The following is a 94,630-nucleotide window of genomic DNA, read 5'->3' as shown; positions in this document are numbered from 1 at the left end:
TCCCGAACTCAGCAGTGAAACGATGCATCGCCGATGGTAGTGTGGGGTTTCCCCATGTGAGAGTAGGTCATCGTCAAGATTAAATTCCGAAACCCCAATTGCGAAAGCAGTTGGGGTTTTGTTTTGTCCGCAGGAAAGTGGCGTTACAAAAAAAGGAATAGCCCGACGGCTATCCCGAGGGCCAGCAGTACCGTTAGTGAAACTTCGGCAGCACGAATTCAGCGATCTCTTCAATAACTTCTGCAACCGGTCGCTCGCTACGGCGCAGATGTAAGCCAACATGCTGAACACCCGCATCACGCAGCGCCTGAAGCTCATCAACCAATGCCAACCGTCCACAACTGCCACCGAAACGCACACGTCGCATCGGCGCATGAGGATTGGCGGACAGATCCAGGTGAACGAAGCTGATGTAGGGTTTATCGCCGCCGACTTCCTGCCACAGTCCCACTCGGCGTCGATGCTCATCCGGAGTCCCCGGATAGGCGAGCCAGCCGTCCATGTGTTGGCCAATCCAGGCAGGGGATTGTTGACCAAGCCCTGCAACCAGCAATGGCACCGGCTGATCTCGCTCCGGCAACAGACGAACACCTTCGGGCAAGCGGCCTTCACCTTGGCTGTGCAATAGCTCAACCGTGTCGCGAAAAATCTCTCCACGCTGATCGTAATCCACGCCAAACAACGGATATTCCATTGGCCGATCACCACTGGCCACACCCAGTAACAGGCGCCCGTCACTTAGTTCATCAACACTATTGGCGGCCTTGAGCGTTAGCCAGGGCTGACGCAACGGCAGCACAACCGCCGCCGTGCCCAGCATGATGTTGTCGGTAATCCCTGCCAAATACCCAAGGTAGGAAAAGGTTTCAAAGACCTGTGCAGCATCGCCGAAGTTGGGGTCATAAACCGGCACATCACGTACCCATAGTGCTCGAAAACCGGCGTTGTCGGCCAATCGCGCCATCGCAGCGTGTTGCTTCAAGTCAGGGACACCGAAAGGCCGCTCCTCCTTGATCCGTAGTCGCTGTCCATCGCTGGACCAATCGTTGTCCAGCGGCAATTCCAGTCCGATGGAGAATCCATTAGAGCCGAGTAATCGTTGAAATCGTGGATGCATGAAAAGACTCCCAAACAACAAGATGGAATGACATGCACTCAGTATCTACAGGCCTATCTGCAAGAAAAATGCATCAATCGGAATATCAATCTTGAGCAAAACGCACGAGTCTGCGAAAAAGCCGATTATTGTTTTGGCCCTGAAGAACAACCCTTAGAGGAAATCGCACTAAAGTGACCGCACGGTTTTTGGTATGGTGCAGCTCGTTTTTTCACGGACTGATTTCAAGCCTACGGATCGGCACCCCCTTTTTAGTCAAAGAGCTGCTGCAGAAATGCCCGAACCGATACCCATCAAGGACCACGAAAAAGAGACGCGTCTGGTCAACAAGCGGCTGATCGCCTGCGCCTTGTTAGTCGCCGCCATTTCCTGCGCACTGGTGGTGCGCATGTATGTGTTGCAAGTGGTCGAGTACGACTATCACTCGACTATCTCCGAAAACAACCGTGTACATGTCCTGCCGATCACCCCGACAAGAGGGCTGATCTACGACCGTAACGGTGTAGTCCTCGCTGACAACCGCCCCAGCTTCAACCTGACCATCACCCGTGAACGTGCCTCCGATGTAAAAGAGGAACTTGATGAGGTGGTCAGCCTCCTTCACTTGCCCGCCGAGGACCGGACGCTGTTCGACAAGGCAATGAAGCAGGCGCGTCACCCGTTCGTGCCGGTCACGCTGTTCTACGAGCTCAGTGAGCAGCAAATCGCGGTACTCGCGGTCAACGAGTTCCGCCTGCCGGGAATCGATGTCGAGCCCCAATTCGTCCGGCATTACCCGATGGGCGCGCACTTCGCGCATTCGATCGGCTACGTCGGTCGAATCAACGAAAAAGAATCCAAAGCCCTCGATACGGTGGAGTACCGCGGTACCCAATCCATCGGCAAGACCGGCATCGAGAAATTCTACGAGTCCGAATTGCACGGCCAAGTGGGTTACGAAGAAGTCGAAACCAACGCCCAGGGCCGCGTACTGCGGGTGCTCAAGCACACCGATCCGATCCCCGGCAAAAACATTGTCCTGAGCCTGGACGTCAAACTCCAGGAAGCGGCCGAGGAAGCCCTTGGTGATCGTCGTGGTTCAGTGGTCGCGCTCGACCCGTCGACCGGTGAGGTGCTGGCCATGGTCAGCAAACCCAGTTTCGACCCGAACCTGTTCGTCACCGGCATCAGCTTCAAGGAATACGCGGCGCTGCATGACTCCATTGATCGGCCGCTGTTCAACCGCGTCCTGCGCGGCCTCTACGCGCCGGGTTCGACCATCAAGCCTGAGGTGGCCATTGCCGGCCTCGATGCCGGCGTGGTCACCCCGCAGACCCGCGTCTTCGACCCAGGTTATTACCAACTCCCGGACTTCGATCACAAATACCGCAACTGGAACCACAGCGGCGACGGTTGGGTGGACATGGACGCGGCGATCATGCGCTCCAACGACACCTACTTCTACGACCTGGCCCACAAGCTGGGCATTGATCGCTTGCACGACTACATGGCGATGTTCGGTCTCGGCGAGAAAGTCTCGCTGGACATGTTCGAAGAGTCTGCCGGACTGATGCCGTCCCAGGCCTGGAAACGGGCCACACGCCGTCAGGCATGGTTCCCGGGTGAGACAGTGATCCTCGGCATCGGCCAGGGTTACATGCAGGTCACGCCGCTGCAGCTGGCCCAGGCCACCGCGCTGATCGCGAACAAAGGTGTGTGGAACAGGCCGCACCTGGCCAAGACCGTGGATGGTGTAGCGCCGGTGGACGAGCATCCGATGCCGAATATCCTGCTCAAGGACCCGCGTGACTGGGAGCAGGTCAACCACGGCATGCAAATGGTGATGCACGACGCTCGCGGGATTGCCCGGGCTGCCGCGCAGGGTGCCCAGTACCGCATCGCCGGCAAGAGTGGTACCGCGCAAGTCGTCGCGATCAAACAGGGCGAGCGCTACAACCGGGCGAAAACCCTGGAGCGTAACCGCGACAACGCGCTGTTCGTCGGCTTCGCTCCGGCGGAACACCCGAAGATTGTCATCTCGGTGATGATCGAAAACGGTGAGGCCGGTGGTCGCGTCGCCGGCCCGGTCGTGCGGCAGATCATGGACGCCTGGTTACTCGATCAGGACGGCCATCTCAAGCCGCAATACGCCACGCCGAGCAAAGCCCCGGGCGATCCTCACGTGTAAGTGGAAGAAGCTTCACAGCACAGGCTCACGAATACTGAGCATGTGCTGGAAGCTTTCGAGGAACACCGTTTCGGCCTGACTCATCTTCTGCTCGCGGTTCCACAACAGCTGTATATCGAAATCCACCACCCCGTCTTCCGGCGGCAATCGCCAGAGCAAACCTTGCTCGACATCCCGGCGCACCAGGTGCGTCGGCAAACACCCGATGCCGTATCCCGCGCAGATCAAGCGGTAAATCTCCTCGAAGCTCGTCGATGACGCGACGATCTTTCCAGTAAAACCCTGCTGGTCGCGAAACAGGGTCAAAGGGGACAGGTTGCCGCCAAGCTGGTCACTGGTGAAGCTGACAAAGTTTTCCGCCGCGAGCTGTTCAAGGGTCAGATTCTCCTGCCCGAACAGCCGATGACGCTGTCCGCAGAAATACGCATAACGCTCACGAAACAGCACTCGTTGCTCCAGCCGTGGCTGCGGCAAACGGCACAGGCCAACGCCGATGGTCGCGGTCTTTTGCAGCAGCGAGCTGATGATGTTCGAACTGCCCATCACCTCGACTTCCAACTCGATCTTTGGGTGGGTTTCGTGGAAATCGGCGAGGAACTCATCGTAGTGTCGCGCCTGCACGCCGCTGACCGTGAGGATGCGAATCTTGCCCACCACGTCGTCGTGACGACTCTCCACCACCGTGCCCAGTCGCGAAATATCCCCGTAGATATCCGCCGCAATCCGCAGCACTTCTTCCCCGGTTTCGGTCAGGTCAAACCGTCGCCCGCTGCGGGCAATCAACACACATTCCAACTGTTCCTCCAGCCGTTTAAGCGCTTGGCTTACGGCCGATTGCGTGATGTGCAAGCGCGCTGCAGCACGGCTCATGCTGCCTTCCTGGCCGATCACCAGGTAGGTGCGCAACAGGTTCCAGTCGAGCCGATCATTTAGAAAGCGTCGGCCAACCCAAGGGTTAGTTGAGGTCATGACAATTCCATGTAGTAGCAGAACTAATAGTAAAGATAAGAATTTGAAAATTGACTAATCCTGGCACGGAAGCGATAAAGCCAACAAGCGCCACAGAGTGCAACCGTCAACAGCCTTCAGTACCTGCCCAAAACTATAAATACACAGGGTCCTTGCATGCACACTACCCCTCAACCGCGTCGAGCGGCGGCGGCAGCCTTCATTGGCACGACCATCGAGTTCTACGACTTCTACATCTACGCCACGGCCGCGGCGTTGGTGCTCGGGCAAGTGTTCTTTCCCAGCAGCGACCCGGTGATGAGCACGCTGGCAGCCTTCGGCAGTTTCGCCGTCGGCTTCATCGCCCGTCCCATGGCCGGCATGGTGTTCGGTCATTTGGGTGATCGCCTCGGCCGCAAGAAAATGCTGCTGGTGACCATGGCGCTGATGGGCCTGGCGACCGCCGGCATCGGGATGTTGCCCAGCTATGCCAGCGTCGGCATCTGGGCGCCGATCGGGCTGATCGTTCTGCGTTTGATCCAGGGCATTTCGGTCGGTGGCGAGTGGGGCGGGGCGGTGTTGATGGCCAGCGAACATGCGCCGGCCAAGCGCAAAACCTTCTACGCGTCTTTCGCCCAACTCGGCAGCCCGGCCGGTCTGCTGCTGGCGTTGATTGCCTTTCGTCTGGTCACGTCCCTGGAACCGGAAGACTTCCTGGCCTGGGGCTGGCGTCTGCCGTTTCTCGCCAGCGGTGTGCTGATGATGGTCGGCTTGATGATCCGCTCCGGGGTTCACGAGTCGCCGGAATTTGCCAAGGCACGGGACAACAACGAGACCGCTCAATACCCGGTGAAGGACGTGATCCGCACCTGCTGGCGGCAGATCCTGTTCGCCGCTGCGGCCGTGACCATCGGCTCGGCCGGGTTCTTTTTCACCAACACTTTCATGATCACCTACGTCACCCAATACCAAGGCATCGCGCGCTCGACGATTCTTGATTGCCTGTTCCTGGTGACCATCATCCAGTTGCTCTCGCAACCGCTGTCCGCGTTGCTTGCCGAGCGCATCGGCGAAGGGCGTTTCCTGAAACTCGTCGCGCTGCTGTGCATGGTCACGCCGTATCCGATGTTCCTGCTGGTAGGCACACAAAACATCGTGCTGATGACCGTGGGCATCGCCCTTGCGGTGGTGATTCTCTCAGCGCTGTACGCGGTGATCGCCGGTTACATGACCCAAGCATTCCCGGTGCATCTGCGTTACTCGGGCATTTCCATCGCTTACCAACTCAGCTGCGCGCTGGCCGGCGGCACCACACCGCTGATCGGCACGCTGCTGGCAAGCAAGTTTTCCGGACAATGGTTGCCGTTGGCGGTGTTCTTCACCTTGCTCTCGGCCCTGTCCTTGATCGGTGTTTGCGGCCTGGCTCGCCTGCGCGCTAGCCCGGTCGTCACCCACGCTGCTAAAGAGGTGTATTCGTGAGTAAACCTGAACACATCGGCCAAGTTGAATGGCAAGCCCGTTGCGATCTGGCGGCGCTGTATCGCCTGGTGGCGCACTTCCGCATGACTGACCTGATCGACACGCACATTACCCTACGGATTCCGGGACCTGAGCATCACTTCCTGATCAACCGTTACGGGGTGATTTTCGACCGCATGCGCGCTTCGGATCTGGTGCGTATCGATAAGGACGGACAAGTCGTCGATCCCGCTTACCAGGGGCACCGAGTCAACCCAGCCGGTTTCGTCATCCACTCGGCGATCCACATGGCCCGCCCGGATTTGAACTGCGTGATCCATACGCACACCGCTGCCGGCATGGCCGTCGCCGCGCAGAAGCAAGGCCTGCTGCCGATCAGTCAGCACGCGCTGAAGTTCTACGGCAAGTTGGCCTATCACACCTATGAAGGCATCGCGTTGTCACTGGATGAGCGCGAGCGCTTGATTGCAGATCTGGGACCTCACCGGGCGATGATTTTGCGCAATCACGGCTTGCTGGTCGGCGGTTCCGGTGTGGCCCAGGCGTTCCAGGAGATTCACTTTCTGGAGCGCGCCTGTCAGGCGCAGGTCGCGGCACTGGCCGGTGGCTCGGCGCTGCATTACCCATCCCCGGAAGTCTGCGCACACACCGCCGAACAGTTTGACCGTGATGAACAGGACAACATCATCGACCTGGCCTGGGAGGCCGCTTTAACCCTGATCGAATCCCAGCGCGAGTCCTATCTCTCATGAACACCGTGGTTCTGCTGTCACGCGACACTTTGCTGCTCAAGCAATTGCAGGCCGCGTTTTCCCGCAACGCACCGCAACTCACCACTGTACTGGCCGATGATCCACAAGCGGCCAACGCGCAGGTTGCCGCGTGCTGGTTTCCCTTGCCGGGCAGCCTGGCCGCATTGCCAAACCTGCAGGTCATCCACTCGGTCGCGGCGGGCATCGATCACCTGGAACACGACCCGTCGTGCCCGGATTTGCCCGTTTGCCGGGTGGTCGATCCGGGTCACCGGCAAGGCATGACCGAGTACGTGCGCTGGGCGGTGATTCACTATCACCGCCGCTTCGATCAGGTACTCGATCAGCAACGTGAGCAGCATTGGGAGCGACCGATGCAACGGGCAGCGGGGCAGTTCAAGGTCGGTGTCATGGGCCTCGGTTCGTTGGGCAGTGCCATTGCCCTCGATCTGGCCGCCGCCGGTTACGACGTTCGCGGCTGGGCGCGCCGAAGCAAGGATTTACCGGGAGTGCAGACCTTCGCCGGTGCACAGCAACTGAATCCGTTTCTGAACGGTCTGGAACTGCTGATCAATCTGTTGCCCCTGACCAGCGAAACACGGGGCATCCTCGGCAGTGCAACGTTTGAACACCTAGCCAATGGCGCCGCGATTGTGAATTGTGGTCGTGGTGGTCATCTCGATATCGATGATCTGGAGCACGCGTTGAAACACGGAAAATTGCGCGGCGCTCTGCTCGATGTTTTCGAGCAGGAACCCCTGCCGGTCGACCACCGTCTCTGGACAATGCCCGGCGTAACGATCACTCCACACATGGCCTCGGCGGCCTCGCACGACTGTATCGCCGAACAAGTAGCGGAGAACTTTCGCCGATTAAATGCTGGTGAACCGCTATTGAACTGCGCCGACCGGACACTCGGTTATTAATCAGTAACTGCCTTGCGAACTCGCCCATTCAACCGGGCGAGACATAACAACAATCCTCACTACGAACGTTTTACTGCCAGTCAAAACAATTAAATAACGAGTTCTCAATGAATTCCTGGAGTCAGTGATGAGCGATCTATCGTCCGCAGAAAAGTCCGGCGCACCACCGGAAGTTGCAAACATGAAGAAAGTGGCCGTCGCCAGCGTCATCGGCACCACGGTGGAATGGTACGACCTGTTCGTTTTCGCCACCGCATCGGCGCTGGTCTTCAACAAAGTGTTCTTCCCGGACTTCGATCCGTTGATCGGTACATTGCTGGCATTCGGTACGTTTGCTTCGGCGTATCTGGCGCGGATTGTCGGCGCGGCCCTGTTCGGGCATTTCGGTGACCGCCTGGGACGCAAGTCGATGTTGCTGGTTTCGCTGTTGACCATGGGGGCGGCGACGTTCGCCATCGGGTTATTACCCAACTACGCAGCCATCGGAATCTGGGCGCCGATTTTGTTGTTATTGCTCAGGGTTATCCAGGGCCTGGCGCTCGGCGGCGAGTGGGGCGGGGCCGTGTTGATGGCGGTGGAACATGCGCCCGCCAACAAGCGCGGTTTGTACGGCTCCTGGGTGCAGATCGGCGTTCCCGCCGGGACCATGATTGCCAATCTGGCGTTCCTGTTGATCGCGGCGTTGATGTCCCCCGAAGACCTGTTGGCCTGGGGCTGGCGTATCCCGTTCCTGGCCAGCGTGCTGCTGATTGCCGTGGGTTTGTACATCCGCCTGAACATCGCTGAAACCCCGGCCTTCAACAAGGTCAAGGAAGCCGAGGTGCAGGTGAAAATGCCGCTGGCAGAAGTCTTCCGCAAGTACTGGAAACAGGTGGTACTGGGTGGGATCGCGACCATGTCTACCGGTGCCTCGTTCAATATCATCGTTGCCTTCGGCCTGACCTACGGCACGCAGAATCTCGGGTTCAGCCGCAGCGTGATGCTCGGCGTGGTGCTGCTGTCCTGTGCATGGTGCATCGTCATGTTGCCGGTGTTCGGTGCGCTGTCGGACCGTTTCGGACGCAAGCCGATCATCGTCACCGGCATCGTCGCTGAGGCGCTGGTCGCGTTCCCGATGTTCTGGTTGATGGACACCAAAGAGCTGCCCTTGGTGATCTTCGGCTACTTGCTGCTGATGACCGCGTTCGCTGCCAATTACGGGCCGATCGCGACCTTCCTCGCCGAGTTGTTCGGCACCCGGGTGCGCTATTCGGGGCTGTCGATCAGCTACATGTTGTCCGGCCTGCTCGGCAGTGCGGCAACGCCTATCGTCACCACGGCATTGCTGGCGGCGACCGGCAAAGGCTCGTCCGTCGCTTGGTACATGATCGGCGCGGCGCTGATTTCTTTAATAGCGCTGTTGCTGCTGACCGAGACCTTCAAGCGCGACATCAGCGAAATTCCGACGGCGGTGAACGCCGACGATCAACCCGCTCGCAAACCTTTCAAATCGGCAGCTGCCTGATCTATGGAGTTCAACCCTATGCGCAGAATTCAGTCGGCCCCGGGCTTCATCGGCCCGGTCGGCCCTTACTCTCAAGCGGTGGTCAGCGGCCATCTGGTGTTCACTGCCGGGCAGATTCCGGCCCAGAGCGGGCTCGATGACCAGCCCGCCGATTTCACCGAGCAAGTGCGGCAAACCTTGCGCAATCTAGAGGCGATTCTGATTGAAGCGGGGTCCGGTCTCAGCCACGTGATCAAGGTCAACGCCTACTTGACCGATCCCGCGCAACTGGCGCCTTTCAATGAGGTGTATCGCGAATTTCTCGGCCATGCGCCGCCAGCGCGCACCACGGTGTGCGTGGCGCTCTGGGGCGTGTCGCTGGAAATCGATTGTGTCGCCGAGCTGATCGTGAAGGAGTCGCAGCATGGATGAGTCACGGCTGATCGAACAACTGAAGGCGGTGAGCTTTCCAACCCTCGGGCACTTTCTGGAAGAGGGCTTTGCCGACTCGCAATTGCGGGCCATGGTGCCCAATGTGAAAGTGGTCGGCAGGGCGCTGACGCTGAAACTGGTGGGCGCCGATGCCATTGCCGTCAATCAGGCCCTGGCGCAGATACAACCGGGCGACGTGCTGGTGATCGACACCGATGGCGATTGGCAACATGCCCCGGTCGGCGCGGTGACCAGTTGCGCCGCAAGCTGCGCCGGTGCGGCGGGCATCGTGGTGGACGGTGCGGTCACCGATCTGCTGGAACTGCGTGAAGCCGGGCTGCCGGTGTTCGCTCGCGGCACCAGCTTGCTGACCACCAAACTGCATGGCCGAGGCGACAGCGAAATTAATCGGCCGATTCACTGCGCCGGCGTCACGGTGAACCCCGGCGATCTGGTGCTGGCGGACGACAACGGCGTGCTGTTTCTCGACTGGTCAACGGCGGCCCGCGTCATTGAGCAAGCCTTGGCTTCCGATGCCGCCGAGCCGCGCTTGCTCGAGCGCTTGCGTGCGGGTGAGCCGGTGGCGCAGGTGTTGCGCGTTTAGGCTGTAAGGCAGCGTTGCAGGCTCTCGATGAAGATCGTCTCGGCCCGGCTCATGCGCTGCTCGCGGTTCCACAGCAAATGAATGTCCACATCGGCGATCCCTTCGTGGGGCGGCAGGCGCCAGAGCAATCCGGCGTCGACGTCCGCCGCTACCACGTGCTCGGGCAAACAGCCGATGCCGAACCCGGCGATCACCAGTCGCCGGACTTCTTCCAGGCTCGGTGACGAGGCGACGATCCGGCCGCTGAAGCCTTGCTGATCGCGGAAAATCGTCAGCGGCGAAAGCATGCCGCCGATCTGATCGCTGGTGAAACTGACGAAATTCTCCCGCTGCAAATCCCCTTCGACCACGTTCTGCCGGCCGAACATCGCGTGGTGTTTGCCGCAGAAAAACGCATAGCGTTGACGCAGGAACAACCGCTGTTCCAGGCGCGGTTGCGGGCGGCGATTGAGGCTCAGGCCCAGGGTCGCAGTCTTTTCCTGCAAGGCGCTGACGATGTCGGAACTACGCATCACGTCGACTTCCAGGTCGACGCGCGGGTGCTGGCGATGAAAGTCGGCGAGGAAGTCGTCAAAGCGCTCCGAGTAGATCCGGCTGATGATCAGCAATCGCACTTTGCCGATCACTTCGTCGGCCGGTTGCTCCAGCACGCTGCTGACCTGGGACATCTGCCCGTAGATTTCCCCGGCCAGTTCGAAGATCTGCTCGCCGACCTCGGTCAGGGCAAAACGTGGCCCGCGACGGGCGATCAATTGCCGACCCAGTTGCTCTTCCAGACGCTTCAATGCCTGGCTCACCGCCGGTTGCGTCAGGTGCAGGCGGGCGGCGGCGCGACTGATGCTCAACTCCTGACCGATCACCCGAAAGGTGCGCAGCAGGTTCCAGTCCAGACGGTCATTGAGCAGGCGTTGTACGTCGCGTTCGGCCATGGTGTCTCTCGATTATAAGCTGGCGTAATAGTCCGCATAATAAATAGAAAATTGACTAATCATAGCCCCGGGACGATAAATCATCCCCAGACAGGCGCCGCCAGAGTGCCTTGATTGAACCGATTCTCTCCTGCCAAAAAAACAATCAAAGGAGCCCGACCCATGAAGCCTCAAGCTTCTGCTCAGCCGCGCCGTGCGGCAGCCGCCGCCTTTATCGGCACCATGATCGAGTGGTACGACTTTTACATTTACGCGACCGCCGCCGCCCTGGTGTTCGGTGCGCTGTTTTTCCCCTCCGACGACAAACTGTTCAGCACCATGGCCGCGTTCGGCACCTTCGCCGTCGGCTTCTTTGCGCGGCCGTTGGGCGGGATCATCTTCGGCCATATCGGCGACCGGATCGGCCGCAAGAAGTCGCTGATCATCACCTTGCTGATGATGGGTGTGGTCACGGTCTGCATCGGCTTGCTGCCGACCTACGCACAAATCGGTGCCGCGGCACCGGTGCTGCTGATTCTGCTGCGTATCGTCCAGGGCATCGCCGTCGGTGGCGAGTGGGGCGGGGCGGTGTTGATGGCCGGCGAACATGCGCCGAAAGGTCGACGCAATTTCTTCGCTTCCTTCGCGCAACTGGGCAGCCCGGCCGGCTTGATCCTGTCGCTGCTGGCGTTCAGCGCGGTCACCCGTTTGCCGGAAGAAGACCTGATGAGCTGGGGCTGGCGTCTGCCGTTCCTCGCCAGTTCGTTGTTGTTGCTGGTGGGCCTGGCGATCCGTCTGGGCGTGAATGAATCGCCGGAATTCCTCGCCAGTCGTGAACTGGCCAGCAAGAGCACCCGCAATGAGCAGGCGCCGGTCATGGAAGTCCTGCGCACCGCGTGGCGTCCATTGCTGCTGTGCATCGGCGCCAACACCCTCGGGATTGCCGGGGTGTATTTCACCAACACCTTCATGATTGCCTACACCACCCAGCAACTCGAACTGCCGCGCTCGCTGATCCTCGAGTGTCTGTTTGTGGTGGCGATCATTCAGTTCTGCATCCAGCCGCTGGCGGCATGGGTGGCCGAGAAAATCGGCGCGACGCGATTCTTGTGCCTGGTGTCCTTGTTGGCGATGGCCTCGCCGTACCCGATGTTCGTCTTGGTCAGCTCGGCCCAAGCGTCGCTGATCATCCTCGGCATCGCCCTGGCGGTGGTGTGCATGGCGTCGTTCTACGCGGTGATCGCCGGTTACGTCAGCGGCATGTTCGAGACCCGCGTGCGCTACACCGCGATCTCGTTGGCCTATCAGATTTGCGGTGCCCTGGCCGGTGGCCTGACGCCGCTGATCGGCACGCTGCTGGCGCACAAGTTCGCCGGCCAATGGTGGCCGATGGCGGTGTTCTACAGCCTGATCGCCGCGACTTCGCTGATCTGTGTCTTGTCCCTTGCCCGTCGGCATGCCAGCGCTGAACGCGTCGAGCTAGCCACCCTTTGAACCTGTAGGAGCCGGCTTGCTGGCGATAGCGTCCGTTCGGTCAATTAATTGGGTGACTGAACCACGGCCATCGCCAGGCCGGCTCCTACAGGGGATCGTCGTTTTGAATACTTTTGGAGAACCTCATGTTGAAAATCAATGGCGAACGCCTGTGGGCGAGTCTGATGGCCATGGCCGAAATCGGCGCCACTGCCCGTGGCGGCAGCTGCCGCCTGGCCCTGAGCGATGAGGACAAGGCCGGCCGCGAACTGTTTGCCCACTGGTGCCGCGAAGCTGGCATGACCCTGAGCGTGGACGCCATCGGCAACCTGTTCGCCCGCCGTCCCGGCACCGATCCCGATGCCGCACCCGTGATGATGGGCAGCCACCTCGACACGCAGCCTGAAGGCGGGCGCTTCGATGGCGTCTACGGCGTACTCGCCGGCCTGGAGGTGGTGCGTAGCCTCAACGACCTCGGCATCCAGACCCGCAAGCCGCTGGAAGTCGCGGTGTGGACCAACGAAGAAGGCGCACGCTTCACCCCGGCCATGTTCGGCTCGGCGGTGTTCACCGGCATCATGCCGTTGGACGCGGCGCTGGCGGTGCGGGACATCGATGGCATCAGCGTCGCCGAAGCCCTGCAACGCACCGGTTGTGCGGGGGAGCGTCCGTTGGGCGGCGCGGTGGATGCCTACTTTGAAGCGCACATCGAACAGGGCCCGATCCTCGAAGACAACGCCAAAAGCATCGGAGTAGTCAGCGGTGGCCAGGCGATTCGCTGGCTCGACGTGCGGGTCGAAGGCATGGCCGCTCATGCCGGCACCACGCCGATGCCGTTGCGCAAGGACGCCTTGTACGGCGTGGCGCGGATGATTCAGGCCATCGAAGGTTTGGCCACGGATTTCGCCCCGGAAGGCCTGACCACCGTGGGCGAGTTGAGCATCAACAAATCGTCGCGCAACACCATTCCCGGCCTGGTGAATTTCACCGTCGACCTGCGCCATCACCGTGATGAAGCCATCGAGGCGATGGAGCAACAGGTCCGCGCGCGGCTTCAGGCAATTGCCGATGGCCGTGGCTTGAACCTGACCATCACCCCGCACTGGATCAGCCCGGCGACACCCTTCGATGCCGATTGCGTGGCGGCCGTGCAGCAGGCGGTGGATGCGCTGGGCTACGCTCAGCAATCGATTGTCAGCGGTGCCGGGCATGACGCGATTCACCTGGCGCGGTATTGCCCGACGGCGATGGTGTTCATCCCGTGCGTTGGCGGCTTGAGTCACAACGAAGCCGAAGACGTGTTGCCTGAGGATGTGCGTCAGGGCACCGATGTGCTGCTCAACGCCGTGCTGGCCCGCGCCGGAAGAGCTGAATAAACACAATCCCCTGTGGGAGCGAGCCTGCTCGCGATGAGGGAGTGTCAGTCGACACCATCGCTGAATGACACACCGCTATCGCGAGCAGGCTCGCTCCCACAGTTGAACGCACTCGGCTTCAAGATCTACGTTAACTGACAGGTATTTAACCCATGCGCAGTTTTTTCCACCCCGAACAATTGCTCCACCATCCACGCAGCTACTACTCCCGCGGGCAGATGCGTACGCCACAGGAAGTGCCTGAGCGTTTGCAGCGATTGGTGCAGGCTTCTCATTCCCTCGCCTTCAAAATCGAGCAACCCGTCGACACGGGACTGGCGCCATTGCTCGCGGTCCACGGCGCGGCGTATCTGGCATTTCTGCAGGAAGCGCATCAGCGCTGGAAGGAAATCCCCGAGGATTGGGGCGACGAGGTGATGTCGAACATTTTCGTGCGCGAGCCCAACGCCTTGCGCGGGATTCTCGCTCAAGCCGCCCGCTATCTGGCGGACGGCAGCTGCCCGGTGGGCGAGCAGACCTGGCGCTCGGCGTACTGGTCGGCGCAAAGCGCGATTGCCGGGGCTCAGGCGTTGCTCAATGGTGAGCCAGCCGCTTACGCGCTGTGCCGTCCACCAGGCCATCATGCCCGGGCCGAAGCGGCGGGCGGTTTCTGTTATGTGAACAATGCCGCGGTGGCAGCGCAGGTTTTGCGCGCCGGGTTCGAAAAGGTCGCGGTGCTCGACACCGACATGCACCACGGTCAGGGAATTCAGGAAATCTTCTATGACCGTGATGACGTGCTGTACGTCTCGGTGCATGGCGATCCGACCAATTTTTACCCCGGCGTTGCCGGGTTTGCCGATGAGCGCGGAGTCGGGGCGGGCGAGGGGTTTAACCTCAACTTGCCGATGGCGCATGGTTCGAGCGAGGCGGATTTCCTCGGGCAGCTCGAAGTCGCATTGACGGCGGTGAAAGACTTTGGCGCCGAGGTGCTGGTGTTGTCGCTGGGCTTCGATATTTTCGAACTGGACCCGCAGAGCAAAGTGGCGGTGACGCGGGAAGGGTTTGCGCTGCTTGGAGAGCGGATTCGCAGCCTTGGGTTGCCGTGTCTGATTGTGCAGGAGGGCGGGTATCACCTGGAGAGTCTTGAGGATAATGCCCGGGCGTTTTTTGTGAATGCCGAGGTGTGGCAGTTCTAAGATCTTCGGTGTCTGGTAGATCGCTATCGCGAGCAGGCTCGCTCCTACAATGGACCGGGTTGAACAGAATATGGGTGTTCAGCACGGACCACTGTGGGAGCGAGCCTGCTCGCGATGAACGATAACGCGGTCCAACGGATGCAACACAAGCGCCGTAAGGCACTTGCCATCGCCCTGACGTTAACGTAAAGATTGCGCCAGGGCGCTGAATTAAAAAAGCGCAAAGCGGACCGATCCGGAGCGCTTGATGACGCTAATAAAAACAACTTCTCCCAGGCTGCACCGCGAAGCCCGGCTGGCCAGGGAAAAACTCCATCTCGAGGGCGAAGTCCCTGATGGTGTGCTGCGGGCAGAAATCGATGCGTCGTGGCGGCGCAGTCTCAGCCATGGCGTGCATTTCAATGCCAAGCACGAGCTGGCGCTGGAATCGAGCGCGGGCCTCGACGTGCTGCTGTCGAGCAATCGCCTGCTGATCGACGCTGCATTGCCGGCGATCGATTACCTGGCCGAACGCCAAGGCAAGGAAGGCCTGATTATCCTGGCCAATTCCGACGCCACCATTCTCGCTGTCGAAGGACGCGCCGATCGTCTCAAGGGCAGCGGCCTGCAAGACATCACCCTTGGCGCCTGCTGGAGCGAAGCCGCTCGCGGCACCAATGCGTTGGGCACTGCACTGGTGGAAGCCCGGCCGACGATGATCGATTGCGGCGAACATTACCTCGATCGCCTGACCGATTTCTCCTGCACCTCGGTGCCGATTTACTGCCCCCAAGGAGACATCCTCGGCGTACTCGACCTGACCCGTGAAGGCCCGCTCGGTCGTGTCCACGACAGCACCGCGTTGCTGGCCATGGCCGTCAGCCAGATCGAAAGCCGCGTCTTTAACTCAAGCTATCCGGACGAAATCGTCCTCGCCTTCCACAGCCGTCGGCAATACCTCGAATCCCCTTGGCAAGGTCTGTTGGCGGTGAGCCTTGGCGGGCAGATCCTCGCGGTCAGCGCCCAGGCTTGCCAGTTGCTCCATGCCGAGCGCTCGGCGCTGGTCGGTCGACGTTGTGAAGAGTTTCTGGGGGTCGATGGTCTGCAACTTCTGTCGCGTCTGCATCAGGGCGGTGTCGGCAGTTTGCAAACCGCCAAAGGCGAGTTCTTCTACAAAACCCTGCGCGCGCCGCAGCGTTCGATCAATGTCAGTACGCCGCCGCGCAGCACAGCGAAAACCGCCAAAGCACAGCCGGATCTGGAATCCCTGGCCGGCAGCAATGTCCGTTATGCCCGAGCCTTGCGCATGGCCCGTCAAGGCCTGGCCAATGAATTGCCGGTGTTGCTGCTGGGTGAAACCGGCACCGGTAAAGAAGTCATCGCCCGCGCCCTGCACATGGCCGGTACCCGCTGCGACAAACCCTTCGTCGCCGTGAACTGCGCGGCGATCCCCGAAGGCCTGATCGAGTCGGAGCTGTTCGGCTACCGCGAAGGCGCCTTCACGGGCTCGCGTCGCGGCGGCATGATCGGTCGGCTGCAACAGGCCCATGGCGGCACCTTGTTTCTCGATGAAATCGGCGACATGCCACTGGCCTTGCAGGCCCGTCTGTTGCGGGTGTTGCAGGACCGCAAAGTGGCACCGTTAGGCGCCGGCGAAGAGCAAGACATCGACGTCGCATTGATCTGCGCCACGCACCGCGACCTCAAGCGACTGGTCGAAGAAAAACACTTCCGTGAGGACCTGTTTTATCGGGTCAACGGCATCAGCGTGATGCTCCCGGCCCTGCGCGAGCGCGAGGATTTCAGTGGTTTGGTCGCTCGTCTGCTCATCAAACTTGATGCCCCGGCGATGGTCCTGCATGACGACTTGAATCGCTTGCTCGACGGCTATCATTGGCCGGGTAACATCCGCCAACTGGAAATGGTCCTGCGCACCGCGCTGGCCATGCGCGAGCCCGGGGACGCGGTGCTCACCCTCGATCACTTGCCCGACAGCATGCTCGACGAACTGACCGCCACCGAACGCCCTGCATCGGGCAGCATTCGCGAAAACGAACTGGAGATGATTCGCCAGTCCCTGGACAGCCATCAGGGCAACGTCTCGGCCGCCGCCGACGCCCTGGGCATCAGCCGCGCGACCCTGTATCGCAAGCTCAAACAGTTGCGCTCGTGATGCAGCGCCTGATCGTTCGGCTGATCGACAGCCAGAACCCCGAAGCCCTGCAAGCGGCTTTGCGCTGGCTCTACAGCTTTGTGCGGCCCCATCGATTGGCGATTGCCGGGCTGCTCGGCCTGTCGGTTTGCGCTTCGTCGCTGGTGCTGGTGCAGCCTTGGCTGACCAAACTGCTGATCGACGATGGCTTGCTGGCGAAAAACTTTCCGATGCTGGTGCTGATAGCCGGGTTGATGATTCTTGCCGGGCTGCTGGGCACCGCGTTGTCGGGGATCAATCGCTACCTGCACACGCGGTTGTCCGGACGGATTCTGTTCTCGTTGCGCGACGATCTATATCGGCACCTGCAAACCCTGTCGCCGAGTTTCTACGGGCAGCGGCGCATCGGTGATTTGATGTCGCGCCTCGATGGCGACGTCGCAGAGATCCAGCGCTTCGCGGTGGATTCGCTGTTCTCTGCGGTATCGAGCATCGTTGGCCTGGTGGTCGCGGTGGCGATGCTGCTGACCCTGTCGTGGAAACTCTCGCTGTTGGCATTGGTGCTGATTCCCCTCGACGTACTCTGGCTGCGCTGGATGCGGCGCAAGGTCGAGCGCGATGTGCGGCAGTTGCGCGAGCGTTCGGCGGACATGTCCTCGTTCATGGTCGAGACCTTGCCGGTGATGAAATTCATCCAGTCTGCCGGCCAGCAACAACGTGAATCGCGCCGGCTGGAGACGCTCGGTCAAGGCTACATGAGCCAGTTGCTGCGCCTGCAAGTCACCGAGTTTTTCACTCAGGCGGTGCCCGGCACGCTGACGTCATTGTCCCGGGCCTGCGCGTTTTTGATTGGCGGTTATTGGGTGGTGCAGGGCACTTGGCAACTCGGCGCGCTGATCGCTTTTTCCACGTATCTGGGGATGGCGGTCGGGCCGGTTCAAAGTCTGCTCGGGCTCTATGTGGCGATTCAGCGAATGACCGTCAGCCTGGGGCGGGTAATGGAATTGCGCGGTGAAGAACCGACCGTTCTCACGCCGGTTGAACCGCAGCCGATGCCGTCCTCTGGTGAATTGCGATTTGATGACGTTCACTTCAGCCATCCCGGTCGCCCGACCACGTTGCGCGGCATCGAAGCGCGAATCCCCTATGGCTTGAAAGTCGCCCTGAGCGGCGGCTCCGGCGTCGGTAAATCGACCCTGATCGATCTGCTGCAACGTCATCACGATCCGCAGTCCGGTCGAGTGCTGCTGGGGGAGGTTGACCTGCGGGAGCTGGACCTGTTCCAGCTGCGTCGGCGGATTGCCGTGGTCAGTCAGGACATCGTGCTGTTTCGCGGCAGCCTCGCCGACAATCTCGCGTACGCAGTGCCGGACGCCAGTCGCGAAGCGATTGCCGAAGTCGCGCGGCTGGCGCAACTCGACAGCCTGATCGAGTCGTTGCCCGAAGGTCTCGACAGTCCGTTGGGCGAGCGCGGCCAGCAGCTCTCAGGTGGCCAGAAACAGCGCATCGCCATCGCCCGTGCGTTGTTGCAGGATCCGCTGATTCTGGTGCTGGACGAAGCGACCTCGGCAGTGGATGAAGCCACCGAGCGCGAAGTGATCGAGGCTATCGACCGACTGTTTTCCGGGCGTACGCGGATCCTGATCAGCCATCGACCTTCCACGCTGGCCGATGCTGATTTGCGCTTTGAATTGCTCGACGGCGTGCTCACTTCAAAAACGGTGCTGCATGAAGCCTGAGCTGCGGATCGGCGTGGTGGACAGCGGCCATTCGGCGGCGCAACGGGTGCAGGTGATTGCCGGGCGACGCTTCTCGCTGCTGGAGGATGGCCTGGCCGAAAGCGACTTGCGCGACGACCCGCTGGGCCATGGCAGCGCGGTGATCGAGGCCATCGGCCGTCGGGCGCCGGCAGCGGTGTTTTGCGTGGGGCAGGTGTTTGATCAGCGTGGCGTCACCAGCGCCTTGCAGATCGCCACCGCGATTGACTGGCTAGTGGCGCAGGACGTTCGGCTGATCAATCTGAGCCTCGGCTTGCGTCAGGATCGCAGCCTGTTGCGCGAAGCCTGCGCAGCGGCGGTGGCGCGGGGCATTTTGCTGTGCGCCTCCAGCCCGGCCCAGGGTGAGGGCGTGTTTCCGGCGAATTATCCTCAGGTGCTGCGCGTCACTGGCGATGCGCGCTGCGCCGAACATGAATGGTCGTGGCTCAACAGTGCGCAGGCCGATTTTGCGGCGTGCGTGCATGGAACCTATCCGGGGCAGTCTGGCGCGAGCCTCGGGTGTGCCGCGTTGAGCGGGCACATTGCAGGTTTCCTGGTTGCACACCCTGACGCGAGCAACGAACACGTCATCGAATGGCTGCGCGAGAACGCCCGGTATCGCGGCCCTGAACGGCGCTTCGGACCATGATTCTGATTCTTGGCGCCGGTCCCGCCGGGGCGGCGGTCGCCTTGGGTTTGCGGCGTCTCGGTTATGCGGTGACGCTGGTCAGCGAGTGGCGCCGGTTTGCGGCACTGGAAGGCGTTTCCGTGCGGGTGCTGGAGGCCTTGCGCGGAGCGGGCCTGCATCAGGCGCTGGCGGATGCGGCGTTGCCTTCCCAGCGGCAGGTATCGTGGAACGGCCAGCAACATGCGCAAAACATCGAATTTCTATTGGACCGTCCGAGCTTTGACCGAGGCTTGCGTGAAGACCTGCGCCTGGCGGGCGTCGAGCTGATCGAAGGCCGGGTGCTGAGCGTTCAGACCTCGGCGACCGGACATCGGGTTGAGATTGAAGGGCGCGAGGCACTGCTTGCGGATTTTCTGGTGGAAGCCCGTGGGCGTCAGGCCCCTGCGCTCGGCAAAGGCCTGCGCGGGCCGGAGACGGTCAGCCTGCTCAATCGCTGGCAAGGCACGCCGGGCAACACCGCCAGCGCGGTGGAAAGCCTTGAGGACGGCTGGGCCTGGATGGCGCGGCGGGCCGACGGCCAGTGTTATTGGCAATGGACGGTGGACGTGGGCAGTGCCGAGTTGCCGGGCAAGGCGAAATTGCTGGATTACTGCCGCGCGCGACGTCAGGGCTCGGCATTGGCCCGTGAGTTCTTTGGTGCCGGGCCTGAGATCGATCTTCAGCTGCATGCGCGCAGCAGCACGGCGATTTTGAGTCCGCAGGTGAGTGGTGATCGCTGGATTCGGGTCGGCGATGCCGCGATGGCGGTGGACCCGCTGTCGGGCAATGGCATTTTCCAGTCCTTATCTTCAGCGTTGCAGGCGCCCACGGTGATCAACACGTTGTTGCGTAAACCGGAGCGGGCGGCGCTGGCAAAACGGTTTCATCAGCAGCGGGTGGAGCAGCTGTTTTTGCGCTTTGCGCGGATCGGCCGGGACTTTTATGCCGATGAGCAGAGGTGGATGGAGCAGCCGTTCTGGCAGGCACGGCGGCAGTGGCCGGATGCTGAAGTGGCCCATGCGGAGGCGGATTTTGCAGCGCTGAGGATTGAGCGCGCGCCGGTGTTGAAAGACGGGTTTGTCGATGAGGCGGAGGTGGTGATCACGGTGGATCAGCCGCTGGGGATCTGGCATGTGCAAGGGGTTGAGCTGGCGCCGTTGGTGCGGCGGCTGGGCAGTGAGCCTGCGGATCAGGTTTTGGCGGGGTTGACGGTTGAGCAGGGGCGGGTGGTCAGGAGTTGGTTGTTGAGTCAGGGATATCGACCCCTCACCCTAACCCTCTCCCCAGAGGGTAGAGGGGACTGACCGAGTAGTTCTCTATAGATGTTGCGACCGAGGAAATCGAGTCGAACTCAGGCCTTGAAAACACTGAAGATCTGCTCCCTTTCCCCCTCTCCCCATTGGGGAGAGGGCTGGGGTGAGGGGTGGATTTTGAACCCACCCCAAAATCAAAAGATCGCAGGCTTCGCCAGCTCCTACAAAAGCTGATTCACAACTTGATCAACACCGACTTCAACTCGGTGTAATGCTCAATCGCCGCATACCCCATCTCCCGCCCAACCCCCGACATCTTGTACCCGCCAAACGGCAGTGCCGGGTCCAGGGCGCTGTGGCAATTGACCCACACCGACCCCGACTTGATCCGCGGAATCATCCGGTGCACCGCCGCCAGATCGTTCGACCAGATACTCGCCCCCAGCCCATAAGGACTGTCATTGGCCATGCGCAACGCATCGGCTTCGTCATCGAATGGAATCGCCACCAGCACCGGGCCGAAGATCTCCTCCTGCACCAGCGAGTGCTTCTGATCGACATCGACAATCACCGTCGGCTTGACGAAGAACCCCGGCCCGAACTGCTCACCACCGCAGGCGATGGTCGCGCCACTTTCCCGGCCCTTTTCGATGTAGCCATAGACCCGTTCCTGCTGCCGCGCCGAGATTAGCGGCCCCATCTCGACGCTCGGGTCCAGCCCGTTGCCGAGTTTCATGGCGTTCGCGATGTCGGCAATGTCCGCCACCACATTGTCGAAATGCTTGCGCTGCACATACAGCCGAGACCCTGCGCAGCACACCTGGCCCTGATTGAAGAAAATCGCGCTGGCGGCGCCGGCAGCAGCAGATTTCAGGTCGGCGTCGGCCATGACGATGGTCGGCGATTTACCGCCGAGTTCCAGAGTGACCCGGGTCATGGACTCCATGGCGATCTTGCCGATTTGCTTACCCACGGCGGTGGAGCCGGTGAAGGTCAGCTTGTCGACCAACGGGTTGTGGGTCAGCGCCGAGCCTGCGGTGATACCGGTGCCGGTGACCACGTTGAACACGCCCTCGGGATAACCGGCTTCCAGCACCAGTTCGGCGAGTTTCAGCGCGGTCAGCGGGGTTTCGTCGGCGGGCTTGAGCACCACGGTGCAACCGGTGGCCAGGGCCGGGCCGAGTTTCCAGCAGGCCAGCAGCAGCGGGAAGTTCCAGGCGACGATGGCGCCGACCACGCCCACTGCTTCGCGGCGGATGAAACTGTGGAACTGATCGTTGGGCATCAGCGGCAACGACACTTCAACGCTGGAGCCCTCGATCTTGGTCGCCCAACCGGCCATGTAGTGCAGGAAATCGATGGACAGCTGTACGTCCATGACTTGGGCCACGGCCGCGCTTTTGCCGTTGTTCAGGCATTCCAGTTGCGCCAGCAGTTCGGCATCGCGTTGCATCAGGTCGGCGAGTTTCCACAGCAGGTTCTGCCGCTCCCGTGGGCGGGTGCGGGTCCAGGCGGAATCATCAAAGGCCTGACGGGCGGCGAGCACGGCGCGGTCGACATCCTCGGGCGTGGCCCGTGGCACCACGCACAGCACTTCGCCGGTGGCCGGGTTGTGCAGGGGCATGGTCTGGCCATCGGCGGCCTCGACCCAGTCGCCGCCGATCAGCATGCGCGGGGCGCGCTGGATGAATGCGGAAGTGGCGGGAAGCAAATAGGGGAGGGGCATGGCGAGACCTCTTGTTGTTCGTGAGAACGAGGCTTTCGCAATGGCTGTGCCAAGTGTCGGGAAAGGCAGGTTTGCCCTTGGTTGGCGGGGTTTCGCGGCAACTGAGTGAACCGCGGACGCTGTGCGGCTGTTGCAAATTGCGACAACTATGAGACGACGAGCGACCTGTTGCGACCTTGAGACACCCACTATTGGGGACTAGAATTTTCTGGCTCGGTGGATGAAGTGATGGACCGTTCATCCGGCCACCCCATCTGGCGTAAGGGAGGTAACGATGTTCCTTTCAACCCTGGAAATTCAAAATATCATTGAGCACAGCATGCTGCCGGCTGTGTGCACATGCAGCGTGGAGGCAGATCAGTCCATGACCATTCGGGTCTGCGATTGCTTCACTGGCAAAGTGGATCTGGTGGCGACCCATGTGCCGCTGTGGACGCTGGACAGCCCCCACGCAATCGCCACGCTGGTGGCGGACATGCGGCAAGAGATCGATGCGCACAAAGGCGTTCTCCCGACCTTTCACAGCTGAGCTGACGTTACGCCGCACCACCCTTGTGGTGCGGCCCACGCCAGGTGTTCAGGATGGAATCTTCCGTAAAATCTCTTCAAACGTGTCGCCATCTACGGCAGCCAACAGCTTTTTGTCATCTTTGAGCGTCGCCAGGAAGGTCACTTCGGTTTCCTTGCCGGCCAACATGAAGCCCGCAATCGCGCCGATAGGACCCAGGAACATCGCGCCCGCCACGCCGAAGCCGATGGCGTCCTTGATGTTGTTGATCGACTCCTGGTTGGCGACTTCCACACGCTTGAACGATGAGAGCGGGAGGGTGATGCCGGGCCACGGGTGAAGCGACGTTCTAAGGGTAAAAACGCCGTCTCTGTACTCTCCATCACCCTGCAGAAAGTCCCCCGCCAGGACAGTGATGCTTGCCATTTTCTTATCCCCTGGTGGCAATCGGTGAACCACCATTTCGCGCCCGCCCGCATCGGTCGTCAATCATCGGGCGATGAACTGTTCGTGCCGGTGCATCTATGCTTGTCTCAGGTTGCAACACCTGTCGCGATATTAGACGCAGGCGAACCCCTGCAGACGCGATTTGCAGGTCTTGTCTTCACGTAACTGCTTGATAAAAAAGGGCATCGGCAAGCTGGCACGCTCCGTGTATTGCTCATCGCAGACGTTTCTCTTGCCTCCGTCAGCGGTGCGCCGCTGGCGGCAGAAACCATAAAAACGATAAGCCACAAAAATAAGAAAGCACCGTGCGAGGTTCGACGTTGATGAAGAGAAGACTCCGATCAGGCCTGAGCGCCAGTCTGCTGGCCGTGGCCGCGTGTGTGGCGCTGCATTCGCCTGATAGCCTGGCAGCCCGCGACGCCCAGACCATCCTCAAGGAAACCTGCCAGGGCTGTCACACCCCCGAAGCCGATAACGCCCTGAGCCGTATCAGCCACCAGCGCAAAACCCCCGAAGGCTGGCTGATGAGCATCGCCCGGATGCAGACCATGCACGGCTTGCAGATCAGCGATGACGACCGCCGCACCCTGGTCAAATACCTGGCCGACACTCAAGGCCTGGCCCCAAGCGAGACCGATGGCGTACGTTATGCGCTGGAGCGTCGACTCAATACCGTCGAGAAGTTCGACGACCAGACCAGCCAGATGTGCGGTCGCTGCCACTCCGGTGCGCGGGTCGCCCTGCAACGGCGTCCGGCCCAGGAATGGGAACGCTTGGTGAACTTCCACCTCGGCCAATGGCCGTCCCTGGAATACCAGGCCCTGTCTCGCGATCGTGACTGGTTCGACCTGGCTCGCAAGGACATGGTGCCGCTGTTGGCCAAGCGTTATCCGCTGGACAACCCGGCCTGGAAAAAATGGCTGAGCAGCGCGCCGAAAGCCGAAGCGCTGGTGGGCGACTGGAGCTTCAGCGGCCATTTGCCGGGTAAAGGCGAACTGGCCGGGGTGATGAGCGTCACGGCCGATGGCAGCGACACGTTCAAGGTCAGTGTCAAAGGCCAATACGCCGACGGCAGCCCGTTCAATGGCGACGGCAGCGCAATTCTCTACACCGGCTACGAATGGCGCGGCAACGTCACCATCGACGGTGTGACCATGCGCCAGGTGTTCGCCGCCCAAGGCAATGCGATGCAGGGCCGGATGTTCGAGGCCGAGCATGACGAACGCGGGCTGGACTTCGTCGCCGCCAAGCAGGGCAGCAGCCGTTTGCTGGCCGTTCAACCGGGTTACCTGAAGGCCGGCGCCGAGACCGAAGTCACCCTGATCGGCAGTGGTCTCACCGGTAAACCGAACTTCGGCAAAGGCGTGGAAGTGGTCGAAGTCGTCGAGCAAAGCCCAGAGCGTATGCGCGTCAAGCTCAAGGCAGCCGCCAATGCCCAACCGGGCCTGCGCAATGTCACTGTCGGCACGCTGAAAGGCCCGACCCTGTCGGTCTACAACAAGATCAACGAAGTCAAAGTCGTGCCCGAATTCTCGGTGGCCCGCGTCGGTGACGGCGGTGGTTCGACGCCGAAAGTCCAGGGCCGTTTCGACGCTGAAGCCTGGGGCAAGGGCGCGGATGGCAAGCCGTATCGCATCGGCGTGTTCCCGGCGCAATGGTCGGTCGAAGCCTTCGACGACCGCGCCAAGGAAGACGAAGACGTCAAGTTCGCCGGCACCATGCAGGCCGACAGCGGCGTGTTCACACCGGGCGATGCGGGGCCGAACCCGCAACGCAAAATGTCCACCAACAATGCCGGCAACCTGAAGGTGATCGCGGCGGTCGACGACGCAGGGAAATCCCTGACCGGCGAAGGCCACATGATCGTCACTGTGCAACGCTGGAACAATCCACCCATTCCATGAGTTGGCTGAAACCTCAGGCTTCAGACACTTTTTCGGAATGACCGCAGGCCCCGACAAACGGGGTTTGCACAGGAGGTTGCAATGGGCGCTATTTTGAATCTGGTTGAGCGGAACCTGCACGAAGTGCACGTCGATGCCGACCGCATGCTGTTTCACATCCCTAGCAGTTCGCTGTTCGCCAGCGATGAACTGACGGGCACCATCATCGATACCTTGCGCGGTCCCGGCTGTTCGTCGGAGGACTTGATCCAGCGCCTGGCTTCGCGTTTCAACGGCGAGGAAATCACCGAGACTTTGCGTGAGCTGATGTCCCTGGAACTGGTCAGCGACGGCTCGCCGCTGACCCCGGACATCGGCACCAAACGGGTCGAGCGCACGGCGATCAACACTGTGGTGCTCAACGTTAACACTGGCTGCAATTTGAGCTGCACCTACTGCTACAAGGAAGACCTGGACAAGCCGTCGGCCGGCAAGAAAATGGACGTCGAAACGGCGGTCGCGTCGGTGGAAATGCTGCTGCGCGAATCCCCGGATGAAGAGCGTTTCACCGTGGTGTTTTTCGGTGGCGAGCCACTGAGCAATCGCAAGCTCATCGAGTACATGGTCGACTATTGCGAGAAGCGTTTTCGCGAAGCCGGCAAGTTCGTCGAGTTCGTCATGACCACCAACGCCACGCTGCTCACCGAAGAGACTGTGGATTACCTCAATGCCCACCGTTTCGGGCTCTCGGTGAGTATCGACGGACCGAAAACCGTGCACGACCGCAACCGCATCACCGTGGGCGGGCAGGGCACGTACGACGTGGTGCGGCGCAAGGCCGAGATGTTGCTGTCGCGCTATAACAGTCGTCCGGTCGGCGCTCGGGTCACGCTGACAACCGGCGTCACCGACGTCGAAACCATCTGGGATCACCTGTTCAACGAACTGGGTTTTGCCGAAGTCGGCTTTGCCCCGGTGACCTCCGGCGACATCAGCACCTTCAACCTGTCCAGCGACGAACTGATCGAAGTCTTCGCCAACATGAAGAAGCTCGGTCGGCGTTATCTGGAGGCTGCGCTGGAACACCGCAATATCGGTTTCTCCAACCTGCACCAGCTGATCACCGACATCCACGAAGGCCACAAAAAAGCCCTGCCATGCGGTGCGGGCCTGAAGATGCTGGCGGTGGATCACAAGGGCGAACTGAACCTGTGCCACCGCTTTACCGGTTCAAGTCTGCCGACCTTCGGCAACGTCCACAGCGGCGTGAAACAGGTGGAGTTGAACGACTTCCTGTCCCAGCGCCTGGACCGTACCAACACCGGTTGCGAAGACTGCCAGATCCGCAACCTCTGCTCCGGCGGCTGTTACCACGAGAGCTATGCCCGTTACGGCGACCCGACCCACCCGACCTATCACTACTGCGAACTGATGCGTGACTGGGTCGACTTCGGCATCGAGGTCTACACCCGGATCATGGCCCACAACCCTGCGTTTATCAGCAGCTACATCACTCCGCGCAAGGCTCACTGATATGAAACATCTCAAGGCAATCAATAACAAAGCGTTGAAACTCGATGAAGCCGCGGCCGAAAACCGTATCGAAGAAGTGGTGGCGATGAGCTCTGTTGCGGGCTGCGCCTCGACCACCGACCCGGGTTGGGAGATCGATGCGTTTGGCGGGGTGTCGTCGCTGTGCCAGCCGATGGAAGCCGACCTTTACGGCTGCTCCGACCCTTGCTGGTGGCCGGCCCAGGTGCCGGACATGATGAGCACCTACCCGGACTGGAACAAGGATGCCCAGGCGTCCAACGACAACTGGCGCAACCTTGGCACTGTCTTCCCTAAAGACAAGTGATCGGACAGAGAAGAAGGATTCCAGCATGCACAGCATCAAAGCCTGCGGCCTGGCCGCATTCGCCGTCCTGAGCGCCTGTTCGCTTAACGTTCTGGCCGATGAAAACACTGCACTGCAAGCAGGTCACGAGTACATGGTGACCACCAATTACCCGAACAACCTGCACGTCATCGACCTGGCCACCGACACGGTGCTCAAGACTTGCAAGATGCCGGACGCCTTCGGCCCCGGCACCGTGCAGCTGTCGCCGGACCGCAAGACCGCTTACGTGCTGAACAATCACTACGCCGATGTCTATGGCGTCGAGCTCGACAACTGCAAGCAGGTGTTCCACGCCAGCATCACCCAAAAGCCGGGGGAAAAAGCCAAGTCGATGTTCGCCTTCACCCTCAGCCACGACGGCAAGGAACTGTTCACCATCGCCAACCCGACGTTGATGCTCAACGACCGCTACGAAGTGCAGCAACCCCGGCTCGACGTATACGCCACCGACGCCGGCCTGGACGCCAAACCTGTACGCAGTTTTCCGGCGCCGCGGCAGCTGACGATCATGCAGAGCGGTGACGACGGCACGCTGTATGTGGCCGGGGCGGATGTCTACAAGGTCGATGTGAAGACCGGAAAATTCGACGTGCTGATCCCCAGCCGACACTGGAAACGGGCGAACTACAGTGCGCCGGACGTGCTCTACGTGTGGAACCAGCAGACCTATCGCCATGACTTCTCGCTGCTCTACACCACGGCGAAATTCAAGGACAAGAAACAGGATCCCGCAACGGCCGAGTACCTGTACGGACTGTTCAGCATGGACCTGAAAACCGGCAAGACCGAAACCACCGACTTCGGCCCGCTGACGGAAATCTACTTCAGCGGCATGCGCTCACCCAAGGACCCGAACTTGATGTTCGGCGTGCTGAACCGCTTGGCCAAGTACGACATCAAGGAGAAGAAAATGCTGCAGGCAGCGACGCTGGATCATTCTTACTACTGCATTTCCTTCAACAAGGACGGCAGCAAGATCTATCTGGCGGGGACGTTCAATGATGTGGCGATCTTTGATCCGGAGAGCATGAAACAGATCGGCAACATCAAGTTGCCGGGTGGGGATATGGCGATTACCACTGCGCAGATATTTATCCGGTAAGTGCGGCGCCTGGTCTGACGCCATCGCGAGCAGGCTCACTCCCACAGTGGATCTTCAGTGTGATCACTATTGTGTGACCAACCCTGAACCCTGTAGGAGCGAGCCTGCTCGCGATGAGGCCCTTGCAGGCGCTAGAGAATCAGACTCCAGGCACCGGGCAACCCATATCCCCTTCCTGACACTTCAGATAATTCTTGAAAGTCTCCACCCGCGCCTTGGTCAATTCCGTCACGCAATTGCTGTAGACCAGCGGATAAACACTCCCGCCTTCCACCCCGGCGCTCGAAAACTTGCACTCGGCATCCCGAAACGCAATCCACGAACGCTGCGCGCCCACCAGCAGTTTTTTGCTGTCCGGATTGCTCTTCAAACGCTTGGTGATCTGTTGGTACAGCGCGTTCAACTCCTTATCCGCCGCTTTGTGCTGCTGCGCCGCACACTGGTTCATCGTGGCCTGGTCGGTGGCGTTATCGCAGTCCGCCGCGTGGATAACGGAGGTGAAAAGCAACGGTGTCAGCGCCAGAAGGAAGCGTGGGTTCATGAGGGCGGCTCGCTGGGACAGGGAAAATTGAGGTGCAGTGTAGCGAGGCGGTATCAACTTTCGACAGGCGTGCGTGAGCTCGCGAGCAGATTGTCTGCGAATGCCTCAATTTCTTCAGGCATGTGCAGTTTTGCCAGCCAGCCTTCAGGAATGCCCCTCACACCATAATGAGCTCCGGCCAACTGGCCGACGATCGCAGCGGTAGTATCGGCATCGTCGCCAAGGTTCGCGGCTTCCAGGATGCAGGCTTCAAAGCTGTCGGTATGGTGGAAGCACCATAACGCCGCTTCCAGCGACGCAACGCAGTAACCGCTGCCACGGATATCGCTTTTGGGTTTGCCGAGATAGTCGCCTCGGGCGATGGCTTTGACCTTGGGCTCCAGACATGTTGTCTCTGGCGCGTTGCGCAGGTCGGCCTTGGACGCTCCCTGCAGCGCCTTGCAGATCAACTCGGCAAACAACTGGCAGCATTCGACGGCTTCCGGCGCGGCATGGGTCGTCAGTGAGCTGTTCGCCGAAAATGTCCTGACTCGGTCGCGATCCGGGAAGTAATACAGCACCACCGGCACCAACCGCATCAACGAGCCGTTGCCGGCGGTATTAGGATCGCTGGAGCCAGCGAAGGGGTCTCCGTTTTGCTGAAAACGCGTCAGGGCGTCACGCACGGTCATGCCAATGTCGAAGCATTCGCCGGTCGAGCTCAGATAACCCCACTGCCACCAATTGAGGTAGCGGCCCATCTGGTCAGCTGCATCGAACTCCTTTTTTGTCAGCAGGCTTTCCGCCAGGCAAAGCGCCATCGAGGTGTCATCGGTCCATTGCCCGGGCTTCAGGTTGAAGGGGCCGCCGCCGACCATATCGGTTAATGGTCTGAACGAGCCACGAGGCTGGAATTCGACACTGGTGCCAACGGCATCGCCGCAAGCCAGGCCTAACAGGGCTCCGCGATAACGTTCCGTGAGTGAGGGCTGCATGAATTTTCCTTGTCTGGTCAACGTCGTCCCTGCAAACGGTAGCAGTTCCAGAAGGTTGGCTCTCGTTCCCAAACCAGAACTTATGGTCAGAAATGCAGCCGAATATTTCAGACATGCTTGATAACAACGCCCCATTGATACAACTTTAGGGTTGGTCTTGTGGTCTTACAGGCCTACTGTTCAGTACAGGAGGTGACTTATGAACCCAGCATCAGATCGCATCGAAAGGAAAATCCTGCTCAAAGTACCGCGCTCGCACGTCTGGCGTGTGGTGGCCAATGCCGAAGCCTTCGGGCAGTGGTTTGGCGTGGCGCTGGAGGGTAAGCGTTTTGTCGCCGGTGAATGGACGCAAGGGCAGGTCACCTATCCCGGTTATGAGCACATCTTGTGGAATGTGCTGGTTGAGCGGGTGGAGCCTGAGCGGGTGTTTTCGTTTCGCTGGCACCCGTACGCCGTTAAACCTGATATCGACTACTCCCAAGAGCCGACTACGTTAGTGAAGTTCGAGCTGGAAGATCATGCTGAAGGTACGTTACTGAAGGTGTCCGAATCCGGTTTTGATCACATTCCCCAGTCGCGTCGTGAAAAGGCATTCCGCATGGACAGCAGAGGCTGGGAGGAGCAGATGAACAATATCGAAGAGTTTCTGAAAATCAGCACCAGGGCTCGCGAGAGTCAGTCAGAGTAAACGCTGCATGTTTGAACCTTGGCTGAAACGCTGGGCATTGGTGCCGGACGGGAAGCCGATCATCACGCCCGGCAGTCGTTTGCTGCCGGTACGGATGGGGGATTCGCCGGCGATGTTGAAAGTCGCCATCGATGCCGAGGAAAAATTCGGCAACCTGCTCATGACCTGGTGGGATGGCGATGGCGCCGCGCGGGTCTACGCCCATCACAGCGAAGCCTTGGTGCTTGAACGTGCCGAGGGCGAGCAATCGCTGATGCACATGGCGCTCAACGGCCAGGATGACGAGGCCAGCCGGATCCTGTGTGCGGCACTGGCTCGTTTGCATGCTCCGCGTCCATCATCGCCACCGCCGCTGATTCCCTTGTCGTCATGGTTCGCTTCGTTGCGCCTGGCATCCGAGCAGCAGGGCGACACTTATTTACTCAGCCTGAAAACCGCCGAAGCGCTGCTCGCCGAGCCGCAGGACGTGGTGGTTTTGCACGGCGATATGCACCACGACAACGTTCTCGATTTCGGCCCGCGAGGCTGGCTGGCCATCGATCCCAAGCGGGTGACCGGCGAGCGCGGGTTCGATTACGCCAATCTGATCTGCAATCCAGAATTGCCGACGGCGACTGATCCGCAACGTTTCCGACGACAAATCGAGATAATCGCCGAAGCGGCGGGGCTTGAACGTCGGCGGCTGCTCCAGTGGGTATTGGCGTTTGCCGGATTGTCGGCGGCATGGTTTCTCGAGGATAACGATGACGTTGCAGCCAAAGGTCAGCTGCAGGCCGCTGAACTCGCGGCTTCCCTGCTGGATGCCTGGCGTGTCTAAGGGTTTTCGGAAGGGGCGGTATAGCGAATGTCTTACACGCCATGGTAGCTATGTCGTCTGTTGCACATTGGATCCGATGCGTAATCTAGCCTCATCAACTGAAGCACAGGAAGTGCTCCAGGATCACGGACGATCGACCATTAGCAAGGATTCGCTGCCGACAGGGAGTCGATATGGTCTTGGGAAAACCCGCTTCGGCGGGTTTTTTTTGCCTGCTGAAAACTGGATCCCTTCGGCAGCTGCAGCCGCTTCTTAATGTGTTAATCGATGAATTGCAGACATGGCGCGAAGTGTCGGTCTCCACCGATTTCTAAACCTGAGTACGGTCCGTAGCAGCTGCCGAGCCTGCGAGGCTGCGTTCGGCGACGAAGTCGTCGTGAAATCAGCCCCCGCGATGTGTCAGGAAAACCGCATTTGCGGGGTTTACGACGACGGCGTCGCCGGACGCAGCCTCGCAGGCTCGACAGCTGCTACAAGGGTGGTGATTCAGGCCCAAATGGTCAAAGGCTTACACCGGCTAACGGGTATGTCGTCTTTTGATCCTTTGCCGATACGCTTATTCTGGATCCATCAACTGAAGCACAGGGAGTGCCTCAGGATCACGGATGATCGGCCATTGGCCAGGACGGCTGTCGACAGGATGTCGAAAATGGTCTTGAAAAACCCGCTTAGGCGGGTTTTTTTTCGCCTGTCGAAAAGTGCAGCTACAGTCTGGCCGCCGCTCGTTCAGTGATCTGCATACGTTGCTGCAGCGAGGGCGCCGCTCTCCGATGCGCTTCTGCCAATACGCTCTGCGGGGCTGTTTCAGGGCTGCCAGCCTCGAACGGCGGCGCCGGGGCGTATTCCAGTTGCAACTGCACCAGCTCTGCCGTGTCTTTATCGAACAACTCGGCGGCCAGGGTCAGGGCAAAATCGATCCCTGCTGTAATCCCGCCACCGGTCAGCAAATTGCCATCGCGTACCACCCGATCCTTCACCGGGATCGCCCCCAGAGGCGCCAACAATTCGTGATACGCCCAGTGAGTGGTCGCGCGTTTGCCCTTCAGCAGGCCGGCCGCGCCGAGCACCAATGCTCCGGTGCACACCGATGTGACGTAACTCGCATTGGCCGCCTGAACCTGGATGAAAGCCAGTGTTTGTTCATCCTCCATCAGCGGCCCGACACCGCTGCCCCCGGGGATGCAGATCACATCCAGCGCCGGGCAATCGTCGAAGGTGGTGGTCGGCTTCAGCACCAGTCCGGTACTCGAAGTGACCGGCAGCAGGTCCTTCCAGATCAGATGCACCTTCACATCCGGCAGCGAGGCCAGCACGTCATAGGGGCCGGTAAGGTCCAGTTGTTGAACCTGGGGAAACAACAGAAAGCCGATATGCAACGTCATGGTGTTTTTCTCCTGAAGTGGGTGGACGGCTTGACTCTAGGCTCGTAGGATCTGGCGCATACGCCAATCACCCCACGAATTACGCCAAATGTCTAAAACCATCCATGTGCTCGCGTTCGCCAACGTGCAATTGCTCGACGTCACCGGGCCGTTGCAGGTGTTCGCCTCGGCCAACGACATCGCCCGTCAACAAGGCATGCCGCCGCCCTATGCCCCGACGGTGATTGCCAGTGGTGGCGGGGCGGTGATGTCGTCGGCGGGGCTGGCGCTGTTGGCCGAGCCGTTGCCGGAGCAAGGCAGCGACACTTTGATCATCGCTGGTGGCTGGGGCGTCTACGCGGCGGCGCAAGACCCGTCGCTGGTGACGTGGGTGCGTGAGCATGCGACGGCGTGTCGTCGCGTGGCATCGGTGTGCACCGGGGCGTTTTTACTGGCGGCCAGTGGTTGGCTCGATGGTCGGCGGGTGGTGACGCACTGGACCCGTTGCGAGCAATTGGCGCAGCAACATCCGCAGTTGCGGGTCGAACCCAATCCGATCTTTATCAACGACGGCCCGGTCTGGACTTCGGCCGGGGTCACGGCCGGCATCGACCTTTCGCTGGCGATGGTCGAAGAGGACCTCGGGCGCACGATGGCCCTGGACGTCGCCCGGCAACTGGTGGTGTTTCTCAAACGTCCGGGCGGTCAGTCGCAATTCAGCGTGACCCTGTCGCTGCAAAAGGAAGGCAGCCGGTTCGACGACCTTCATGCCTGGATCAGCGAACATCTCACCATGGACCTGGGCATTCCGACCCTGGCCTTGCAGGCAGGCATGAGCGAACGCAGCTTCGTTCGCCATTACCGCGCCGACACCGGCCAGACCCCTGCGCGGGCCATTGAACTGATCCGGGTCGAGACGGCTCGACGTCTGCTCAGTGACACCGGTCTGCCGATCAAACGGGTGGCGGTACAGTGCGGGTTCGGCAGTGAAGAGACGCTTCGGCGCAGTTTTCTGCGGGCCATGGGCGTGACGCCGCAAGCCTATCGCGAGCGGTTTTCCGTCAGCGCTGAAGCAGATCCAGTAACGCCTTGAGTGTGGCTTCGGGCGCTTCTTCGGCGATGTTATGACCCACGCCCGCCAGCACTCGGCGCTCATAAAATCCAATGAAATGCTCGATGTCGTCATCGACTTCCGGTGCCGGACCGACACCATCGTCAGCACCGCACAGGGAAATCGTCGGCACGCTGATTGGCGGCTGTCGGGTCAGCGCTTCTTCCATCCACTCCAGCGCGGGATCGCCGGGCGTATACATGAATCGGTGACGGTACGAGTGAATCACTACGTCGACGAAATCCGGGTTGTCGAAGGCCGGAGCGCTCAGCGGGTAGCGCTCAGGGCCCTTGCTCCAGGTTGGCGACCACAGCTTCCAGAGCAATTCGCACAAGTCCCGGCGATTTTTCGTCAGTCCTTCGACCCCGCGCGGCGTGTGGAAATAATACTGATACCAGAGGCGATGCTCGGTTTCAGGATCCCGCGGTTGGGTGGAGCGGGGAATATCCTGAAGGTTGTAGCCGTCGCCAGTCACCAGGCAACGAACCCGCTCCGGCCAGAGCGCCGCCACGATACACGCGGCGCGACCGCCCCAGTCGTAGCCGCAGAGGGCGGCTTGCGGGAGGGAGAGGGCGTCCATCAAGTCCAAAAGATCCTGGGCGAGGGCGGCTTGCTGGCCCGAGCGCAAGGTGTCGGGATTGTTGAAACGGGTCGGACCGTAGCCGCGCAAGTACGGGACGATGACGCGGTAGCCCTTTGTTGCGAGGGCCGGGGCGATTTCGTCGAAGGCACGTGGAGAGTAGGGAAACCCGTGGAGGAGGATGATCGGGTCGCCGGTGACGGGGCCGTGTTCTTCGTAAGCGACCGTCAAGCCTGGGGTCTTTGTGTACTGGATCAACGTTTCATTGTTCATCGGACACTCCAGAGGCGTTTTTTTTAACGGATGCAAATCGGCGGTCTCAGGCTTCGACTTCCGCCACCTGATTAAAGTACTTCGACCGGTCCGGCGTAAACGTCACCGCCATCCTCGTCCGCGAACACGTCAGGGCGCGTTCTTCTCCCAGATCAACATCCAGATCCTCTCCACGCAAGCCCTGCCACTGGGCGAGGTACTTGAGCGATCCATACTTTTCGAGTTTCTTCAGGCTGCGACTCACGCCACCTTTCCAGCCCAGCACCGGTAGTTCACCGGCGAGGCAGCGTTGGGCGAGTTCGGGGAAGCGGTCGGCGCGCTGGCGACCGATTTCCCAGCATTTGATCAGGCCCTTGTCGTGGGCCTCCCACAATTCGTTGCGGTTCAGGCCTGAACGCAGTGGTGAGTCGATGGGACGGTGGATACGGTGGCTCATTCTGGTTCCTTGAATTCGGGTTTTATTGGGCAGCTCCGCTGCACCCGTTGAGCGTGGATGGTAGGGGTGGATGTAACGGCTGGCAACAAGGTATTTCCGGGTGTAGGGACACGGTGTTGCGTAGGTAAACAGCAGGTTTTGTTTAGATTTTGTAGGCGTTCGGCCAGCATCAGCCTGTGGCGAGGTGTGTTTTGTCAGATAGACCGTGTTTAAGTCGTTCGGCGGGTTAGCGTTGTTCCTACAAGCCGCGTCGTAAAAACGACGAATCTCGCACATTTTAGCGGACAGTGGCATTCAGTTGATTTACGGGTTATGGCTGATGGCCTCTTCGCGGGCAAGCCACGCTCCCACAGGTTTCGGGTCAAAGGCAAAATTTGCGAACGACACAAAAAACTGTGGGAGCGTGGCTTGCCCGCGATGGCGGCGACCCGGTCTCAAGGCTGCCAGTAATTCTTCTCCCCACTCAATTTCCTGTCGAGAAAACTCGCCGCGCTGATCAGCGCCAGATGCGTCAGTGCCTGCGGCGTGTTGCCCAGATGCCGCGCATGGCTGTCAAACTCTTCGGCGTATAACCCCAGCGGGTTGGCATACCTCAGCAGCTGCTCGAATTCCAGATGCGCCTTTTCCACCTGTCCCGCACGGGCCAGGCATTCGACGTACCAGAACGAACACGCGGCAAAGGCGCCTTCGGTGCCGTCGAGGCCGTCGATCTGGCTGTCTTCGTTGCGATAACGGTAGACCATGCCATCGCGCACCAGAGTTTTCTGGATGGCTTCGAGGGTCGAGAGCCAGCGCGGGTCCTTGGCGCTGACGAAGCGCACCAGCGGCATCAGCAGCATCGAACCATCCAGCGCGGTGCCGCCGATGTGCTGCACGAAATGCCCGCGTTCTTCGTTCCAGAAGTTATCCCAGATGTCGGCGTAAATCGCCTGGCGGGTCTGGTCCCAACGGGCGAACGGGGCGGGCAGGGAGCGTTTGGAGGCGAGGCGAATGGCCCGGTCCAGCGCGACCCAGCACATCAGCCGCGAATGCAGGAAGTGATGCTGCTCGCCGCGCATCTCCCAGATGCCCACGTCCTTTTGCTGCCAGGTTTCACAAACCTGATCCACCACTTCCACGGCGTGTTTCCAGCCTTCATGGGAGATGGCATCGCCATACTTGTTGACCAGGTACACCGCGTCCATCAACTCGCCGAAGATATCGAGCTGGACCTGATCGTAAGCCTGATTGCCGATCCGCACCGGCGTCGCGCCGCCGTGACCGGACAGGTGCGAGAGCTCGGTTTCCGGCAGTTCCTGACGGCCATCGATGGCATAGAGGATGTTGAGTTTCATCGGTTTTCCGTGGCAATCGCTGACCCGTCCGCGCAGCCAGCGCATGTAATCGTTGGCCTCCTGCACGAAGCCCAGGCGCATGAAGGCGTAGACGGTGAACGACGCGTCGCGGATCCAGGTGTAGCGATAATCCCAGTTGCGTTCGCCGCCGGGCGTTTCCGGTAGGCCGAACGTGGCTGCGGCGAGGATCGCCCCGTGTCTGCGCGAGGTCAGCAGCTTCAAGGCCAGGGCCGAGCGATTGACCATTTCCCGCCAGCGACCGCGGTAATTGGACTGGCCGCTCCAGTCGCGCCAGAACTTCAGAGTGCGTTCCAGACATAGCCCGGCGGCACCTTCCTTGAAGCGCGGGTCGTCGATGCCGCCGAGCAAAAACTCGGCGCTCTGGTCTTGTTTGAGGGTAAATTCGGCCACGGCCGCGTTGTCATCAAGGTTCAACGCCTGGTCTGAAGTCAGGCGCAAAGAGGGCTGATCGTCAGCCTCGAACGCCACGTCTTTTCCATCCATGCGCGCGCGGGTCTTGGCGCGAGCGTAGTCATGCCGCACGGCGCAGCGCATGTGGAACGTCGCCTGCCCGCTGACCACGCGAACCCGGCGCATCAGCACCGGAAAATCATCTTCGCTGTCGCCAATCGGTAGCAGGTCGGTGACTTCAACCACGGCGCGATCGCTGAGCCAGCGGGTTTGCAGGACGTTGGTGTCGGGCAGGTAAATCTGCTCGCGACGAGCATCGGGCAAATCCGGCGACAGCTGGAAAATCCCGGCTTCGGGCGTGTCCAGCAGCGAGCAGAAGATCGACGGGCTGTCGAATTCAGGCCAGCAGAAAAAGTCCACGCTGCCCTTGTCGTTGACCAGTGCCGCGCTGCGCATGTCGCCGATGATGCCGTGGGCATCGATGGCGCTTTGTCGTTCGAGATGATGATCAGCCATTGCCGCGAAACTCCGGATAGAGGCTCATGCCGCCGTCGATGAACAGCGTGGTGCCGACGATGTAGTCGGAGGCGTCGGAGGCGAGGAAGACCACCGCGTTGGCGACGTCCTCGACTTCACCGACCCGGCCATAGGGAATGAGTTTGAGCAGGTCCTGCAGGTGGTCGCCCGAGGTGGCGTCGCGATTGATTGCGGTGCGAATCGCCCCCGGTGCGATGCCGTTGATGCGGATGCGCTGGTGGCTGACTTCCTGGGCGAGGGTTTGCATCAGCATGTCCACGCCGCCCTTGGACGCGGCGTAATTGACGTGACCGGCCCAGGGAATCCGCTGGTGCACCGAACTCATGTGAATAATCTTGCCGGCAGCCCGGGACACGCCTTCGCGAATGCCTTGCCGGTTGAAAATGCGCAGGGCGGCGCGGGCACAGAGGAACTGGCCGGTGAGGTTGACGCCGATCACCTGGTTCCAGTCGGCGAGGGTCATGTCCACGGCGTTGGCGTCTTTTTGCATACCCGAATTGGCAACCAGAATGTCCAGTGAACCGAACGCTTCGAGGGTTTGCGCGAACAGCCGTTCGACGTCTGCTTCCTGGGAGATGTCGGCCCCGATGGCGATGGCGCGACCGCCTTCAGCGCTAATCTGCCGGGCCAGTGCTTCGGCGGGTTCGGGCTGGGAGTTGTAGTTGATCACTACCGCAGCGCCGGCGGCGGCCAAGGCCTTGGCAGCGCCTGCGCCGATGCCGGAACTGGCACCGGTGATGAGGGCGACTTGTTGGTCGAGAGATATCAGCATGAACGTTAGCGCCTTGAAGTGAGGGCCTAATTAGCTGACTGGTTTGTGGGGCGCAGAGTTCACTTGTGGATCCAGGGGCTGACGCTTCTCCAGCTAGTAGATGCCGGTCAGGTGAACCTTGGGGTCTTGTGTTCACGCCCATTGCTCTTCAGTGGTGAACATTCAGGCGTAACGCTGAGTGTCGTTTTCGATCCAGTCCTGATACCCGCACAGCCAATCCTGCATGGCCGTGATGGCGTGGCAAATGCCGGGTGCCGCATGGCGGCTTACGGACCGGGATTGGCGGGAAAAGAGGCTGATTTCATCGCGTACCCGCTGCGCGACAAAATCGACACTGATTTGCAATGTATGGCCAAGCGCCGCGTGACTGGTCACCAGGTTCCCGTGCGGGCCCGGTTCATGAAGCTCTCTGACCAGGCTATGGATGTCGTTACTCCAGCTAGCAATGTTGTTGGCATGTAACCGTAGTTGTTGCAGGTCGGCTCGATAGTACTCCTCGGGCGACAGGGGGCAATGACTGGCAATGTCAGCCAGCACCATGCAGATATCCACGCCGCTCGTATGGCGACGCAGGATCTCGTGTTGGTGAGTGTCCACCGGTTGGCGGTGTATCTGATTGAGAAGCAGCAGGCCGCATGTGCTCGTCCACATGCGCATGCACTGGGCGAATCGTTGGAACTGTTCACCGGACAGCCGCTGTTTTAGCCGTTGACAGATATCCCGCCAGGCGACTTCCTGTGCAGTGGGGGCTGGACTCGGTTGATCCAGATCGAGTACGTCGATGAGGGCGGTCAAGTGGGTGATCGTCGTCGGCGAATAGGGACTGACGCGATCAACGAGGTCATCGAAAAGGAAAAACCAGGCAAGGAAATCAGCGATGGTTTGTAGCAGCGTCGGCTCGGCGTGGGGATAACAGCGTGCTGCAAGCCAGCCAAATCTGGCTCTGGCGACCTTGGCGGCGCCGTGTTCGTCCGCAGTCAACTCGTGCTTGCGCAGCCAGGCAATGGTTTGATGTTCAATGTTGACCGCACTGGGGGAGCAGTTACCCGTCCACGGAAATTTGAAGACCGGGATGTGCAAATCATCAAGCGCTTCAGGGGTGGCAGGGGTCGACATGATCGTCTCCTGAGATTGGCGGGGCGGTGGCTATACGGGCAATCAGCGGTGAGACCAATGCTCTGGTCGGTTCCAGTCGGGCGCTACTGTTCATGGAGGGGGCTCTGTTCAGGAACAGTCTGAAGGCGCGCTTCTGCAAGATCTTTCCAGGCGCTCAACCCGGTAGGTCCGATGGTTTCGAGCAGGCGGCGAAACCAGATCGTGAAGGTCTCGGGTGCGGCGGCAATACGCAGGGGAACCTCAGGCAGTGCTAGCCATTGCCAGTCATTGGCCTCATCGGGATTGGCGACGGGTTCGCAATCGCAGGTTCCGACAAATATGTGGCCGTATTCATGCTCGATGAGCTGGTTGGAAACCGGTTCACGGTAGAGAAGGGTAAAGACTTTACGCAACGGACAGGAGATGCCCATTTCTTCGAACAAGCGGCGTTTCGCTGCGGCAGCGGTCCGTTCGCCCGGGCGGGGATGGCCGCAGCAGGTATTGCTCCACAAGCCTTGGGAGTGGTATTTGCCGAACGCGCGCTGTTGCAGCAGCAGACGGCCTCCGCTGTTAAAAATGAAGATTGAGAAGGCGCGGTGCAAGAGGCCCTGTTGATGGGCTTGCAACTTCTCGGCGATACCTTTTTTACGATCCTGTCGATCAACCAGAATAAGAAATTCGTCCATAGCCAGACTCCAGGGTGTCTTCGCTACCGGACCTTTATTGCTGACCAGACGACGTAGGGAAATTCAGACGTGTTGTTGTATGAATCGAAATTTAGTCAAGGCTTTTGCCCTCTGCAAATTTCCGTTAGACCGTTTTCATCCTCTCGTTAAAGCGGCTGATGGTGTGCCGAACTAAGTGTTTTGTACAAGGTTTGCGCGTCGCTGCTCGGGGACGGGTTGAGTGATCCACAGCTTTCGCCATTTGAAATAAAGAACCCCTGTTGGAGTGAGCCTGCTCACTCCAACAGGGTTATTGGTATGCCTAATTCTGTGCGGCGTTCATCCGTTCTCTTGATAGACAACTTTTCGAGGTAAGCCCGGTGACCCAGCTGACATTGCTGTGCCTGCCCTATTCAGGCGCGAGCGCCATGGTCTACAGCCGCTGGCGGCGCAAGCTGCCGGAGTGGCTCAAGCTGCAGCCGGTGGAACTGCCGGGCCGCGGCGCGCGGTATAGCGAGCCGCTACACACCGACATGCGGCGCCTGGCGCTGCAACTTGCGCAAGAACAAAAAGCCACGCTCAAGACGCCGTACGCGTTGTTCGGCCATAGCCTGGGCGCCTTGCTGGCCTGTGAAATGGCCCATGCGTTTCGCTCGCTGGGTTGCCCGGAGCCGGTGGCGCTGTTCGCCTCGGGCACCGCGGCGCCGACCATGCGGGCCGACTACGATCGCGGTTTCGCCGAGCCCAGGACCGATGCCGAGTTGATCGATCAACTGCGCACCCTCAATGGCACCAGCGAGGAAGTGCTGGCCAACGAAGAACTGATGAGCCTGACATTGCCGGTCCTGCGCGCGGACTTCCTGTTGTGCGGGCGCTTCGAGCCGCAGCAGCGTCCCTTGCTCAAGTGCCCGGTGCACGTGCTCGGCGGCAAGGCCGACCGCGCCACCACCGAGCAGTTGATCGGCTGGAGCAAGGAAACCCACGGCAGCTTTTCCGTAGACATGCTGGCCGGCGGTCACTTCTTTATCCATGAACACGAGGCCAAGGTGCTGCGGGTGATCAAGGATCAGCTCGATGTGCACCGTCGCCGGCACGCCATGGCCGCAAGCGCCTGACCCCATCCCAAACATCACCCAACCCCCTGTGGGAGCGAGACCGGCTTGCCGGCGATAGCGGCATCACATTCAACTTAGATGTGACTGACAGGCCGTCATCGCGAGCAGGCTCGCTCCCACAATGATCTTCATCACTCTGACACCCCGCGTTCTACCTCCTTTCTGATACTTGTTCTCATTCGCTAATTTTTCCGGCCTGCATTCGTTTTATAGGGACGACGTGCCTTTGTGCTTCCCGCCACTGATCCGGATGCTTAGAAATGAATGCTGAAGACTCCTTGAAACTTGCTCGCCGGTTTATCGGGTTGCCCCTGGAAAAGCGCCAGATGTTCCTTGCGGCCTTGCAAAAGGAAGGCGTTGATTTCGCCCGGTTTCCCATTCCTGCCGGTGTCGAGGCCGAGGATCGCCAGGCGCTGTCGTACGCCCAGCAACGCATGTGGTTCCTCTGGCAGCTGGACCCGCAAAGCGGCGCCTACAACCTGCCGGGCGCGGTGCGTCTGACCGGGCAGCTGAACCTGACTGCGCTGGAGCAAGCCTTCGCCAGTCTCGTCGAACGTCACGAAACCCTGCGCACAGTGTTTCAGCATCAGGCCGACGACACCTTGCTGCAAGTGCCTGCCAGCGCGCCTCTACTCATCGATCAAGTGGATTTCAGCGCGTTGCCCGCCACAGAGCGCGAAGTGGCCGTCGCCGCAGCAGCCGAGCAGCAATCGGTGCTGCCATTTGATCTGTCGGTTGGCCCGTTGCTGCGCGTCACCTTGCTCAAGCTCGCCGACGAAGAACACGTCCTGCTGCTGACCCTGCACCACATCGTTTCCGACGGCTGGTCGATGAACGTGCTGATCGACGAATTCATCCGCTGCTACGACGCCTTCGAGGCGGGCGCACAACCGCAACTCGCGGCGTTGCCGATCCAGTACAGCGACTACGCCTTGTGGCAGCGCCGCTGGCTGGAGGCGGGCGAACAGGCGCGCCAACTCGACTACTGGCAGGCGCAACTGGGCGATGAGCACCCGGTACTGGAACTGCCCACTGATCACCCGCGCCCGGCGATGCCGAGCTATCGCGGCACCCGTTACGAATTCGCCGTCGACGCGCAACTGGCCGAGCAACTTCGGGCCACGGCGCAGAAACACAACATCACCCTGTTCATGCTGTTGCTTGGCGCTTTCAATGCGCTGCTGCATCGCTATACCGGGCAGACCGACATCCGCGTCGGCGTGCCGATTGCCAACCGTAACCGTGCCGAGATCGAAGGCCTGATCGGTTTCTTCGTCAACACCCAGGTGCTGCGCACGAAGCTCGACGGCCAGACCCGTGTCGACGAGTTGCTGCGCGCGATCAAGGAAACCGCCCTCGGCGCCCAGGCTCATCAGGATTTGCCGTTCGAGCGCCTGGTCGAAGCGCTGAAACTGGAACGCAGCCTCAGCCACACGCCGCTGTTCCAGGTGATGTACAACCACCAGCCGCAGGTCGCGGACATTTCCACGGTCAGTACGGCGTCGGGCCTGGCGCTGGGCGTGATCGAGTGGGAAGGGCGCTCCACGCAGTTCGACCTGACCCTCGATACCTATGAAAAGGGAGGCAAGCTGCACGCCGCTCTGACCTACGCCAACGACCTGTTCGACGCCGCGACCATCGCACGCATGGCGCAGCATTGGACGCATCTGCTGCAAGGCATGGTCAGTGATTCGCAGCAGCGCATCAGCGATTTGCCGTTGCTGGAAAGCGCCGAATACCAGCGCATCGTGCATGACTGGAATCGCGCCGACGATAGCTTCCCTCAGGACCTGTGCATTCATCAGCTGATCAGCCGGCAAGTCGCGGCCAGCCCGGACGCGTTGGCGGTGACCTTTGCCACCAAACAGCTGACCTACGCCGAACTTGACGGTCAGGCCAATCGCCTGGCCCACAAACTGATCGAGTTGGGTGTCGGCCCGGAAGTCCGCGTCGGCGTGGCCATGCAGCGTTCCGACAATTTGCTGGTCGCGCTGCTCGCCGTGCTCAAGGCCGGTGGCGCCTACGTGCCGCTGGACCCGGATTACCCGGCCGAACGCGTCGCCTACATGCTCGAAGACAGCCGCGCCCTGGTGCTGCTGACCGAACAATCGGTCGCCGCGACCTTGACCGTGGCAGCCGAAACGCAAGTGCTGCTGATGGACGACGTGACGTGGGCTGCTTACCCAGCCAGCGCACCGGTCACTCGCGTCACGCCGGACAACCTGGCCTACGTGATTTACACCTCCGGCTCCACCGGCAAACCCAAAGGCGTGGCCATCGCCCATCGCAACGTGCTGGCGCTGATCGACTGGTCGAAGTCGGTCTACAACCGCGAAGACATCCAGGGCGTCCTGGCCTCCACCTCGGTGTGTTTCGACCTGTCGGTGTGGGAACTGTTTGTGACCCTGGCCAACGGCGGCTCGGTGATTATCGCCCGCAATGCCCTGGAACTGCCGCAATTGCCGGCCCGTGATCAGGTGCGCCTGATCAATACCGTGCCGTCGGCGATCAATGCGTTGCAGCGCGACGGGCAGATCCCGCCGAGCGTGCGCATCATCAACCTTGCTGGCGAGCCGCTGAAGCAAAGCTTGGTGGACGCGTTGTATCAGCAATCGACCGTCGAGCATGTCTACGATCTGTACGGCCCGTCGGAAGACACCACCTATTCGACCTGGACCCGCCGCGAAGCCAATGGCCGCGCGAACATCGGCCGACCGCTCAAGCACACCGCCAGCTATTTGCTCGACGCGGACCTGCAACCGGTGCCCCAAGGCGTGTCCGCCGAGCTGTACCTGTCGGGCGCCGGCATCACCCGCGGTTACCTCGCGCGCCCGGGCATGACCGCCGAAAAATATGTGCCAAACCCGTTCGCCAGTAACGGAGAACGCCTGTACCGCACCGGCGACCTGACCCGTTATCAGGCCGACGGTTCGCTGCAATACGTCGGGCGCATCGACCATCAGGTCAAGGTCCGTGGCTTCCGTATCGAGCTGGGTGAAATCGAAGCGCGGCTGTTGCAGCAAGCGGCTGTGCGCGAATTGGCGGTGCTGGCGCAGGACGGTGTCAACGGGCAACAACTGGTCGCCTACATCGTGCCGACCGATCCAGCGTTGGTCGATGACGCCGATGCGCAAGCTACCCTGCGTGAAACCCTGAAAGCCGCATTGCGTCAGCATCTGCCGGACTACATGGTCCCGGCGTTCCTGCTGTTCCTCGCGCAGCTGCCACTGACCCCAAACGGCAAACTCGACCGCAAGGCCTTGCCGGCGATTGACGGTTCGCAGCAACAGCGCGAACACGTCGCGCCGCGCACCGCGATGGAGAAAGCCCTCGCCGCGATCTGGCAGGACGTGCTGGCCATCGACAATGCCGGTCTGGAAGACAACTTCTTCGAACTGGGCGGCGACTCCATCGTTTCCATGCAAGTGGTCAGCCGCGCGCGTCAGGCCGGGATCGTGTTGAGCCCCAAAGACCTGTTCCAGCACCAGACCATCTGCAGCCTGGCCCAGGCCGCCCGCAGCGGCGAGCAGCCGTTGATCGACCAAGGCCCGGCCGTTGGCGCGGTAGCATTGGCGCCAGTGCAACAGTGGTTCTTCGAACAAGCGATCCCCGAGCGTCAGCACTGGAATCAGTCGCTGCTGCTGGTGCCGCGCGAGGTATTGAGCGTCGAGGCGCTGGACCGTGCACTTGAGCAATTGCTGACCCATCACGACAGCTTGCGCCTGCGTTATGAACAGACCGCCGAAGGTTGGCAGCAAGCCTATGCGGCGCCGACCACGGAGTCGGTGTTGTGGCAGCGTCAGGCGCAATCGGTTGAAGACCTCAATGCCTTGTGCGACGAAGCCCAACGCAGTCTCGATCTGCACAATGGCCCGTTGCTGCGCGCGTTGCTGGTGGCGATGGCCGATGGTTCTCAGCGTTTGCTGCTGGTCATCCATCACCTGGCCGTAGACGGTGTTTCCTGGCGCGTGCTGCTGGAAGATCTGCAACAGTTCTACAGCGGCAGCACCGTGAAATTGGCGAAAACCAGCACCTACCAGCGCTGGGTCGCCCGTCTGCAGGATCATTTGCCAGCCTTTGAAAACAGCCTCGGTCACTGGCAAACACAACTGCGAGACGCACCGAACGATTTGCCCTGTGACCGTCCGAACGGCGCACTGCAAAACCGCTTCGAGCACAAACTCGAGATCAAGCTCGACGCCGAACGAACCCGCAAACTGCTGCAACACGCCCCGGCGGCGTATCGCACCCAGGTCAACGACCTGCTGCTGACCGCGCTGGCACGCGCGGTTTGCCGCTGGAGCGGGCAGGGCAGCACGTTGATCCAGCTCGAAGGTCATGGCCGCGAAGACCTGTTCGACCACATCGATTTGACCCGCACCGTCGGCTGGTTCACCAGTCTGTTTCCGGTCAACCTGATGCCGTCGAGTGACCTCGGCGCGTCGATCAAGACCATCAAGGAACAGCTGCGTGCCGTGCCGGACAAAGGCCTCGGCTACGGCGCGCTGCGTTACCTCGGCACGCCAGCGATTCGCGCCGAACTGGCTGCGTTGCCGCAACCGCGGATCACCTTCAACTACCTGGGGCAGTTCGACCGTCAGTTCGACGACGCCGCGATGTTCGTACCGTCTACCGAAGGCAACGGGGTGGCGCAGGATCCATCGGCACCATTAGGCAACTGGCTGACGGTCGAAGGCCAGGTCTATGGCGGTGAGTTGTCGCTGAGCTGGGGTTTCAGCCGCGAGATGTTCGGCACCGCGACCATTCAGCGTCTGGCGGACGATTACGCCCGGGAACTCAACGCGCTGATCGATCATTGCTGCGCCCTCGAGACCACCCAGGCCACGCCGTCCGACTTCCCGCTGGCGCGCATCAGTCAGGCGCAACTCGACGGATTGTCGATCGCGACCCTTGAAGACCTTTATCCACTGTCGCCGATGCAGCAGGGCATGCTGTTCCACACCCTGTACGAACCGGAAGTCGGCGCCTATATCAGCCAGTTGCGTCTGGACATTCAAGGCCTCGACCCGCAGCGTTTTGCCCAGGCCTGGCAAACCGCGCTGGAGCGTCACGACATCCTGCGCAGCAGTTTCCACTGGCAAGGCCTCGACACCGCGCATCAGGCGATTGTCCGTCAGGTCGCGTTGCCGCTTGAGGTGCTGGACGCAACCGACACCGACGCGCTGGCCGACGCCGAACGTGCCCAGGGTTTCGAATTGGGCAGTGCGCCGCTGTTCCGTTTGAAGCTCGTGCGCATGGGTGCCAATGACTGGCACCTGATCTACACCAGCCACCACATTTTGATGGACGGCTGGAGCAACGCGCAGTTGCTCGCCGAAGTGATCCAGCACTACGCCGCTGGCCAGTCGCTGCCGGCACCGACCGGGCAGTACCGCGATTATCTGGGCTGGTTGCAGCAGCAATCCGCTGTCGCTGGCGAGCAGTTCTGGAAAGCCACGTTGGCACCGCTGGAAGCGCCGACCTTGCTGGCCGAGGCGCTGAGACCACCGGTTGACGCCGAGGGCAGCGAGGAATTGCGAGTCGCCCTCGACAGCCACGCGACTCAGCGTCTGGCCGAGTTCGCCCGCCAACAGAAAGTCACCCTCAACACCGTGCTGCAAGCAGCGTGGAGTCTGTTGCTGCATCGCTACACCGGCCAGGATTGCGTAGTGTTCGGGGCCACGGTCGCCGGGCGTTCGGCACCGTTGCCGGGAATCGAAGAGCAGCTAGGGCTGTTCATCAACACTCTGCCACTGGTCTGCGCGATGAAGCCCGATTGCAGCGTCAGGCAATGGCTGGGCGAACTGCAAGGGTTGAACCTGGCCATGCGCGAGTTCGAGCATGTGCCGCTTTACGACATTCAGGGTTGGGCGGGGCAGCAGGGTTCGGCGCTGTTCGACAGCCTGCTGGTATTCGAAAACTTCCCGGTGGCCGAAGCGCTGAAACAGGGTGCGCCGGCCGGGTTGTCGTTCGGCAACCTGCACAACCACGAACGCACGCATTATCCGTTGACGTTGGGTATCGAGTTGGGCGAAGGCCTGAACCTGGATTTCAGCTACGACGCGGCGCGGTTCAGCGCGGCGCAGGTCGCTGAGTTGTCGGCCAATCTGCAGCACCTGCTAACGCAACTGGTGGCGCAGCCGGACGCGGCACTTGGCGCGCTGGAACTGCTCGATGTCGTCGGCAAACAGGCGCTGCTTGCGATCAGCCAAGCGCCGACGATTGAGTTATCCACAACACTTTTGGCTCACGAACAAATCGCCGCTCAGGCTGCCGCGACCCCGGATGCGCTGGCGTTGCAGGTTGACGGCCAGTCCCTGAGCTATGCGCAATTGAACACCCAGGCCAACCGTCTGGCTCATCGTCTGATTGAAAACGGTGCAGGCCCAGGCAAGCGTGTCGGTCTGGCGCTGCACCGGGGGCCGCAACTGATTGTCAGCCTGTTGGCGGTACTGAAAAGTGGTGCTGCCTACGTGCCGCTTGATCCGAACTACCCAGCGGAACGCCTGGCGTACATGATCGACGACAGTCGTCTCGATGTGCTGCTGTGCGAGTCCGGTTTGCTGGACGATGTGCCGGGACGTCTGACCCTCGATGACAGCACGGGTTACCCGGACAGCAATCCGCAAAACCATGCGGTCGCCGACGACCTGGCCTACATCATCTACACCTCCGGCTCCACCGGCCAACCCAAAGGCGTAGCCATCGCCCACGCGGCGTTGCGCGAGTTCTGCCAGAGCGCCGCCGACTATTCGCTGTTGTCGGCGTCGGACCGCGTGTTGCAGTTCGCGACCTTCAGTTTCGATGGCTTCGTCGAGCAGTGCTTCCCGGCGCTGTGCGTCGGCGCGGCATTGATCATGCGCGGTGATGACGTGTGGGACGCCGGTCGTCTCGCTGCCGAAATCGTCCAGCAAGGCGTGACGGTGGCCGACTTGCCGGCGGCTTATTGGTACTTGCTGGCCCGTGAATGCGCGAGCGGTACGGTGAGCAGTCTCGGTGATTTGCGCCAGGTTCACGTCGGCGGCGAAGCGATGTCGGTCGAAGGCCTGCGCTTGTGGCATCAGGCCGGTTTGAGCCCTGTGCGATTGCTTAACACCTACGGCCCCACCGAGGCGACCGTGGTGTCCAGCGTGCATGAATGCCGTCTCGACGATGCCAGCGATGCGCTTGGCATTCCGATCGGTCGCGCCATCGCCGGTCGTGCACTGTACGTGCTGGACGCGGCGGGTCAATTGCTGCCGTCCGGCGGTGTTGGCGAACTGTGCATCGGCGCGCCGGCGTGCCTGGCGCAAAGCTACTTCGATCGCCCGGCGCTGACCGCCGAACGTTTCCTGCCGGACCCGTTTGCCCGTGAGCCGGGCGCGCGGCTGTACCGCAGCGGCGACCTGGCGCGTTATAACGTCGAAGGGAATCTGGAATACGTCGGCCGCATCGACCATCAAGTGAAAATCCGCGGTTTTCGCATCGAAATGGGCGAGATCGAAGCCTGCCTGCAAGCCCGTGAGGACGTGCGTGAAGCGGCGGTCATCGCTCAGGACGGCACGCAACTGGTGGCGTACATCGTGGCCAACGGCGCGGTGGCTTCCGAGACGGAGTATCTGGAAGGCCTCAAAGCCGTCCTGCGTCAGTCGCTGCCGGAATACATGGTGCCGAATCACCTGATCCTGCTGGCAAAACTGCCGCTCAACAACAACGGCAAACTGGATCGCCGGGCCTTGCCGCGCGCCGAGGCCAGCGATGGCCAACGTGCTTTTGTCGCCCCGGCCGAAGGGCTGGAAACGCAACTGGCGCTGATCTGGCAGGACGTGTTGCAGGTCGAGCAAGTGGGCCGCGACGACAACTTCTTTGAATTGGGCGGGCACTCGTTGCTGGTGCTTCAGGTGATCTCGCGGGTGCGTCAGCAGTTGCAGCTCGAACTGTCGGTCAGCAGCCTGTTCTCCGCCGCGAATCTGGCGGAATTTGCCGAGCGGGCTGCACTGGCGAATATCAGCGGGCAACCTTTGCTGCAACGTGCCGTGGCCGATCAGCCGCAGGTTTTGTCTTATGCCCAGCAGCGGCAATGGATTCTCTGGCAGCTGGACCCGCAAAGCCCGGCCTACAACATTCCCGCCGCGCTGCGCCTCAAAGGCTCGCTGGACCGTGACGCCTTGCGCGAAGCCTTCACCCGGTTGCAGGCCCGTCACCAGACCCTGCGCACAACCTTCGAACAGGATGGTCAGCAGGCGCGTCCGGTGCTGCACGACCATCTGGCGTTGCAACTGGACGAACGCGCTGTGGATCAGTCGTCGGTCGACAATGCGGTAGCCGAAGAAATCGCCCGTCCGTTCGACCTGCGCAACGGTCCGCTGTGGCGCGTGTTGCTGCTGCAAGTGAACACCGACGAACACGTGCTGGTGCTGACCGTGCACCACATCGCTGCCGATGGCTGGTCGATGCAGGTCATGGTTGATGAGTTCAGCGCGTTGTATCAGGCCGCCGTCGAAGGTAACGCCGCCAACCTCAACAGCCTGCCGGTGAACTACAGCGATTACGCCCGTTGGCAGCGCAACTGGCTGGAGGCCGGGGAGGGTGCACGCCAACTGACGTGGTGGCGCGAGCAACTGGCCGGCAGCCAGGCGCCGCTGGAATTGCCGAGCGAACTGACCCGTCCGGCCCGTCGCACCGAGCGCGGTGCCAGCCTGATGCTCAACGTTGATCGCGACTTGCTCACCGGTTTGCGTCAATGTGCCCAGGAACAGCACGTGACCTTGTTCATGCTGTTGCTGGCGAGTTTCCAGACTTTGCTGCATCGCCAGAGCGGGCAGTCGAGCATCAGCGTCGGCGTGCCGAGCGCCGGTCGTTCGCGTCTGGAAACCGAAGGCCTGATCGGCTTTTTCATCAACACTCAAGTGCTGCGCGCCGAGATCGATGGGCAGCAACCGTTCAGCACCTTGCTGCAACAGGTCAAGCAAACAGCATTGGGTGCCCAAGCGAATCAGGAATTGCCGTTCGAGCAGTTGGTCGATGCCTTGCAGCCGGATCGCAGCCTCAATCACAGCCCGTTGTTCCAGGTGCTCTATAACCATCAGCAGCAGTTGGGTGCGAGCGTCGAGCGCACCGTCGCTGACTTGCAGGTCGAGCGTCTGCACTGGCAGCAACACACCACCCAGTTCGATCTGGTGCTCGACACCCAAGAGCAAGGCGAAACGCTGGATGCCAGCCTGACCTACGCAACCGATCTGTACGACGAGGCATCGATGCAGCGCCTCGCCGGGCAGTGGCTGAACCTGCTGCGCGCGGTGGTCAGCGATCCGCAGCAACGCGTCGCCGAACTGCCACTGATTGACGGGTCGCAGCGCGATGCCCTGCTGCAGCACTGGAACCCAGCCTTCCAGGCGCAACCGCCGTCGCCGACCTTGCACCAGTTGTTCGAGGCGCAAGCCGCACAACGGCAGGACGCCATCGCGCTGACTTACGAAGGCAAACAACTGACCTACGCCGCGCTCAACGCCCAGGCCAATCGACTGGCGCGCAAACTGCGCGAGCAGGGCGTCGGGCCTGAAGTGCGGGTCGGTATCGCCACCGAACGGGCGATGCCACTGGTGGTCGGCTTGCTGGCGATTCTCAAGGCCGGTGGCGCCTATGTGCCGCTCGATCCGCAATACCCGGCCGAGCGCCTGAGCTACATGATCGAAGACAGCGGCATCACGCTGCTGCTGACCCAACAACACTTGATCGACGGCTTGCCGGCCCGGGACGGTGTGCAGGTGCTAAGCCTGGAATCGTTGCAGCTGGACGCGTTCAGCGGCGACAACCTGCCGGCGCTGGCGACCCCGGACAACCTCGCCTACGTGATCTACACCTCCGGTTCAACCGGCCGGCCAAAAGGCGCGTTGCTCAGCCATGGCAACGTCGGGCGTCTGCTCACGGCCACCGCTGGCGAGTTCAACTTCGGTCCGGACGATGTCTGGACGCTGTTCCATTCCTACGCCTTCGACTTCTCGGTGTGGGAGCTGTTTGGTTCGCTGTGCACCGGCGGGCGTCTGGTGATCGTGCCGTATTACATCAGCCGCGAGCCGCAGGAATTCCACCGCTTGCTGTGCGATGAAGGCGTGACGGTGTTGAACCAGACCCCGACCGCGTTCCGCCAGTTGTTGCCGATTGCCCGCGCCAGCGAACGAAGCATGGCGCTGCGTCAGGTAATTTTCGGCGGCGAAGCCCTCGAAGTCGCGAGCCTGCGTCCCTGGTTCGAACGCTTCGGCGACCAGCAGCCAACCCTGGTCAACATGTACGGCATCACCGAAACCACAGTGCACGTGACCTACCGCGCGATTCGTCTGGCTGACCTCGACGCCAAGGCCCAGAGCCCGATCGGCCTGCCGATCCGCGACCTGCGCTGGTACTTGCTCGACAGCCAGTTGCAGCCAGTGCCGGTGGGCGTGGCGGGCGAGTTGTACATCGCCGGCGCCGGTCTGGCGCGCGGTTATCACGGACGCTTCGGCCTGACCGCCGAGCGTTTTGTACCGAGCCCGTTCGAGGCCTCACAGCGGCTCTATCGCAGCGGCGACCTGGCGCGTCAGCGTGCCGACGGCAGCATCGATTACCTCGGGCGCATCGACCAGCAAGTGAAGATCCGTGGTTTCCGCATCGAATTGGGCGAAATCGAAGCCGCGCTGCTGGCCCAGCCGGGCGTGCGCCAAGCCGTGTTAAGTGTGCATGCCGGCGACGGCGGACCGCAGCTGTGCGCCTATGTCGTCGCCGATCAGACGCCAATTGACCCGATTGCCTGGCGCGACAACCTGCGTGCCGCGCTCAAGGTGGGTCTGCCGGATTACATGGTGCCGAGCCACTGGCTGCTGCTCGAAGCCTTGCCATTGACCAGCAACGGCAAGCTCGACCGCAAAGCTTTGCCGGTACCCGATGCCCAGGAATGGCAGCGTCCATTCGAAGCCCCCGAGGGCGACCTTGAGCAGCAACTGGCCGCGATCTGGGCCGACGTGCTAGGCGTGGCGCAGATTGGCCGGCGCGACAACTTCTTTGAATTGGGCGGGCATTCGCTGCTCGCCGCTCAGGCCAGTGCCCGTGTGGAACTGGAACTGGGCATCGAGCTGCCGCTGCGCGCGCTGTTCGAATCCACTGACCTGCAGGCTTATGCCGCCATGGCCGGGCAACACGCCCCGGCTGACAACGATGCACGTCTTGATGCGCTTGAGTCGCTTCTCGACGAGATGGAGATCAACTGATGGAACACACCACTGCCCAGCGCATCGCCAGCCGCTTCGCCGGCCTGCCTGCGGACAAGCGCCGCGAATTCCTGGCCCGCATGCAAGAGCAGGGCGTGAGCTTCGGCCAGCTGCCTATTCCGCCTGCCGCCGAGCCGCAAACCACCTTCGAACTGTCGTACGCGCAGCATCGCCAATGGTTCCTCTGGCAGCTTGACCCGCAGAGCTCGGCGTACAACATTCCGGCTGCGTTGCGTTTGCACGGGCCGCTGAACGTTGCGGCGTTGCAGCAGAGTTTCGACGTGCTGCTGGAGCGGCATCAGAGCCTGCGCAGCCGTTTTGTCGAGGATGACGGGAAGGTCGTGCAGACGCTGGCCGAATTCACTTCGCTGCCCATCGAGCAGATTGACCTGCGCGGCGAACCTTTGGAACAGCGCCTCGATCTGGCGATGAAAAGCGTCGAGCAGGAAATCGCCCGGCCGTTCGATCTTCAGCACGGCCCGCTGTTGCGGGTCAGCCTGTTGCAACTCGATGCCGAAGATCACGGGCTGTTGTTGACCTTGCATCACATCGTCACCGACGGCTGGTCGATGGGCGTGCTGGTCGAAGAGTTTTCCCGGCTCTACGCCGCGCATTGCCAAGGTCAGAGCGCTGCGCTGGAAGCATTGCCGATCCAGTATTCCGACTACGCGATGTGGCAACGTCGCTGGATGGAAGCGGGGGAGCTGGAGCGTCAACTCAACTGGTGGCGCGAAACACTGGGCAGCGAACAACCGCTGCTGGAATTGCCGACTGATCGCCCACGTCCGGCGCAACCGAGTCAGCGCGGTGCGCGTCTGGATTTCGCCCTCGATGCGACCTTGGCCAGCGGTTTGATGAGCCTGGTCAAACAGCGCGGCGTCACTCCGTTTATGTTGTTGCTGGCGAGTTTTCAGGCGTTGCTCTATCGCTACAGCGGTCAGTCCGACCTGCGCGTTGGCGTGCCGATTGCCAACCGTAATCGTGCGGAAACCCGTGGGCTGATCGGTTTCTTCGTCAACACCCAGGTGATGCGTGCTGAACTGGACGGACGTCTGCCATTCAGCCAATTGCTCGACCAAACTCGTTCCGCGTCGCTGGATGCTCAGGATTATCAGGACTTGCCCTTCGAGCGTCTGGTACAAGCGCTGCAAGGTGAACGCAGCCTGAGCCACAGCCCGTTGTTCCAGGTGATGTTCAACCACCAGCAAGCCAAACCGGCGGCGGTCAGCGGTTTGCTCGCCGGCCTGCGCGTCGAGGCGCTGAATGCCACGGCGCACACCACGCAATTCGACTTGCAACTGGACACGCAAGAGGAGAGCGACAAGCTGTTCGCCAGCCTGACCTATGCCACCGATCTGTTCGACGCTGAACGCATCGAACGCCTGGCGCGTCACTGGCGCAATCTGTTGGCCGGTGTACTGGCGAACCCGCAATGCCCGCTTGCCGAGTTGCCGTTGCTGGACGCCGACGAGCGTCTGCGCATTCTTGACGACCTCAACGACACCGCTCAGGTCTATCCGGGCGAAGTCTGTGTGCAGCGGCATTTTGAAGAACGTGTGATTGAAAACGGTGAAGCAACGGCGCTGGTGTTCCAGGGCCAAAGCCTGAGTTACGCCGAGCTGAACCTGCGCGCCAACCGCCTGGCCCATCACTTGCGCGCCCAGGGCGTCGGCCCGGAAGTGATCGTGGGGATTGCCTGCGACCGTTCGTTTGAAATGGTCGTCGGCCTGCTGGCGATTCTCAAGGCGGGCGGCGCTTATGTACCGCTGGACCCGGAATACCCGGTTGATCGCCTGAGCTACATGATCGAAGACAGCGGCATTTCGCTGTTGCTGACCCAGGAGCATTTGCTGGCGCAACTGCCGACCCCGGACAACGTGCGCATCTTATGCCTGCACGCGGATGCCGATTGGCTGAGCGATTTGCCGGATACCGATCTGCCCAACCTCGCCGTCGCGGAAAACCTTGCCTATGTGATTTACACCTCCGGTTCCACCGGCAAACCGAAAGGCGCGGGCAACCGCCATGTTGCACTGCATAACCGTCTGGAGTGGATGCAGGAAGCCTACAACTTGCTGCCGAGCGACCGCGTGCTGCAAAAGACGCCGTTCAGTTTCGACGTGTCGGTGTGGGAGTTCTTCTGGCCGCTGATGAAGGGCGCCACGTTGGTGATCGCCACGCCGGGCGAGCATCGCGATCCGCAACGCCTGGCCGCGTTGATCGTTGAGCAGGCGATTACCACGCTACACTTCGTGCCGTCGATGCTTTCGGCGTTTATCGGTGCTGACGAGGCGCAGGCCTGCACTTCGCTGCAACGGATCATTTGCAGCGGTGAAGCGCTGCCGATGGAGCTGCAGCGCCAGACCTTGCGCAGCCTGCCGCAAGCCAATCTCTACAACCTCTATGGCCCGACCGAAGCGGCCATCGACGTGACTCATTGGACCTGCGTCGAAGAAGGCCGCGACAGCGTTCCGATCGGCCGGCCGATCGCCAACCTGCGCACCTGCATCCTCGACAGCGAACTGCAACCGTTGCCACTGGGCGCGGTGGGCGAGTTGTACCTGGGCGGCGTCGGTCTGGCGCGCGGTTACCACCGTCGTGGTGCGCTGACTGCCGAGCGCTTTGTGGTTGATCCGTTCGGCAGCGGCGAGCGTCTGTACCGCACCGGCGACCTGGCGCGCTATCGCGCCGACGGCGCCATCGACTACTGCGGGCGTATTGACCATCAAGTGAAGATTCGCGGTTTGCGCATTGAGCTGGGTGAAATCGAAGCGCGCCTGCAAGAACATGCCGACGTACAGGAAGCCGTGGTGCTGGCCGTCGACGGCCCAAGCGGCAAGCAACTGGTTGCGTACATCGTGCCGCAAGATCGAGCGTTGGTCAGCGCCGATGCCGAGCAGCAAGGCGCCTGGCGTGAAACCCTGAAAAGCCATTTGCTCGCCAGCCTGCCGGATTACATGGTGCCGGCGCAGACTGTGCTGATTGAGCAGATGCCCCTGAGCCCCAACGGCAAACTCGACCGCAAACGCCTGCCGGCGCCGACTGCGCAAGTCAGCCAGCGTGCTTTCGAAGCACCGCGCAGCGAACACGAACAGGTGCTGGCGCAGATCTGGCAAGACGTGTTGGGCGTGGAGCAGGTCGGGCGTCAGGACAACTTCTTCGAGCTTGGCGGCGACTCGATCATTTCGATTCAGGTGGTCAGCCGCGCCCGTCGCGCCGGTCTGAGCCTGCAACCGCGTGACCTGTTCCAGCAGCAAACCCTGCAGGCGCTGGCCGCCGTGGTCAAGGAACAGGCCGCACCGTTGGCGCAACAAGGGCCGGTGGACGGTGTGCAAACACTCACGCCGATCCAGCGCTGGTTCTTCGATGAACCGATCCCGCAACGGGCGCACTGGAACCAGGCGGTGCTGCTGACACCGCGCGAAACCCTCGAATTACCAAGCCTGCAAGCGGCGCTGCAACGCCTGCTCAAGCAACACGATGCCCTGCGTTTGCGCTTCAGTCAGGTCGATGGCCAATGGTCAGCGCGTTATGTCGGGGCCGACAGCGCCGACGTGATCGACATGCTCTGGACCGCCCGCGTCGCCAGCAATGAGTCGCTGGAATCGGTGTGCGATGAAGCGCAGCGCAGCCTCAGCCTGCAAGACGGGCCGTTGCTGCGCGTGGCGTTGATCGCCCAGGCCGATGGCGCCCAGCGTTTGCTGCTGGTGATCCATCACCTGGCGGTGGACGGTGTGTCGTGGCGGGTGTTGCTGGAAGATTTGCAGGCCGCCTACCAAGGGCAAGACCTGCCACCGAAGACCAGCGCCTTCCAGGCCTGGGCCGACAAACTCGACGCGTATGCACGCTCCGAAACCGCTGCCGGCGAATTGAATTGGTGGCAGGCGCAGTTGAGCGCCGCCAATGATTCGCTGCCAGCGGCCAATGCCCAAGCCAGTCAGGCCGGGCATCTGCGCCAGGGCGTCAGCATCGGTCTCGACCGCGAGCAGACTCGCCAGTTGCTGCAACAGGCGCCGGCGATCTATCGCACCCAGGTCAACGACCTGCTGCTGACCGCACTGGCTCGCACCCTCAGCCGCTGGACCGGTGACGATTCGGCACTGATTCAGCTCGAAGGCCATGGCCGCGAAGAACTGTTCGACGACATCGACCTGACCCGCACCGTTGGCTGGTTTTCCAGCCTGTTCCCGGTGCGCCTGACGCCGACCGCCGACCTTGCCGGTTCGATCAAGGCAATCAAGCAGCAACTGCGCGAAATCCCCGGCAAAGGCATGGGCTACGGCCTGTTGCGCTACATGGGCGATGCCGCGACCCAAGCGGCGCTGGCCGCGTTGCCGCAAGCGCGGGTGACGTTCAACTATCTCGGTCAATTCGACCAGAGCTTCGCCGAAGACGCATTGTTCACCCCGGCCACGGAGTCCAGCGGCGCCGCGCAATCGGCCGACGCACCGTTGCCGAACTGGCTGTCGGTGGACGGTCAGGTGTATGGCGGTGAACTGAAACTCGACTGGACCTTCAGCCGCGATTGCTTTGACCTGCGTGAAATCGAAGCGCTGGCTGCGGATTACCAGCGTGAATTGCTGGCGCTGATCGCCCATTGCCTGAGCGATGGCGCGGGCGGCGTGACCCCGGCGGACTTCCCGTTGGCGCGTCTGACCCAGGCGCAACTCGACGGTCTGCCGGTGCCGCCGGCACAGATCGAAGACCTGTATCCCCTGTCGCCGATGCAGGCCGGTTTGCTGTTCCACAGCCTGTACGAATCCGAGTCCGGCGCCTATGTGAACCAACTCAGTGTCGAAGCCCGTGGCCTCGACGCCGAGCGTTTGGGCCGCGCGTGGCAAGCGGTGCTCGACACCCATCCGATCCTGCGCAGCAGCTTCCACTTCCCGGATGGCTTCGAAGCGCCGGTACAGTTGGTGCATCGTCATTTGCAATTGCCGATGACCTGCCTCGACTGGCGCGGCCGCAGCGATCAAACCGAAGCGCTCGCGCAGTTGATCGACAACGAACGCCTGCAACTCGATTCGACCCGGGCGCCATTGATGCGCCTGACCCTGGTGCGCCTCGACGATGAGCATCAGCAACTGATCTACACCCACCATCACCTGTTGCTGGATGGCTGGAGTAACTCGCTGCTGTTGAGCGAAGTCTTGCAGCGGTATGCCGGGCAGGACGTGCAGGCCCCGACCGGGCGTTTTGCCGATTACATTGGTTGGCTGCAACGTCAAGATGCTCACGCCGACGAGATCTTCTGGCGCGAGCAACTGGCGACCCTCGACAACCCGACCCTGCTGGCGCAGAGCCTGGCCCATGGCGACAGTAAAAATCTGTCGACGGCAGAGTTCGCCGACCATCACCAGACCTTCGATGTCGCCACCAGCAAACGCTTCAGCGAGTTTGCCCGTCAGCAAAAGGTCACCCTCAACACCCTGGTGCAAGGGGCCTGGGCGCTGTTGCTGCAACGCTACAGCGGTCAACGCAGCGTCGCCTTCGGCGCAACGGTCGCTGGGCGTCCGGTGGACTTGCCGGGGGCCGAAAGCCAGCTCGGCCTGTTCATCAACACCTTGCCGGTGATCAGCAGCCCGGACACAGTGGAAAGCGTCGGTCAATGGCTGACCCGTTTGCAGGCGCAGAACCTGGAACTGCGTGAGCATGAATTCACCGCATTGGGTGACATTCAGCGCTGGGCCGGACGTGCCGGTGAACCGCTGTTCGACAGCCTGCTGGTGTTCGAAAACTTCCCGGTGGCCGAAGCGCTGCAACAGGGCGCGCCGGCCGGGTTGAGCTTCTCGATCCCGCAAAACCATGAACGCACCAACTTCCCGCTGACCCTGGCGGCCACCGCCGAAAGTCAGTTAAGCCTGAACTGGAGTTACCAGTGCGCGCATTTCAGCAGCGAAGCGATTGTTCGCATGAGCGAGCATCTGGCCGCGCTGCTGGCAGCGATGGTCGCCGCGCCACAAGCGGCATTGAGTGAACTGGACCTGCTGACCGCGCCGGAACGTGCGCAACAGTTGGTCGAGTGGAACCCAGCCTTTACGGCGGAGCAAAACCCGCTCTGCGTGCATCAGCTGATTGAGGCTCAGGCTGTCATCCGACCGCACGCCACGGCGCTGATCTTCAACGACCTGGAACTGAGCTTCGACCAACTCAACCGTCGCGCCAACCAATTGGCCCATCGTCTTCGCGACTTGGGCATCGGCCCCGAAGTGCGGGTCGGCCTGGCCATGCAGCGCTCGCCTGAGATGATCGTCGGCTTGCTGGCGATTCTCAAGGCCGGCGGCGCCTACGTGCCGCTGGACCCGGCGTACCCGACGGAACGCCTGCGTTACCTGATGGAAGACAGCGGCATTTCGCTGATGATCAGCCAGTCGTGGCTGCGGGAAAAACTGCCGTTGCCCGAAGGCCTGCCGGTGCTGGAAATCGACCGCGAACCGCTGGACTCCATGGCGGACACCAACCCCGTCAATCTGACCTGCGGCGAAAACCTCGCGTACCTGATTTACACCTCAGGCTCCACCGGGCGGCCGAAAGGCGTCAGCGTGGCCCACGGTCCGCTGGCCATGCATTGCCTGTCGATCGGCGAGTTGTACGGCATGACGCCGGACGATCGCGAGCTGCAATTCGCCTCGATCAGCTTCGACGGCGCTCACGAGCGCTGGTTGACGCCGCTGGTGTTCGGTTCGGCAGTGATGCCGCGGGACGACGAGTTGTGGAGCGTGGAGCGCACCTGCGCCGAGATCGAAAAGCACGGCATCACCATCGCCTGCTTCACCCCGACCTATTTAGGGCAGATCGCCGAATTCATGGGCGAAGCGGGGCGTGATCTGCCGATCCGTTCCTACACCCCGTGCGGTGAAGGCATGGCCAAGCACGCGTTCGATGAAGTGCAGCAGGTGCTGCAACCCAAGCGCCTGATCAACGGCTACGGCCCGACCGAAACCGTGATCACGCCGCTGATCTGGCTGGCGTATCCGGATACCGAATTCGATTCGGCGTTCATGCCCATCGGTCGGCCGGTCGGCAACCGCAGCGCCTACATTCTGGACGGCGGTCTGCAGCCATTGCCGGTTGGCGTCGCGGGCGAGTTGTACCTGGGCGGCGAGGGCGTGGCCCGTGGTTACCATCAGCGTCCGGACCTGACCGCTGAACGCTTCGTGCCGGATCCGTTCGTGCCGGGTGCGCGTCTGTACCGCAGTGGCGACCTCGCGCGGTTCCGTGCCGACGGTGTCGTCGAATACCTCGGCCGCATCGACCAGCAAGTGAAGATTCGCGGCTTCCGTATCGAACTCGGCGAAATCGAAGCCTGCCTGCTCGAACACGAAGGTGTGCGTGAAGCCTTCGTGATCGATCGCGAAGGCCCGGTGAGTCGCCAGTTGGTCGGTTACGTGGTGCCGCGCGATCCGCTCGCTGATGAGCAGGATTTGCGGGAAGCACTGACGGCGCATCTGCGCAGCCGTCTGCCGGCGCACATGTTGCCCGCGCATTTGATGTGCCTGGCTGCGTTGCCGCTGACGCCGAACGGCAAGCTCGACCGTCAAGGCCTGCCGGCGCCGGAAGCCACTCGGCAGAACCACGATCACGTGGCCGCCGCATCGCCCGCCGAAGCCTTGCTGGTGGAGATCTGGCAGGAACTGCTGGGGCTGGAGTCGGTGGGTGTCACCGAGAACTTCTTCGAACTGGGCGGTGATTCGATCATCTCGCTGCAAGCGGTAAGCCGCGCGGGGCAGCGCGGGCTGGTGTTCAGTCCCAAGCAACTGTTCGAACGGCAGACCATTCGTGCACTGGCCGCTGTGGCCGGCAGCCGTGAAGCCGCGTTGGTTGAGGCGCCGAAAGTCGAGGCGTTCTCGCTGGTGCCGCACATCAACATATCGGCCCGTGAAGGTCTGCAAGACCTGTATCCGCTGTCGCCGATGCAGCAAGGCATGCTGTTCCATTGCCTCGATTCACCGGAACTCAACCCCTACGTCAACCAGTTGAGCGTGGCGGTCGACGGTTTGCAGGTGCCGCGTTTCCGCGCCGCCTGGCAGACGCTGGTTGCGCGTCATGAAGTGCTGCGCGCCGCTTTCCGCTGGCGCGATGGCTTGGCCGATCCTCTGCAAGCGGTGTTCGCCGACGTCGAGTTGCCGATCGAAGAAATGGACTGGCGCGAGCGTACCGACACCGAGCAAGCGCTGAGCGAACTGGCGGCGGCAGAGCAAGCCAAGGGCTTCGACCTGAGCTGCCCGCCGTTGATGCGTTTTATCCTGGTGCGCCTGGGCGATGACCGTTACCAGATGATCTGGATTTATCATCACCTGTTGCTCGACGGTTGGAGCGCCTCGCGCCTGTTGGGCGACATGCTGCGCCTGTATCACCACGACAGCCTGCCGACCCTGACCGGTCGTTACGCCGACTACATCGCCTGGCTGCAACGTCAGGACGGTGCGCAGGCAGAAGGTTTCTGGCGTGAGCGTCTGGCGTTGCTCGAAGAGCCGACCATTCTGGCCAAGGCTTCCGGTGCGACAGGCTCCGGTCACGGCGTGATGTACAGCAACCTCGACGCCGAAGCGACGCGCAAATTGCACACCTTCGCCAAGCGTCAGCGCGTGACGCTGAACACGCTGGTGCAAGGTGCATGGCTGTTGTTGCTGCAACGCCATAGCGGCCAACACAGCGTCGCGTTCGGCGCGACGGTGGCGGGGCGTCCGACCGGTTTGGCCGGCGCGCAGGACATGCTCGGTCTGTTCATCAACACCTTGCCGGTGATCCAGACCCTCGACCCGCAACAACCGCTGGGCGAGTGGCTGCGCGACTTGCAGGATTACAACCTGATGGTTCGCGACTACGAGCACACGCCGTTGTCGGACATCCAGCGCTGGGCCGGGCAGGGTGGCCAGGGCCTGTTCGACAGCATCATCGTGTTCGAAAACCATCCGGTGGACCGCGCCTTGAAAGGGGGCGAGGAAGGTGAGCTGCGCTTTGCCGAGGTCGGCAGCGGCGGCGTCACCAACTTCCCGATGGACTTGATGGTCAGCGCCAACGAAGAAGGCCTGGAAGTCGAATACCTGTTCCTGCGTGATCGATTCAGTGACGTGGAAGTCGAGCGGATTCGTGCGCAGTTGGAAGGGTTGCTGCGTGCGTTACCGGAAGATGCCACGTGCCTGCTTGGCAATATTGGCTTGCCGGAGGCGCGTTTGAGCCTGCCGCAGGTGTCCGATGACAACGCTGATTTGCTGCACGCGTTCAATGAACACGTCAAAGCGCAGCCGCAGAAAATCGCCTTGATCTGTGAAGATCGGCAAGTCAGTTATGCCGAGCTTGAGGCGCAGGCCAATGGGTTGGCGCAGCAACTGACCGGTCGCGGCATCGGTCCGGAAAGTCTGGTGGCGGTGGCGTTGCCGCGTTCCGAGCGCACCATCGTCGCGTTCCTTGCGGTGCTCAAGGCCGGGGCGGCTTATCTGCCTTTGGACCTGGCGTACCCGGCCGAGCGACTGGCTTACATGTTGAGCGACTCGGCGGCCAGCCTGTTGCTGTGCGACAGCGATCTGGGTGATCGACTGACCCTGGCCGACAGCCCGCCGCGGCTGTTGCTCGATCAATTGAGCGTTGCCGACAACGTTGAATGCCCGGTTTCCCATCCGTTGGCGGGGCACTTGGCGTACCTGATTTACACCTCCGGTTCCACCGGCCAGCCGAAAGGCGTGGCCGTGGCGCGGGGCCCGATTGCCCGGCATTGCCGCGGCATCATCGAACTCTACGAATTGGCACCGCGCAGCCGCGAGTTGCACTTCATGTCGTTCGCCTTCGACGGTGCCCAGGAGCGGTGGCTGAGCGTGATGTTGGCCGGTGGCAGCCTGGTGATCCGCGATGACAGTCTGTGGACCCCGGAACAAACCCTGGAGGTGATGCAGCGTCACGGCGTCACCGTGGCCTGCTTCCCGCCGGCGTACCTGCAACAGATGGCCGAAGTGGCCGAACGCCTGGGCAATCCGCCGGCGGTCGAGGTGTATTGCTTTGGTGGTGATGCGGTGCCGGAGGCCAGTTTCGAGCAGGTCAAACGGGCCCTGCGTCCGCAGCGTCTGGTCAACGGTTATGGACCGACCGAAACCGTGGTCACGCCGTTGCTGTGGCGTGCCGAGGTCAGCGAAACCTGCGACGCGGCGTATGCGCCAATCGGTCGTGGTGTGGCCGGGCGTGGCTTGTACGTGCTGGATGCCGACCTCAATCCGTTGCCGGTCGGTGTCAGTGGCGAGTTGTATTTGGGCGGCGAGTGCCTGGCGCGTGGATACCACCAGCGTCCCGGCATGAGTGCCGAACGTTTCATCCCCGACCCGTTCGAGGCCGGCGGTCGCATGTACCGCACCGGCGACCTGGTGCGCCAGCGCGAGTGCGGGTTGATTGACTACCTGGGGCGACTTGACCAGCAAGTGAAGATTCGTGGTTTCCGCATTGAATTGGGCGAAATCGAAGCGCGTCTGCGTGAGTGCGCCGGGGTGCAGGAAGCCGCCGTGGTGGTGCACGACACGCCGACCGGCAAGCAATTGGTCGGCTATGTGGTGGCCGCCGGTGCTGTCGGGCTGGATCGTCGCTTGAAGTCTGAGCTGCAAGCGCAACTGCCCGACTACATGGTGCCGGCGCGGATCATGGTGCTGGAACGCTTCCCGCTGTCGGCCAACGGCAAGCTCGATCGTCGCGCACTGCCGACGCCTGAATGGGCGCTCGGCGGCTATCGTGCGCCGCGCAACGATCTGGAAACGGCGCTCACCGCGATCTGGCAAGAGGTGCTCGGCGTGCCGCAAGTGGGCATTGACGACAACTTCTTCGAACTCGGCGGCGACTCGTTGCAGGTGCTGAAAGTCATCTCGCGGGTGCGTAGTCAGCCGCAACTGGGCTTTGAATTGAAGCTGCGGGATCTGATGCAGAAGCCGTGCATTGCTGAACTCTGTGGCTATCAGGTTGCCGAGCCCGTGACAGCGGCGCCGGATCCATTGCTGGCGTTGAATGCGCGAATTCCGAACGTGCCGGCGTTGTTCTGCCTGCACGCCGGTTTTGGCACAGTGTTCGACTACGAACCGCTGGCTCGTCGCCTGGAAGGACGGCGCACGGTGTACGGCGTGCAATGCCGCATGTTGCTCGACCCGCACTGGCAGGACGAATCGCTGCTGGCCATGGCGCAAGCCTATGCAGCACGGATTCGCAGTCAGCAGGCCAAGGGACCGTATTACTTGCTGGGCTGGTCGTTGGGCGGTGCGTTGACGCAATTGGTCGCTCATGAACTGGAAACCCAGGGTGAAAGCGTGGCGTTTGCCGGGCTGGTCGACAGCTACGTGGCCGGCACTGCAGAAGCGGGCGACTGGCGCGAGGACCTCGGTGACTTCCTGAAGTTTGTGCTGGGTTTGCCAGCCGATGAGGCTCAGGCGCTGATCGCGCTGAAAGCCGCTGGCTTGAGTGAACGCGAGGGCTCCACCGCTGTGATCGAAGCAGCCCTGCACGGTTCCAATGAGCAAGCTGCATTGGGCGCGGGTGAACTCACGCAGATCTTCGCCACCGGCTCACGCCTCAAACAACTGGCGCTGGCGCATCGGCAACTGCCGGCGATCCAGGTTTCGGCCCATCGCTGGTGGGTGGCTAAGCGTGAGGATGAACGCCGGGTGTTCGAGGCTCAGGTCGGCAGTCATGGTGTGGATCGGTTGTTGGCTGGTGGGCACTACGAACTGCTGCGCGGTGATGAGTTGCTTGATGAGCTGGAAGACTTGCTGGCACAACGCTTGGCTATGGCTTGAAAACGCGACTTGGAAGGCGAGACGAATAACCTGTGGTAGGGGGGTATGTGTGGTGAGGGGATTCTGTGGCGAGGGGATTTATCCCCGTTGGACTGCGCAGCAGTCCCATTTTTAGGGCCGCTCCGCGACCCAACGGGGATAAATCCCCTCGCCACAGGTAAATGCCTTGACTATAGGTTTCTCGCTTCAAAATTCGTATTTGCGCAACTATTTTTGTGAAGGATTTATCCCATGGCCGTGTTGCCTGAACTTGAAGCATTTTTAGAACTCGCCGAGTTCGGCCGGATGACCGGCAAAAGTCGCGCGATGCATGAACAGTCGCCACAACAGGCGCGGATCGATTTTGAAGCCTCCTCCGGGTTTCTCGACGTGCCGCTGGACGACGTGGCCTGCGAGAGCTTCACCATTGCCGCACGGGACGGCCACAGCTTGTTGGCGCGGCTGTATCGCGACGGGCAAGCGGCCGACGGCTTGCAGCCGGTGGTGTTGTATTTCCATGGCGGTGGTTATGTGGTCGGCAGCCTCGACTCCCATGATGCGCTGTGCCGGCGACTGGCCTCCCAGGGCGGTTTTGCGTTACTGACCGTGGATTATCGACTGGCGCCGGAGTGGCGTTTCCCGACGCCGGTGCAGGACGCCTGCGATGCCGGCAACTGGCTGGTGCGCGAAGGCGCGGCGCGGGGGCTGGATGCGAATCGGGTGGCGCTGGTAGGCGACAGCGTGGGCGCGACGTTGGCCACTGTGTTGTCGGTCATGGCCGTGCGTGAGCCTGAGGAACTGGCGTTGAAACCCAAGGCGCAAGTGCTGCTCTACCCGGTGACGGACGCGACGACCAAGCGCGCGTCCCATCGTGATTTCGCCGAAGGCTATTTGCTGGAAACGCCGACGCTGGACTGGTTCTACGCGCATTACGGGCGCACGCCGGAGGACCTGGCGGATTGGCGTTGCTCGCCGTTGCTGGCGGCGGATCTGTCGGGCGTGGCGCCGGCGCTGGTGTACCTGGCCGGGCATGATCCGTTGCGTGATGAAGGGTTGGCGTATGCCGATCTGTTGCGCGGGGCGGGGAATGAAGTGACGTTGCTGGAACAACTGGGGATGACCCATGACTTTATGCGCATGGCGGGGTTGTTGGGAGAAGTGGAAGGGATTCACGCGGAAGTGGCGGGGTGGGTGCGTTCGCGGATCTGATTTGAAATAAAAAAACCGCCATGCCTGGATCAGGGGTGGCGGTTTTTTTTGTGCCTGGGTAATTGGATTTTCGGTGGCTTGACTGGCGCCATCGCGAGCAGGCTCGCTCCCACAGGGGATCTTCAGTGAACACCCCATCTCTGTTCACACAGGTCAAATGTGGGAGTGAGCCTGCTCGCGATGACGGACTCACATTCACCACAAATCCCTGGCCCAAAAAAAATGCCCGCATCTCACGACACGGGCATTTTTTATGTCAGCTCACGGCTCAGAAATCATACTTCGCGGTGACCTGCACGTTGCGCGGCTCGCCGTAGAACGTGGTATCGAAGTTGCCCAGGCCCGTCAGGTAGTTCTTGTCGAAGACGTTGTTGGCGTTGACGGTGAAGCTCAGGTGGTCGTCGAACTGGTAACGGGTCATCAGGTCCACGAGGGTGTAGCCACCTTGCTTGATCTGGGTGTAATCGCCCACGTTGGCGCTGTAGATCTTGCCGTAGAACGCGCTCTGCCAGCTCACGCCGCCACCGACGGTGAACTTGTTCATCACGCCCGGCAGACGGTAGGTGGTGAAGGTACGAACGACGTGTTCAGGACGGGTGGTGGACAGCGGGTAGCCGAAGATCCGCTGCTCGTCCTGGTCACGGGTACGGGCGTAGGTGTAGCCGGCGGACAGGTTCCAGCCCTCGGCCAGTTCACCGGCCAGTTCCAGTTCCACACCCTTGGTGGTCGCGCCATCGATGGCCTTGTAGATGCCTTCGTTGGTGACCGGGTTGGTGCCGATCGATTCAGCGACGTTGTCCTGCTCGATGCGGAAGAAGGCCAGGCTGGCGTTCAGCTTGCCTTCGAAGTAGGCCGCTTTCAGGCCGGTCTCATAGGCGTTGCCTTCAACCGGTTCCAGGGTCGAACCGTTGGCGTCCTTGTAGATTTGTGGCTGGTAGATGTTGGTGTAGCTGGCGTACGCGGAGTACGTGTCGTTCAGGTCGTAGACCACACCGGCGTAAGGCGTGACGACGCCGTGTTCCTTGTAGCTGGCGTGGGTGTCGGTCTGGCCGGCGTCCGGGTTGTAGCTGTAGTCTTCGTTGTACTTGAAGGTGCTCAGACGGGTACCGAGGATGAACGACAGGTCGTCGGTCGGACGCAGGCGAGTGGCCAGGTAAACACCGTTCTGGCTCTGGGTGCGTTCGTATTTGCCGTTTTTCGGGAATTCCTGTTTCGGCAGCTCGCCGTTCCAGTCATAGATGCTGCCCGGCACTTGGGCAAACGCGCTGGTGTCGTAAGTCGAGCCGGTCTGACGCGAGTGGGACGCCATGACACCGGCGACCAGTTCGTGCTCGCGACCGCCCAGGCTGAACGGACCGGAGACGTTCACGTCAGCGGTGTTCTGCACGCGATGACCTTCCCAGCGACCCCAGTAAAGGAACATGCCTTCACCGGTGGCGCGGTCCGGGTTGCCGCCGCTGGCCGAGGCCAGTTGGGTGTCGTGATCGGTGGTTTTCTGGTCCAGGCTGACTTTGAGTTTCCAGTCATTGGCCAGCGCTTGTTCCAGCGATGCGAAGTAGGTGGTGCTGTCGAAGTCACGACGGCTCCAGTCGGCAGCCGGGTTGAAGTGACGCGGGAACTCAGTACGGCCGCCGTCGGCGAAGTACGTCGGGTTGCCGGTCCACGACGAACCGCGTGGGGTTGCGCTGGACTTGTCGATGCCGAAGGTCAGCAAGGTGTCGTCGGTCAGGTCGGCTTCGAGGACGCCGTAAAACAGGTCTTTCTTCTGGCTGTAGTGATCCAGGTACGAGTTGGCGTCCTGGTACGTGGTCACGAAGCGACCGCGGACGTTGCCGGAATCGGTCAGCGAACCGGAAATGTCACCTTCAGCCCGGTATTTGTCCCAGCGGCCGGCGGTGGCGCTGACCGAGGCCTTGAAGTCCTTGGTCGGCTTCTTGCGGATCAGATTGACCGTGGCGGACGGGTCGCCGGTGCCGGTCATCAGGCCGGTAGCGCCCTTGATGACTTCGATGTGGTCGAGGCTGGCCGAGTCGTCGCTGTTGTTCGGGTTTTCACCGTACACGCCGTCGTAGATGGTGTTGACGCCATCGTACTGGAAGTTGGTAATGGCCTGGCCACGGGCGGAAAATTCGGTACGGTCGCTGTCGTACTTCTGCGACGTGATGCCGGGGGTGTTGCGCAGTGCGTCGCCGACGCTCTGTACGCCGCGATCGTCCATTTGTTGACGGGTCACCACGGTCACCGATTGCGGCGTTTCGCGGATGGTCAGCGGCAGCTTGGTCGCGGTGGTGGTGGCGCCGGTGGTGTAGGAGTGGGTGTCTTCAGTGGTCAGGCCCAGGGCCTGGCCGGAAATCGTGGTCGCGCCCAGTTGCAGGCCCGAACCGCCGCCGGAGACCAGGGTGACGCTGTTGCCATTGATCTGGAACGAAATACCGGTGCCTTTGAGCAGGGCGCTCAGGGCCTCGGACGGCTCCAGCGAACCGGAGACTGCACGGGACTTGATGCCGGCCACCTGGTCCGGGCTGTAGAGGATCTGCAGGTTGGTCTGCATGCCCAGCTCGGTCAGCGCGTTGGAAAGCGGCTGCACGGCGATATTCACTTTTACAGGTGCAGCATTGGCCATCGAGCTCCCCAGCAAGGTGGCGGTCAGCAGTACGCTGGTGAACAGGGTGCGATGCAATGTCGGGCGCTGTACGGCCAACGCGAGAGGTGTGCGGCGTGGTTGAGGTCGCATTACTTACCTGAGCTCCTGAAAAGTGTTGTGCAGAGTTTTTGTTAATAAGAATGATTATTAGACGCGGCACAAACCAAAAACCGGAAAGAAACCCGTCAAATAATTTTCAGAAAGAAGAAACGACGCGCTTTTGTGGCCAGAGGACTTCACTGTGGCGAGGGAGCTTGCTCCCGCTGGGGCGCGAAGCGGTCCTCGAATAGGGCCTGCTGCGCAGTCCAGCGCGAGCAAGCTCCCTCGCCACAGGTAATCTGCTCACCGCACGGGGGTGTGCAGTGATCAGGCAGGCGCGAGCTCGGTGACGACCCGGCCGCTTTCCATGCGCACCAACTGGTCGGCCACATCGAAGTAACGGTCATCGTGGGAGATCACGATGATGGTTTTGCCCAGGCGCTTGAGGTCCGGCAGCAGCTCGGTATAGAAAATCCGGCGGAAGGTCGGGTCCTGGTCGGCCGCCCATTCATCGAACACCAGCACCGGGCGTTCTTCGAGCCAGGCATTGACCAGCGCCAGGCGTTTGCGCTGGCCGGTGGAGAGGTCGGTAGTGGTGAAGTTGCCGTCCTTGACGCTGACCTTGTGCGCGATTTCCAGACGTTGCAGGTATTTGTTGGCGTCCTCCGGGATGTGCGTGTCGCCCTGGACCACGTCATCGAACAGGTAATAGTCAGCGAAGATCGTGGTGAACAACTGGCGATAGTCATCACGATTCTGTGCATCGATGGTTTCACCGTTGACGCGGATCTCGCCCTGCTGCGGCGTGTACAAGCCCAGCAGCAACTTGATCAGCGTGGTCTTGCCGCAACCGTTCTCACCGACAATAAAGGTGATGTCGCCTTGCTTGATCGTCAGGTTGACCGGGCCCAACTGGAACGGCGCGGCACCTTCGGCAGCCGGGAAGGCGAAACGCACATCGGCCAGTTTCAGTTCGTGCACGGCCTGTTTCACATTGCCCTGATCGCTGAGCAGTAAATGCGGTTCGGGGGTGGAAAACTGCTCGGACAATTCGGCGATCCGGCGGAAGGCAATCTGCGCACGGCTGACAATCGGCAACGTGCTGATCAAATGCTCCAGTGGGCCTTTCATGTACAGCAGCACCAGCACGAAACCGCTCATCACCGTCTTGTCGGCGCTTGGCCAGAAGGATTGCAGCGCCAGCACGAGGCCGATGACCACGAAGAACAGCATCGAGCCGAAGGTCTTGGCGATGACGAAGGTGTTGACCGAGCGCACCTGGGTCTTGCAGATGAAGTCGGCTGTGGCCTTGATCCCCGAAACGAACATGCGCTGGCGACGTGGCCGATGAATTCGCAGTTCCTTGGCGCCATCGGCAATCGCGTTGTAGTGCTTTTGCAGCTCGTCTTCAGCGTCACGGGCGGCCATGAAACCCTGCACACCCTTGCTCTGGGCATACGCCTGGATCGCGGTGCCGATCAGGATCGCGGCGACCATGATCAGGAACATCGGCCATGACAGAATCGCCAGGTAACCCATGCAACCCAGGGTCACGGTGAGGGAAATCGCCAGCGGGGCGAAGGCGAAGGCGAAGTCGCTGATGGTGTCGACGTCGTGGGTCAGCACGGGAATCAAACGGTGGCTGCGGTAGCGCTCGATGTGTTCGATCGGTGCCGACAGGACTTTTTCACCGAGCTGTTTACGCAGCCGGGCGATGATGTGTTGGCCGACGTAGTTGGTGCCGATGTCCGAGCAGATCGAACTCAGCAGCGCCAGGACGCACAGGCCCGCGAACAAGGCGACCACGCCTTGGGTCAGGCCGGTGTCCGAATGCAGGGCGTTGTTGATGGTCGCCAAGAGTACCGTGACGCTCAAGCCGCCGACCATGCCCAGGAAAATGGACGCGGCGACGATGAGTCGAAACGGTTTCAACAGGGCGAACAACTCGCCGATGGCGCCACGGGGAGGCTGGGTCATGGAAGACAGTTCCTTGGGTATAAAGGCAGATACCCAGTAGAACGTCTGATCGAGGGGTTAATTTACAAGGTCGCCGACTGGCGGCATTCGTGACTCAAACACATGACCCTGTGGGAGCTAGCCTGCTAGCGATGACTGCATCACAGTCAATAGATATGTCGACTGTCAGTCCGCTATCGCGAGCAGGCTCGCTCCCACAGGATTAGGGTTATGACTTAGAGCTCACGCACGATACGGAACCCTATCCAGTCGCCACGCTCTTGCGGGTACTGGCTGTTGCGGTTGCCGGAGCGGGAGAACACTGGCGCTTCGCCCCAGTCGTTGCCACGAATGCGCACCGCTTCGCAATTGGCTTCTACCCAGGCACTGCCATCGGTGGGCGCGCCGACGTAGTTCGGGTGTTCGCAATCTTCGACCCACTCGTAGACATTGCCGTGCATGTCGTACATGCCAAACGCGTTCGGTGCATAGCTGCCGACCGGCGAGCTGTAGCTGTAACCGTCCGCCGGCCCGTAGGTGTTGGCGTGTTTGCTGATGCTGTATTCCTTGCCTTCATCGAACGGGAAGGGGAACGGCCCTTTGGTGCCGCCGCGCGCGGCGTATTCGCGTTGGGCTTCGCTGACCATGTGGTATTTCTGCCCGGTCTTTTTCGAGAGCCAGGCGACGTAGTTCTTCACGTCATCGAAATTCATGCACACCGCAGGCTGGCGCGGGGTCTGCGGATAACGCGGCTTGCTGGCGACGCACTCGCGACCCGGACGGGTATCACCGTTGGCGATGGTCACACCGCTCTCGCGCACGTAACTGTCCCATTCACCGGCGGTCACCTGGAAACGGCTCATGGCGAACGGTTTGGCGAAGGTCACCTCGTGCATCGGACTTTCGTCGGGCTCGCGACCGACTTCATCGTCCGGTGTGCCCATGGTGAAAGTGCCGGCGGGCAGCACGACCATTTCCGGGCAGTCGCGGCAGTCCTTGAACACTTTGCCGGGTTGTGGGGCGGTGGTGGCCTGGGCAGCGGTTGGCAGTAGACCGGCGAAGAGGGCGGTCAGGGCGAGTGCCTTGAGCGGCACGATCAATAGATCTCGGTTCATCTGTCGTCTCGATTCAAAAGAAAACGGGGGGCCCTGTGGCGAGGGAGCTTGCTCCCGCTGGACTGCGCAGCAGTCCCTTTCTTTGGGGCCGCTTCGCTGCCCAGCGGGAGCAAGCTCCCTCGCCACAGGGTTTTGCATCAGGCGATCTTGCTCAGCAAGGCCATGAAGCGGTCGATGTGCTCTTCGGTGTTGAGCAGGCCAGGCGCGATGCGGATCACCGGGCCGACGTCGCGGTCCACCGAGTCGCAGACCACGCGGTTCTCCATCAACTGCGCGGCGATTTTTTCGCAGTCGCGGCCCTTGATCCGGAAGAAGGTGAAGCCGGCCGACAGGTCCGGGCTCTTGGGCGTGACCAGTTCGATCTGCGCGTGTTCCAGCAGCCGGTTTTTGGCGTAGGTGTTGAGGGTGTGGATGCGCGCCTGCACTTCGGCCTTGCCCAGTTCCAGGTGCAGCTTGAACGCTTCGTCCAAGGCCCAGCGATGTTCAAAGCTGTGATAACCGCCGGGGGTCATGATGGTCGAGAAGGTGGTGGCTTCGGAGAACGTCGGAATCGTCGGCGTCACATCCTTGAGCTCGGCGGAACGGGCGCAGATGATCCCGGTGCCGCGCGGGCCGAACATCCATTTGTGGGTGCCGGCGATGAAAAAGTCGCAGTGCATGTCGGGGAAGTCGAGGTCGTCGACGCCGAAACCGTGCACGCCATCGACCACATACAGGATGCGGTCCTTTTCCGCGCGGTTGCGATTCTGCTCCTCAACCAGTTTGCCGATTTCACCGATCGGCAGTTTTACGCCACTGCCGGACTGCACCCAGGTCATGCCCAGTACGCGGGTTTCGGGACGAATGCCTTTGGCAATCGAGCCCAGCACTTCATCCGCCGAAACGTTGTGGCTGTTCTCGAACAGCTTGAGCTTGCGCACCTTGACCCCGTCCTTTTGCTGGCGGTAACCCAAGGCGTAATTGGTGGCGTAGTGTTCGTGCTCGCTGGTGAGGATTTCCTGATCCGGGCGCACATGAATGCCGCCGTAGATCAGCGACAGGCCTTCCGTGGTGCTGCCGGTCAGCGCGATCTGCTCAGGCTTGGCCTTGAGATAACGACCGGCCCAGACGCGAACTTCTTGCTCGCGTTTTTCGGTTTCACCCAGGTCCCAATCCATCGCCAGGCCAGGGTTGCGGTCGAGGTTGGCGCGGTGGCGTTCAATCGCCTCACGCACCGGGCGAGGGTGGGACGTCACCAGAAAGTTGGCGAAGTGCAGGTAGTCCGGATCCTGGTCGAACAACGAGCGCAATTGCGCCCATTTGTCCTTGGGCAGCGGCGCAGGATTGGCAGCCAGCGCCGGCAGATTCACGGCAGAACTCAATGGCAGGCCAGCCGCGAGAATACCGGCCTGCTTGAGGAATGAACGGCGGTTAGTCATGAGCTCGGTTCGCTTTTGCAAAGAGGAATCAGTTTTTCGCTAGCGGTCTGGACGACTTCTGCACCTGGTCCCACACCCGCAGGAAATTCCCGCCCCAGAGCTTGGCGATATCGGCCTCGCTGTAGCCGCGACTGATCAGCTCGGCCGTGACGTTGCGGGCTTCGCTGACATCCTTCCAGCCATCGAGGCCGCCGCCGTCGTTGAAGTCGGAACTGATGCCGACGTGGTCGATACCGATTTTCTTCACCGCGTAGTCGATCGCGTCGCCGTAGTCCTTCAGGGTAGCTTTCGGTTCTTCGTCGACGATGGCGTAGAGCTGGCTGGCGTATTCGCCGAAACGCTGTTCAGACCAGACGGTGATGATCGGATCGCCCGGCATCAGCGCCATCTCCAGACCTTGCAACGGTTGCAGGTCGAAGCGTGCGCGCAGGGCGTTCAGTTTGTCCTGAGTGGCCTGGCTCAACGGGCGGATGTAGGTCGGGAAGCCGACAACCTGCACCACGCCGCCGCTGTTTTTGATCAGCTGCATTTCCTGGTCGCTGAGGTTGCGCGGGATGTCCACCAGGGCGCGCGGTGCCGAATGCGAGGCGACCATCGGAGTGCGGCTCAACCGGGCGACTTGCTCCAGCGCCTTGGTCGACATCTGCGACACGTCGATGATCACGCCCAGATCGTTGAGGCGGTGCACCGCCTGCTTGCCGATCTCCGACAGGCCACCCAGTGCGTCCCGCGAATCGTTGAAGAACGGCAGCGGTCGGGATGAGTCTGCCCAGGCGTTGTTGCCCACGTAACTGAAACCGAACATGCGCATGCCACGAGCAGCCCATTTGTCCAGGGCATTCAGATCGTTGCCCAGTGGATAGGCGTTGAGCATGCTCAAGAAAATCGCGAACTTGCCTTCGCCGTGCAGGCGCCGGAAATCGTCCGGGGTGTAGGCGATGGCGACCTGATTGGGGAAGTCGCGAACCATCGTGCTGATGATTTTGTAGCGGGTTTCCTGTTCGAACCGGGCTTCGTCGACGAAACCGGCGGTGGGGCGATGCGGGGCGTTGGCGCCGTTCCAGATTTCCGGCCAGCCGAAAATCGTCAGAGCCGCACCGGACAGGCGACCGCGGCCGGTCTTGACCAGATCGAATTGGCCGGTGCCGTCCTTGTCGGCTTCATTGCCGGCGGTGCCGAAGTCCAGCGGGACGGTGACGTGGCTGTCGAAGGAGAGGAGGCGCTCTTGCAGCTCATCGGCCTGTTTCATCACCTTGACCGGGTAGCCGGGATTGTCTTTGAACCAGTAATCCCAGGCGGCAACGCCTGCACCGGCACTGATCGCCAGGGCTAGCGGCAGGCCGATATAGAGAGCCTTTTTCGAACGTGGTTTTGTCATTGCCATCTCAGTCAGGTTCGCCGCCCCGGTGCGGGCGCAGGGGCCTTTGCTATCTGGGAAGAACGAGTGGCCCGGTTGGAAATTTAGTGGGGCTGATGACCCCATCGCCAGCAGGCTGGCTCCCACAGGGGATTTGTGAGCGACACAGATCACCTGTGGGAGCCAGCCTGCTGGCGATGCTTTTAAATTTATGCGGGCAACAAACGTTCTAGCTTGGATAAAGCCTGCTTCATGGCTGACACAGGTAGGGCAATGACGATTTCTCGACGATGGTTCATGGCAGGCCTGGCGCTGACCGGCGCCGCCGTGCCTGCGGCTTTTTATGGGCATCGCGAATGGACGAAACCGGATCCGACGATCACCCCCGGCGAAGCTTCATTCGATGTGGCGGATGTCGCCGGCCAGCATTTGGCGAACACCTTGCGCGGCGTCTGGCAGATTCGTTTCGAAGGGCGGGACGCCGGTATCGAAGGACTGCCTCGGGACGGGCTGGAAGTGTTTCTCGACGTCGGCCACAAAGGGCGCGGCTTGATCGGGTTCCTCGACACCGCCCAGCGTTTGCGCTCCAGCGATGAGCCGCGCTACCGCGTGCTGGGCGATCTGGCGGAAGCCAAACCTGCCGAGTTGAGCTGGCGGCTGATCAGTGCCGACGCCGCCAACGGCACGCCGGATTACGAATTCAGCATGTCGCTGGATGAAGTCTGGGCCGGTTTCGGCAATGCCGGCAGCGGCACGATCAGTGGGCGGGTGTTGAACCTTGATCGGCCGCTGATGATGACTGCGCAGGACAACCGCTTCATCGCCGTCAAGCGAGTGTTCCCCGAAGCTCGCGAGCGCGCCGGTCTTAACGCGCCGCTGCTGGCGTGGCTGGTGTCCGCCGAACATCGGCTGTTTCACCAGCTCTGGCATGCCTCGCGGGACAAGTGGCACACCCTGTCCGAAGACAAACGCAACGCCTTGCGTGGCATTGGCTGGCAGCCCGGTCCAAGGGACAAGGAGCGTGATGCCCGTGGCGCGCGCAAGGATCGCAACGGCTCGGGCGTGGACTTTTTCTTCATGCACCGGCACATGCTGGGCACGGCGCGTTCGATGCAGGACTTGCCGTCATGGCAGCACTTTCCATTGCCGCAGCCGGAACTGGCCAGGGATCGCATCGGCTTCGCCAATTACTGCGACAACCACGATGGCACTGCGTTGCCACCGACCTGGCTGGCCGACGACGATACGGAATATTCGCAATGGGTCAGCGACATCAAGACGGCCGAGACGTATCACAGCAACTTCCAGGTCTGGGAGTCGCGCTACCGTGATCCGCGTTATCTGTCGAAACTCACCCTGGGGCAGTTCGGTTCAGAGGTTGAACTGGGGCTGCACGACTGGCTGCACATGCGCTGGGCCTCGGTGCCGCGTGATCCGTCCAATGGCCAGCCAGTGCCGTTCGCCCGGGATCCGGCAGACTTCTCCGCGCGCTGGTACGCGCCGGAAAACGACTTCCTGGGTGACCCGTTTTCCTCCCACGTGAACCCGGTGTTCTGGCATTTCCACGGCTGGATCGATGATCGCCTGGAAGACTGGTTCCGTGCGCATGAGCGTTTTCATCCGGGGGAGGTCAGTCGGCTGGAGGTCAACGGCGTGGCGTGGTTTGCGCCGGGGCGTTGGGTTGAAGTGGATGATCCGTGGCTGGGGCCGAGCACTCATGGGTGCAGCACGACGCCGGGGTTGCAGACGGGCAAGTCGGTTGAGATGGACCCGGAAACCATGAAGCTGGCGTTGCGCATCACCTTTGGCGAAGACGAGAAGAAACTGGCGGAGCTGTTCCGCAAAGTGCCGCAGCGGCCCTGGTATGCGCGGCATTTGAAGGCCAAGCCGATTACCAGCTAATCAGGAATACCGCGTTATCGTTCAATCGTCGGAACGCCGCCCGGAGCAGGCTCGCTCCCACATTTGACCGCGTTCATCCAGACAGCTCGGTCGACTGTGGGAGCGAGCCTGCTCGCGATTGCGGACTCACTGGCGACTCAAATCACAAAACCTGCCACCCGCCCCCCAGCGCCTTGTACAGCGCAATACTCGCCTGCAACCGCGACAACCGCAGCTGCACATTCAAATCCTGCGCCGCGTACAACGTGCGCTGTGTCTCCAGCACTGTCAGCAAATCCTCGGCCCCGGCCTGATAACGGCTTTGGGCGATGTTGAATGCGGTCTGTGCCTGGTTCAGTTCCTCGCTTTGCCACTGGCGCTGTGCATCCAGCCCGCGAATGCTGTTGAGGGCTTTTTCCACGTCAGCGAAGCCGTTGATGATTGCCCCGCGATAAGTCTCCAGCAATTCTTCCTGGCGGGCCGTGGCTTTATCGCGCTCGGCGCTCAAGCGACCGTTGTTGAAGACCGGTGCAAGCAATCCGGCGGTGAGGTTGTAGAAAGGATTGCGCAGCATGTCCGCCGCCCGATCCGCGCCCGATCCGAGTTCCGCGCTCAGCGTCACCTTCGGCAGCATCGCAGCGCGGGCCACGGTGACGTCGGCTTGTGCAGCGGCCAGCTGCGCTTCGGCGCGGGCGATGTCCGGGCGACGGGTGAGCAGTTCGCTGGGCGCGCCGGCCCCGATGGTCGGCCACGACAGCTGATCAAAGCGCTCCTGACCCAGCGCCAGTTCCTGAACCGGCCGGCCGAGCAGGGCGGCCAGACCGATCAATGCGTCCTGCGCCTGTTGCTGCACCAGCGGCAATTGCCGTTGTTGCGCCGCCACCAGGCTCTTCTGCTGCGCCAGTTCCAGCGCCGTTGCCGAGCCTGAGTCAAAGCGCGTCTGCACCAGTTTCAACACGTTCTGCGCGTTCGCCAGGTTCAGCTCGGCGATGCGACTTTGCTCACGCAGCGACAAGGCCTGCGCATAGGTCGTGGCGACGCCGCTGAGCAGCGTCAATTCCACGGTGGCCTGATCGAACTCGCTGGCCTGCAAGGCGAATTGCGCGCTGTCACGGGAAGCCCGTTGACCGCCCCAGAAATCGATTTCGTAACTGGCGCTGAGGCTGGCGTTGAAGTAATCGACGGCCTTGTTGTCGCTGTCAGCGTCGAGCTGGCTGTAACCGTTGCCACGAAGCAGTTTTTGCCGATTGGCGTTCAGGGCACCCGTGACTTCGGGTAGCAGCGAACCGCCGGCCACCACTGTTTCAGCCTGCGCCTGGCGCACCCGCGCGATGGCGGCGGCCAGGTCGTAGCTGCCGACCCGTGCCTGTTCGATCAGTTGATCCAGCTGCGGGCTGCCGAACTGCGTCCACCATTGCAGATTGCTGCGGGTGGCGCTTTGCATGTGCGGCGATTGCCAGGAGGAGGGCGGGGCAATGCCGCTGTCCGGGCGCTGGACGGGCGTGCCACAGGCGCCGAGCAGCAGGCAGAGGGTCAGTAAACTCAGTTGCGGCTTCATGGAGAGATTATTCACTGGTAAGGGCCGTGACCGGGTCGAGTCGGGCAGCTTTGCGGGCCGGCATGAAGCCGAAGACAACACCGGTGACCAAGGCGCAGCCGAAGGCGCCGAGCACCGCTATCAAAGAGAACGCAACGGCGACTTCGCTGAGGATCAGTACGCCGCCGACGATCAATGCGAGGGCGATCCCGGCGAGCCCGCCGACCACCGACAGCATCACCGCTTCCGTCAGGAACTGTCGGAGGATGTCGCGCTGACGAGCGCCGGTGGCCATGCGGATACCAATCTCGCGCGTCCGCTCGCGCACCGTCATGAGCATGATGTTCATGACGCCGATGCCACCGACCAACAGCGAAATCGCGGCAATCGAGCCCAGCATCAGCGACAGAGTGTTCTGTGTGCGCGCTTCGGCCTGGATCATCGCGGCGTTGTTGGTCAGTTCGAAATCCTTCTTGCCGTTGTGCAGGCGCAGCATCAATTGCTCGATGGCGATTTCGGTCTCCTTGACCTTGCGTGCGTCAGCGGCGGCGATGGCCACGTACTCGGGATTATGGGTGCCGAACAGCCGCACACTCGCGGCGGAGTACGGAATGGCGATACGGTCGTCGCTGTCGGAGTCGCCGGAGCTGGCGCCTTTTTCCGCGAGCACGCCGACCACCTGGAACGGCACGTTCTCGATCAGGATGTACTGGCCGATCGGGTTGGCCACGTCCTTGAGCAACTTGGTCCGCACCTTGTGGCCGATCACGGCGACGGCCGCAGCGTTGCGTTCATCGTCCTGGGTGAAATAGCTGCCTTGCACCACCGGCCAGTTGAAGATGGCCGGGAAATTGGTGTCGTTGCCGCCGACGTAGCTCAAGTGGTCGAGGTTACCGAAGCGCACTCCAGCTTCCTGGCCGTTTACCGGCATGATCCGCGTCACCTGCGGCAGGCTGCCCACCGCAGCGACGTCATCCAGAGTGACGATGCCCAGCGGCGTGCGTGGGTTCGGCGATGAGCCGCTGAGGTAAATGATGTTCGAGCCGAAGGCGCCCATTTGCGCCATCACCTGGCGCTTGCTGCCTTCACCCACAGCGAGCATCACCCCCACCGACGCCACGCCGATGACGATGCCGAGCAGCGTCAACGCCGTTCGAAAGCGGTTGATCCACATCACCCGCCATGCCGCTTGAACGGCGTCGATCAGTTCGCCTTTCCACGCGCCGGTGGCTTGCGCGCCATCGGTCAAGCGCTTGCGCAAGTCCACCGCTTGCAGTGCGCCGGGGTTGGCCGACGTCTGCGCTTCAGGGTTGTCGTGGGCGCTGTCGCTGATGATCAGCCCGTCACGGATTTCGATGATGCGTTTGGCCCGGGCCGCGACTTCGCGGTCGTGGGTGATGAGGATCACCACGTGGCCCTGGCTCGCCAGTTCATCGAGCAGGGTCATGACCTCGGCGCCGCTGTGGCTGTCGAGGGCGCCGGTGGGTTCGTCGGCGAGGATGATGTGGCCGCCGTTCATCAAGGCGCGGGCGATGGATACCCGTTGTTGCTGGCCGCCAGACAGTTGATGCGGACGGTTGCCGGTGCGCGAAGCGAGGCCGAGACGGTCGAGCAGGGCGGCGGCACGGGCGTGGCGTTCGGCGGCCGGGGTGCCGGCGTAAATGGCCGGCATCTCGACGTTTTCCTGGGCCGAGCCGGACGGGATCAGGTGATAACCCTGGAACACAAAACCGAAGGCTTCGCGGCGCAGCCAGGCCAGCTCGTCGCTGTCGAGGGCGGCGACGTTTTGCCCGGCGAAACGGTATTCGCCCGATGTCGGGCGGTCGAGGCAGCCGAGGATGTTCATCAGCGTCGATTTGCCGGAACCGGAGGCACCGACAATTGCCACGAATTCCCCGGCGTGGATCGACAGGTCGATGCCGCGCAACACGTGAACTTCCGGTGAATCGCCGCCGCCGTAGGCTTTACGGATGTCCTGCAGGTCGATCAGAGGCGTCTGCATTCAGCCGCCACTCCCGTCGGCTGGGCCGATCAACAGGTGATCGCCTTCCTGCAAGCCGTCGAGGATCTGCACCCGCAGGCGATCGCTGATGCCAGTGCGCACCTCGCGCTGCTGGATGCTGCCGTTTTTGGCGACAACCCTCGCGCTTTGAACATTGGCTTCAGTGCCGGCCTGCAACGCCGCGATAGGCGCGGTCAGGGTGTTTTTCGCCTGATCCGAAACAAAGAACACCTGGGTGGTCATTTCCGCCATCAATGCGTTATCGGTGTTATCGACGTCCAGCAGCACCGTATACAGCACCACGCGGGCACTGCCGCTTTTGCTCGAACTGGCCGGGCTGCCGCCGCCCTGGCTGGTCTGGTCCAGCGGCTTGGGCGGCACCGGCAGAATTTGCCGCACGGTACTGCTCCAGCGCCGATTGCCACCGCTGAGGGTGGTGAAGCGGGCGGTCATGCCGGGTTTGACGTGACCGATGTCGGCTTCCGACACTTCAGCCCACACGGTCATCGGCGACAACTTGGCGATGCGCAGGATCAGCGGTGTCTGCTGTTGGGCGTTGAGGGTCTGGCCTTCTCGGGCGTCGAGGGCGACCACGGTGCCGGACATCGGCGCGTAAATGCGCGTGTAACCGAGTTCGGCCTGATCGCTGCGCAGGCTGGCCTGGGCTTGGCGGATCTGCGCCTGGAACATGTCGATGCGGGCCTGGGTGGCGCGCAGTTCAGCGTGAGCGGTTTGCACGTCTTCTTCGCGGGTCGCGCCGCCGGCCTTGAGGTTCTGCTGGCGCTGGTATTTCTGCCGGGCCAGCTCGTGCAGTGCCTGTTGTTCCTGAAGCTGCGCCTTGAGGTTCTCGATGGAGAAGCGTCCGGCGTCGAGCTTGGCCTGTTGGGTGGACGGATCGATCTCCACCAGCAACTGGCCTTCCTTGACCACGTCGCCGACTTCCACGTGAATCTTCTGGATTTGCCCGGATGCCTGGGCGCCTACGTCCACATAACGCCGGGGTTGCAGGGTGCCCAGCGCGGTGACGCTGCTTTCAATGTCACCACGGCTGACTTGCACGGTGGCGAATTGGTCCCGGCCAGGCGGGATCACTTGCCAGGTGGCGACGGCGATAACGGGGATCAGACAAAGTGCTACAAGCAGGGCGCGTCGGGTCTGTCGGGGACGTTTCATGCAGGGTTCCGGCCAATGGATATCGGCCCGTCGTTCAACCTGCGCACATAAACCGGCGACAGCCGAACGCTGTCGGGGAGCCGACAGACACGGGGAGCTGTCCTGTAAACGAGGAAAGTAGCGGGGAATTTAGGCGCAGACACATAGGGTTACAGGTGTAGCACACGACTATTTATCGGGTAAGTCAAACCAGTACTTTAAATCTATATGAGAATTACTATAAATTACGCGGCTTGAACTGCCACCATCTTGCCACTGCCTATTTCGGCGGTCGCCGAGGTGGCTCAAGGACAGAAACCGCACCCTGTGCGGCCGGGAGTCATGTTGGAAAACTACTATCGCGAGCTGGTGTGTTTCCTGAACGCCAAGCTAGGCAACCGTCAGGTGGCCGAAGATGTGGTGCATGACGCTTATCTGCGGGTGCTGGAGCGATCCAGTGACACGCCGATCGAGCAGCCTCGGGCCTTCCTTTATCGCACCGCGCTGAACCTGGTGATCGACGATCATCGGCGCAATGCCTTGCGCCAGGTCGAGTCGCTGGACGTGCTCGACAACGAAGAGCGCTACTTCACGCCATCCCCGCACAACTGCCTGGACCACGGCCAGCGCCTGGAAATGCTCCAGCGTGCGTTGGCGGAATTGCCGCGGCTGTGTCGCGAAAGTTTTTTGCTGCGCAAGATCGATGGCCTGTCGCACCCGGAAATTGCCGAGCAACTCGGCATCTCGCGCGCGCTGGTAGAGAAGCACATCGTCAACGCCATGAAACATTGCCGCGTGCGGATGCGGCAGTGGGACGCCCATTGATCCCCTCCCTCTAAATTTTTTTTCATTGTCCTCGTTCCTACTCAACAGACGACCTGCTGTCTTGCATCAGGTCACTTAGGCTTATTCCCCTTGTTGAGGGGTTCATCCAGAGGACACTGGAAATGACACAGGCAATTGCATCGCCCATCGTTCACGACCTGATCGGCGTCGGTTTCGGCCCTTCGAACCTGGCACTGGCTATCGCTCTGCAAGAACGCGGGCCGAGCCAGGGCGAACTGGATGTTCTGTTTCTCGACAAGCAGCCCAACTACAGCTGGCACGGCAACACCCTGTCGACCCAGAGCGAGCTGCAGATTTCCTTCCTCAAAGACCTGGTGACCCTGCGCAATCCGACCAGCCCGTATTCGTTCGTCAACTACCTCAAGCATCACGGTCGCCTGGTGGACTTCATCAACCTCGGCACGTTCTATCCGTGCCGCATGGAGTACAACGACTACCTGCGCTGGGTCGCCGGCCAGTTTGAAGCCCAGAGCCGCTACGGCGAAGAAGTGCTGACCATCGAGCCGGTGCTGCACAACCATCAGGTCGAAGCGCTGCGGGTGATCTCTCGCGACGCCACCGGCCATCAACATGTACGCACCACCCGTTCGGTGGTGGTCAGTACCGGCGGTACGCCGCGCATTCCCGAAGCGTTCAAGGCGCTCAAGGATGACGGTCGCGTGTTCCACCACTCGCAGTACCTGGCGCAGATGGCCAGGCAGCCGTGCGTGAACAATCAGCCGATGAGCATCGCGATCATCGGTGGCGGCCAAAGCGCGGCGGAGGCCTTCATCGATTTGAACGACAGCTTCCCGTCGGTGCAGGTGGACATGATCCTGCGGGGCTCGGCGCTGAAGCCGGCGGATGACAGCCCGTTCGTCAACGAAGTGTTCTCGCCGGAGTTCACCGACCTGGTGTTCCAGCAGGCGAGCAGCGAACGTGAGCGCCTGGTCAACGAGTACCACAACACCAACTATTCGGTGGTGGACATCGACCTGATCGAACGCATCTACGGCATCTTCTATCGCCAGAAAGTCTCGGGCATCGCACGCCATGCGTTCCGTACGCTGACCACGATCGAGAAAGCCACCGCCACCGAGCGTGGCATCGAACTGGCGGTGCGCAACAATGCCACCGGTGAAGTTTCGGTTCGTCTCTACGATGCCGTGGTATTGGCCACTGGTTACGAGCGCCAGATGCACCGCAAACTGCTGGCGCCGCTGGAGCAATACCTCGGTGATTTCGAAGTCGATCGCAACTACAAGCTGATCACTGACGAACGCTGCAAGGTCGGCATCTATATGCAGGGCTTCTGCCAGGCGAGCCATGGTTTGAGCGACACGCTGTTGTCGATCCTGCCGATTCGGGCGGATGAGATTGCCGGGTCGTTGTATGACCATGGCAAGCACCGTGGGCATAGCCGGTCGGTGGTGGATTTGTTGTTGGCCACTGCCAGCTAAGATTTTCGGCGTCTGTTAAACCGCCATCGCGAGCAGGCTCGCTCCCACATTTGATCTCTGTCTTCCACTAAATCTGTGTTCACTGGAGATCCACTGTGGGAGCGAGCCTGCTCGCGATGAGGCCCTAAAGAACAGCACAAAACCTGAAAGCTGAACCCTTCCTGAAGAACCCGGCAATTCCCTCGCCGCCCACCGTTCCTTCGTTTACTCTCCAGAAATCGGGGCGTAAGCTTCGCGCGTTTTCATCAATAGCGGAGACCCTCAGTGGGTACTTGTTCGAGTGACAGTAGTCGGCCGGTTTCGATAACCGGCACCTTCCCGGCAAGATAACGCGCAGCCTGTCGTGCCGTTGTCTCGCCGCAAAGCGAGCAGCGGAAATCCCGATCGCGGCCACACCTGGGCCGTATCCCGACCACCCTCTCATCGACGCTTTACCGTGTGTGATGTTCGACGTGCCTGTCGCCATCGCAGCGACTCGACACGCCTGCTCGAAGGTCTCCCGGCTGACCCTGGGGGGCAACGCCATGAACCTTACCCTGCTCAAGGAATTCTTCGCCGGATTCCTGCGCACCCGTCACATCGGCCGGCACTTTCGCCGGCTGGCGCTGCTGGAGAGCTTCACCGACACCACGGTCAGCCGTGAGGTACCGCCGACGCTGGCGCAAACCCTGGTCACGGCTGCCAACAGCGACACCGGCCCATTGCTGGAGCAACTCAGCAGCCACACCGACGGTTTGAGTGAACGTGAAGCCGATATTCTGCGCGAGCAATTCGGCCTCAACGAAGTCGAGCATGAACAGCCATTGCCGTGGTGGACTCACCTGTGGCATTGCTACAAAAACCCGTTCAACCTGCTGCTGACCTTGCTCGCGGTGATCTCCTGGCTGACCGAGGACATGAAAGCCGCCATCGTGATTTTCTCGATGGTGGTGCTCTCGACCTTGTTGCGCTTCTGGCAGGAAAGCAGATCCAACCAGGCCGCCGACGCGCTCAAGGCAATGGTCAGCAACACCGCCACGGTGCTGCGCCGGGAGGCGCCACGTTGCGAACTGCCGATCAAGCAATTGGTGCCGGGCGATCTGATCGTGCTCTCGGCCGGCGACATGATCCCTGCCGATTGCCGGGTGCTCAGTGCCAAGGACCTGTTCGTCAGCCAGGCCGCAATGACCGGCGAGTCGATGCCGGTGGAAAAATTCCCGCGCCAGCAGAACGGCGATACCCACAATCCGCTGGACCTCGACAACATTCTGTTCATGGGCACCAACGTGGTGTCCGGCACGGCGATGGCGGTGATTCTCACTACCGGCAACAACACCTATTTTGGTGCCCTGGCCCAGCGGGTCGGCGCTACCGATCGCGCACCGACCTCGTTTCAGACCGGGGTCAACAAAATCAGCTGGCTGTTGATCCGCTTCATGTTCGTCATGGCGCCGCTGGTGTTGTTCATCAACGGTTTCACCAAAGGCGACTGGACCGAAGCCCTGCTGTTCGCGCTGTCGATTGCCGTGGGCCTGACCCCGGAAATGCTGCCGATGATCGTCACCTCGACCCTGGCCAAAGGCGCGGTGTTTCTGTCGCGTAAAAAAGTCATCGTCAAGCGCCTCGACGCGATCCAGAACTTCGGCGCCATGGACGTGCTGTGCACCGACAAGACCGGCACCCTGACCCAGGACAAAATCTTCCTCGCGCGCAATGTCGACGTCTGGGGCAATGACTCCGACGATGTGCTGGAAATGGCCTACCTCAACAGCTACTACCAGACCGGCCTGAAAAACCTGCTGGACGTGGCGGTGCTGGAACACGTGGAAATCCACCGTGAACTGAAAGTCGGCACGGCGTTTCGCAAGGTCGATGAAATTCCGTTCGACTTCACCCGCCGACGCATGTCGGTGGTGGTCGCCGGGCACGATCAGCCGCATCTGCTGATCTGCAAAGGCGCGGTGGAGGAAGTGTTGGCGGTGTGCACGCGAGTGCGTCACGGTGTGGTTGACGAAGCACTGAGCGATGAGTTGCTGGCGCGGATTCGCCAGGTCACGGCTGCCTTCAATGCCGAAGGCCTGCGGGTGGTCGCCGTCGCCGCGCGCCCCATGATCGAGGGCCGTGACACCTACAGCCTGGCGGATGAACAGGCGCTGACGTTGATCGGCTACGTCGCCTTCCTCGATCCACCGAAAGAGAGCACCGCACCGGCGCTGAAGGCGCTGGCCGCTCACGGCGTTGCGGTGAAAGTGCTGACCGGCGACAACGAACTGGTGACCGCGAAGATCTGCCGCGAAGTCGGCCTGGACCAACAAGGGCTGTTGCTGGGCAACGACATCGAGCGCATGAGCGACGCGCAACTGGCGGTGGCGGTCGAGACCACCAATGTCTTTGCCAAACTGACGCCGTCGCACAAGGAACGCATCGTGCGTTTGCTCAAGGGCAACGGCCACGTGGTCGGTTTCATGGGCGACGGCATCAACGACGCGCCAGCGTTGCGCACCGCCGATATTGGTATCTCGGTGGACAGCGCCGTGGACATCGCCAAGGAAGCGGCCGACATCATCCTCCTGGAGAAGAGCCTGATGGTGCTGGAAGAGGGCGTGCTGGAAGGGCGCCGGACCTTCGCCAACATGCTCAAGTACATCAAAATGACCGCCAGCTCGAACTTCGGCAACGTGTTCTCGGTGCTGGTGGCGAGCGCGTTCATCCCGTTCCTGCCGATGCTGCCGATGCACCTGCTGGTGCAGAACCTGCTCTACGACATTTCGCAGATCGCCATCCCGTTCGATAACGTCGATGAAGAAATGCTCGCCAAACCACAGCGCTGGCAACCCGCCGACGTCGGGCGCTTCATGCTGTTCTTCGGGCCGATCAGTTCACTCTTCGACATCACCACGTTTGCCCTGATGTGGTACGTGTTCGACGCGAACACCCCGGACCATCAAACCCTGTTCCAGTCCGGCTGGTTCGTGGTCGGGCTGCTGACCCAGACGTTGATCGTGCACATGATCCGCACGCCGAAGATCCCGTTCCTGCAAAGCCGCGCGGCGATGCCATTGTTGATCATGACCGGGGTCATCATGGCCGTCGGGATCTTCCTGCCGATGGGGCCGTTGGCCCACTACTTCAAATTGCAGGCGCTGCCGTCGCTGTATTTCGTGTTCCTGCCGGTGATTCTGCTGGCGTATATGGGGCTGACCCAAGCGGTGAAGGGTTTTTACATTCGCCGGTTCGGTTGGCAGTAATTCCCGGAGGCTGCGGTTATTTCGGAAAAGTCCTACAGAAACATCTGTGCGCCTCCCGTAGCCTCGCCGCTCCAAAATCAGCTATTCACACATGAGGCTACGATGCCGAATAAAGCCTTGCGCATCCTGATCGCCGACGAGCAGCACTTTCACCGCATGATCATCGAGCGGCTATTCAATCAGCTCGGCTATTACCGGGTGGCGCCGGTGCAGAGCCTTGCGCCGATGCTGACCCTGATCGAGTACGGGTGCGAGCCGTTCGACCTGGTGGTCGTCAATGCCGCGCTGGCGGCAGGCGAACTGGATGTGTTCGGTTACTTCCTCGATAACCGGCAGGTTCGCCACGCGCTGATTTTCGACGGTCAACGGGTACAGTTACCGCTGATTCCGGTCTGCGAACAACAGAAGATTCAGGTCAGCCATGCGGCGCTGCCTGATCTGCAGTGCATCCAGACATTGATGACGATCGTTGATTCATCGTCCCGGGAGCGCTATCAGCGGTACGTCAGTTGATTGCCGCTGACCGTTCGTCTGAACTGTCATTTCTGACAGGTAGATTCTGCCTTTTCCTCATGCAACAGTCTTGGCATGGCCACTGCGTGTGCCCTGGTGTTTTCGGACGGGTGTTCGTCAAGTCTTTGCACAGAGGATTGCCATGAAGTCAGTGCTGATTGTCGACGATCATCCGGTGATTCGCGCCGCAGTCAAAATTGTCCTTGAACGAGAAGGTTTCAAACTGATTTATGAAGCGGCCAACGTTGGCGAGGCGTTGGTGTTACTGCGTGAGCATGCAATCGCCCTGGTCATATTGGATCTGGTCATGCCTGGCGGTAACGGCCTGGATCTGCTGGAGCGAATAAAAGTAAATGACTGGATGTGTGTGGTGCTGGTGTTCACTTCCCTGGATCCGCTGTTTTTTCAAGAGCGCTGCATGCGCGCGGGGGCTTTGGGGTATGTCTCAAAGACCAACGATCTGAACCATTTGCACAAAGCCGTGCAAGCCGTCATGGCGCGCTATACCTATTTCGCACAGCTGCCCACCGGGTCGCTGGATACGCTGCAACACAGCGAAAAGCAGATGATCGACAAACTCTCCAACCGCGAACTGACCATTCTGCAGTACCTGGCCCGGGGTACTAAAAACAAAGAGATCGCAGAGCTCATGCACCTGAGCCACAAGACCGTGAGCACCTACAAGACCCGTTTGATTGAAAAACTCGGGTTGAGCTCTGGTGTGCACTTGCGCGATTTCGCCAAACGCAATCACCTGATCTGAGTGCGCCCGACTGTGCGTGCCTTGCTGCTGATCCTCATGGTGTGCCTCGTGGCAACAGCGTCGGCTGCGATCCCCGACGAGCCTGAGCGCTTGCAGCTGCTGGGGCGTTCCGCGGTGGAGGGCTACGAGATCCACCTGGATCAAAAGGACCGCCAATGGCTGCGCGACAAGCGTGTCTTGCGTCTCGGGGTGAGCGGCCCGGACTACCCGCCGTTCGAGGTCACGCGCAATCACGATGAGCTGGAAGGCATTACCGCCGATTACTCTGCGCTGGTCGCGCAACTGCTGAACGTGCGGATCGAGGTGCTGCGTTATGTCACCCGGGAAGCGGCCATGGAGGCTCTCAAGTACGGCGAGCTGGATCTGCTCGGAACCTCGAACAATTTCGAAGCGGCCGACCCCGAACTGATCCTGTCCAGTGCCTACGCTGAAGATCAGCCCATGATCGTCACGCGACTGGACGAGCGCATGCCCGAGAATCTGGCAGGCAAGCGAATTGCCATGGCCGAAGACTACTTGCCGGCGCAGACCGTTGCGGCGTTCTATCCCCAGGCCAGTCTGCAACGGTATCCATCGGCGCTCGATGCGCTCGGGGCGGTGGCGTATGGGCAGGATGATGTGTACCTCGGGGACCTGATCAGCGCCAATTACCTGATCAACAACAACTACCTCAATTACGTTCAGCTGATGGGGCCGTCCGGTCTCGACGCGAATCCGTTTGGCTACGCACTGGCGCGGGACAATCTGCCGTTGATGGACCTCGTCGACAAGGCGTTGGCCGCGATCCCCATGGATCAGCGCACGATCATCGAGCAGCGCTGGAGCGCCGGCAGGGCCAAAGTAGCGGGACAGCAGCGGGTGAGTCTGAGTGAGAGTGAACAGCGCTGGCTCAATCGGTATCCGACAGTGAACGTGGGAGCGGTAGAAGACTTTGCGCCTTTGATGCTCTACACCGCGGAGGGCCGCTTCAGCGGGTTGACGGCGCAATTGTTGGCGTTGATCAGCCAGCGCACCGGCTTGAGTTTCAACGTGCTGCGAGGCCAATCCCTGGACCAGCAGGTCCAGCGACTCAAAACCGGCGAGATCGACGTCTTGCCCGCCATATTCCCCGATACCGTGGGTGCAGGCGGCCTGCTCTTTACCAGGTCCTATGTGACCAATCCATACACGCTGGTGAGTGCAACAACCCCAGGTAGCCCAAAGACGCTGGACGATCTGCCGGGCAAACGCCTGGCGATTTATCACAAGCATCCGATGCGTGCATTCATTCAGGCTCGCGTGCCGGGCGTGCGAATGGTGGATGTGCAAAACCCGGCGCAGGGGCTTGAGCTGGTGAGCAAAGGGCAAGCCGATGCCGCGCTCAGTTCATTGTTCATCACCCGTTATCTGATTGCCCGGTACTACCGTGGGCAGTTGCACATCACCAGTACCGTAGGCGATAAGCCAGCGCGCATCAGCCTGGCCACCGGGCCTGAGTCGCGGGAGTTGCAGTCGATTCTGAACAAGGCGTTGCTGAGCATTTCGCCCGATGAGATGGACGCATTAGTGGCCCGCTGGAGCAACGATGTGGTGGTCGATGACAGTTATTGGCTGCGTCATCGCCAAGGCATTTTGCAGGCGTTTGCCGCGGCCGGGGCCTTGTTGCTGCTGGCCCTGGCCTGGATCGCCTGGCAACGTCGGCAGATCCGCCAGCGCCAGCAGTGGATGCAGCTGTTGCAGGAGGCCAAGGACGCGGCGGACGATGCCAACCGCGCAAAAACCACGTTTCTGGCGACCATGAGCCATGAAATCCGCACACCGATGAATGCCTTGATCGGCTTCCTGGAAATGGCCTTGAAGCGGGCAGAAGAGGGCGTGGCTGACCGTACGGCCCTTGAAGTCGCGTCCACGGCTGCGAAGCAATTACTGGCGCTGATCGGCGATATCCTGGACATTGCCCGCATCGAATCCGGCCATCTTTCGCTGATCCCCGAGCGCGTCAATCTGCATGCGCTGGTGACGTCGGTTTGCCGCGTGTTCGAAGGGCTGGCACGGGAGAAAAACCTGGCGTGGCGCGTCGATCTGGGCGCAGGCAGTGATCGTGATGTACTGATCGATCCCACGCGTTTCAAACAGGTGCTCTCCAACCTGTTGAGCAACGCGATCAAGTTCACCCGTGAAGGCGAGGTGAGTCTGACGCTGAGTGTGGTACCCGGTTTGGCGGGGCATCTGGCAGTCAATGTGCAGATTGAAGACAGCGGCATAGGCATCAGCGCAGAGGACCGGCAGCGGTTGTTCCGCCCGTTCGTCCAGGCCGGTAACAGCCAGCAGTCCGCCCGCAAGGGGTCCGGGCTGGGGCTGGTAATCAGCCGCACGTTGTGCGAAATGATGGGTGGCCGGCTGGTGCTCAGCAGCGTCCTGGGACGAGGCTCGCAGGTCGACATCAGTCTTTCGCTGACGGCGTTGAAACCGCTGCCTCTCTGTGAATCTGTGGATGGCGGATTGCAGGGCCCCACGCAACCACTGACCATTCTGGTGGTTGACGATTACCCGGCCAATCGCCTGTTGCTCGCCAGTCAGTTGAGCTATCTGGGGCATCGCGTACTGGAGGCCGAGGATGGCGAGAACGCGTTGCAATTGTGGCGTGCAAACGAGTTCGACATTGTCATCACGGACTGCAATATGCCGAATGTCAGCGGTTATGAGTTAACCGGCGCGATACGCGATGAAGAGCGCGCGCACGGCTTGCCGCCGACGCTGATTCTGGGCTTCACTGCCAACGCGCAGCCTGAGGAAAAAGTCCGGTGCCTGGAAGCAGGCATGGACGATTGCCTGTTCAAACCCATCTTGCTGGCGGATTTGAATAGCTGGCTGGCCAGCAAATTCGAAAGGACGGAAACCGGCCACCCCCCCTCGTCCGAGATCGACTTGAGCGAGCTGGAGCAATACGTCGGTGAAGACCGGATGTTGATCAATCAATTGCTGCACGAACTGGCAGTGAGCAATCGGGATGACCGTGAACGTCTGCTTCAAGCACACGCCGGGAACAATCGCCCGGGGTTGCAAGAACTGGCGCACCGCATCAAGGGCGCTGCGCGCATGGTTCGGGCGAGGCGGCTGATCGAATGTTGTGAGGCGCTGGAGCGTGCCTGCGGCGAGGGTCTTGCAGCATCGATCGACGACGCCGTCGAACAATTGCAACGCGCCATGCAACTTCTCGATCAGAGCCTGGACAGGGTTGACGCTTAATCCCAGTGCGGCGCGATGCCTTTCGGGCTGGTCAGTCGATGGCCGCGATCCAGGCTTTCGATCAACGCCATATCAGCTTCGCTCAACTTGAGCGCACAGGCGTGCATATTGCTTTGCAGGTTGACGCGTTTGGTGGAGGAGGGGATGACCGCGTAACCCAACTGCATGGCCCAGGCCAGCGTGACTTGGGCCGGCGTTGCCTGCAGACGGTCGGCGATTTGCTGGATGACCGGATCTTTCAATACCTCGCCGTAGGCCAGGGTCATGTAGGAGGTGATCTGGATGCCGTGACGCTGAGCAAACTCGACGACCTTGCGATTTTGCAGGTACGGGTGCAGTTCGATCTGGTTGGTGGCGATGGTCCCGGCACCGACCGCGGCAATCGCCTGTTGCATCAGTTCGACGGTGAAGTTGGAGACGCCGATCTGCCGGGTCAGGCCCAGTCGCTTGGCTTCGAGCAAGGCCCCCATGAACTCCTCGACCGGCACTTGATCTTCCGGGGATGGCCAGTGGATCAGCGTCAGGTCCAGGTAATCGGTCTGCAGTTTGCGCAGGCTCTCTTTGAGGCTGTCGATCAACCGATCCCTGGCGAAGTTGGCGACCCAGATTTTGCTGGTGATGAACAACTCTTCACGGGCGATACCACTGGCGGCAATGGCCTCACCGACCTCGGCTTCGTTTTCGTAGATTTGCGCGGTGTCGATTGCCCGGTAGCCCAGAGCGAGGCCGGTGCTCACCGAATCGATGACCACCTGGCCTTGCAAGCGAAAAGTACCGAGACCGAATGCGGGAATAGACATGAATGACTCCAGGGGTTGCAGTGGGAATGGGCACGAGTATCCCCGCCTGCCTCCCTGGGAAAAACCGCTGGATGGGCAAAGCAATGTTTACCGCAAGTCATGAATCGGCGTCAGCCTGGGGATTGTTGGTGTCCGGTCGGGCGTCATCGCGAGCAAGCTCGCTCCCACATTGTATTTGCGTACCCCACAGATCCCCTGTGGGAGCGAGCCTGCTCGCGATGGTGGCGACTCGGTCTTGACGCTTACCCCCGAGCCTCAAGAATCATGCAAGTGGTTGACCCGGTCGCATACAACCGCCCATCCACATCATAAATCCGCCCCTCGGCCAGCGCAGTGGAACGGCCCAAATGGACGATTTTACCCTCGGCCCGCACCGGTCCGCTGGCACCGGTCAACGCGCGCACATAGCTGATGCGCAAATCCAGCGTCGTATACCCCTGACCCTTCTTCAGCTGGGTGTGGATCGCGCAGCCCATGCACGAATCCAGCAAGGTCGCCGCATAGCCGCCATGCACGCTACCCAGCGGGTTGTAATGCCGCGAATCCGGTGTGCCCTGAAAAATGAACAGCCCGGCCGACCATTCGATAGGGATGAAATCCATCAAGGCGCCGATGGGCGGTGAAGGCAATACACCGTCGCCAATCCCCTCGAAAAACTCGGCGGGCGACAGCGCGCTGACCTCGGCCATGGACAAACTGCCCGGCCCGGCCAGACGCGAGCGCATGGCCTGTTCCTGGGCGATCCATTGGGCGAGTGTGGCGTCGCGGTTGGGGCTTTGCATGATGATGTCCTCAGGCGGGAGCGGATATTATGGTTGTAATCCGGATCGATATTATGTCCGAAATAAAAACTCCGCCAGCCCCGCGTGTCGAGTGATCAAGCGATGTCACTGAGGCTGAACTCCTCGCCCAGAAAGTCGATCAACGCTCTGACCGATGGCAGCAGCCCACGACGCGACGGAAAGATCGCGTGCACGATTCCGCATTTCGGTGCCCAGCCCGGCACCAGTTCAACCAATCGCCCGGCCGCTATGTCATCGCGCACTACCACGCTCGGCAGGTGCGCAACGCCGATCCCGGCGAGCACGGCGTGGCGCAAGGCCAACAGGTCATCGGTGACCATGCGCGGCGCGTGTCGAATCATCGCGCTGGCGCCATCGGCGCCAAACAATTCCCACTGATATTCGCGCTGCGCCGCGCCCCAGTGCAGGCTCGGCAAACCGCTGAGGTCGGCCGGGGAAGCAGGTGACGACAGGCGTTCGCAAAAGGCCGGGCTGCCCACCAGGCACTGCGTACTGTTGCCCAGCACCTTCATCACCATGTCGGTGTTTTCCAGCGGTGGAAAGCGCACCCGCAGGGCGATGTCGAACCCTTCGTGAATCAGGTCGACCCGGCGGTTGGTGCTCTCGATGAACAACTCCACCAACGGGTACTTGAGCATGTAGCGGGTCAGCATCGGCCCCACCCAGGAGTTGAGCAGCGCCGTCGGGCAACTGATGCGCACCAGCCCTTGCGGCTCGGAGCGGTTGCGTTCAATGAGCTCGGCAGCGCTTTCCGCTTCCACGCGCATGGCCAGGCAGCGCTGGTAATACGCCTGGCCGATTTCGGTCAGCGAACAGTGTCGGCTGGTGCGGTGCAACAGCCGCACACCGAGGCGGTCTTCGAGCTCGGCAATGCGCCGGCTGAGCTTGGACTTTGGCATGTCCAGCGCCCGCCCGGCCGGGGCGAAACCACCGTGTTCGACCACTTGGGTGAAGTAGTAAAGGGTGTTGAGGTCTTCCACCATCGTTCTCCAGATAGAACGCTAAGACTGATTTTTGCAGTCTAGTGCATCGAACGCTGCGGTTTTAAGCTTTATCCATCGCGTCACACAACGAATTTGGAGGCAGGATGAAAAACATCATCGGTATCTACACCAGCCCACGGACCCATTGGGTCGGCGACGGTTTTCCGGTTCGTACGCTGTTTTCCTACGACAACCTGGGCAAACACATCAGCCCGTTTTTGCTGCTCGATCATGCCGGTCCTGCCGAATTCACCCCGACCACCGAACGTCGTGGCGTTGGTCAGCATCCGCATCGCGGGTTCGAAACCGTGACTATCGTTTACAAGGGCGAACTGGAGCACCGCGATTCCACCGGCAGCGGCGGCAAGATTGGCCCTGGCGATGTGCAATGGATGACCGCGGCGTCGGGGATTCTCCATGAAGAGTTCCACTCCGAAGGGTTCGCCAAGAGCGGCGGTACCCTGGAGATGGTTCAGCTGTGGGTCAACCTGCCGGCCAGGGACAAGATGGCCGATGCCGGTTACCAGACGATTCTCGATGGCGACATCCCGAGCATCCCGCTCAAGGACAAGGCCGGCAGCCTGCGCCTGATCGCTGGCGAATTTGATGGCCACACCGGTCCGGCGCACACGTTCACGCCGATTGACGTCTGGGATCTGCGCCTCAACGGTGGCAAGTCGTTGACCCTGGATCTGCACGAAGGTCGCAACACCGCGCTGGTGGTGCTGCGCGGTACGGTTCAGGTCAATGGCCTGGAACTGGTGCGCGAAGGACAGTTGGCGTTGTTCGAGCGCAATGGTCATCAGCTCAGCCTGGAAGCCAATAACGACGCGGTGGTGTTGCTGCTCAGCGGCGAGCCGATCGACGAACCGATTGTCGGCCACGGCCCGTTCGTGATGAACAGCGAGCAAGAGATTCATCAGGCCTTTGCTGACTTCCAGTCAGGCCGGTTCGGTCGGATGAACGGTTGAACACATTGTTGTACTGCACTGGCGTGCCGGACCTCGGGGGCTACCCTTGCCCGGCCGCGTTTTAACTCACATCAGGATTCATTCAAGCCGGCCCGTTCGGCATCGATAAAAGCGAGGATTACTCCCATGACTACTTCTTACAAACGTCTCGACAAGGATAACGCCGCCGTTCTGTTGGTGGACCATCAGGCGGGCCTGCTTTCCCTGGTGCGCGACATCGAGCCCGATCGTTTCAAGAACAACGTGCTGGCCCTGGCTGACCTGGCCAAGTACTTCAAGCTGCCAACCATCCTCACCACCAGTTTTGAAACCGGCCCGAACGGCCCGCTGGTACCCGAGCTCAAGGCGCTGTTCCCGGACGCGCCGTACATTGCCCGTCCCGGCCAGATCAATGCCTGGGACAACGAAGACTTCGTCAAGGCAATCAAGGCGACCGGCAAGAAACAGCTGATTATCGCTGGCGTGGTGACTGAGGTCTGCGTGGCTTTCCCGGCACTGTCGGCCCTGGCTGAAGGTTTCGATGTGTTCGTGGTGACCGACGCGTCGGGCACCTTCAACGAACTGACCCGTCAATCGGCCTGGGACCGCATGTCATCCTCCGGCGCGCAATTGATGACGTGGTTCGGCCTGGCCTGTGAGTTGCACCGTGACTGGCGCAACGACGTGGAAGGCCTGGGCACTTTGTTCTCCAACCACATCCCGGACTACCGCAACCTGTTTACCAGCTACAACGCGCTGACCAACAGCAAATAATCACTGACACACATCACCCCTGTAGGAGCCGGCTTGGTGGCGATAGCGGTAGAGCAGTCAACATTTCAGTGAGTGTCAGACCGCCATCGCCAGCAAGCCGG

59 protein-coding genes, 1 rRNA gene and 2 pseudogenes are annotated in these 94,630 nt (G+C 61.2%); 37 read left to right on the top strand and 25 right to left on the bottom strand.

The genetic code is table 11. The features are described 5' to 3' along the window. Window positions 1-79 (top strand): 5S ribosomal RNA (gene rrf / locus ACRC4F_RS20920); the annotation flags it as partial. Between the two features lie 114 nt (window positions 80-193). On the opposite strand, the gene ACRC4F_RS20915 is transcribed toward rrf, so the two are convergent. Further along, complete coding sequence (locus ACRC4F_RS20915) at window positions 194-1,117, bottom strand: TIGR03571 family LLM class oxidoreductase (protein WP_438661054.1); 924 nt, start codon at window positions 1,115-1,117, stop codon at window positions 194-196. 274 nt (window positions 1,118-1,391) lie between these two features. Between ACRC4F_RS20915 and mrdA the strand changes: the two genes are divergently transcribed. Continuing rightward, on the top strand, window positions 1,392-3,284 hold the full coding sequence (mrdA, locus tag ACRC4F_RS20910; protein ID WP_438661053.1) for a penicillin-binding protein 2: 1,893 nt from the start codon (window positions 1,392-1,394) through the stop codon (window positions 3,282-3,284). Between the two features lie 12 nt (window positions 3,285-3,296). On the opposite strand, the gene ACRC4F_RS20905 is transcribed toward mrdA, so the two are convergent. Then, window positions 3,297-4,253 carry a LysR family transcriptional regulator gene (locus ACRC4F_RS20905; RefSeq protein ID WP_438661052.1) on the bottom strand — a complete coding sequence of 319 codons (957 nt, stop codon included), beginning with the start codon at window positions 4,251-4,253 and terminating at the stop codon, window positions 3,297-3,299. A gap of 156 nt (window positions 4,254-4,409) precedes the next feature. Here ACRC4F_RS20905 and ACRC4F_RS20900 point away from each other — a divergent pair, with 156 nt between their 5' ends. The 6 genes from ACRC4F_RS20900 to ACRC4F_RS20875 all read left to right on the top strand — a co-directional run bounded on the left by ACRC4F_RS20900 (window position 4,410) and on the right by ACRC4F_RS20875 (window position 9,908). Next, window positions 4,410-5,711 (top strand): MFS transporter, encoded by a 1,302-nt coding sequence (locus tag ACRC4F_RS20900; protein ID WP_438661051.1) that lies wholly within the window; start codon window positions 4,410-4,412, stop codon window positions 5,709-5,711. Beyond that, window positions 5,708-6,463, top strand: coding sequence for a class II aldolase/adducin family protein (locus ACRC4F_RS20895; protein WP_438661050.1), 756 nt, complete (start codon window positions 5,708-5,710; stop codon window positions 6,461-6,463). The genes ACRC4F_RS20900 and ACRC4F_RS20895 overlap by 4 nt, the downstream gene beginning before the upstream one ends. After that, window positions 6,460-7,389 carry a 2-hydroxyacid dehydrogenase gene (locus ACRC4F_RS20890; protein ID WP_438661049.1) on the top strand — a complete coding sequence of 310 codons (930 nt, stop codon included), beginning with the start codon at window positions 6,460-6,462 and terminating at the stop codon, window positions 7,387-7,389. The genes ACRC4F_RS20895 and ACRC4F_RS20890 overlap by 4 nt, the downstream gene beginning before the upstream one ends. A gap of 127 nt (window positions 7,390-7,516) precedes the next feature. Beyond that, window positions 7,517-8,893 (top strand): MFS transporter, encoded by a 1,377-nt coding sequence (locus ACRC4F_RS20885; protein WP_438661048.1) that lies wholly within the window; start codon window positions 7,517-7,519, stop codon window positions 8,891-8,893. An 18-nt stretch (window positions 8,894-8,911) separates the two neighbouring features. After that, complete coding sequence (locus ACRC4F_RS20880; RefSeq protein WP_438661047.1) at window positions 8,912-9,304, top strand: RidA family protein; 393 nt, start codon at window positions 8,912-8,914, stop codon at window positions 9,302-9,304. Beyond that, window positions 9,297-9,908 (top strand): RraA family protein, encoded by a 612-nt coding sequence (locus tag ACRC4F_RS20875; protein WP_438661046.1) that lies wholly within the window; start codon window positions 9,297-9,299, stop codon window positions 9,906-9,908. Before ACRC4F_RS20880 ends, ACRC4F_RS20875 begins: the two co-directional genes overlap by 8 nt. Here the strand turns inward: ACRC4F_RS20875 and ACRC4F_RS20870 are convergent. Next, window positions 9,905-10,837: a LysR family transcriptional regulator gene (locus ACRC4F_RS20870; RefSeq protein WP_438661045.1), complete on the bottom strand. Its 933-nt coding sequence runs from the start codon at window positions 10,835-10,837 to the stop codon at window positions 9,905-9,907. The two genes, ACRC4F_RS20875 and ACRC4F_RS20870, sit on opposite strands and share 4 nt — an antisense overlap. Window positions 10,838-10,999: 162 nt before the next feature. Here ACRC4F_RS20870 and ACRC4F_RS20865 point away from each other — a divergent pair, with 162 nt between their 5' ends. From ACRC4F_RS20865 to qhpG, 7 genes are all read left to right on the top strand, one after another. Further along, window positions 11,000-12,310, top strand: a complete 1,311-nt coding sequence (locus ACRC4F_RS20865; RefSeq protein ID WP_438661044.1) for an MFS transporter — start codon at window positions 11,000-11,002, stop codon at window positions 12,308-12,310. A 125-nt stretch (window positions 12,311-12,435) separates the two neighbouring features. Then, window positions 12,436-13,665: a Zn-dependent hydrolase gene (locus tag ACRC4F_RS20860; protein WP_438661043.1), complete on the top strand. Its 1,230-nt coding sequence runs from the start codon at window positions 12,436-12,438 to the stop codon at window positions 13,663-13,665. Window positions 13,666-13,817: 152 nt separating this feature from the next. After that, window positions 13,818-14,843: a histone deacetylase family protein gene (locus tag ACRC4F_RS20855; RefSeq protein WP_438661042.1), complete on the top strand. Its 1,026-nt coding sequence runs from the start codon at window positions 13,818-13,820 to the stop codon at window positions 14,841-14,843. Window positions 14,844-15,090: 247 nt separating this feature from the next. After that, the gene (locus ACRC4F_RS20850) at window positions 15,091-16,995 is read left to right on the top strand and encodes a sigma-54-dependent Fis family transcriptional regulator (RefSeq protein WP_438661041.1); all 1,905 of its coding nucleotides are present in this window, start codon (window positions 15,091-15,093) and stop codon (window positions 16,993-16,995) included. Beyond that, window positions 16,995-18,713: an ABC transporter ATP-binding protein gene (locus ACRC4F_RS20845; protein ID WP_438661040.1), complete on the top strand. Its 1,719-nt coding sequence runs from the start codon at window positions 16,995-16,997 to the stop codon at window positions 18,711-18,713. Before ACRC4F_RS20850 ends, ACRC4F_RS20845 begins: the two co-directional genes overlap by 1 nt. Further along, window positions 18,703-19,380: a subtilisin-like serine protease QhpE gene (gene qhpE, locus ACRC4F_RS20840; protein WP_438661039.1), complete on the top strand. Its 678-nt coding sequence runs from the start codon at window positions 18,703-18,705 to the stop codon at window positions 19,378-19,380. The genes ACRC4F_RS20845 and qhpE overlap by 11 nt, the downstream gene beginning before the upstream one ends. Continuing rightward, complete coding sequence (gene qhpG / locus ACRC4F_RS20835) at window positions 19,377-20,702, top strand: flavin-dependent monooxygenase QhpG (RefSeq protein WP_438661038.1); 1,326 nt, start codon at window positions 19,377-19,379, stop codon at window positions 20,700-20,702. Before qhpE ends, qhpG begins: the two co-directional genes overlap by 4 nt. Window positions 20,703-20,886: 184 nt before the next feature. Here qhpG and ACRC4F_RS20830 read toward each other — a convergent pair whose 3' ends face one another. After that, window positions 20,887-22,377: an aldehyde dehydrogenase family protein gene (locus ACRC4F_RS20830; protein WP_438661037.1), complete on the bottom strand. Its 1,491-nt coding sequence runs from the start codon at window positions 22,375-22,377 to the stop codon at window positions 20,887-20,889. Window positions 22,378-22,651: 274 nt separating this feature from the next. On the opposite strand from ACRC4F_RS20830, the gene ACRC4F_RS20825 reads away from it, so the two are divergent. Continuing rightward, window positions 22,652-22,906 (top strand): DUF1652 domain-containing protein, encoded by a 255-nt coding sequence (locus ACRC4F_RS20825; protein ID WP_438661036.1) that lies wholly within the window; start codon window positions 22,652-22,654, stop codon window positions 22,904-22,906. 48 nt (window positions 22,907-22,954) lie between these two features. On the opposite strand, the gene ACRC4F_RS20820 is transcribed toward ACRC4F_RS20825, so the two are convergent. After that, the gene (locus ACRC4F_RS20820) at window positions 22,955-23,311 is read right to left on the bottom strand and encodes a hypothetical protein (RefSeq protein ID WP_438661035.1); all 357 of its coding nucleotides are present in this window, start codon (window positions 23,309-23,311) and stop codon (window positions 22,955-22,957) included. A gap of 344 nt (window positions 23,312-23,655) precedes the next feature. Here ACRC4F_RS20820 and peaA point away from each other — a divergent pair, with 344 nt between their 5' ends. The 4 genes from peaA to peaD all read left to right on the top strand — a co-directional run bounded on the left by peaA (window position 23,656) and on the right by peaD (window position 28,217). Then, entirely contained in the window at window positions 23,656-25,236 is a 1,581-nt protein-coding gene (peaA, locus tag ACRC4F_RS20815; protein WP_438661034.1) for a quinohemoprotein amine dehydrogenase subunit alpha, read from the top strand. An 81-nt stretch (window positions 25,237-25,317) separates the two neighbouring features. After that, the gene (gene peaB / locus ACRC4F_RS20810; RefSeq protein ID WP_008145337.1) at window positions 25,318-26,748 is read left to right on the top strand and encodes a quinohemoprotein amine dehydrogenase maturation protein; all 1,431 of its coding nucleotides are present in this window, start codon (window positions 25,318-25,320) and stop codon (window positions 26,746-26,748) included. 1 nt (window position 26,749) lies between these two features. Then, window positions 26,750-27,073, top strand: coding sequence for a quinohemoprotein amine dehydrogenase subunit gamma (gene qhpC, locus ACRC4F_RS20805; RefSeq protein ID WP_008027961.1), 324 nt, complete (start codon window positions 26,750-26,752; stop codon window positions 27,071-27,073). 25 nt (window positions 27,074-27,098) lie between these two features. Further along, on the top strand, window positions 27,099-28,217 hold the full coding sequence (peaD, locus tag ACRC4F_RS20800; RefSeq protein WP_438661033.1) for a quinohemoprotein amine dehydrogenase subunit beta: 1,119 nt from the start codon (window positions 27,099-27,101) through the stop codon (window positions 28,215-28,217). A 139-nt stretch (window positions 28,218-28,356) separates the two neighbouring features. On the opposite strand, the gene ACRC4F_RS20795 is transcribed toward peaD, so the two are convergent. Both ACRC4F_RS20795 and ACRC4F_RS20790 read right to left on the bottom strand, forming a co-directional pair. Beyond that, window positions 28,357-28,758: a lysozyme inhibitor LprI family protein gene (locus ACRC4F_RS20795; protein ID WP_438661032.1), complete on the bottom strand. Its 402-nt coding sequence runs from the start codon at window positions 28,756-28,758 to the stop codon at window positions 28,357-28,359. A 53-nt stretch (window positions 28,759-28,811) separates the two neighbouring features. Beyond that, window positions 28,812-29,732, bottom strand: a complete 921-nt coding sequence (locus tag ACRC4F_RS20790; RefSeq protein ID WP_438661031.1) for an ADP-ribosylglycohydrolase family protein — start codon at window positions 29,730-29,732, stop codon at window positions 28,812-28,814. A gap of 199 nt (window positions 29,733-29,931) precedes the next feature. On the opposite strand from ACRC4F_RS20790, the gene ACRC4F_RS20785 reads away from it, so the two are divergent. Then, window positions 29,932-30,420, top strand: coding sequence for an SRPBCC family protein (locus ACRC4F_RS20785; RefSeq protein ID WP_438661030.1), 489 nt, complete (start codon window positions 29,932-29,934; stop codon window positions 30,418-30,420). A gap of 7 nt (window positions 30,421-30,427) precedes the next feature. Further along, window positions 30,428-31,237 carry an aminoglycoside phosphotransferase family protein gene (locus tag ACRC4F_RS20780; protein ID WP_438661029.1) on the top strand — a complete coding sequence of 270 codons (810 nt, stop codon included), beginning with the start codon at window positions 30,428-30,430 and terminating at the stop codon, window positions 31,235-31,237. Between the two features lie 704 nt (window positions 31,238-31,941). Here ACRC4F_RS20780 and inhA read toward each other — a convergent pair. After that, window positions 31,942-32,619, bottom strand: coding sequence for an isonitrile hydratase (gene inhA / locus ACRC4F_RS20775; RefSeq protein ID WP_438661028.1), 678 nt, complete (start codon window positions 32,617-32,619; stop codon window positions 31,942-31,944). Window positions 32,620-32,707: 88 nt separating this feature from the next. Between inhA and ACRC4F_RS20770 the strand changes: the two genes are divergently transcribed. Beyond that, window positions 32,708-33,691, top strand: a complete 984-nt coding sequence (locus ACRC4F_RS20770; protein WP_438661027.1) for a GlxA family transcriptional regulator — start codon at window positions 32,708-32,710, stop codon at window positions 33,689-33,691. Here ACRC4F_RS20770 and ACRC4F_RS20765 read toward each other — a convergent pair. From ACRC4F_RS20765 to idi, 6 genes are all read right to left on the bottom strand, one after another. Beyond that, window positions 33,660-34,562 carry an alpha/beta fold hydrolase gene (locus ACRC4F_RS20765; protein WP_438661026.1) on the bottom strand — a complete coding sequence of 301 codons (903 nt, stop codon included), beginning with the start codon at window positions 34,560-34,562 and terminating at the stop codon, window positions 33,660-33,662. The two genes, ACRC4F_RS20770 and ACRC4F_RS20765, sit on opposite strands and share 32 nt — an antisense overlap. Before the next feature lie 46 nt (window positions 34,563-34,608). Next, entirely contained in the window at window positions 34,609-34,998 is a 390-nt protein-coding gene (locus tag ACRC4F_RS20760) for a hypothetical protein (RefSeq protein WP_438661025.1), read from the bottom strand. Window positions 34,999-35,432: 434 nt separating this feature from the next. Then, a complete protein-coding gene (locus ACRC4F_RS20755) occupies window positions 35,433-37,259 on the bottom strand; it encodes a glycoside hydrolase family 15 protein (RefSeq protein WP_438661024.1) in 1,827 nt (608 codons plus the stop codon). Beyond that, window positions 37,252-38,052, bottom strand: a complete 801-nt coding sequence (locus tag ACRC4F_RS20750; protein WP_438661023.1) for a glucose 1-dehydrogenase — start codon at window positions 38,050-38,052, stop codon at window positions 37,252-37,254. The genes ACRC4F_RS20755 and ACRC4F_RS20750 overlap by 8 nt, the downstream gene beginning before the upstream one ends. Window positions 38,053-38,214: 162 nt before the next feature. Continuing rightward, the gene (locus tag ACRC4F_RS20745) at window positions 38,215-39,168 is read right to left on the bottom strand and encodes a terpene synthase family protein (RefSeq protein WP_438661022.1); all 954 of its coding nucleotides are present in this window, start codon (window positions 39,166-39,168) and stop codon (window positions 38,215-38,217) included. 83 nt (window positions 39,169-39,251) lie between these two features. Next, window positions 39,252-39,833 (bottom strand): isopentenyl-diphosphate Delta-isomerase, encoded by a 582-nt coding sequence (gene idi, locus ACRC4F_RS20740; RefSeq protein WP_438661021.1) that lies wholly within the window; start codon window positions 39,831-39,833, stop codon window positions 39,252-39,254. A gap of 359 nt (window positions 39,834-40,192) precedes the next feature. Between idi and ACRC4F_RS20735 the strand changes: the two genes are divergently transcribed. The 5 genes and pseudogenes from ACRC4F_RS20735 (at window position 40,193) to ACRC4F_RS20715 (ending at window position 65,102) form a co-directional block, all read left to right on the top strand. Further along, on the top strand, window positions 40,193-40,927 hold the full coding sequence (locus ACRC4F_RS20735; RefSeq protein WP_438661020.1) for a thioesterase II family protein: 735 nt from the start codon (window positions 40,193-40,195) through the stop codon (window positions 40,925-40,927). A 260-nt stretch (window positions 40,928-41,187) separates the two neighbouring features. Continuing rightward, window positions 41,188-50,214: pseudogene (locus ACRC4F_RS20730) on the top strand (amino acid adenylation domain-containing protein); the annotation flags it as partial. A 60-nt stretch (window positions 50,215-50,274) separates the two neighbouring features. After that, window positions 50,275-52,062, top strand: a pseudogene (locus ACRC4F_RS20725) (amino acid adenylation domain-containing protein); the annotation flags it as partial. 86 nt (window positions 52,063-52,148) lie between these two features. Next, entirely contained in the window at window positions 52,149-63,914 is an 11,766-nt protein-coding gene (locus ACRC4F_RS20720; protein ID WP_438661019.1) for an amino acid adenylation domain-containing protein, read from the top strand. A 231-nt stretch (window positions 63,915-64,145) separates the two neighbouring features. After that, window positions 64,146-65,102 carry an alpha/beta hydrolase gene (locus ACRC4F_RS20715; protein ID WP_438661018.1) on the top strand — a complete coding sequence of 319 codons (957 nt, stop codon included), beginning with the start codon at window positions 64,146-64,148 and terminating at the stop codon, window positions 65,100-65,102. A 268-nt stretch (window positions 65,103-65,370) separates the two neighbouring features. On the opposite strand, the gene ACRC4F_RS20710 is transcribed toward ACRC4F_RS20715, so the two are convergent. The 5 genes from ACRC4F_RS20710 to pvdM form a co-directional block, all read right to left on the bottom strand. Next, window positions 65,371-67,836 (bottom strand): TonB-dependent siderophore receptor, encoded by a 2,466-nt coding sequence (locus ACRC4F_RS20710; protein ID WP_438661017.1) that lies wholly within the window; start codon window positions 67,834-67,836, stop codon window positions 65,371-65,373. Window positions 67,837-68,112: 276 nt separating this feature from the next. Beyond that, complete coding sequence (locus ACRC4F_RS20705) at window positions 68,113-69,762, bottom strand: cyclic peptide export ABC transporter (RefSeq protein WP_438661016.1); 1,650 nt, start codon at window positions 69,760-69,762, stop codon at window positions 68,113-68,115. A gap of 215 nt (window positions 69,763-69,977) precedes the next feature. Continuing rightward, window positions 69,978-70,856, bottom strand: a complete 879-nt coding sequence (pvdO, locus tag ACRC4F_RS20700; protein WP_438661015.1) for a dihydropyoverdine dehydrogenase — start codon at window positions 70,854-70,856, stop codon at window positions 69,978-69,980. A 137-nt stretch (window positions 70,857-70,993) separates the two neighbouring features. After that, window positions 70,994-72,274, bottom strand: coding sequence for a pyoverdine-tailoring periplasmic protein PvdN (gene pvdN, locus ACRC4F_RS20695; protein ID WP_438661014.1), 1,281 nt, complete (start codon window positions 72,272-72,274; stop codon window positions 70,994-70,996). A 28-nt stretch (window positions 72,275-72,302) separates the two neighbouring features. Then, window positions 72,303-73,652, bottom strand: a complete 1,350-nt coding sequence (gene pvdM / locus ACRC4F_RS20690; protein WP_438661013.1) for a pyoverdine-tailoring dipeptidase-like protein PvdM — start codon at window positions 73,650-73,652, stop codon at window positions 72,303-72,305. A 252-nt stretch (window positions 73,653-73,904) separates the two neighbouring features. On the opposite strand from pvdM, the gene pvdP reads away from it, so the two are divergent. Beyond that, on the top strand, window positions 73,905-75,533 hold the full coding sequence (gene pvdP, locus ACRC4F_RS20685; protein WP_438661012.1) for a pyoverdine maturation tyrosinase PvdP: 1,629 nt from the start codon (window positions 73,905-73,907) through the stop codon (window positions 75,531-75,533). Window positions 75,534-75,675: 142 nt separating this feature from the next. Here pvdP and ACRC4F_RS20680 read toward each other — a convergent pair whose 3' ends face one another. From ACRC4F_RS20680 to ACRC4F_RS20670, 3 genes are read right to left on the bottom strand one after another with little or no spacing between them, the layout of a single operon-like run. Continuing rightward, window positions 75,676-77,070, bottom strand: a complete 1,395-nt coding sequence (locus ACRC4F_RS20680; protein WP_438661011.1) for an efflux transporter outer membrane subunit — start codon at window positions 77,068-77,070, stop codon at window positions 75,676-75,678. 7 nt (window positions 77,071-77,077) lie between these two features. After that, complete coding sequence (locus tag ACRC4F_RS20675) at window positions 77,078-79,051, bottom strand: MacB family efflux pump subunit (protein ID WP_438661010.1); 1,974 nt, start codon at window positions 79,049-79,051, stop codon at window positions 77,078-77,080. Beyond that, window positions 79,052-80,224 (bottom strand): efflux RND transporter periplasmic adaptor subunit, encoded by a 1,173-nt coding sequence (locus ACRC4F_RS20670; protein WP_438661009.1) that lies wholly within the window; start codon window positions 80,222-80,224, stop codon window positions 79,052-79,054. Window positions 80,225-80,545: 321 nt separating this feature from the next. On the opposite strand from ACRC4F_RS20670, the gene ACRC4F_RS20665 reads away from it, so the two are divergent. The 6 genes from ACRC4F_RS20665 to ACRC4F_RS20640 all read left to right on the top strand — a co-directional run bounded on the left by ACRC4F_RS20665 (window position 80,546) and on the right by ACRC4F_RS20640 (window position 90,219). Continuing rightward, entirely contained in the window at window positions 80,546-81,028 is a 483-nt protein-coding gene (locus ACRC4F_RS20665) for a sigma-70 family RNA polymerase sigma factor (RefSeq protein WP_131059844.1), read from the top strand. Between the two features lie 122 nt (window positions 81,029-81,150). Beyond that, window positions 81,151-82,488 carry a lysine N(6)-hydroxylase/L-ornithine N(5)-oxygenase family protein gene (locus ACRC4F_RS20660; protein ID WP_438661008.1) on the top strand — a complete coding sequence of 446 codons (1,338 nt, stop codon included), beginning with the start codon at window positions 81,151-81,153 and terminating at the stop codon, window positions 82,486-82,488. A 524-nt stretch (window positions 82,489-83,012) separates the two neighbouring features. After that, window positions 83,013-85,715 carry a magnesium-translocating P-type ATPase gene (mgtA, locus tag ACRC4F_RS20655; protein ID WP_438661007.1) on the top strand — a complete coding sequence of 901 codons (2,703 nt, stop codon included), beginning with the start codon at window positions 83,013-83,015 and terminating at the stop codon, window positions 85,713-85,715. A gap of 102 nt (window positions 85,716-85,817) precedes the next feature. Beyond that, window positions 85,818-86,228, top strand: coding sequence for a response regulator (locus tag ACRC4F_RS20650; RefSeq protein ID WP_438661006.1), 411 nt, complete (start codon window positions 85,818-85,820; stop codon window positions 86,226-86,228). Between the two features lie 142 nt (window positions 86,229-86,370). After that, on the top strand, window positions 86,371-86,991 hold the full coding sequence (locus tag ACRC4F_RS20645) for a response regulator (protein WP_438661005.1): 621 nt from the start codon (window positions 86,371-86,373) through the stop codon (window positions 86,989-86,991). Then, the gene (locus ACRC4F_RS20640) at window positions 86,992-90,219 is read left to right on the top strand and encodes an ATP-binding protein (RefSeq protein WP_438661004.1); all 3,228 of its coding nucleotides are present in this window, start codon (window positions 86,992-86,994) and stop codon (window positions 90,217-90,219) included. Here the strand turns inward: ACRC4F_RS20640 and dkgB are convergent. From dkgB to ACRC4F_RS20625, 3 genes are all read right to left on the bottom strand, one after another. Continuing rightward, window positions 90,216-91,019 carry a 2,5-didehydrogluconate reductase DkgB gene (gene dkgB / locus ACRC4F_RS20635; protein WP_438661003.1) on the bottom strand — a complete coding sequence of 268 codons (804 nt, stop codon included), beginning with the start codon at window positions 91,017-91,019 and terminating at the stop codon, window positions 90,216-90,218. The genes ACRC4F_RS20640 and dkgB overlap by 4 nt on opposite strands. A 242-nt stretch (window positions 91,020-91,261) precedes the next feature. Further along, window positions 91,262-91,801 (bottom strand): PaaI family thioesterase, encoded by a 540-nt coding sequence (locus ACRC4F_RS20630; RefSeq protein WP_438661002.1) that lies wholly within the window; start codon window positions 91,799-91,801, stop codon window positions 91,262-91,264. A gap of 95 nt (window positions 91,802-91,896) precedes the next feature. After that, a complete protein-coding gene (locus ACRC4F_RS20625) occupies window positions 91,897-92,805 on the bottom strand; it encodes a LysR substrate-binding domain-containing protein (protein ID WP_438661001.1) in 909 nt (302 codons plus the stop codon). Between the two features lie 104 nt (window positions 92,806-92,909). Here ACRC4F_RS20625 and ACRC4F_RS20620 point away from each other — a divergent pair, with 104 nt between their 5' ends. Continuing rightward, window positions 92,910-93,776 carry a pirin family protein gene (locus ACRC4F_RS20620; RefSeq protein ID WP_438661000.1) on the top strand — a complete coding sequence of 289 codons (867 nt, stop codon included), beginning with the start codon at window positions 92,910-92,912 and terminating at the stop codon, window positions 93,774-93,776. 126 nt (window positions 93,777-93,902) lie between these two features. Beyond that, complete coding sequence (gene ycaC, locus ACRC4F_RS20615) at window positions 93,903-94,529, top strand: isochorismate family cysteine hydrolase YcaC (protein WP_138968269.1); 627 nt, start codon at window positions 93,903-93,905, stop codon at window positions 94,527-94,529. Window positions 94,530-94,630 lie beyond the last annotated feature (101 nt).

This window comes from Pseudomonas sp. (genome assembly GCF_051660785.1).
In the GTDB taxonomy this organism is placed as follows: Bacteria; Pseudomonadota; Gammaproteobacteria; order Pseudomonadales; family Pseudomonadaceae; genus Aquipseudomonas.
This window is presented reverse-complemented; position numbering and strand designations above follow the sequence as displayed.

Excerpts from the sequence above, each read along its gene's own strand:
- ACRC4F_RS20680 (WP_438661011.1), bottom strand. The coding sequence starts at position 77,070 with ATGAAGCCGCAACTGAGTTTACTGACCCTCTGCCTGCTGCTCGGCGCC.
- idi (WP_438661021.1), bottom strand. The coding sequence starts at position 39,833 with ATGGACGAATTTCTTATTCTGGTTGATCGACAGGATCGTAAAAAAGGT.
- ACRC4F_RS20870 (WP_438661045.1), bottom strand. The coding sequence starts at position 10,837 with ATGGCCGAACGCGACGTACAACGCCTGCTCAATGACCGTCTGGACTGG.
- ACRC4F_RS20790 (WP_438661031.1), bottom strand. The coding sequence starts at position 29,732 with ATGCAGCCCTCACTCACGGAACGTTATCGCGGAGCCCTGTTAGGCCTG.
- ACRC4F_RS20875 (WP_438661046.1), top strand. The coding sequence starts at position 9,297 with ATGGATGAGTCACGGCTGATCGAACAACTGAAGGCGGTGAGCTTTCCA.
- ACRC4F_RS20850 (WP_438661041.1), top strand. The coding sequence starts at position 15,091 with ATGACGCTAATAAAAACAACTTCTCCCAGGCTGCACCGCGAAGCCCGG.
- ACRC4F_RS20890 (WP_438661049.1), top strand. The coding sequence starts at position 6,460 with ATGAACACCGTGGTTCTGCTGTCACGCGACACTTTGCTGCTCAAGCAA.
- ACRC4F_RS20625 (WP_438661001.1), bottom strand. The coding sequence starts at position 92,805 with ATGGTGGAAGACCTCAACACCCTTTACTACTTCACCCAAGTGGTCGAA.
- ACRC4F_RS20620 (WP_438661000.1), top strand. The coding sequence starts at position 92,910 with ATGAAAAACATCATCGGTATCTACACCAGCCCACGGACCCATTGGGTC.
- pvdM (WP_438661013.1), bottom strand. The coding sequence starts at position 73,652 with ATGACAAAACCACGTTCGAAAAAGGCTCTCTATATCGGCCTGCCGCTA.
- ACRC4F_RS20650 (WP_438661006.1), top strand. The coding sequence starts at position 85,818 with ATGCCGAATAAAGCCTTGCGCATCCTGATCGCCGACGAGCAGCACTTT.
- qhpG (WP_438661038.1), top strand. The coding sequence starts at position 19,377 with ATGATTCTGATTCTTGGCGCCGGTCCCGCCGGGGCGGCGGTCGCCTTG.
- mrdA (WP_438661053.1), top strand. The coding sequence starts at position 1,392 with ATGCCCGAACCGATACCCATCAAGGACCACGAAAAAGAGACGCGTCTG.
- ACRC4F_RS20795 (WP_438661032.1), bottom strand. The coding sequence starts at position 28,758 with ATGAACCCACGCTTCCTTCTGGCGCTGACACCGTTGCTTTTCACCTCC.
- ACRC4F_RS20915 (WP_438661054.1), bottom strand. The coding sequence starts at position 1,117 with ATGCATCCACGATTTCAACGATTACTCGGCTCTAATGGATTCTCCATC.
- ACRC4F_RS20755 (WP_438661024.1), bottom strand. The coding sequence starts at position 37,259 with ATGGCTGATCATCATCTCGAACGACAAAGCGCCATCGATGCCCACGGC.
- ACRC4F_RS20825 (WP_438661036.1), top strand. The coding sequence starts at position 22,652 with ATGTTCCTTTCAACCCTGGAAATTCAAAATATCATTGAGCACAGCATG.
- ACRC4F_RS20665 (WP_131059844.1), top strand. The coding sequence starts at position 80,546 with ATGTTGGAAAACTACTATCGCGAGCTGGTGTGTTTCCTGAACGCCAAG.
- ACRC4F_RS20885 (WP_438661048.1), top strand. The coding sequence starts at position 7,517 with ATGAGCGATCTATCGTCCGCAGAAAAGTCCGGCGCACCACCGGAAGTT.
- ACRC4F_RS20855 (WP_438661042.1), top strand. The coding sequence starts at position 13,818 with ATGCGCAGTTTTTTCCACCCCGAACAATTGCTCCACCATCCACGCAGC.
- qhpC (WP_008027961.1), top strand. The coding sequence starts at position 26,750 with ATGAAACATCTCAAGGCAATCAATAACAAAGCGTTGAAACTCGATGAA.
- ACRC4F_RS20720 (WP_438661019.1), top strand. The coding sequence starts at position 52,149 with ATGGAACACACCACTGCCCAGCGCATCGCCAGCCGCTTCGCCGGCCTG.
- ACRC4F_RS20765 (WP_438661026.1), bottom strand. The coding sequence starts at position 34,562 with ATGAACAATGAAACGTTGATCCAGTACACAAAGACCCCAGGCTTGACG.
- ACRC4F_RS20845 (WP_438661040.1), top strand. The coding sequence starts at position 16,995 with ATGCAGCGCCTGATCGTTCGGCTGATCGACAGCCAGAACCCCGAAGCC.
- pvdN (WP_438661014.1), bottom strand. The coding sequence starts at position 72,274 with ATGACTAACCGCCGTTCATTCCTCAAGCAGGCCGGTATTCTCGCGGCT.
- ACRC4F_RS20880 (WP_438661047.1), top strand. The coding sequence starts at position 8,912 with ATGCGCAGAATTCAGTCGGCCCCGGGCTTCATCGGCCCGGTCGGCCCT.
- ACRC4F_RS20710 (WP_438661017.1), bottom strand. The coding sequence starts at position 67,836 with ATGCGACCTCAACCACGCCGCACACCTCTCGCGTTGGCCGTACAGCGC.
- ACRC4F_RS20865 (WP_438661044.1), top strand. The coding sequence starts at position 11,000 with ATGAAGCCTCAAGCTTCTGCTCAGCCGCGCCGTGCGGCAGCCGCCGCC.
- ACRC4F_RS20750 (WP_438661023.1), bottom strand. The coding sequence starts at position 38,052 with ATGCTGATATCTCTCGACCAACAAGTCGCCCTCATCACCGGTGCCAGT.
- ACRC4F_RS20675 (WP_438661010.1), bottom strand. The coding sequence starts at position 79,051 with ATGCAGACGCCTCTGATCGACCTGCAGGACATCCGTAAAGCCTACGGC.
- ACRC4F_RS20780 (WP_438661029.1), top strand. The coding sequence starts at position 30,428 with ATGTTTGAACCTTGGCTGAAACGCTGGGCATTGGTGCCGGACGGGAAG.
- ACRC4F_RS20860 (WP_438661043.1), top strand. The coding sequence starts at position 12,436 with ATGTTGAAAATCAATGGCGAACGCCTGTGGGCGAGTCTGATGGCCATG.
- ACRC4F_RS20645 (WP_438661005.1), top strand. The coding sequence starts at position 86,371 with ATGAAGTCAGTGCTGATTGTCGACGATCATCCGGTGATTCGCGCCGCA.
- ACRC4F_RS20785 (WP_438661030.1), top strand. The coding sequence starts at position 29,932 with ATGAACCCAGCATCAGATCGCATCGAAAGGAAAATCCTGCTCAAAGTA.
- ACRC4F_RS20905 (WP_438661052.1), bottom strand. The coding sequence starts at position 4,253 with ATGACCTCAACTAACCCTTGGGTTGGCCGACGCTTTCTAAATGATCGG.
- ACRC4F_RS20745 (WP_438661022.1), bottom strand. The coding sequence starts at position 39,168 with ATGTCGACCCCTGCCACCCCTGAAGCGCTTGATGATTTGCACATCCCG.
- ACRC4F_RS20630 (WP_438661002.1), bottom strand. The coding sequence starts at position 91,801 with ATGCAAAGCCCCAACCGCGACGCCACACTCGCCCAATGGATCGCCCAG.
- peaA (WP_438661034.1), top strand. The coding sequence starts at position 23,656 with ATGAAGAGAAGACTCCGATCAGGCCTGAGCGCCAGTCTGCTGGCCGTG.
- ACRC4F_RS20770 (WP_438661027.1), top strand. The coding sequence starts at position 32,708 with ATGTCTAAAACCATCCATGTGCTCGCGTTCGCCAACGTGCAATTGCTC.
- ycaC (WP_138968269.1), top strand. The coding sequence starts at position 93,903 with ATGACTACTTCTTACAAACGTCTCGACAAGGATAACGCCGCCGTTCTG.
- pvdO (WP_438661015.1), bottom strand. The coding sequence starts at position 70,856 with ATGAACCGAGATCTATTGATCGTGCCGCTCAAGGCACTCGCCCTGACC.
- dkgB (WP_438661003.1), bottom strand. The coding sequence starts at position 91,019 with ATGTCTATTCCCGCATTCGGTCTCGGTACTTTTCGCTTGCAAGGCCAG.
- peaB (WP_008145337.1), top strand. The coding sequence starts at position 25,318 with ATGGGCGCTATTTTGAATCTGGTTGAGCGGAACCTGCACGAAGTGCAC.
- ACRC4F_RS20670 (WP_438661009.1), bottom strand. The coding sequence starts at position 80,224 with ATGAAACGTCCCCGACAGACCCGACGCGCCCTGCTTGTAGCACTTTGT.
- pvdP (WP_438661012.1), top strand. The coding sequence starts at position 73,905 with ATGACGATTTCTCGACGATGGTTCATGGCAGGCCTGGCGCTGACCGGC.
- ACRC4F_RS20820 (WP_438661035.1), bottom strand. The coding sequence starts at position 23,311 with ATGGCAAGCATCACTGTCCTGGCGGGGGACTTTCTGCAGGGTGATGGA.
- ACRC4F_RS20715 (WP_438661018.1), top strand. The coding sequence starts at position 64,146 with ATGGCCGTGTTGCCTGAACTTGAAGCATTTTTAGAACTCGCCGAGTTC.
- ACRC4F_RS20900 (WP_438661051.1), top strand. The coding sequence starts at position 4,410 with ATGCACACTACCCCTCAACCGCGTCGAGCGGCGGCGGCAGCCTTCATT.
- mgtA (WP_438661007.1), top strand. The coding sequence starts at position 83,013 with ATGAACCTTACCCTGCTCAAGGAATTCTTCGCCGGATTCCTGCGCACC.
- qhpE (WP_438661039.1), top strand. The coding sequence starts at position 18,703 with ATGAAGCCTGAGCTGCGGATCGGCGTGGTGGACAGCGGCCATTCGGCG.
- ACRC4F_RS20705 (WP_438661016.1), bottom strand. The coding sequence starts at position 69,762 with ATGACCCAGCCTCCCCGTGGCGCCATCGGCGAGTTGTTCGCCCTGTTG.
- ACRC4F_RS20660 (WP_438661008.1), top strand. The coding sequence starts at position 81,151 with ATGACACAGGCAATTGCATCGCCCATCGTTCACGACCTGATCGGCGTC.
- inhA (WP_438661028.1), bottom strand. The coding sequence starts at position 32,619 with ATGACGTTGCATATCGGCTTTCTGTTGTTTCCCCAGGTTCAACAACTG.
- ACRC4F_RS20830 (WP_438661037.1), bottom strand. The coding sequence starts at position 22,377 with ATGCCCCTCCCCTATTTGCTTCCCGCCACTTCCGCATTCATCCAGCGC.
- ACRC4F_RS20760 (WP_438661025.1), bottom strand. The coding sequence starts at position 34,998 with ATGAGCCACCGTATCCACCGTCCCATCGACTCACCACTGCGTTCAGGC.
- peaD (WP_438661033.1), top strand. The coding sequence starts at position 27,099 with ATGCACAGCATCAAAGCCTGCGGCCTGGCCGCATTCGCCGTCCTGAGC.